This is a genomic window from Streptococcus pseudopneumoniae (assembly GCF_001073085.1).
In the GTDB taxonomy this organism is placed as follows: domain Bacteria; phylum Bacillota; class Bacilli; order Lactobacillales; family Streptococcaceae; genus Streptococcus; species Streptococcus pseudopneumoniae_M.
This window is the reverse complement of record NZ_JVFV01000042.1, coordinates 57,672-173,014: the sequence shown is the minus strand read 5'-3', so window position 1 is coordinate 173,014 and position 115,343 is coordinate 57,672. Positions and strand designations below refer to the sequence as shown.

Here is a 115,343-nt window from a genome sequence, read left to right as displayed (position 1 = left end):
TGAAGGAGAAATATAGATGCAGATAAAACCAGAACTGGAAATAGAAAAACAACTGATAAACCAGCTGGTAACTGGTGAAAGCCAATGGACTTATAGAGAAGACTTAAAAACAGAAGAACAACTATGGGATAATTTCTTTGAGAAACTAGCCCAAAATAATGTTGCTCTGCTAGCAGACTATCCCTTGACTGAGCAGGAAAAGCGTCAGATTCAGAACCAACTCAACTTTGTCAGCTACTATGATGCTGCCAAGTGGTTGGTCGGAGAAAATGGCATTGCCAAAGTCGAGGTTCAAAGAGAAGATGCAAGCCTAGGCACCATCCGTTTGTCAGTCATTTGGCGAGACAATATCGCAGCAGGAAAGTCTAGCTACGAAGTTGTCAATCAAGTTCAGAGAGAAAAAGTAAATCCTCTGGACCAAGACCGTAGATTGGATGTTACTCTCCTCATCAACGGTTTACCCATGATTCAAATCGAGCTTAAGAGTTCCCAAGCAGCATTTATCGATGCCTTTCATCAGATTAAAAAATATGACCGTGAAGGGAAATTCCGTGGTATCTACTCTAGCTTGCAGATGTTTGTTGTGACTAACAAAGTCGATACTCGCTATATCGCTGCAGCTCGTGAAAATAAACTCAACAAGCAATTTCTAACTAAGTGGGTGGATAAGGACAATCATCCTGTGACAAACCTGACTAGCTTTGCCCACGAAGTCCTTTCTATACCTCGTGCGCACCAGATGGTCATGCAGTATTCGGTCATTGATGATAGCAAGAAATCTCTCATTCTCTTGCGCCCCTACCAGATCCATGCTATCGAAGCAGTGCAGGAAGCCTCTCGCCAGCAAGCATCAGGCTATGTTTGGCATACGACAGGTTCAGGAAAGACCTTGACTTCTTATAAGGTGGCTCGGAATCTCCTCCAGATTCCATCCATCCAAAAGACGATTTTTGTCGTTGACCGCAGGGACTTGGACCAGCAGACTACTTCATCTTTTCTCTCTTATGCGACCAATGATGTCATTGATATCGATGGGACGGATAATACCCATGATTTGGTCAAGCGCTTAGGAAGCAATGATAAGCGTGTCGTGGTGACAACCATCCAGAAAATCACTACCATGATGCGCAAGTTTGAACAAGGTCTTTACCAAAGAGATGCGGACAAAATCAAGGGGCTCCGAGTGGCCTTTGTCGTGGATGAATGCCACCGTGCCGTGACACCACAAACACAAAAAGACATTAAAGCCTTTTTCCCACAGTCCCTTTGGTATGGATTTACAGGGACACCTATCTTTAAGGAAAATAAACGCCAACAGGTGGGAGACCTTGCCCAAACCACCCAGCAGCAGTATGGTGACCGCCTACATGAGTATACAGTCAAGGAAGCTATCCATGATGGCGCAGTTCTAGGGTTTAAAGTCGATTACCGTAATACTCTCATCACAGATGAGTCTGAAGATCAAGTCCCAGATAGTGTCTATGAAGATGAGGAGCATATGCTGGAAGTCTTGGATGCCATTATCAATAAATCGCGACAACAGCTAGGTTTCCAAAAGGGAGTAGGTAAGACCTACAATGCCATCTTAACCGTCAAATCCATCCCTCAAGCCCAAGCCTACTATGACCTTCTCAAAAGAGTCAAGGCTGGTCAGACACGAGTCAAGGTATCTGAGAGAGTCAAGATGGTCCTCCCGGACTTTCCAAAGGCGACCATCACTTACTCCGTTACGGAGAATGAAGAAGACTCAAGAGCCAACCAAGAGCACATGAAGCAGGTCTTAGAGGACTATAACCAAGAGTTTGATACTCACTTTACCATGGCGGATCTTCGTGGCTTCAATACAGATGTCAATAACCGCCTAGCTAGAAAACAGGATAAGTATCTCTATCGCAATGAACAGTTGGACTTGGTCATCGTGGTCAATCGTCTCCTAACGGGATTTGATGCCCCTTGTCTATCGACTCTCTTTATCGATCGTAAACCAATGCAACCGCAGGACTTGATACAGGCCTTTAGTCGTACCAACCGTATCTTTGATTCTAGTAAGACCTATGGTCATATCATCACTTTCCAAAAGCCTATAGCCTTTAAGGAAGCAGTCGATAATGCCCTCAAGCTCTACTCAAATGGTGGAGAAAATGAGGTTCTAGCACCTAGCTGGGAAGAAGAAAAGAGAAACTTTTTGAGAAGTTGCAGTGATTTCCAAAATCTCATCACAGATGACCCTGTAGAAGGACTCCAAATCGAGCAAATCTCTACACCTGAATTAAGAAAACTAGCTAAAGCCTATCAAGCCTTTGATAAATACTTGGCTTCTATCCGAGTTTATAAAGAGTATGACGAGGAAGAAATCTATGCAGAGACTGGACTAAGCTCAGAATACTTGGAAACCTATCTAGGCTTCTATCAAAATATCCTTGCTGAACTTAAAAGTCGTTCAGAAGATGGTGATGAGGATGGGGAGCCACTGGATATCCACTACGAACTAGAGTCTATCCAAGTCGATGAGATCAACTATGCCTATATCCTGACCTTGATCCAAAGCCTGCTCGAGCAAGAGCAGAGTCCAGAAAAGAGTCTCAGTCCACAGGACAGAGAAGCAGTGGATACCTATATCCAAAGCCTGGAGAAGACCAATCCAAATCTGGCACAGATCATCTCAGAGCTTTGGCAAGAAGTACAGGCAAATCCTGACCGTTACAGAGGTCAATCCATCGCCAATATCCTTGACCAGATGATTGAAGTAGTCATCCAGCAGCATATCCAAGACTTTAGTAAGACCTGGTATGTGGGCGAAGATGAACTCCGCTACTATGTCAATCACTACCGCAAGGGAGCCAAAAAACAACTAGGAGAAAGTCAACTGACCAAGAGTCAGCGCTACAAGGACTATAAAGTTGAGGTGACAGATGCCCTCAACCCACTCCTCTATAAAAAACAAATCAAAGAAGCCTATACCCAACTAATCGAAGAAGTGATTGAACCGTTGAGGGTTGGGAGATAGTAAAATATAATCTAAATTTTAAGGAGAATAAAATGACTGCTGAAATAGCTATTTTAAATAAGAATGGAGTTGTATTAGCTGCAGATAGTGCTGTAACTATTTCTAGTAATTCTGGAAGAGACAAAGCATATAATGCAGCAAATAAATTATTTTCACTTGGAGTAAATAAAAATATATCTTTTATGATATATGGGAACTCAGAGTATATGGGAATTCCTTGGGAAATTATTTTTAAAGAGTTTAGAAATGAAACAAAAACGTATAATTTCGAAAACGTAGAAACTTGTGCAAAAAAATTTTTTAAATTTTTAAATAAAAAGCAATTTAATGATGATGAAATTGCGAAAGCTATAATTGTAGAAACCTTCTATAAAGTTTTGGATTATATTACAAATTCGGCATCTGGCCTAATTAATGAGGAGCAAGCAAAAAGAGATAATCATGAGATTGAAAATGGGAAGATAATAGAAATATTAAAAAAGATAATTTTATATATCAGGGAAAATAATATCAATAGAGAATTGATAACTTTCAAAATGAAGGAAAAAGTTTTTTTATCAGAATTTGTAGATTTCATTGAAAAGGATTTAAAAAGTTACTTTACAATTGATATAAATAATATTTTCAATGAATTGGTAACACTTTTATATGAGTTAGTCATTTATGAAAATTCGTTCGATAGTCCTTCTGGAATAGTATTTGCTGGCTATGGAAAAAATGATCTATTTCCATCACTGTATTCCTATGAGGTTAATTATTCTTTTAAGAATCAATTGAAATATATATCAAAAGAGAGTACTAATATTACTGTAAAAGGATGTAGCGCTTCAATAATTCCTTTTGCTCAGTCAGACATGATTTTAACAATATTAAAAGGGATGGATCCTTCACTTCATACTGAAATAGTTGATAAAATTTCAGACTCTGAATTGACTGATGAGCAAAAGCGTGATATTATAAAAAGTGTAGCTGGTTTTCAGAGAGAAAATTTCATAGATCCAATTTTAAATATTGTTAGTATGTTATCAGTTGCAGAGTTAGCTAATATGGCAGAAACATTAGTAAATTTAACATCTTTTAAACGTCATATAACAGATTCGTTAGAAACAGTAGGGGGGCCAGTTGATGTTTTAGTTATAACTCGAGGAGATGGACCTATATGGATAAACCGAAAAGAATATTTTGATTTGCAAAAAAATTTAGATTATCAATTAAGAAAGAGAGGGACACGTGATGGTAGTAATTAGCTCTTCTTATATGAAAGTAAACGATTTATCTGAAATAAATTCAAGAATATCAATGGTTAATAGAAAGTCTAATAGTACAATTGAGGATACATATTTCGAGTCTAAATCATTTAGGAACGAATTAAACATATTGGATTTTAAAAAATATATGACCAAAAATGAGAATAAAAAATAATGTACTTTTTGCTCATAATAATAAAAGATAAGCACCAATATTAATTTGTGGTGCTTTTAGTTTACTAGAGGGAGTTTAGTGAAATTGAAAAAAGGTAGGTACAGATATAATGGATTCTGTAAAAATTGGAAATTAGTTAAACTAGGTAATATTGTAGAAATTAATCCTAAATCACTTTTACCTAGGAAATTTAAGTATGTAGATTTAGAATCAGTTGTTGGGACAAAGCTAATTTACTATAGAGAGGAAATTAGAGAAAGTGCTCCATCACGTGCTCAACGTGTTGCAAAAAAAGGAGATGTTTTTTATCAAATGGTTCGTCCATATCAGAAGAATAACTTTTTATTCGATATAAACGAAAGTGATTTTGTTTTTTCTACTGGATATGCTCAATTACGACCACAATGTGATAGTGCTTTTCTTCTTGCTAGATTACAAGAGGAGGGGTTTATAAATAAGGTTTTAGAAAGAAGTACAGGAACTAGTTATCCATCAATCAATTCAAAGGATTTATCAAGAATTTCTCTCACAATTCCACAGGATATAGAAGAACAATCCGCTATCGGCTCCCTCTTCCGCACTCTCGACGACCTTCTAACGAGCTATAAAGACAATCTCACCAACTACCAATCTTTCAAGGCAACCATGCTTTCCAAGATGTTCCCAAAAGCCGTGCAGACCGTTCCTGAGATTCGTTTGGATGGATTTGAAGGTGAGTGGGAGATAAATAGACTTAATAAATATTTGACTGTTTCAAAGAAGAAAAATAATCAACAGAAATTTGGTAAAGAAGATGTTTTGTCTGTATCTGGGGAGGTTGGAATTGTAAATCAAATACAATTTCAAGGACGATCTTTTGCAGGTGTATCTGTAGAAATGTATTCAATTGTTGAAACAGGAAATATTGTATATACAAAAAGTCCTTTAAAAGCTAATCCGTACGGAATCATAAAAACTAATTATGGAATTCCAGGGATAGTTTCGACTTTGTATGCTGTTTATTTACCTAATGAAAATGTATTTCCAGGATTTGTTGAGAGATATTTTGAAAATGATTTGAGATTAAATTCATATTTAAAACCGTTAGTTAATAAAGGTGCTAAGAATGATATGAAAGTTTCTGACGAAAATGCCTTATTAGGAAATGTTATTTTCCCTAAATTAGAGGAACAAATAGCTATTTCAGATTATTTTACAAATCTTGATAAATTTATTCAATCACACAAGGATAAAATTTCTCAGCTAGAAACACTAAAAAAGAAACTCTTGCAAGATATGTTTTTATAGATTTAATGGAGGATTTTCTGTTGTTTGATATTTTTATAGGATTATTAACAAATGTTATATGGGTAATAATTGGATTTGCATTTGCAAACAGAAAAAGAATTAAAATGTATTTAGATGTGCTTCGTTTCTGGAACAAAGATATCAGATTTAGTATTGCTTATTTATATAGAATAAAAATTGCTAATAAGTATCTTTTGATAAAAGGGGAGCATATAGATCAATATCAACCTGTTGGAGGTGTTTATAAAGTTTATGATTCATTCAAAGAGTTAGAGACTAGATTTGAAATTAGATTTGAGAATGAAGTGGGATTTTATGAGGATGGGGATTTACGCTTTTTTTCTAAAGGTAAGTATGTATTAAAGATTTTAGATTGGTTTAATTCTAGAAAAAATCGTGAAGTATCAGTGTATAGAGAATTTTTAGAAGAAATAATAACAGATAATATTCTTCCTAAAGAAGCCTTAAGGAATATAAGAATTGAGTATGTTAAACAAATAGAACCTAGAATTAGATTTTCAACAAATTATCAAAAAGAAGAAATTCTAATATTCGATATTTACGAAATATATTTACCAAAAGAATATGAGAATCTAATATCCGATTATCAAAGTAAGCATAATACGATCAAGTTAATAGATTGTCGAGATATTGAAAAAGAGTGCGTACAGATTAATGGTTTTTCTAAAAAAATCGGTGCACATTCAAAATATATTTTATAAGATATTTGAGGTATTAAATTGAAGAAACTAAGACCTGTTCCTGAACTTGAAGAATTGATCGAAAGTATTGATATTTCTGATGCAAATTACGAAAAAGCAACAAATAGATATTATTCCATAGTAGATTATATTTCCGATTCAGAATTATCTAATTATAGACCAGATATTTTTTTACAAGGATCTATAAAACTTGGTACTGCTATAAAGCCACTTACTAATGATGGAAACTATGACGTTGATATAGTGTGTAATTTTACTGGAAAACATATGCTTGAACAGGCTCAAGAGGATTTAAAAAATTTGTTAGGGAAATATATAAAGAGTTACATGCAAAAACATAGTATGAAGAAGGAACCTTATAATGGTAATAGGTGCTGGACGATTGAATACAGCGATGATGTGAATTTTCATGTTGATATTTTACCTAGCGTTCCGTATGGCGATTCTCAAACTGATGATATAGCCATCACTGATAAGAGGCATCATGATTTTAATAATTTATCTAATAGTTGGGAAATAAGTAACCCAAAAGGTTATTATAAATGGTTCCGGGCTCAGTCTAATTTTGAGCATTATAAAGAAGAGTATAAAAGATTAAATCAAATTTTCGAGGAATTTCCTGAATATACAATTAAAACACCTTTACAAAGGATTGTTCAATTATTAAAAAGGCATGCAGAAGTATGTTTTGAGAATGAATTGGAGTACAAACCTTCCTCAATTATTATTACTACGCTAGCTGCTAAATCTTATCAAAAGGTTGTTTCTAAAAGTGAAACATTTGAAGAATTATTAGAAAATGTAATTTTACATTTGATTGAGGGAATAGATAATGACAGCACCAATCGTAAATGTGTACTTAATCCTGTAAATGAAAAAGAAAATTTATCTACAAAATGGAGTGAAGATGAACGTTATTTCAAAAAGTTTCTATATTGGTTAGAACAACTTTACTCAGATTTTAGTACAAATATTGAATTTTCAGATTCGATGAAGATGTTTTATATTAGACGAAGTATAGATAATAAAAATTTTAATATTGGAATAGATTTGAAAGAACTATCGTATTATGAAAAAAGTAAATGGTCAGAATCATTAATTTTACCAATAAGTATCAGTGCTTCTTTTAGGCAAGATAATATTAGGAAACGTATTAAAAGTGGAGATGTAATATCGAAAAATGGAGATATTGATTTTGAATTAAAAGGTAATTTTCCGCCAACATACGATATCTATTGGAAGGTTACTAATACCGGAATGGAAGCGACAAATGCTAATTGCCTTAGAGGAAATTATTTTAAAGGAAAAAGAATTTTAAAAGAGAAGACCTCGTATTTCGGTAGACATTACGTAGAAGCTTATATTGTTAGTAATAATATTTGTTACGGTAAAACTATCCCTTTTGAGGTAAATATTACCAACACTTTTTTAAGTGGTTTAATTAACTAATTACTTATATAATATAGAAGGTATGAAAAAAATGTATTATCTATAAATAGAATTATTTGAATAGACATCATAAAAGACACCTAGAAGAGAGATCGAGAAAGCCAAGCGGGAGTTTCAAGATTTGAAGGAAAGAGGGCTAAGAGATGAAGAATAGTGCCATTGGCTCTTATTTCTCAAACCTCGATAACCTCATCACAGCTTATCAAGAAAAAATTTCTCAGCTAGAAACACTCAAAAAGAAACTCTTGCAGGATATGTTTATCTAAAGGGTTAGTTATTTCTAAACAACCACTTTTTGAAGAATATTTGTAAAACTTAGAAAGAAACACTATGGAAACAACACAAACGTCCCAGTCGCTCTACCAAGCCCTGTGGAACTCAGCGGATGTTCTCCGCTCTAAGATGGATGCCAACGACTACAAGTCCTATCTTTTGGGCATGGTCTTTTATAAGTATCTGTCAGACAAGATGCTCTTTTTCGTGGCTGAGACCATGGAAGAGGGGACAGATAGTCTGGAGGGTGCCCTTGAGGTCTATCGCAATTACTACGAGGATGCAGATACTCATGAGGATTTGGTCTCTGTCATGAATGATGAGCTCAACTATATCATCAAACCAGACTTGACCTTTACGGCTCTGGTAGCACGTGTCAATGAGGGGACTTTCCAGCTGGAAGATCTGGCTCAGGGTTTTCGTGATATCGAGCAGAGTGACGACCTCTATGAAAATCTCTTTGAAGATATCGACCTCTACTCTAAAAAGCTAGGGGCAACTCCGCAAAAGCAAAACCAAACGGTAGCAGCGGTCATGAAAGAGTTGGCTGTGCTAGATGTGGCTGGTCATGCTGGCGATATGCTGGGGGATGCTTATGAGTATCTGATTGGTCAGTTTGCGACTGACTCGGGTAAGAAGGCTGGTGAGTTCTATACGCCTCAGCCTGTTGCCAAGCTCATGACTCAGATTGCCTTTTTGGGTCGTGAGGATCAGCTAGGCTTTACCATCTATGATGCGACCATGGGATCTGGCTCTCTCTTGCTCAATGCCAAGAAATACTCTCATAAACCGCAGACAGTGGTCTACTTTGATCAGGAGCTCAATACCTCTACTTATAACTTGGCTCGGATGAACATGATCCTACACGGTGTTCCAGTTGAAAATCAATTTCTCCACAATGCCGATACACTGGATGAAGACTGGCCGACTCAAGAACCGACCAACTTTGATGGAGTTCTCATGAACCCTCCCTACTCAGCCAAGTGGTCAGCAAGTTCTGGCTTTATGGCCGACCCTCGTTTCTCTCCTTTTGGGAAACTGGCGCCCCAGTCCAAGGCTGACTTTGCCTTCCTCCTACATGGATATTACCACCTCAAGCAGGATAATGGGGTCATGGCTATCGTTCTTCCCCATGGTGTTCTTTTCCGTGGGAATGCGGAAGGGACTATTCGCAAGGCCTTGTTAGAAGAAGGAGCTATTGATACGGTTATCGGTCTACCTGCCAATATCTTCTTTAATACCAGCATTCCGACTACGGTTATCATTCTCAAAAAGAATCGTACCAATCGTGATGTTTACTTTATCGATGCTTCTAAGGAGTTTGATAAGGGTAAAAACCAGAATATCATGACGGATGCTCATATCGAGAAGATTCTGGAAGCCTACAAGTCTCGTGAGGAGATTGATAAGTTTGCTCATCTTGCAAGCTATGAAGAAATCGTCGAAAATGACTACAACCTCAATATCCCTCGCTATGTGGATACCTTTGAGGAAGAAGAAGTCGAGCCACTGACAGATATCGTCAGCAAGATCAATACGACAAATGAAGCAATCCAAAACCAAACAGCTTCTCTACTTGAAATGCTTGGTCAACTACACGGAACCACACCGGAAGCCGATACAGAGTTCAAAGAGTTTTTGAAAAACTTTAAAGGGTGATGGGCTTAATTAATTCGCTCATTGTATAAAAATAACTTTGTTTCCGTATTTCCTGGGAACTAGTAGAAAGTAAGGAGAAATATGGAAAATAACAATCAACGTGCCCTTTGTCAGCAACTCTGGGCGGAAAATAAATACCTTGTTTTGAGCCATTCCAGCAATATTTACAAGGACATTCGACAGTATCTTAAGCAAGAAGTGGTGGAGGTGAGTCAGGTTCAAGAGATGATTGACTGTGCCTGCCAGATTCCAGAACACAGGGGTCAGGTTTGCAATGCCTTCCAGCATATTTGGGGCTATTTTAAAAAGAACGCCAGTCCTGATGAGCGCAAGGGCTATATGCTCTTGCTGGATCGCTACCGCTTTGGTCAAGCTTCCAAGCAAGACTTGATTGTTCAGACGAGAGAGTTGCTCGAACGTTACCCAAATGCTTATCTGAAACATTCTACCTTGCTGAAAGGAGACTTCCATGAGACTTTGGCATGAGGCTTTGATTTCACAACTTCCCCGTCCTCAGCTCTTGGGACAACATCGAGAGTGCTGTGCCCTTCGTGGCAATGGCTGGGGCAGAAAGCATGAGACGGTGGACTATGTCTTTACCCACTCGCCTTATCGTCTCTATGCCTATCATGACTTGATCATGGAGGAGATGGCGCGTCGTGGTTACAAGGTCAGTCCAGAGTGGCTGGACAAGAACTACCGTGGTAAGACCTGCCCTCCTTATCAAGACTTAGCAGAGGAGAAGCTGAAAAGTACTATCTATAGCGAACATGACGATACCTACTATGAGGAATGTCTGGCTAATCTCCGTGAAAAGGGGATAGAGCTGGAGTAAGAGTCAGGATTAACTCTAATTTAGAACTCTTTTCGTAATTTTTTCGAATAATAAAGATGAGACCTTTAGAGTTTTTCTAAGGTCTTCTTTTTATAAGTATTTGGATTTACTTTTAATAACTTTTAAGTTATAATTAAATTAAAAAGAGGTTGCTTGGTGCATACGATTTACTTTTATAAGGACAAAAATGGAAACGAGCCAGTCTTGGATTATATGAGAGAATTGGCTAGTCGTAAAAGTAAAGATAGTCGCATTAAACTCAATAAACTAAACGACTATATTGAGTTGTTGAGTCAGCATGGGACTAGAGCTGGTGAACCCTATATCAAACATTTAGAAGATGAGATTTGGGAACTAAGACCTCTTAGGGATAGGATTTTATTTGTAGCTTGGCTTGATGGGAGTTTTGTTCTTTTACATCATTTTGTCAAAAAGACTCAGAAAACTCCTAGGAGAGAAATTGAAAAAGCCAAGCGTGAACTGAAGGACTTAAAAGAAAGAGGAGTAAGTGATGAAAAATAGTGCTATTGGGAGTAATTGGAAGGATGTTCGGTCTCAACTTTTCACCAAGGAGGAAATCCTTGAAAGTGATATGCGAGTAGCTATCATGAGTGAGTTAATTGAAGCTAGACATGAGCAAGGTATCAGTCAGAAAAAGCTAGAAGAACTCAGTGGAGTGAGCCAGCCTGTTATTGCTAGGATGGAAACAGGGAAGACTAGTCCTCAGTTGGATACCGTCTTAAAAGTTCTTGCCAGTTTAGGAAAGACACTAGCAGTCGTTCCACTTGAACAGGAAAAAGGTTGATAGGGATGAAATTACTTGGTTGGCTAAAATCATCCACTGGATAATTTTACCTCCCGTCTGCACTTTTCAGGTAAATATCAGAATTACAAAAGAAAGCCAACCTATAGTCTTTTCTAATAGCAAGCCATAGTCAGTTCTCGGTTCACTAATATTTTGTTCTAAACGTAGATATTTAAAAACTCTATTAATCATTGTCTATCAAAGGATTTGGAGAATCTTCTCCAAATCTTTTTTTGTCTTTTAAATCGAGATATAGTTTCAAACTATATCAAAGCCTAATTTTTTACAATTATACAGACAGTTTCTTTTTTGTTAAGATAGTTTCAACAACAATTTTTGGAGGACAAAACATGTCAACTACAATTATCGGTTTCCCTCGTTTGGGTGAATTCCGCGAATTAAAATTTACAACTGAAAAATACTTTAGAAAAGAAATCTCAGAAGAAGAACTCTTGGCTGCGGCTAAAGAATTGCGTGCGAAACACTGGAACATCGTCAAAGAAAAAGGCATCACTGAAATCCCATCAAATGACTTTTCTCACTATGACAACTTCCTTGATGCTGCTTTCCTTTTCAACGTAGTTCCTGCATCTGTTCAAAACTTAGAATTGTCTGATCTTGAACGTTACTTTGCTTTGGGACGTGGTTACCAAGGAGAAAAAGGGGATGTTCGTGCCCTTCCGATGAAAAAATGGTTCAACACTAACTACCACTACATCGTTCCTAAATTTGAAAAAGACACTCAAGTCAAATTGGCTGGTCATAAGATCTTTGATGAGTTCCAAGAAGCTAAAGAACTTGGTCTTAACACTCGTCCTGTCCTTGTAGGTCCATTCACTTTCCTTCAATTATCAGACTATGAAGAAGGTGTGAAAGCAGAAGACTTCGTAGATAGCTTAGTAGCTGCTTACCAAGATGTTTTTGCTAAATTGGCTGAACTTGGTGCGACTCGTATCCAATTGGACGAAGCAGCTCTTGTAAAAGACTTGACAGAAGAAGAAAAAGCTCTCTTCTTGAACCTCTACAACAAGCTTTTGGCTGACAAAAAAGGCCTTGAAGTATTGCTTCAAACATACTTTGGTGACGTTCGTGACGTCTATGCTGACCTTGTCAAATTGCCAGTAGATGCTATCGGTCTTGACTTCGTTGAAGGTAAGAAAACTCTTGAACTCGTTAAAGGTGGCTTCCCAGCTGACAAGACTCTCTATGCAGGTATTGTCAATGGTAAGAACATCTGGCGCAACAACTACGAAAAGAGCTTGGCTGTTCTTGAGCAAATCCCGGCTGAAAATATCGTTTTGACTAGCTCATGTTCACTTCTTCATGTGCCATTTACAACTGCTAACGAAGAATTTGAACCAGCTATCTTGAACCACTTTGCGTTCGCAGTTGAAAAATTGGATGAGATCCGTGACTTGGATGCTATCCGCAACGGTCAAGGTGCAGAAGCACTTGCTGCTAACAAAGAACTCTTTGCGACTGAACGTGTTGGTGAAAATGCGGAACTTCGTGCTCGTATCGCTGGATTGACTGACGCAGACTACACTCGTTTGCCAGCCTTTGCAGAACGTGAAGCTATCCAAGAAGAAGCATTCAAACTTCCAGCTCTTCCAACAACAACCATCGGTTCATTCCCTCAAACAAAAGAAGTTCGTGCTAAACGTTTGGCCTTCCGTAAGGGTGAATTGTCACAAGAAGAGTACGATGCCTTCCTTGCTGAAACCATCGACGAATGGATCAAGTGGCAAGAAGAAGTAGGATTTGACGTGCTTGTACACGGTGAATTCGAGCGTAATGACATGGTTGAGTACTTCGGTCAAAACTTGTCAGGTTACCTCTTCTCTAAAAACGGTTGGGTACAATCATACGGTATGCGTGGTGTTAAACCACCAATCATCTGGGGTGATGTCACTCGTCTCAACCCAATCACTGTTAAATGGTCTAGCTATGCACAAAGTCGTACTGACAAACCTGTTAAAGGTATGTTGACTGGGCCTGTTACCATCCTTAACTGGTCATTCCCACGTGAAGACATCTCTATCAAGGATTCTACTCTTCAAATCGCTCTTGCTATCAAGGATGAAGTTCTTGACCTTGAAGCTGCAGGCGTGAAAATCATCCAAATCGACGAGGCTGCTCTTCGTGAGAAATTGCCACTCCGTCGTAGCGACTGGTACGAAGACTACCTTGACTGGGCTATTCCAGCCTTCCGCTTGGTACACTCAACAGTAGCACCAGACACACAAATCCACACTCACATGTGTTACTCAGAATTTACAGATATCATCCCAGCTATCGACAACTTGGATGCCGACGTTATCTCATTTGAAGCAAGCCGTTCAAACCTTGAAATCTTGGACGAACTCAAAGCGAAAAATTTCCAAACAGAAGTTGGACCTGGGGTTTACGATATCCACTCTCCTCGTGTGCCTAACGAAGGCGAAATCGACCACACTATCGAAGCCATCCTTGCTAAAGTACCAAGCAAGAAAGTATGGATCAACCCTGACTGTGGTTTGAAAACACGTGGTATTCCAGAAACTAAAGAAAGCTTGATCCGCCTTGTAGAAGCTGCTAAAGCTGCGCGTGAGAAATTGTAAGAAAAGACATTTCTCCATACATGGTTGATCAGTAAGAAATCAACTAGAAAAGGTTCATACATATGTCACGTCAAACACCGTCCCTCTCATTTGAAGTTTTCCCTCCAAACCCAGCAGTAGGCAATGACAAAATTATTGCAGCCCTGAAAGATATGCAGGACTTGGCCCCACACTTCATCAGTGTGACTGCTAGCAATAATAAATTTAATATCAAAGAGACGACGGTTCGTTTGGCTGACTATATCCAAAATGATTTGGAGATTCCAACCATTGCTCACTTGCCAGCCATTTACTTGACCAAGGACAAGGTGGCTGAGACAATTGTAGATTTAGATAAGGTGGGAGTACAGAAAATCTTGGCTCTTCGTGGAGATATCATTCCAGGTGTTGAGCCACAGAAGGATTTCCGTTATGCGACAGACCTGATTGAATTTATCAAGGAGCAGGCGCCACACTTTGATATCATTGGTGCTTGTTATCCTGAGGGACATCCTGATTCGCCAAACCAAATCTCAGATATTCAAAATCTCAAGAAAAAAGTGGATGCAGGCTGCTCAAGTCTTGTAACTCAGCTTTTCTTTGACAATGAGCGTTTCTACGATTTCCAAGACAAGTGTACCTTGGCTGGGATTGATGTGCCCATTCATGCAGGGATCATGCCAATCCTCAACCGTAACCAAGCGCTTCGTCTCTTGAAGACTTGTGAGAATATTCATCTTCCACGTAAGTTTAAGGCTATCTTGGACAAGTATGAGAATGACCCTGAGTCACTCAGAGCAGCAGGACTTGCCTATGCCGTAGACCAAATCGTGGACTTGGTAACGCAAGACGTAGCAGGTGTGCATCTTTACACTATGAACAATGCAGAAACTGCCCAATATATCCACCAAGCAACCCATGCCTTGTTCAATCATCAGTCTTTAGGATAATAAAAAGCAAACCATTCTTCTTTTCATGGAGGAATGGTTCCTTTTTAATAGAAAAGCCAGCACTTTTTAAGAAAAATATGATAAAATAGACTCTGTACGTACTTGATACAAAGATGAGGGTATTTAAGTTATTAAGGTTGCAAAAACTCAACTCTAAATGTCCAAAATATCATGAGTAATTGAACACGCCTACAACTCTGTGGAAAAAGATAAATCTACCTAGGAGCATTCGCTCCGTCGTTCGATTTCCTATTTTCCTTTGAGTTGCTTAACGGCTTGGTATCTTGATCTTTGTAGGCAAGGCGTATAATATTATCAATCCAAAGGGGATTAAAATGACAAAACAAGTGTTTCAAACGACTTTTGCGGGTCGTGAGTTGATTGTAGAGACTGGCCAGGTTGCTAAGCAAGCAAATGGTGCTGTTGTCGTGCGTTATGGTGAGTCAACTGTCTTGACTGCGGCCGTTATGTCTAAAAAGATGGCAACTGGGGATTTCTTCCCACTCCAAGTCAACTACGAAGAAAAAATGTATGCGGCTGGGAAGTTTCCTGGTGGCTTTATGAAACGTGAAGGACGTCCTTCAACGGATGCGACTTTGACAGCGCGTTTGATCGACCGTCCAATCCGTCCAATGTTTGCGGAAGGTTTCCGTAATGAAGTGCAAGTGATCAATACGGTTCTTTCTTACGATGAAAATGCATCTGCACCAATGGCAGCTATGTTTGGTTCATCATTGGCCTTGTCTATCTCAGATATTCCATTTGACGGACCAATCGCTGGGGTACAAGTGGGTTATGTAGATGGCCAATTCATCATCAACCCAAGTCAAGAACAAGCAGAGCGTTCGCTTCTTGAATTGACAGTAGCTGGTACCAAGCACGCTATCAACATGGTTGAGTCTGGTGCCAAAGAATTGTCAGAAGAAATCATGTTGGAAGCTCTTCTTAAAGGGCATGAAGCAGTCAAAGAATTGATTGCCTTCCAAGAAGAAATCGTTGCGGCAGTTGGTAAAGAAAAAGCAGAAGTAGAATTGCTTCATGTAGATGCTGAATTGCAAGCTGAAATCATCGCAGCCTACAACAGTGACCTTCAAAAAGCTGTTCAAGTTGAAGAAAAATTGGCGCGTGAAGCTGCGACTCAAGCAGTAAAAGATCAAGTAACAGCAGTTTACGAAGAAAAATATGCAGACCACGAAGAATTTGACCGTATCATGCGTGATGTGGCTGAAATCTTGGAACAAATGGAACATGCTGAAGTGCGCCGTTTGATCACTGAAGACAAGGTTCGTCCTGACGGCCGTAAGGTTGATGAAATCCGTCCTTTGGATGCGGTTGTTGATTTCCTTCCTCGCGTACACGGTTCAGGTCTCTTCACTCGTGGACAAACGCAAGCTCTTTCTATCTTGACTTTGGCGCCAATGGGTGAAACGCAAATCATCGATGGTTTGGATCCAGAGTACAAGAAACGCTTTATGCACCACTATAACTTCCCACAATACTCTGTAGGTGAAACTGGTCGTTACGGTGCACCTGGTCGTCGTGAAATTGGTCACGGTGCTCTCGGTGAACGTGCCCTTGCTCAAGTATTGCCAAGCTTGGAAGAATTCCCATATGCGATTCGTCTAGTAGCAGAAGTATTGGAATCAAACGGTTCTTCTTCTCAAGCCTCTATTTGTGCGGGAACACTTGCCCTTATGGCTGGTGGTGTGCCAATCAAGGCGCCAGTAGCTGGTATTGCTATGGGTCTTATCTCAGATGGAAACAACTATACAGTATTGACAGATATCCAAGGTTTGGAAGACCACTTTGGAGACATGGACTTCAAGGTTGCAGGTACTCGTGATGGGATTACAGCCCTTCAAATGGATATCAAGATTCAAGGGATTACTGCAGAAATCTTGACAGAAGCTCTTGCTCAAGCCAAGAAAGCTCGTTTTGAAATCCTTGACGTCATCGAAGCTACCATTCCAGAAGTTCGTCCAGAATTGGCTCCAACTGCTCCGAAAATTGATACCATCAAGATTGATGTGGACAAGATTAAGATTGTCATCGGTAAAGGTGGAGAAACGATTGATAAGATTATCGCTGAAACAGGAGTTAAGATTGATATCGACGAAGAAGGTAACGTGTCTATCTACTCTAGCGACCAAGCTGCCATTAACCGTACCAAAGAAATCATTGCTGGTTTGGTTCGTGAAGCTAAAGTGGACGAAGTCTACCATGCCAAAGTTGTTCGTATCGAGAAATTTGGTGCCTTTGTCAACCTCTTTGACAAGACAGATGCCCTTGTACACATCTCTGAAATGGCTTGGACACGTACCAATAATGTAGAAGATTTAGTTCAAATTGGTGATTTTGTAGATGTGAAGGTTCTTAAGATCGATGAAAAAGGTCGTGTAGATGCTTCTATGAAGGCACTCTTGCCACGTCCGCCAAAACCTGAACGTTCAGAAGAAAAAGGGGATAAAGGTCATCGTCATGGCGATCGTCCTCGTCACCACCACAAGGACCACAAACCTAAGAAAGAAACTACAGAAGCACCAAAAGACTCAGAATAAGAAAGGAGAAATGTATGGGATGGTGGCGTGAAACCATTGATATCGTAAAAGAAAATGATCCAGCGGCTCGCACCACTTTAGAGGTTTTATTGACCTATCCTGGTGTCAAAGCCTTGGCTGCCCACCGTCTCTCCCATTTTCTCTGGAAGCACGGTTTCAAGCTTTTAGCTCGCATGCACAGCCAGTTTTGGCGTTTTTGGACTCAGATTGAGATTCACCCCGGAGCTCAGATAGAATCAGGTGTCTTTATTGACCATGGGGCAGGTTTGGTCATTGGGGAAACGGCCATCGTTGAAAAGGGAGTACTCCTCTATCATGGGGTAACCCTTGGTGGGACTGGGAAGGATTGTGGCAAACGCCATCCAACCATTCGTAAAGGTGTTCTCATCTCTGCTCATGCCCAAGTCATTGGACCTGTTGAAATAGGTGAAAATGCCAAGGTCGGTGCTGCAGCGGTAGTTGTGGCAGATGTACCTAGTGATGTAACAGTCGTCGGTATTCCAGCCAAGATTGTCCGCGTTCATGGGCAAAAAGATGAGCTTACTATTCATGAAGTTGAAGTAAAACGGGAATACTACGTCAATAAGCTTGAGCAGGCGAGAGATGTCAGTCATAGATCGTCAGGTTTGTAATGAGAAGTGACTCTTTAATTAGGAGGTTAGGTCGATGCTATTAGAAGAATTTGAAAATGTACCTGCTGTTATAGAGCCAACTGATCGAAGCCTCCGTAGTGGTGGAGAAATCTGTGATACCATTATCTTGTCTTTTAATGGAGAGATCCTTGAACGAGTAAAGCAGATAGATGGTGTCTACGAAGGTGGCTATCTTACCAATCTAAATGGTAAACTGCCATGGTATATCTATGAAAAAGATGGGAGTAAGGTAGCAGTTGCTATGGCTCTTATTGGAGCTCCAATGGTTGTTGGACTTTTAGAAGAACTCAAAGCAAGAGGATTTAAGAACTTTATCGTTTTAGGATCTTGCGGAGTTCTAGACCAGTCTATTGAAGCAGATAAGATTATCCTACCAAGCTCGGCTTTACGTGATGAAGGTACTAGTTATCACTATGCTCCAGCAAGTGATGAAATAGTCTATGAGCAATCTCTACTCTTAACTATGGAAAAAGCCTTGGATAAAGCCGGCATTGAGCATATTCGAACAAAGTCTTGGACCACAGATGCCTTCTATCGTGAGACAGCTGCTAAGGTCAAACGAAGACTAGCAGCAGGAGCTAGAGTTGTAGATATGGAAGCTTCAGCTATCATGGCCTGGGCCCAATATCGACTAGCCAATGTCTATCAGTTTTTCTACACAGCTGACTATGTCGACCATCAAAATCACGAATGGGATGCAAGACGAGAGTATAGAAAAGCGGATGCTATGACTTTCTTTGAGATAGCCCTAGTTATTGCTCAAGAGTTAGTTGACTAGTCTTTACGATAAATTCGAAACAAGAAAGGAAGGGAGCCTAACGGAAAACATAGCAATAAAACTTCCGTAGTGACTCCCTTCATCTTTTTACTGTATTCTTCTTTTATGTTTAGAAAGGAGCAAGGAAATCCGATTTGTGACAGGCAATCGGACTAAAATTTAGTTGAACAGTTAGTTATGAAAATATCTGTTTATGAATTTTAGCTTTCCTGACTATTATTTTATGATTAAAATCTATGACACCATGTCTCGTGATTTGCGAGAATTTGTCCCGATTGAGGACGGCAAGGTTAAGATGTATGTCTGTGGGCCAACGGTTTATAATTATATCCACGTGGGGAATGCCCGTTCGACGGTGGCTTTTGATACTATTCGTCGCTACTTTGAGTACCGTGGTTATGAGGTTGCCTACATTTCCAACTTTACCGATGTAGATGACAAGATTATCAACCGAGCCAAGGAAGAAGGCATCACACCTCAAGAAGTAGCGGACAAGTACATTGCTGCCTTTCGTGAGGACGTGACGGCTTTAGGTGTTAAGCCTGCAACTCGTCATCCTCGTGTAGTCGAGTTTATGGATGATATTATTCGTTTTGTTGTTGATTTGATTGAAAAGGGCTATGCTTATGAGAGTCAAGGAGATGTCTATTTCCGTGTGGAAAAATCTCATAACTATGCTAAGTTGGCCAATAAAACCCTAGAAGACTTGGAACTAGGTGCTTCAGGTCGTACAGATGAGGAAACAGCTCGCAAGGAAAATCCTGTAGACTTTGCTCTTTGGAAATCTGCTAAACCAGGTGAGATTTCTTGGGACAGTCCTTGGGGACCTGGACGTCCAGGCTGGCATATCGAATGTTCGGTCATGTCAACGGAGATTTTGGGTGATACCATCGATATTCACGGTGGTGGAGCTGACCTTGAGTTTCCTCACCATACCAACGAAATTGCCCAGTCTGAAGCTAAAACAGGCAAGACCTTTGCCAACTACTGGATGCACAATGGTTTTGTCAATATCGACAATGTCAAGATGTCTAAGTCTTTGGGTAACTTCATTACGGTACACGATGCCCTTGAAACGATCGACGGCCAAGTATTGCGTTTCTTCTTTGCGACTCAGCACTACCGTAAGCCTATCAATTTTACGGAAAAAGCAGTGCGTGATGCGGAGACAAATCTCAAGTATTTGAAGAACACCTATGAACAACCATTTACTGGAACTGTAGATGAGGGGGAGTTGCAAGCATTTAAAGACAAGTTTGTGGCTGCCATGGATGAAGATTTCAATACAGCTAACGGAATCACCGTTGTCTTTGAAATGGCCAAGTGGATCAACTCAGGAAACTATGATGCGGCTGTCAAGGAAACTCTTGCAGCTATGTTAGAAGTCTTTGGAGTGGTCTTTGTTGAGGAAGTTTTGGATGAAGAGATTGAAGCCTTGATCCAAAAACGTCAAGAAGCACGTGCCAATAAAGACTTTGCAACAGCTGACCAAATCCGTGACCAACTAGCTGCACAAGGGATTAAATTGCTTGATACCAAGGATGGAGTGAGGTGGACACGTGATTGATGTCAATCTCATTAACGGGATTGCTCTAGCTTTTGAAGGAGATGCAGTTTATTCTATGTATATTCGTCGTCATCTCATTCTTAAAGGCATGACCAAGCCCAATAAACTCCACCAAGAAGCGACCAAGTATGTATCGGCCAAGGCTCAGGCACACTTGATTTCCCTTATGCTGGAAGAAGAAGTCCTAACGGAAAAAGAAGAAGAAATTTATAAACGGGGCCGTAACACCAATAGCCATACCAAGGCAAAGAACGCAGATGTGGTGACCTATCGTATGTCTACGGGTTTTGAAGCGGTCATGGGCTATCTTCATATGACAGGAAATGTGGAGCGCCTTGAAACCTTGATTTCTTGGTGCATCCAAAAAGTGGAGGGCTAGAGATGATTGCAAAAGAACTACTAGATTGGTTTCCTGATGGTAAAATCTTAGATCAGCCAGTTGATAAAGAGGGTTATCTAAGTCTACCTCTGTCAAATTATCAGTGGCTTTTGCTTGAGGAAGCTAGTCTTAGCGAGCGTGAAAAACAGCTGGTAGCTCTCTTAACCAAACAGGAGCAAACCATTTCCCTCAATCCTTGGTATACTTATCTGATCGAAGGTAAGGGACAGGCACCGCAAAACTTTAAAAAGTTGCAGCTTGTTTATTGCCACCTTTCCTATTTCCAACAGGAGAATTTGACGTCTTGGTTAGAGATGATGGGAACCCTCTTTCCAAATTGTCAAACAGTGCTTCAGGTGGGAGCGCAGGATTACATTTTTGTTCTCCAACAGGACAAATACACCTCTGTTCGTTCTATCTTGATGGATACCTTGGAAGCAGTAGAATATGACTTTGGAGTACGTTTATCCATCATGCTAGGTCAGGTCTGGTCACAGACAGGGCATCAGGCTCTGTCAGATCTCATCAAAGCAGAACGTGACTTGTTCAAAAACTGGTGGCGACAAGGGCATCAAGGTTTCCATACTTTTTCTCAACTCTATCTGTGGAGTATGGGTGAAAGAATTGTGGATCTTCGAGTGATCAAGGAATATCTGCATCGGATGATTGTGGACCAGGATCAGATTCAGGAAATCATCCTTTCACTGTGGGAAAACAGTGCAGTCCTGACAAAAACAGCTCAACAACTGTATCTGCATCGCAATTCTCTCCAGTACAAGATTGATAAATGGGAAGAATTGACCGGTCTTCAGTTGAAAGAATTGACTGACCTCACCTTGTGTTATCAGTTGATTTTACCAGATATAATCTAAAGTTTTGTGCAAGTTGCACAGAACTTTTTTATTTTTTTGGTCACCTTGCCATAGAAAAGTAAAACGTTTTCATCTATAATAAAACTATCAAATGACAAAAGGAGTTCTCCACAATGGTAGAATTAAATCTTAAAAATATTTACAAAAAATATCCAAACAGCGAACACTATTCAGTTGAAGATTTCAACTTGAACATCAAAGACAAAGAGTTTATCGTTTTCGTAGGACCTTCAGGATGTGGTAAATCAACTACTCTTCGTATGATTGCTGGTCTTGAAGACATCACTGAAGGTACTGCATCTATCGATGGCGTTGTTGTCAATGACGTAGCTCCAAAAGACCGTGACATCGCCATGGTATTCCAAAACTACGCTCTTTACCCACACATGACTGTATACGATAACATGGCCTTCGGTTTGAAATTGCGTAAATACAGTAAAGAAGACATTGACAAACGTGTACAAGAAGCAGCAGAAATTCTTGGTTTGAAAGAATTCTTGGAACGCAAACCTGCTGACCTTTCTGGTGGTCAACGTCAACGTGTTGCCATGGGTCGTGCAATCGTCCGTGATGCCAAAGTATTCTTGATGGACGAACCTTTGTCAAACTTGGATGCTAAACTTCGTGTATCAATGCGTGCTGAAATCGCTAAAATCCACCGTCGTATCGGAGCTACAACTATCTACGTAACTCACGACCAAACAGAAGCGATGACACTTGCAGACCGTATCGTTATCATGTCAGCAACTAAGAACCCTGCTGGTACAGGTACTATCGGACGTGTTGAACAAATCGGTACTCCTCAAGAAGTTTACAAAAACCCAGTTAACAAATTCGTAGCAGGATTTATCGGAAGTCCAGCTATGAACTTTATCAACGTTAAATTGAACGGTGACCACATCGTTGGTGACGGCTTTAACTTGAAAGTTCCAGAAGGTGCTTTGAAAGTTCTTCGTGAAAAAGGTTACGATGGTAAAGAATTGATCTTCGGTATCCGTCCAGAAGATGTGAATGCAGAACCTGCTTTCCTTGAAACATTCCCAGAATCAGTTGTGAAAGCAACGATCTCTGTATCAGAATTGCTAGGTTCAGAATCTCACCTATATTGCCAAGTTGGTAAAGATGAATTCGTTGCAAAAGTTGACGCTCGTGACTACTTACAAGCTGGTGCAACAGTTGAACTTGGATTTGACTTGAACAAAGCACACTTCTTCGATGTAGAAACTGAAAAAACAGTTTACTAAGATAGTTTTAAATCAATGAGCACTACTAGATTTTTTCTGGTAGTGTTTTTTTATTAAGTTTAGCAAACTCTTACAGAAGAGGCTTTTCTAGTTTTCATATCCTCAAAAAAGTGTTAAAATGGTAGGAAGAATTGGAGAGTATGCATGCCCAAAGAAGTAATTTATTCAGGCGATGAAGTCGTCGCTTTAACGCAAAAATATTTATCGAAAGAAGATGTGGCTTTTGTACACAAGGCCTTGGTTTACGCTGTAGAATGCCATAGTGGTCAATATCGTAAATCAGGTGAGCCCTACATTATTCATCCCATTCAGGTAGCTGGAATTTTGGCTAAACTCAAGCTAGATGCTGTTACAGTTGCCTGTGGTTTTTTGCATGACGTGGTAGAAGACACAGAAGCTACCTTGGATGACTTAGAGCGTGAGTTTGGCCATGATGTTCGAGTGATTGTGGACGGTGTTACCAAACTTGGTAAGGTTGAGTACAAGTCTATCGAAGAACAGCTGGCTGAAAACCACTGCAAGATGCTTATGGCCATGTCAGAGGATATCCGTGTTATCTTGGTCAAACTTTCTGACCGTCTGCACAATATGCGCACCCTCAAACATCTTCGTAAGGACAAGCAGGAGCGTATTTCGAGAGAAACCATGGAAATCTATGCGCCACTTGCTCACCGTTTGGGGATTTCAAGTGTTAAGTGGGAACTAGAAGACCTCTCTTTCCGCTATCTGAATCCAACTGAATTTTACAAGATTAGTCACATGATGAAGGAAAAACGTCAAGAACGCGAAGCCTTGGTCGATGAAGTTGTGACGAAACTTGAGGAATACTCTTCTGAGCGCCACCTTACAGGGAAAATCTATGGACGTCCAAAGCATATCTACTCTATTTATCGCAAGATGCAGGACAAGAAAAAACGCTTTGAGGAGATCTATGACCTAATTGCCATTCGCTGTATCCTAGACACTCAGAGTGATGTCTATGCGATGCTAGGTTACGTTCATGAGCTTTGGAAACCAATGCCAGGTCGTTTCAAGGACTATATTGCCAACCGTAAGGCCAATGGTTACCAGTCTATCCATACGACTGTTTACGGACCAAAAGGACCGATTGAGTTCCAGATTCGTACCAAGGAAATGCATGAGGTTGCTGAGTACGGTGTTGCGGCTCACTGGGCCTACAAAAAAGGAATGAAAGGTCAAGTTAATAGCAGGGAATCTGCCATTGGGATGAACTGGATCAAGGAGATGATGGAGCTCCAAGACCAGGCGGATGATGCCAAGGAATTTGTAGATACGGTCAAAGAAAACTATCTGGCAGAAGAGATTTATGTCTTTACTCCAGACGGAGCGGTTCGTTCTCTTCCAAAGGATTCGGGGCCGATTGACTTTGCCTATGAGATTCATACCAAGATTGGGGAAAAAGCAACTGGTGCCAAGGTCAATGGCCGTATGGTTCCATTGACGACCAAGCTGAAAACAGGGGACCAGGTTGAAATCATCACCAATCCAAATTCATTTGGACCAAGCCGTGACTGGCTCAATATGGTTAAGACCAGCAAGGCCCGTAACAAAATTCGTCAGTTCTTTAAAAACCAGGATAAAGAATTGTCCATCAATAAAGGTCGTGAATTGCTGATTAGTCAGCTCCAAGAAAACGGCTATGTGGCTAATAAATTTATGGATAAACGTCACATGGATGAAGTCCTTCAAAAAACTAGTTACAAAACAGAAGAAGCCCTTTTTGCAGCCATTGGTTTTGGAGAAATCGGAGCCATCACTGTCTTTAACCGTTTGACGGAGAAGGAACGTCGTGAAGAAGAGCGTGCCAAGGCCAAGGCAGAGGCTGAAGAATTGGTTAAGGGTGGCGAAGTCAAGGTGGAGAACAAGGACACGCTTAAGGTTAAGCATGAGGGTGGAGTAGTCATTCAAGGTGCTTCTGGGCTCTTGATCCGGATTGCCAAATGTTGTAACCCTGTTCCAGGTGATGATATCGTCGGCTATATTACCAAAGGACGCGGAGTAGCCATCCACCGTGTAGACTGTATGAACCTTCGTTCACAGGAAAACTATGAGCAACGTCTACTAGATGTTGAATGGGAAGACCAATTCTCAAGCAAGGAATATATGGCTCACATCGATATCTACGGACTCAACCGTTCTGGTCTATTGAATGATATCTTGCAAGTCTTATCAAATACGACTAAGAATATCTCAACAGTTAATGCCCAACCAACCAAGGATATGAAATTTGCTAATATCCATGTTTCCTTTGGAATTTCAAACCTTTCAATGCTGACCACTGTAGTTGATAAGATTAAGAGTGTACCAGAAGTTTACTCAGTCAAACGTACCAATGGTTAAGTTTGTTTGATATAATCAGAAAGGATTGCTATGAGAATTATCGTTCAGCGTGTCAAGAAAGCTCAAGTCTCTATTGAAGGTCAAGTATATGGGAAAATCCAGCAGGGGCTCTTACTCTTAGTGGGTGTTGGACCTGAGGATCAAAAAGAAGATATGGATTATGCAGTCAGAAAGCTTGTCAATATGCGGATTTTCTCAGATGCTGAAGGCAAGATGAACCTTTCTGTTAAAGATATCCAAGGAGAAATCCTCTCCATCTCTCAGTTTACTTTGTTTGCTGATACCAAAAAAGGCAATCGTCCAGCCTTTACAGGCGCCGCTAAACCGGATATGGCGGAAGCTTTCTATCAAGAATTTAACCAAGAACTAGCCAAGGAAGTTCCTGTTGAGACAGGAGTCTTTGGAGCAGATATGCAGGTAGAACTGGTCAATGATGGCCCAGTAACCATCATCCTTGACACCAAAAATAGATAAGAAAAACCAAGCTCGCGGGCTTGGTTTTTTGCTGATAGAGATTTTAGTTCATTTTTTCAACATAGAGTTGCTTAGCAATTTCGAAGCTGACTTGAAGTTCTTCATGGTTGTGAATCAAAGTAAAGGTATTAGAAAAGTCTTCAAACTGTTGAACTTGGAGTATGTCTCCAATATTGATAGCGTGTTTTTCCAGATATTTGAGGAGATCAAAGCTATCGTGAACTCGAGTCAGGAGATAGGTTCCAGCTTCTTTAGTTTCTGAAAGTGGTAAGTTGTTGATTTCAACCAAAAGCTCTCCTTTAGCAGGAATTGTACCACCGTGAGGGCAAGTTTTTGGGAAACCTAGCATACTTTCTAATCTCTCTACAAAAAAGTCTGAAACAGTATGTTCTAATACTTCAGCTTCTTCATGAATTTGGTCACTGGTATAGTCTAGATGGTGGACCAGGAAAACCTCAATCAGACGATGTTTACGATAAAGCTCTGATACAAGTGTTAGACCAATATCGGTTAGCAAGTATCCTTTTTTCTTGTCTTTTAAGATGAGATTTTCAGACTGCATGCGCTTGATCATTTCGGTTACAGCTGGAGGAGATACCTGCATTCGAGCAGCAATTTCCTTATTGGTAATCTTAGGAACATCCATGCCAATCTCATAAATACATTTTAAGTAGTCTTCTTTATTTGGTGTCATTCGCATTTCCTTGTTTATGTTCTCCATCTAGTATACCAAAAAAAGCTAGATTTCTCTAGCTTTCTGCCTTGTCACAAGTGGGCTTTCTTTTAGTCAAGTGACTTTGCTGCTTCAATGGCTGCTTCAAAGTTTGGCTCAGAATTGATATTGTCCACATACTCAACATAACGGATAATATTGTTAGCATCAAGGACAAAGACCGCGCGAGCAAGTAAGTGCCACTCATTGATTAAGAGGGCGTAATCTTGTCCAAAAGAGTGGTCGAAGTAGTCTGATAGCATGATGGCATTTTCAATTCCCTCTGCACCACACCAGCGCTTTTGAGCAAATGGAAGATCCATTGATACTGTTAGGACTACAGTGTTGTCTAAACTGGCTAGCTCTTGGTTAAAGCGACGAGTCTGAAGTGAACAGATACCAGTATCAATAGAAGGAATGACACTCAAAATCTTTATCTTACCTTCAAAGTCAGCTAGTGTTTTTTTTGAGAGATCAGTCGTAGTGAGAGAAAAGTCAAGTGCCTTGTCTCCAACTTGTAGTTGTTTTCCAGTAAAAGTCACAGGGTTTCCAAGGAATGTAGTCATAAGCTACTCCAATCTTTTTTATTTTATTTTACATTGAAACATTAGATTTTCCCAATAATTTGACCGGAAATTGAACAGATAAAAACGTCAATTCAAGGAGAATGACGTTTTTATTGTTTATTTAGACAAACCTTCAGCAATCTTTTCAAGATTGTATTTCATCATGTTGTAGTAGCTATCGCCTTCTTTACCTTGTTCAGCGATAGAGTCAGTAAAGATTTGTGCGTAGATTGGGATGTTTGTGTCTTGTGAAACAGTCTTCATTGGACGGTCATCCACACTTGATTCTACAAAGAGGGAAGGAGTTTTTGTTTGGCGAAGTTTTTCAACCAGAGTCTTGATTTGGTCAGGTGTTCCTTCTTCTTCAGTATTGATTTCCCAGATGTAGGCACTTGGGACACCGTAGGCTTTAGAGAAGTATTTGAAGCATCCTTCACTGGTTACGATCAATTTCTTTTCAGCAGGGATATTGTTGAATTTAGCTTTTGCTTCCTTATCAAGCTTGTCTAGTTTTTCAGTATATTCTTTGAGATTTTTTTCGTAGAATTCCTTGTTGCTAGGGTCTTTAGCGCTCAATTGTTTGGCGATATTTTTAGCAAAGATAATTCCATTTTCAAGGTTAAGCCAAGCGTGTGGGTCTTCTTTACCTTTTTCGTTTTGGCCTTCAAGGTAGATAACATCAACGCCTTCGCTGACTGCAAAGTAGTCTTTGTTTTCAGTTTTCTTGGCATTTTCTACCAATTTGCTAAACCAAGCATTGCCACCTGTTTCAAGGTTGATGCCGTTATAGAAAATGAGGTCTGCTTCAGAAGTTTTCTTGACATCTTCAGGAAGTGGTTCGTATTCGTGTGGGTCTTGACCAACAGGAACGATACTGTGAAGATCAATCTTATCACCAGCAATATTTTTAGTAATATCAGCGATGATTGAGTTTGTAGCCACAACTTTTAGTTTATGACCAGAAGCTGCATCTTTTTTTCCACTAGCACATGCTACAAGAGCAATGACGGAAAGAAAGAGAACGAACAATGTACCTAATTTTTTCATTAGATCCTCCAATTTATTGGGGTTTTGCCCCTTATTTTAACAAATGTTTATTTTTCAGTTTCAAATATCGTTGTTTTGGAGCGATAAAGAAGCTAATGAGAAAGAAACTAGCAGCTGTGAGCACGATACTAGAACCTGCCGCAACGTTAAAGCTATAGCCGATAAAGAGTCCCAAAACTGAAGCAGTAGCTCCAAAGGTTGAGGAAAGGAAAATCATGCTTTTCAGGCTATTAGCATAAAGATAAGCAGTTGCAGCTGGGGTAATCAGCATGGCTACGATAAGGATGGTTCCGACACTTTGCATAGCAGTCACTGACACCAGAGTCAAGAGTACCATGAGTAGATAGTGGTAGAAATTAACTGGCATGCCCATAGCCTTGGCCAAGAGTTCATCAAAGGAAGTTATCAAGAGTTGCTTGAAGAAAATCCAGATTAACAAGAGAATGGCTGCCCCTACCCCCATAGTAATAAACATATCTGTATCTTGAACAGCAAGAATATTACCAAAAAGGATATGGAACAGGTCAGTTGAACTTTTAGCGACACTAATCAAGATGATACCGAGGGCTAAGAAAGAAGAAAAGGTAATGCCGATGGCGGTATCACTTTTGATAATCGAGTTTCCCTTGATGTAGGTAATGATGATGGCAGCTAGCAATCCAAAGACAATGGCTCCGATAAAGAAGTCAAGACCCAAGATGAAGGAGAGGGCTACACCTGGTAAGACAGCATGTGAAATGGCATCTCCCATGAGTGACATCCCACGTAGGATGATGAAGCATCCCACAGCTCCAGCTACGACCCCTACGACAATGGCTGTTATCAAGGCATTTTGTAAGAAATGGAATTTTTGCAATCCATCGATAAATTCTGCAATCATAGGTCACCTCCATTGAAAAAGAGTCGATTACCGTAAGCTTCTTTGAGATTGGCTTCGGTAAAGGTTTCTTTTGTCGGACCAAAGGCAATCACTTCTCGATTGACAAGTAAGACTTGATCGAAGTAGTGGGGAACCTTGCTAAGGTCATGGTGGACGATGAGAACCGTCTTCCCAGCTTTTTTCAGATCTCTCAGCGTATTCATGATGATTTCCTCACTGACAGAATCAATCCCAACAAAAGGTTCATCCAAGAGGATATAGTCGGCTTCCTGCACCAAGCATCTGGCAATCAAGACCCGCTGGAATTGACCTCCAGACAGTTGACTGATTTGACGTTCAGCGTAGTCAGCTAGGCCGACGATTTCAAGGGCTTCCTCTACTTTTTTCCAATGTTTAGCCTTTAAACTACGAAAGAGAGGAATAGAGGGAAATAGTCCTAGCGAGACGCATTCCTTGACCTTGATGGGAAAGTTATAGTCGATATTGATTTTTTGTTCGACATAGGCAATTCGGTGTAAGGATTTTTTAACTTCCTTGTCATCGAGAAATGCCTGACCTTGATGTGGGATAATTCCCAGCATACCTTTTAGTAATGTTGATTTTCCAGCGCCGTTTGGACCAATGATACCGGTAATTGTTGGTCCTTGAAGCACTAGTGAAATATCCTTAAGTGCCAATGTCTCTTTGTAGGAGACACTGAGGTTTTCTATACGTATCATACACTTGTATACCTCCTGTCTCTTAATATACCTTAATTTTATTTTTAAGTCAAGTTAATTTTTGTAAAAATTTAAAATATTAATGATTAAAATAAGAAGGCAACTCGGCATTTTTAATTGCATTCCCCAGGGATTTTTGCTAAGCTAAGAATAAGCGAAATTAGGAAAGCGAGAACAAGATGACACGTTATCAAGATGATTTTTATGACGCCATAAATGGTGAGTGGGAAAAGACTGCCGTCATTCCAGCTGATAAATCGAGAACAGGTGGTTTTATCGACCTTGACGAAGAAATTGAAGAGTTGATGCTAACGACAACCGACAAATGGTTGGCAGGTGAAGATGTGCCAGAAGATGCTATCTTGGCAAACTTTGTTAAGTACCATCGTATGGTCAGAGATTTTGACAAACGAGAAGTAGATGGCATCAAACCAGTTCTTCCTTTATTGAAGGAATACCAAGATTTGGAAAGTTTTGCGGACTTCGCAGGTAAACTAGCAGCATTTGAATTAGCTGGCAAACCAAACTTCCTTCCATTTGGTGTATCACCAGACTTTATGGATGCTAGAACCAATGTTCTCTGGGCTAGTGCTCCAGGAACTATCTTGCCTGATACAACCTACTATGCGGAAGACCATCCACAGCGTGAGGAATTATTGAACCTTTGGAAAGAAAGTACTTCTAATCTCCTCAAAGTCTATAACTTCTTAGACGAAGAAATAGAAGATTTGCTAGAGAAACGATTGGAGTTGGACCGTCGCATCGCAGCTGTAGTGCTCTCAAATGAAGAAAGTTCAGAATATGCCAAACTTTACCATCCATATTCTTATGAAGATTTCAAAAAGTTTGCCCCTGCACTTCCTTTAGATGATTTCTTCCAAGCAGTGATTGGACAAACTCCAGACAATGTTATTGTAGATGAAGAACGTTTCTGGCAAGCAGCAGAGCAATTCTATAGTGAAGAAGCTTGGCCTTTGCTCAAAGCAACCTTGATCTTGAGTGTGGTTAATCTTTCAACTAGTTATCTAACAGATGAGATTCGTATCTTGTCAGGTGCCTACGGACGAGCTCTTTCAGGAGTTCCAGAGGCTCAAGACAAACGCAAGGCTGCTTACCATTTAGCTCAAGGACCATTCAAACAAGCCCTGGGTCTTTGGTATGCCCACGAAAAATTCTCTCCAGAAGCCAAGGCAGACGTTGAGAAAAAAGTGGCAACTATGATTGATGTTTATAAGGAACGCTTGGCTAAGAATGACTGGTTGACTCCTGAAACACGAGAAAAAGCTATCGTCAAACTCAATGTCATCAAGCCTTATATCGGTTATCCAGAAGAATTGCCAGCTCGCTACAAGGATAAAGTAGTAGACGAAAACGCTAGCCTCTTTGAGAATGCCCTATCCTTTGCGCGCGTGGAAATCAAGCACAGTTGGAGCAAGTGGAACCAGCCAGTTGACTACAAAGAGTGGGGCATGCCTGCTCACATGGTCAATGCCTACTACAATCCGCAAAAGAACTTGATTGTCTTTCCAGCCGCTATCTTACAGGCGCCATTCTATGACTTGCATCAGTCATCTTCTGCCAACTATGGTGGTATCGGAGCAGTTATTGCCCATGAAATTTCTCACGCCTTTGATACTAACGGAGCTTCCTTTGATGAAAATGGAAGTCTCAAGGATTGGTGGACAGAGAGCGACTATGCAGCCTTTAAAGAGAAAACGCAGAAGGTTATCGACCAGTTTGATGGTCAAGAATCTTACGGCGCAACTATTAACGGTAAATTGACCGTATCAGAAAACGTTGCGGACCTAGGAGGTATCGCTGCTGCTCTTGAAGCTGCTAAAAGAGAACCAGACTTCTCAGCTGAAGAATTCTTCCATAACTTTGCGCGTATTTGGCGTATGAAAGGCCGCCCAGAGTTGATGAAACTCATGGCCAGTGTTGATGTGCACGCGCCAGCTAAACTCCGTGTCAATGTCCAAGTGCCAAACTTTGATGATTTCTTTACAACCTATGATGTCAAAGAAGGCGACGGTATGTGGCGCTCACCAGAAGATCGTGTGATTATTTGGTAATCAAAAAACCAAGGATGTTTGATCCTTGGTTTTTAGCTTGCTAGAAAAATGGGTTAAAAGTTTTTTCGTGAGCGATGGTCGTAGCTGGTCCGTGACCTGGATAGACATCGTAGTTAGGAAGAGTAAAGAGCTGGGTTTGGATACTATGAAGGAGTTGTTCCATGCTACCAGTAGGTAGGTCTGTTCGTCCAATAGTTTCTCGGAAGAGTGCATCACCCGTTAAGACCAAGTGTCCATCTGGGAAAACAAATGAAACTCCTCCGATAGAGTGGCCTGGAGTTGGTAATACAGTGAAGCGGAACTCATCAATCTGGTATTCTTCATGAAAGACAAAGGTGTGTTCAGCTGGTTTACATACGACGTCTGCCATATCGTCGTGTCGAGGAAGGCCAGAAAGATTGTCGACAGGAGTAAAGAGCCAAGCAGCTTCGCTTTCTGCCACATATACGGGAGGATTTCCGAAAGTATCTCTGACCAAGTCTAGACTCATAATATGGTCGTAGTGGGTATGGGTCAAGAGGATAGCGCAGACTGGTTTATTGATGGTCTCGATAGTCTTGCGAATGGCTTCCCAATGGCTACCCGGATCAACAACAATCAGGTGCTGGTCCCCTTCAAGATAATAAGTGTTTTCATAGGCAACAGGATTCACAGTTTTGTGGATTTTCATAGGATTTCCTCTTTCAAAGAATATACTCCTATTAGTATAACATAGAAGCATAAAATAAGGAATCAAGAAGAAAGTCCCTTGAGCGAAGAGACCTTGTTTTTGATTAAAAATGATTTTTCCAGGCATGGAAACGAGCATCCAGCAGGAGTTGTGTCAGATTTTTTAAGATTTCAACTTGCTCAGGCTCCAGAGTCTGAGCTTGAGAAACAAGTTGTCGAACATGGTCAATAGCATTTTTAGAAGACAGTTCATTAATGGAGCTGATTCCAGATTCTAGGATGGTTCCGAAAAAGAGATCAAAGTAGAGTTCCAGTTCTTCATCGGGCACACTGTCCACCCATTCTTTAAGAGTGTCTTTGATTTGGAGACTTTCGCTACTGATGGCCTCTAGTTGGACAAAGTGGTGTCCCTCTGTCAGCCAACTAAAGGTACTGTGTTGGGCGATACCGCCGAGAGCTGTAGACTTGACGACGATAGGTGTATCAGGGACTTCTAGCATCATGCCAATGACAGATCCCTGTGGGACATAGCGGCGAATTTTTGGAATAACATCTTGATAACCAGTGGTTTCAGTCAGATGAGCCTGCAAACCAGGGGCATCGTAGGTATAAATCGCAGATATCTTTTCCTGCAATTCAGGTTGGATTTGACTAGCAGCATAGATGGCTAGATTCCCACCTTTAGAATGTCCAGCAAGCATGACGTTTTGTTTTGGATGTTGGGTAAAGAAATCTTCCAAGTATTCAAGAGCATCCTTTTGGGCAGGGATTTCCTTCATGTAGGTCATATGGAAATCTTCCTTCCAGCCAATAATACTGTCGTCTGTGCCACGAAAGACAATCAGATAAGTATCTAGGTTCAGACGATAGGTCATAGCAGCGAACTGCTTTTGAAGTTCTGTGTCGACCTCGTTGACAAAATTAGAAAGTTTGCTATTTTTAAAACGTTTGTGTTGGGATAACTGATTGAGGAGCTGAAGTCGTTCTTTATTGGTCAACATGGTACTTTCTCGAGGGACACGTGTTGCAACATCGCTTAAACGATTGACAGGCTGGTCCAATAGGTTATCAAAAGAAAGATAGGTCAACTCAGTCAGAGCAAGTATATCCAGTTCATTTAAGGGAAGATCATAAAAAGAATCGTATTGAACGTCAGTTAGGTAGTCAAAAATATTGGCCATGAGAATTCCTTTCTTAACTTTTATCATATCAGATTTACATCAATTTCGCTAGTAGTCAGAAGAATTTTGCTATAATATAAAAAAAGGAGGAGCAGATGCATAAGATTTTACTAGTAGAAGATGATCCAGTAATCCGTCAGCAAGTTGGGAAAATGCTCTCTGAATGGGGTTTTGAAGTAGTTATGGTAGAAGACTTTATGGAAGTTCTGACACTATTTGTTCAATCTCAACCTCATCTGGTTCTCATGGATATCGGCTTGCCTCTCTTTAATGGTTATCACTGGTGCCAGGAGATTCGCAAGATTTCCAAAGTTCCTATTATGTTTCTGTCATCAAGAGACCAGGCTATGGATATCGTGATGGCTATTAATATGGGAGCTGACGATTTTGTGACCAAGCCTTTTGACCAGCAGGTCCTTTTAGCTAAGGTACAGGGATTATTGCGCCGCTCTTATGAGTTTGGACGGGATGAGAGTCTCCTAGAGTATGCTGGAGTTATTCTCAATACCAAGTCGATGGATGTGCATGTCAATGGCAAAGCTATCAGTTTAACAAAGAATGAATTTCAGATTTTGCGGGTTTTATTTGAACATGCGGGAAATATCGTAGCGCGTGATGATTTGATGCGGGAACTCTGGAACAGTGACTTTTTTATTGACGACAATACCTTGTCCGTTAATGTCGCTCGTTTGCGTAAGAAATTGGAGGAAGAAGGTTTGATTGGTTTTATTGAAACCAAGAAAGGAATAGGGTACGGATTGAAACATGCTTGAACTTAAAAGTTTTTTTCTAGCTTATATCCGTTCGCGTAGCCGTTTTTTTACTTTTATTCTGTTATTGACGGGTCTCATCTTTCTTTTTGATGTCCTATTTGTTAGTCAAGTGCCCTACTTTAACTATTTCTTCTTTCTATCTACATTTTTGACATTTTTGTTTTTGGTATTTGATTTCTTGATAGAATTGCAACGTTATCGTAAGGAATTGCTCTATGGCGAAAGAAAAGCTAAGTCACCAATGGAAGTCCTTCTAACTGAAAAATTAGAGAAAAGTGAATCTGAACTCTATCAAAAGAAATCAGATGCTGAAAACCGCTACAATGATTTGGTGGACTACTATACACTCTGGGTTCATCAGATAAAAACACCAATTGCAGCCAGTAAACTCCTTGTAAGTGAGGTGGCAGATCGCCAACTGAAACAACAGTTGGAGCAGGAAATTTTTAAGATTGATTCCTATACCAATCTCGTACTCCAATATCTACGCTTAGAAAGCTTCCATGATGATTTGGTTTTGAAGAAAGAAAATATAGAAGATTTGGTCAAGGAAGTCATTCGCAAATATGCCCTTTTCTTTATTCAGAAAGGTCTTAGCATCAATCTGCATGACTTGGATAGAAGCATTGTGACGGATAAGAAGTGGCTGTTGGTAGTCATTGAACAAATCCTGTCAAATAGCCTCAAGTACACAAATGTAGGTGGAATTGAAGTCTATATGGATGGTCAAGAACTTTGCATCAAGGATACTGGGATTGGCATCAAAAACAGTGATCAATTGCGAGTCTTTGAACGCGGATTTTCAGGCTATAATGGTCGAATGACCCAGCAGTCATCTGGACTTGGACTCTATCTAACCCAGAAAATCAGCCAAGAATTAGGACATCAAATCCGTATCGAATCAGAGCTTGGGCAAGGAACAACTGTGAGGATTAAGTTCTCTGAAGTGAATTTACTGATTGAATGAAAAGAATTGTGAAGAGCTTGGAAGAAACCTTTCAAGCTCTTCTTTAGACCTTGATATAGTGAGAAAAAAGGCTTCAATTAGATAAAAATGTAATCTTACAAAAATGTAAGATTAAAGGCCTCTTTTGTAAGGTTATGTTATGGCAAGCCATCTTTTTTTGGAGTAAACTTAGAGCATAAAGAAAAAGGAGAGAAACCATGAAAACAATTTTACAAAAGAAACATACAAGTAAGCCGAGTCCAAAGGATATCGAGCGAGTTCAAATCGGCATCGAAATGATGCAAGCTCAGTTTCAATTAATGGGATATTAAAAGGAGAAGTTAAAATGACAGTATTAGATGTAAAACACGTTCAAAAGATTTATAAAACTCGCTTTCAAGGCAACCAAGTAGAAGCCCTGAAAGATATTCACTTTACCGTTGAAAAAGGCGACTACGTTGCTATCATGGGTGAATCTGGTTCTGGTAAATCGACCCTACTCAATATTCTTGCTATGCTTGACAAGCCAACTCGTGGTCAGGTCTATCTGAATGGAACTGATACAGCTACCATTAAAAATTCTGAAGCATCAAGCTTCCGTCGGGAAAAGTTAGGCTTTGTCTTCCAAGACTTCAATTTGTTAGATACGCTTTCTGTTAAAGACAATATCTTACTCCCTTTGGTCTTGTCTAGAAAGCCTATTACAGAAATGATGAAAAAATTGGTCGTGACGGCCGAAAATCTTGGCATCAATCAATTGCAGGAGAAGTACCCTTATGAAATCTCTGGAGGGCAAAAACAAAGGGTAGCAGTTGCAAGGGCTATCATCACAGAGCCAGAAATTCTCCTCGCTGATGAGCCAACAGGAGCCCTAGACTCTAAGTCATCTACAGCACTGCTAGATGTCTTCGATGAGATTAACGAGCGAGGTCAAACCATTCTCATGGTAACCCACTCAACAGCTGCAGCCAGCCGTGCTAAACGTGTCATTTTCATCAAGGACGGTATTCTCTATAATCAAATCTACCGTGGTGAAAAGACAGATCGTCAGATGTTCCAAGAAATCTCTGACACCTTGACTGTTATGGCAAGTGAGGTGAACTAGTATGTTTCGATTAACCAATAAGTTGGCCATCTCCAACTTAATCAAAAACCGCAAACTCTATTACCCTTTTGCACTAGCAGTTCTCCTTGCAGTTACTATCAGCTATCTATTTTATTCATTAACTTTTAATCCTAAAATGGTAGAAATGCGGGGTGGATCTTCTATTCAATTTACCCTTCAACTAGGTCTGATCGTAGTGACACTTGCATCTGCCATTATCGTACTTTATGCCAATAGTTTTGTCATGAAAAATCGTTCCAAAGAACTGGGCATATATGGCATGTTGGGCTTAGAAAAACGCCATTTGATTGGTATGACCTTTAAGGAACTCTTGATATTTGGGCTAGTAACAGTCACTGCTGGGATTGGAATTGGTGCCCTCTTTGATAATCTGATTTTCGCTTTATTGCTCAAACTTTCAAAGATGAAAGTGGAGTTAGTAGCCACATTCCAATGGTCCGTAGTCCTTTCCATCCTTCTGGTATTTGGTTTTATCTTCTTAGTCATTGTCTTCCTAAATGCTATCCGCATTATCCGTATGGATGCTCTCCAACTATCTCGTGAGAAAGCAAAAGGTGAGAAGAAGGGCCGTTTCCTAGTGTTTCAGACAATCTTGGGACTACTCTCTTTAGGTAGTGGCTATTATCTAGCTCAAAGCGTAACAAATGCTCTATTAGCTATTTCTACCTTCTTTTTAGCTGTAATACTGGTCATTTTAGGAACCTATCTCTTGTTCAATGCTGGGATTACAGTTTTCTTGAAAATGCTCAAGAAAAACAAGAAATATTACTACAAACCTAATAATCTCATCTCTGTTTCTAACCTCATTTTCCGTATGAAGAAAAATGCGGTTGGTTTAGCGACTATTGCCATCCTTTCCACCATGGTTTTGGTCACCATGTCAGCAGCAACCAGTATCTACAATGGTTCTGAAAATATTAAAAAACTCCTGTATCCTCACGATATGTCAATTTCAGGACAAAATGTAGAAGTTGAGGATTTAGACAAGCTTTTGACTCAATACGCTAGCGAAAAGAACCTAACAATCAGCACTAAGGATGTTCTTAGCTATGCAAGTTTCGGCCTTTCTAGTCAAGATGGTACCAAATTAACCACCTTTGAAAAAGGTCAAAATAGTGTTATGCCCAAGACAGTTTTCCTAGTCTTTGATCAAAAGGATTATGAAAAAATGACTGGACAAAAGCTGAACCTTACGAATAATGAGGTGGGACTATTCGCTAAGAACGATGGCCTTAAAGGTCAAAAAGCATTCAGTCTTAACAATCAGAACTATACGATCAAGCAAGAAATTCAGCAAGATTTCCTCAGAGACCATGTTGCTAACCAGTATGTACTTTTGATCTCAGATTATAACTACCTTGTTGTCTCAAATTTGCAGGACTTTTTAGATAAATACCAGGATTCTGCTATATACACTCAGTTATATGGTGGAATGGATGTGACGGCAAGTAAAGAGGAACAACTCAAACTTGCAGATGATTTTGAAAACTACTCTGATAATTTCAGTCACAATCTCAAGAACGAGAATGGTATGGTTTACGGTGCAAACATTGCGAGTGAGTCAACTGTCGAAATGAACGCTCTCTTTGGAGGAGTTCTCTTTATTGGAATTTTCCTCTCTATCATCTTTATGGTAGGTACAGTTCTCGTTATCTACTATAAACAAATCTCAGAAGGTTATGAAGACCGTGAACGCTTTGTCATCCTGCAAAAAGTTGGCTTAGACCAAAAACAAATCAAGCAAACCATTAATAAACAAGTCTTGACTGTTTTCTTCCTACCTCTGGTCTTTGCCTTTCTTCATCTGGCTTTTGCTTATCACATGTTGAGCCTGATTCTCAAGGTCGTTGGTGTTGTTGATTCAGCCATGATGTTAAGTGTAACACTTTCTATTTGTGGTATCTTTGCCCTCATCTACGTACTTATCTTTATGATTACTTCAAGAAGCTATCGTAGAATTGTTCAAATGTAAAAACAGAAACATCAAAAAAGAGAGTGGGACAGAAATCGTTAATTCGTTAGAATTCGATTTCGTCGTTCCACCTCCGCACAGTTGAGTAGGGCTGTAAAAGCTGATGAAATCAGCGTAGTAGAGCCCACTCAACCACTGCGTCTTGCTCGACAATCCAAATACAATTGAGAGGCTAGGATTTTTGTCCTAGCCTCTTTTTTAGTAGCTGGGATTTTGTACCAGGTTTTAACTTTTATTTCTCAACAGGTGATTTATTGGCGATATCAGCTAGGATTGCTGCTACAAACTCATCATGTTTAAACATTAAAAAGGTATCTACTTTCAGAGGAGATATCGTTTTTCTTCTTCGGATAAGGATACAAAAATTTCTTCCCTTCTCTATCTTTTAAATTAATTGATTTCTTCAGGGAAAGACTGTAAAATTTTTGATATAATATGTAGGATGGACTGACGGATATTTAAAAGATAATGTTCAAAAGAATCACAGGTAAGAATTAAAAATATGTAAGATTGGACAGAAGTCTCTCTACCATCATCCATGCAGAAACAAGATTATATGAAATAAAAGGAGTAACCAATGTCCGGAAACTATTCAACACGTGAATTCCGCGAGAAACTATATGATGACCTTCATGTTCGATTAAGAGATACAGTGATTTTGATGTGTGCGATTTTTATTGCCTCTATAGGTCTAAATATGAACTCAACAGCAGTCGTTATTGGAGCCATGCTGATTTCCCCTCTTATGACACCGATTGTTGGACTGGGGTTTGGTTTAGCTATTTTTGATACGCGTTTAATCAAGCAATCTCTAGAGGTTTTATTTACTCAAGTATTGGTCAGCTTGCTTGTCTCGACTCTGTATTTCTGGATTTCTCCCTTATCTTATGCAAGTAGTGAGTTGATTGCACGAACCTCTCCAACCATTTGGGATGTTCTCATTGCTATTGCTGGTGGGATAGCAGGCGTAATTGGTTCAAGGAAAAAAGAAGCAAACAATATCGTGCCAGGAGTAGCCATTGCAACAGCTCTGATGCCACCTATCTGTACTGCAGGCTATGGTTTAGCTAATGGAAATGTACGATTTTTATTTGGGGCCCTCTATCTTTTCTTGATTAACTGTGTCTTTATCATGCTAGCCAACATTGTTGGAACAAGAATTATGATGAGAAAATCTCCTTTAAGTTCATTTAAAGAGCTAAACATTAAAATGAGAATTGGGTTGATCTCCTTGATTGTATTATTGGTTCTTCCAGCTAGCTATTCAGCAGTCACTCTGACGATGGATCAAGCACGAAAAGAAGGGATCAAACAATTTGTAGGAAAAGAGTTCGCCAATCATACGGTCATTAATCAAGTCTACAAGTCAAGGAACAATGAATTGGTCTTGACGGTTGTTGGAGATCCGATTTCAGAAGAAGAATTAGAAACCATTCGCCAAAAGCAGGCCTCTTACGGTATTCAATCTGTTCAATTGAAAGTCAATCAAGTCCATAATTCGACAAAATTAGATAGTGAGACGACCAAGGAATTTTACGAAACCATTAACCAGTATATCGATCAAAAACTCTCTGAAAAAGATTCACAAAACGATCTCGTAAAAGAAAATGAGGCAGACAAGGATTGAGGATAGTCAACTTATCTAACTCATGGAAGCAAATCTTGGGAGGATATCCTATATCCAAAAGTTAATGGATAGAAAGGATTATTGATGAGGATACTATTTGTGGTGGTTTGACCAATCACTACTAGCTCAGACTAAATAAAGAAGCAACAACGTTTTCAGTTGTTGCTTCTTTATTTAGCTGGAATTTTTATCCCAGGTTTTATCTCTTATGACAAAATTCGAATAGGGATTGCTCAATTATTGGTCAGTAAAATCGAGAATTATATCATATCGTAATCGTATTTCTCAACACGAGATTTGTTAGCGATATCTGCAAGAATCAATTCTACAAATGCGTCTACCGGCATAGTTTCAGTTTCTTTTTGACCATAACGGCGAACGTTTACGGCTTGCTCTTCCATTTCCTTGTCTCCAACGATTAATTGGTAAGGAATCTTTTGAGTTTGAGACGCACGAATCTTGAACTGCATTTTTTCATTGCGCTCATCCACGTCTGCACGGACACCACGGTCACGGAGCTTCTTAGCCACTTCCCAAGCGTAGTCCACGTGTTTCTCGTTAGATACTGGGATAAGGGTTACTTGGTGTGGTGCCAGCCATGTTGGGAAGGCACCCTTGTAGTTCTCAATCAAGATCGCTGTGAAGCGTTCCATAGTTGAGATAACCCCACGGTGGATCATAACTGGGCGATGTTCTTCACCGTCTGCTCCAATGTAATGAAGATCAAAGCGTTCTGGAAGCAAGAAGTCCAGTTGGATAGTTGAAAGAGTTTCTTCTTTACCAAGAGCTGTTTTCACTTGGATATCCAATTTTGGTCCGTAGAAGGCTGCTTCCCCTTCAGCTTCATAGTACTCAACACCCATATCATCAACGGCAGCTTTCAACATGCGTTGAGCATTTTCCCACATTTCATCGTTATCAAAGTATTTGTGTTTGTCTTCAGGATCACGGTAAGACAAGCGGAAACGATAATCTGTCAAGTTAAAGTCTTCATACACATCGATGATCAATTGAAGGATCTTCTTGAATTCTTCCTCGATTTGTTCTGGAGCCACAAAGGTATGACCATCATTCAGAGACATTTCACGCACACGTTGAAGTCCTGTGAGAGCACCAGATTTTTCATAACGGTGCATCATACCGATTTCAGCGATACGGATTGGCAATTCGCGGTAAGAGTGCACATGGTGTTTGTAAACTTCGATGTGGTGAGGACAGTTCATTGGACGAAGAACGAATTCTTCCCCATCCCCCATATCCATTGGTGGGAACATGTCTTCACGGTAGTGATCCCAGTGACCTGAAGTCTTATAAAGTTCTACAGAAGCAATTGGTGGAGTGTAGACGTGTTGGTAACCTGCTGCGACTTCTTTATCAACGATATAGCGTTCCAACTCACGACGGATCGTCGCACCATTTGGCAACCAGAATGGAAGACCTTGACCCACTTCTTGAGAAATCATAAAGAGATCCAATTCTTTACCAAGTTTACGGTGGTCACGTTCTTTGGCTTCTTCACGCATTTGAAGGTAGTTCTTCAAGTCTTTCTTGTCAAACCAGGCAGTACCGTAGATCCGTTGCATCATCGCATTGTCGCTATTTCCACGCCAGTAAGCACCAGCTACGTTAAGAAGGTGGAAGATTTGGATACGACCAGTTGATGGGACGTGTGGGCCACGGCAAAGGTCTACATACTCACCTTGACGATAGATGGTCAAGCCACCCTCGTCTTCTGAGTGTTCTTCGATCAATTCTAACTTGTATGGATCGTTTTTGAAAATTTCACGCGCTTCATCTTTAGTCACTTCCTCACGAATAGATGGGAAGTTTTCTTTAACGATTTTTTGCATTTCTTCTTCGATACGAGGAAGGTCTTCGTTAGAGATTTGACCAGCTTGGTTGTCTGTATCATAGTAGAAACCATCTTCGATAGCTGGACCGACACCCAAGTGAATGTCTGGGAAAAGGCGACGAGCAGCTTGGGCAAACAAGTGAGCAGCAGAGTGACGCAAGATGTCAAGGGCATTTTCGTGATCTGGTGTCACGATTTCGATGCTTCCATCTTCAGTGATAGCACGAGTAGTGTCGATGAGTTTGCCGTTGAATTTACCAGCAAGAGCTTTTTTAGCTAGAGAATTGCTGATGGATTGAGCAATTTCAAAAGTTGTAACGCCTGATTCGAATTCACGAACAGCGCCATCAGGGAAAGTAATCTTAATCATGATATTCTCCTTATATTAGTTATCAATTATTTCTAGAGCAGAGGTGTTTCCCTATTCTTGCAGTTTTAAATCAAGAAAAACAAAAAGCGACCTCCTAAAAGGACGTCGCAACGTGGTTCCACCTTCATTTATGTTCCTCAAAAAAGAGGGACACCTCTGATTGGCTCTAACGTGGCCACCGTTTTATGTTTGCATAAAAGTCAGTAGAGTAGTATCAGTTTAGACTTCCTATGCGTTCTCAGCAACCACGCACTCTCTAAAAGAAAGATTCTAAGTGACTTGTCTCTATGCATTATTATAGCATGATTGCTAGATTTTTCAAGGATTTTGTGAAAGTTTTTTGTTTTTCAGTTTTTGCACCAGATTCTTAATAGAGGCACCGATAGCCATACCTACTATGGCAAAGATTTCATAGGCTAAAAAGTAAGTCCAGATAAATTCACCAAAAGGTATGATAGTAAAGCAATAGAGCAGTCCGTTACCCAGTAACCACCAAAGTGAGAAACGGAAACGGTAGCTATAGAGTAGCGATACGATAAGGATTACTAAAGGTGTATAGAATAGAATATTATTAATGTAGAGACCCTTGAGCAAAAGGGGGTCAGAAACAACTAACAAGAACAACTCATAAAGTGGACAATAAAAGAAAAATACGACCAGATAGTAGGGGAGATATTTGAACAATTTACGCATGGTAATCACCTCGTTATAAAACTATCAACTTAGATATCCTTCCTATGAATATTATAGCATATTTGCAGTAAGAATAGTAAATCAGTTGACAAAGAAGTTAGTTATTGGTAGAATAGAAATTGTCGTAAAGACAAATAACTTCTTCTTGGTTACAGGCATGCCAACCTGTCACTCGGATGAAGCCAAATAAAAAGGAGAAACATCATGGCAATCTCAAAAGAGAAAAAAAATGAAATCATCGCACAATATGCACGTCACGAAGGTGATACAGGTTCAGTAGAGGTTCAAGTTGCTGTCCTTACTTGGGAAATCAACCACCTTAACGAACACATCAAACAACACAAAAAAGACCACGCTACTTACCGTGGATTGATGAAGAAAATCGGTCGCCGTCGTAACTTGCTTGCATACTTGCGTAAAAACGACGTTAACCGTTACCGTGAGTTGATCAACTCTCTAGGACTTCGTCGCTAATTCAAGATACAAAGGCCGTCAAAAGCACAAAGCAAAAATAGGAAAATTGACGAAGAAACTTCAGTTTCTAGGAGATTTTATCTTTTTTGCCAAGTGCTTAGGCCGTGTTCAATTGAGCATATCTTGAAAGTAAGGCTACTCGATTGAGTAGTCTTTTTATTTTTGTCACCTACCTCGATATACTCAAGTACAATCTTCGGCTTGCCATCTGGTCTATAAACGTTTTATCCAACAAGAATCATGATGCTAAGGGCGTAAGAAATCCGTATGAAAATAGGGAAACGACACCGTGTTCGATGAACACAAGGAGTTTCATCTTTTTCACTAGGATTTTAGCCCGAGCTCAAATCAGCTCTCTGACTTCAGAGGGCTTTTTTATTTTTGTCACCTACCTCGATATACTCAAGTATGATCTTAGGTTACGGTTCCTAGCACTGTAAGGTAAAATAAACCAGAAAGGTCTCTCTTCGGGGAGATTTTTTTGTTCACTAGGATTTTAGCTTGAGCTCAATCAGCTATCTAGTTTTAACAGTCTTTTTAGCTGTATCTTTCTAGCCTTGTTCCTGCCTTGGAAATGTGGTATACTATTTATGAAAATTGTCTAAATTTTTAATTTTATTAAGGGAGAGTTTCATGATTTCCAAATCTTCTGGAAGCCATCAAAACCTGCGATATGTTTTTCTCCTATTTCTGTTGCTCGGAGCTTTGGGAGTTTCTCTATTTTTGGCTGTTTCTATGGGTTCAGTTCAAATTAGCTTGAGTGATACTTATCGGATTATTTTGAGTAAGATGGGGGCCCCTCTGGATATAGGAGAACTTTCGAAGTCTACACTTGCTATTGTTTGGAATATGAGATTACCACGGGTTTTTCTTGGTTTGATAGTTGGTGCTGGTCTTTCCATGTGTGGCAGTGTCATGCAGTCCACAGTCAATAATCCAATCGCAGAGCCCTATGTGTTAGGAATTTCAGCTGGGGCAACCTTTGGAGCAACTTTGAGTATTATTCTTGGATTTAAAGTTTTGATTGGTCTAGGTTCTTTCCTAGGAGCGCTTGTGGCAACAGTTGCAGTCCTTCTGATTGCTTCCATTCAAGGCAGGATGACAACTTCCAGCCTGATTTTATCAGGAACGGTCGTGAATGCGCTATTTTTGGCTTTTTCAAACTTTATTATCTCTATTGGTGCCAATGCTGATAGCGTTATGACTATCAAGTTTTGGACCATGGGTTCCTTAGCGGGGACCTCCTGGGCTCACTTAACTTTGCCAACAGTAGTAGTGGGAATAGCTTTCTTATTTTTCTCTACCCAATATCGTGTTTTTAATGCCATGATGATGGGAGATGAGGCGGCTTTGACCTTGGGAATTCCCTTGTGTTTTTACTGGTATCTCTATGTGACGATTGTGGCTATAATGACAGCAATCTTGGTATCGACCTGTGGAATTATTGGTTTTGTTGGCCTTATCACACCTCATCTAGCCCGAAGTTTGGTTGGGACAAATTACAGAAGGCTATTTCCGATAGCTACTTTACTAGGTGCCCTCTTTGTCGTTTGGGCAGATGTTCTTGCTCGTGTCTTGATTCAGAATGCTGAACTTCCGATTGGTATCTTCACAGCCTTAGTAGGTGCACCTTTCTTTATCTACATGGTTGGAAGTAGACGAAGGGAGGTGAGGGTCTGATATGGACTTAATGTGCCAGGATATTCACTTTGGAATCGGAGAGAAAAAAATTCTCAAAGGAATCTCACTTAAACTTGAGGGCAACCAATTTCATACCATTTTAGGACCAAATGGCAGTGGGAAGACTAGCTTGCTGAAACTCCTCTATCGACAGGAAAAGCCTGATCAGGGCTTGATTTCCCTAGATGGAAAGCCACTGGAACAATTGAGCGTCAAGGAAACGGCAAAGCAGATGGCAGTCGTCACACAGTTTAATCAGTTACAATTTGATTGTACGGTTGAGGAAATTGTCATGCTGGGCAGAACACCCCATCTCTCTTTCTTACAAAAGGAAAAAGACAGAGATTTTGCTCTGGTTGAGGATGCTCTGGTCAAGGTAGATATGCTCGAAAAGAGAAATCGACTCTACTCTTCTTTGTCAGGAGGAGAGAAGCAGCGGGTTTTGTTGGCACGTGCCTTGGCACAAGAACCGACTCTCCTGCTCTTAGACGAACCAACCAATCATTTAGATATCAAGTACCAGCTAGACTTGTTAACCATTGTCAAACATCTCAATATCAATGTACTAGCAGTATTACATGATATTCAGCTAGCTTGTCGCTATTCAGACTATCTCTACCTAATGAAAGAAGGAGAGATTGTTTACCAAGGGACTCCAAAAGAGACCATCACACCCGAGTCATTGCAGACTATCTATGACGTCCAAAGTCAGATTACTTGGACAGAAGATCAGCAAGCCATGATTCACTATTTATAAAAAATGAAAAGGAAAATAAAACATGAAAAAATCACTTAGTATATTGCTCCTAACAGTAGCTACCTTAACTTTAGCAGCTTGTGGAAATAGTGCAACAGAAAAAACTACCACACAATCAAGCACAGAGACAAGTCAAAAGGCTAGTACAGAAACCAGTTATCCTGTAACCATCAAAACTTATGATGCCAAAGGAAACGAAGTCGAACAAGTCTTTGAAAAGGCTCCTGAAAAGGTCATCACCAACAATCTTTCAACAACTGAAATCCTACTTGAACTCGGTTTGAAGGATAAAATTGCCGGTATGCTCAATCCTGATAATGCTGTAACTGGTAAATACAAGGAAGCAATTGAAGCCATCCCTCATATTGGTGATAAAAAATCAGTCTCACAAGAAACTGTTCTTTCTTATGAACCAGATGCCTTGATGGGACGGAACATGATGTTCTCTGAAAAGTCAATGGGAACCATTAGTGCTTGGAATGAAAATAAAATCCCTGTTTATACGCAAAAAGCTTCACTTTCAAATATCCAACAGGATTTGGGAAATATCGTAGAAGATGTGAAGAATCTTGGTACCATTTTCAATGTCCAAGACAAGGCTAACCAATATGCAGAGCAATTACAAGCTAAAATCGATGCGGTTAAAAAAGCTAACCCAGAAACACAGGGTGAAAAGAAAAAAGCTTTGATTATGGTTGCTTATAACGACGAAACCTTTGGAGCCTACAAGTCAGCCCTTCAAGAAAGCTTGCTCAACCAACTTGGTTACACAAATGTCGCAACAGGAACATCTGGCTTGACCCTGGAAAATCTAGTATCAATGGATCCAGAGTTGATTATCTATGTAACCAGTGACCGCAATCAAAAGTTGGATGAAAAAGCAGTGGATTTGATGAAAGCAAATGCTGTTTTGGAAAATGTCCCAGCAATCAAGAACCAAAAAATCATGACTATCTCTTACGATGAGTTGATGGATTACGGTCCTGCAGTGATTGATTCCCTTGAAAAAATCAATGACTTTATCAAGAAATAAGGAGTTTAACTGGGAAGGGATTCAGGTTAGGGTCAGTCTGCCTTCAAACTATGATCCTCAACAAGCCTATCCACTTGTGCTTTTAAATGATGGACAATTGGACTATTTGTCAGACCTATCCCAATCTGTGATTTTGGTGGGCTTGATTCCAGAAAATCGTCTGGATGACTTTACACCTTGGCAAGCTAGTGCTTTGAAAGAAGGGGCATCAGACTTTGGTGGAAGACTAGACCGATACCATCAAAAGCTCTTTCAAGGGATTCTAACAACTCTGCAAAAGGACTACTTGATTGATGAAAGTCGAATTGCCTATGGTGGCTATTCACTGGGTGGGCTTGCTGCTGTCTATAGTCTCTATAGTAGTTATCTTCCTGCGACCTGTATCTTTTCTATCTGTGGTTCCTTCTGGTATCCAGACTTTATAGACTTTTGTAGGGAACATGACTTGATGCAGAGCCAAAGCCTTATTTATCTACAAAATGGTCAGACAGAAGGTGCTAATCATTCCAACCGTCTGTCTAAGGCTCCTATTTTTGCTAGAAACATTCATGATCTGATTTCAGAGAAAGTCCCTTCGACTTATTGCACATTTGATGCTTATGGGCATCATGAAGCTCTCGACCAACGCTATCATCATTTTTGTGATTGGCTGAGAGAAGAGTGGAATCTTACGTAAAAATCTAATACTCTTTGTTTAGGATGGACAGAGAGTATTTTTCTTGTCTTTATTCGGGTATATTTTGAAATTTCCACGTGATTATCCAAATCGAAAGTTTAACTGTAATGCATTAAAATGTGGTATAATGAGTAGATAGATAGAATCGAGGATATTATGTCATTTACGAAATTTAAGTTTAAAAAATATATAGAAGAAGCCTTGGAGGAGTTGAAGTTTACCACTCCAACAGAGGTGCAAGATAAGTTGATTCCTATTGTCCTAGCAGGTCGTGACTTGGTTGGTGAATCCAAAACAGGTTCAGGAAAAACTCATACCTTCTTGCTTCCAATTTTCCAACAGTTGGATGAAGAGAGCGATAGCGTGCAGGCAGTTATCACAGCTCCAAGTCGTGAATTAGCGACTCAGATTTACCAAGCTGCTCGTCAAATTGCAGGCCACTCGGATGTAGAAGTACGTGTCGTTAACTACGTTGGTGGAACAGACAAAGCGCGCCAAATTGACAAACTGGCAAGCAACCAGCCCCATATTGTTATCGGAACACCAGGTCGTATCTATGATTTGGTCAAGTCTGGCGATTTGGCTATCCACAAGGCTAAGACCTTTGTAGTCGATGAAGCTGATATGACCTTGGATATGGGATTCCTAGAGACGGTTGATAAGATTGCAGGAAGTCTTCCAAAAGACTTGCAGTTTATGGTCTTTTCAGCGACTATCCCACAAAAACTGCAACCATTCTTGAAAAAATACTTGTCAAATCCTGTCATGGAAAAAATCAAGACCAAAACAGTTATCTCAGATACCATTGATAACTGGTTGATTTCGACTAAAGGTCGTGATAAGAATGCCCAGATTTATGAATTGACTCAAGTCATGCAACCATATCTAGCCATGATTTTTGTCAATACTAAGACGCGGGCAGATGAATTGCATACATACTTAACAGCCCAAGGCTTGAAGGTTGCTAAGATTCATGGGGATATTGCACCTCGTGAACGCAAGCGAATTATGAATCAGGTGAAAAATCTTGATTTTGAATATATTGTAGCAACTGACCTAGCTGCGCGTGGTATTGATATTGAGGGTGTCAGCCACGTTATCAATGATGCTATTCCACAAGACTTGTCCTTCTTTGTCCACCGTGTTGGACGAACTGGACGTAATGGTCTACCAGGAACAGCCATTACCCTTTACCAGCCTAGTGATGACTCAGATATTCGTGAGTTGGAAAAACTAGGAATCAAGTTTACTCCTAAGATGGTTAAAGATGGAGAGTTCCAAGATACTTATGACCGTGACCGCCGTGCTAATCGTGAGAAGAAACAGGAAAAGCTGGACATCGAAATGATTGGCTTGGTTAAAAAGAAAAAGAAAAAAGTCAAACCAGGTTATAAGAAAAAAATCCAGTGGGCCGTCGATGAAAAACGCCGTAAAACCAAGCGAGCAGAAGGTCGTGCTCGCGGACGTGCAGAGCGAAAAGCCAAACGCCAAACATTTTAAGAATAAGACAGTAGAACCAAGTCGGTTTTACTGTTTTTTATAGATTTAAATCAGAATTGTCAGAATTCATAAGTAGATGATATTGGAAAACTTAAAGTTTAATCAGAACATTCTTTTAATTTTCTGAAGTTTATAGTATATTTAAATTAAAAGTTGATTTTAGGAGAAGGTAAATGAAAGATTTTATTGCTGGGATTGGTGAAATAAATGTTATTGCTTATTTGATATATATCTGTTATTGATCATCGGGTCAGAAGTGAATATCGGAAAAATAGTTTTAACCATCTTAGGTATACTTTATTGTGGACTACATTGATTACTACAACAACAAACGAATTAAAGTCAAACTAAAAGGACTTAGCCCTGTGCAATACAGAACTAAATCCTTTCAATAATTATTTGTCCAACTTTTTGGGGGCAGTACAGCTTTCCTTTTTGGTATAAAATATGTGCTTTCTATGACTAGGAGATTTTCTTAATCGAAAAATTACGAAATAGAAAGAGAGATTTCAAATCCATGCATCCATTCGGATTTTACTACGATGTCGATTTTTAAAGCATCTGCTAATTGTTTGACAAGATAGAGACCCATGCCTGTTGATTTTTTCCTTGTCTCTCCTGAATCACCTGTAAATCCTTTTTCAAAGATATGAGGGAGGTCGCAAGCTTTAACTCCACACCCATTATCCCTAATAATTAGGGTTTTGCGCCCCTTGTCACTTGACATAGAAATCTTGAGTTCTGGTTTGTCAGAGCTATATTTAAGGGCGTTGGCTAGTATTTGAGACAGGATAAATCCAAAACTGCGTTGATCGGTGTAGCAGATTCCTTGTATGTTTTCTAACTTAATCGTAAAATTCTTTTCTTTGAGCAAGGGATCAAAGTTCTCCAAAAGATCTTGGATACACTCTTCTAGGTCAAGGTCTTCAAATAGAAAATCATTTTTCTCACTTTTCACCCTGTAGTAGAATAGGATCTGTGATACATTTCCTTGGATTTGATTTTTCACATAGTCCAATTTAAAAGCAGTATCCTCAGGTAGTTGGTCACTTTGATTGTCTAAAAGGAGGGAAAGAAGCGATAAAGGAAGTTTAATCTCATGCGCCCATTTTTCAACATAGTCCTCGTACTCGGCTAGTAATGAGTTGAGTTTTCCTATTTGAGCCTGCTTTTGATAAAGTGTATCTGCTATTTTTTCAATGCTTTCTTTCTCTGAGGCACTTGATAAATTCAATAATTCAAGCTCAGTATCGATCTTAGGATTGGCTATGAAGGATTTATAGGCAGCGGCTTTTTTTCTTTCTGTTCTTATAAGTAAGAATGATAGGATGAAAAAAAGCAGGACGGTGGCTAAAATATAGAGAAGTATGAGAGCTTGAAACATTCTCACATCTGAAAGCCAAAGCAGGACAGCTGTAAATAGATCAAATGCTAAGAGAACAAGTAACCAAGGCAGATAACTAGCTAGATATTTTAGATTATGTTTCATCTGGACTTACCTCTTCTAGCTTGTAACCAATACCTCTGACGGACTTGACTTTAAGGGCAATGCCAGCCTGTTTCATCACCTTTTTCAGCCTTGCAATGTTTACTTGTAGGGCATTTTCATCGATGAACTCAGTTGTATTCCACAGTTTCATGCTTAGTTCTTCTTTTGTGACGACAGAATCAGTTGCCACTAACAAGGTTTCTAACAATTTCCCTTGATTTTGAGGGAGTAAAATCGAATGTCCGTTGATATAAAGAGTATAGGTATTTCTATCCAGCAGGAAATTATCTTTTTCAAGCAAATTTTGTCTACCTTCATAGCGTTTCAAGATGTTTTCTATACGAGCTAAGAATCTTTCTTTCTTGAAAGGTTTTGTTAAGTACTCGTCAGCTCCTAATTTTAGGGCGTAAATCTCATCTTTTAGTTGTTCACGGGAGGTGAGAACCAATATGGGCACAGAGCGTTTGGACTTGAGATTTTTACAAATTTGAAAACCTGTTTCTCCTGGTAAATTCAAATCCAGTATGATTAAATCTGTATCGTATTGCAATACTTGCTGGCTTGTATCTTTGAAGTCAGTCAACTTATCAACTTGATAACCCGCTTTCTCTAACAAAATGACAATTTCATCTCGAATCAAAGCTTCGTCTTCAATAACCAGAATATGCTTCATATCGGCTCCTCCTTTTCCTATTTTATTCTACCTTATTCATCTCTTTTGGGTTCCATTAATGACAACAAGTACTTGTTGCTATTTTTCTTTACAATTCTTATATAGATGACTTCAAATCCAGCTAACAGTAGTATTATCAGCATGGCTGTGATAAATTTCTGCCCCATGGCCATTCTTGCACTGGCTGGTACTATTCCTGTGAGGAGGGAGCTCACGCCGAAGCTACTACTGATAAGTGCAAGAGCTATTGGCAGACCAAAATACCAATTGATTTGCTTTTCTGAAGATTTACAAAGAGTTTCGTAGTTTGCTCCAAGATGGATTAAGGTCTGGTATCGTCTGTAGGATTGTCTTTGTCCCATCAAAAACTGAACGCCGATAATTGTATTTGCGACAACAAGGAAGATGATAGCCAGATAGATGCTGATATAGCTGGCAGAGATAATGTAAAATAATTGTCTTCCCATATTTTGTATATAACTTTCATAGCCAAGAGGGCTTTGATTCAGCTTTTTATTGGTATCTGAGATAGCTTTCATCAGGCCTTTTTCCTTGACTAGCTCAGGAGCCAAGATACCACTAACATAATTTGAATACCGACCATCTGTATAGCTCATAAAGGTCTCATCTGGGACTATGAGGGCTACAGAAATGGTTATTTCACGATCCGTTACAATCGGTAAAGACTGAACCTCTCCAATCAATTTTACATCATTTCCCATGACTTTGATTTGAGGATTTGTTTTCAGAACAGAGTTAACTAGATTCTCATCCGGGAGAAAATCTTTTCCCATATACAAGCAGGCTTCCTTGTTTGTTAATTCTAGAGGAGGGAGATTGGCAGCCTTTCTAAGTTCATTGTATTCAGAAACTGGTATGAGGTGGGAAGTAGTAGACTGTTTAAATTTATGGAGCAAAATTTCCTTGTTCTTGCTGTCTTTTTGCTTTTTCAACTCCTTGATGACCTCTTCGAAGGACACGGACTTGTGTTCTTTCGGTTCGCCCACTTTGATTTGTAGAATCTTTGAAAACTGTGATGCCAGTCCAGCAGCTTCAAGCTCTTTTTTAACTGTATTTACATCAAGATTTTCATCTGTTTCCTGCTTGCTATCTCTAAATGTATAATCCAAAACATGGGTATGATTGCCTGAATTGCCACTTGCAATGGCAACACCTGCTCCAAAGAGGCACAAGGCAGAGAAGATTAAGAGGGAGCAGATAGCCAGTATAGTTGAGCGCTGGATAACTAATTCCTGAATCTGTCTAAAATTATAGGTGTGGAGTTTTCGATTGCTTCCAAGCTTGACCAAAAAGTCTATAAACAAACGCATACCAAAGAAGAGTAGTATAGTTCCTAGAGTCCCCAAGAGAACAGTGATGCCCATTGTTATGACATTTTCCCAAGCTCGTCCACTCATCCCCAAGTAATAGGCTGTTCCTAGAAGCAAAATTCCGAGGACAGAAGCAAGAAGGTACACACCCTTGGGGAGTAGTTTCTTCATACCAGAAGGAGAATAGGATAGCAGATCTCCGATTTCCTTATTGGCTGTTTTTGCACTTAAAAGAATAAAGACAGCTAATTTTACGGCTAGGAAACCGATGATTGTATAGAATAGAGCTGTAGTAGATAGAGAAAATTGATGTTCAATAATCCCTAGCCCAACAATTTTAGCGGTTATTAGGCTAATCAGTTCTGAAATCAAGATTGAAATTGGAAGACCTATTCCAAGGGCAAGGATACTGTTTCTCAAATCCTCGAGTAGGAGCAGCAAGAACAGTTTGCTTCTTCGCATCCCTAGCGTTAGATAGACACCAAATTCATGTTTTCTCCTTTCCATCTGCATACTGCTTGCGAAGTAGACTAGAAAAAAGAGAATAAAGAGGGTTGCTACATAAAGAATGGGAATCATGCTAAAGAGTTTATTTATAGCGTCACTCTCTATTTGTTTGAGAAAGATCATCACATCTTGATGGGACAAAGAAAGGATGATGTAAAAGGAGATAATAGAAAGAACCATGGAACTGAAATACAAGCCATTATTCTTTCGATCCCTCTTGCTATTTCTTGAGACTAATTTAGAAAACATTGCCATCACCTCCAGCCAGTGCAGACATGACCTTTAGTATTCTGTGGTAGAAATCTTCTTGACTTTCTCTTGGATAATCGCGTCGAATTTCATGGAATAGTTTTCCGTCTTGGATAAACAAGATGCGATTGCAAAAGCTGGCAGCGACTGAATCGTGGGTCACCATGAGAATGGTGGTTTCTTCCACTTGATTCATTTCGGATAATTTTTGCATCAAAATGGTCGCATTTTTTGAATCCAAAGCTCCTGTGGGCTCATCTGCAAATACAATCTTAGGGTCTAAAATCAAGGCACGCGCAGCAGCTACCCTTTGCCGTTGACCACCTGATAATTGAGATGGGAACTTATCCAGAAGTTCAGAAATATCTAGATATTGGGAAAGCAATTCTAACCGAACCTTGCTTTCGTTGGCATCGACCTTGTGCAAAGACAAGGGGAGTAAAATATTTTCTTTGGCTGTCAGATTGTCCAAAAGCTCAAAATTTTGAAAGAGGTAACCAATTTCCTTGCCACGATAATCAGCTAACTGACTACCTTTTAACTGACCTAAATCTTTTTCTTGCATTTGAATGGAGCCGTCAGTTGGTTTGATGATAGTAGCGAGACAGTTAAGAAGGGTTGTTTTCCCAGAACCACTGCTCCCCATAATCCCTAAGAACTCACCTTTGACAACTTGAAAAGATATACCGTTCAAGGCTTTGGTGATATTCGGCTCTTTTCCATAATACTTTTTTAATGATTCTACTCGTAAAATTGTTTCCATGTGAAACACCTCCATCTTTTGTTACTTTCATTATAATATGAATCAGAGTAGAATAACACTTACGGATGATGTAAGAAATCTTTATCATTAGGTTATTGGAGCTATACTTACTATATTATAGCATGGTTTCAAGGATTTAAAAAGAGGAGTTGAGAGTCGAGAAATTTTCCTAATATTGAAATTATAAAAAATAATACCACTGTAGTCCATGCTCCAGCAGTATTATTTATTATTTTATAGGAAACTTTATTCCCACTCAACAGTTGCAGGTGGTTTACTTGTGATATCGTAGACGATACGGTTAACGTGGTCAACTTCGTTTACGATGCGCACAGAGATTTTTTGGAGGACTTCCCAAGGGATCTTAGCGAAGTCAGCTGTCATACCATCGATAGAAGTGATAGCACGGATAGCAATGGTGTAGTCATAAGTACGACCGTCCCCCATAACACCTACTGAACGAACGCCAGTGTTAACAGTGAAATATTGCCAGATATCGCGGTCAAGACCTGCTTTGGCAATTTCTTCACGAAGGATAGCGTCTGATTCGCGAACTGTTTCAAGTTTCTCTTCAGTAATTTCCCCCATAACACGGATAGCAAGTCCTGGACCTGGGAATGGTTGGCGCCATACGATGTGGTCTGGCATACCAAGTTCTGTACCAAGGGCACGAACTTCATCCTTGTAAAGAGTGTTGAGTGGCTCGATCAGTTCAAACTGCATGTCTTCTGGAAGTCCACCTACGTTGTGGTGAGACTTGATGGTTTGAGCAGTATCGGTACCAGACTCAATCACGTCTGTATAAAGAGTTCCTTGAGCAAGGAATTTCACATCTGTTAGTTTGCTTGCTTCGTCATCAAAGACATAAACAAACTCGTTACCGATAATCTTCCGTTTTTGTTCAGGATCAGATACACCAGCCAATTTATCAAGGAAACGTTTGGCAGCATCTGCTTTGACAATGTTCAAACCAAACTTACCACCAAGCATATCCATAACTTGGTCAGCTTCACCTTTACGGAGAAGACCGTGGTCTACAAAGATACAGATCAATTGATCCCCGATGGCTTTTTGGAGAAGAACCCCAACAACAGAAGAGTCAACACCACCAGAAAGTCCGAGGAGAACACGTTTATCTCCAACTTTTTCACGGATTTGTTTGATTTGCATCTCGATGAAGTTATCCATAGTCCAGTCACCTTTGGCACCACAGATGTTTAAGGCAAAGTTACGGAGGATATCATAACCGTGAACTGAGTGGCGAACTTCTGGGTGGAATTGGATACCGTAAATTTTCTTATCAGGGTTTTCAATAGATGCGTAAGGACAGTCAGCAGAAGTTCCAGTACGGACAAAATCAGCAGGAATTTCTGTAACAGCATCCCCATGGCTCATCAAGACAAGTTGCTCATCTGGAGTACCCGCAAAAAGAGCTGATTCTGTGTGAGTCAATGTTGATTGACCGTATTCACGGTTACCAGCATCGCCTGCAGGAACAACCTTACCACCAAGCTTGTGAGTCAATAGCTGCATACCATAGCAGATTCCCAAAATCGGAATTCCAAGTTCAAAAATCTCTGGATCAATATCAAACGATCCTTCTTCGTAAACAGAGTTTGGACCACCTGAAAGTACAATCCCGATAGGATTGATAGCACGGACTTCGTCAGCCGAAATCTTGTGACTTTTTAGTTCTGAAAAGACACCAATCTCACGGATACGACGTGAGATGAGTTGGTTGTACTGGCTACCATAGTCCAGTACGATGATCTTTTCGACATCTTGCAAATCAGTTGAAATGTTGCTCATCTTTTCCCTTTCTTAAAAGAAATATCTTCTTGAATATTCTATCATAAAAGGGTTAGAATTACCAACCAAACAAGCGCGGTTTGACTTTTCCCTATGAGATAGGGTACAATGGAAAAAATAAAGAAAAGAAGTGAGCAAGCATGTTACCAGCTTATATGAAAATCCACGACCAAATCAAGAAAGACATTGATGAGGGAAGTTGGAAAATTGGGGAAAGACTTCCAAGTGAGCGAGATTTAGCTGAGGAATTTGAAGTTAGCCGTATGACTCTGCGTCAAGCCATCTCCCTTTTGGTCGAGGAGGGGGTTTTGGAGCGTCGTGTGGGTAGCGGGACCTTTGTTTCTAGTACTCGTGTTCAGGAAAAAATGCGTGGGACAACTAGTTTTACGGAGATTGTAAAAGCTCAGGGTAAAACACCATCGAGTCATCTGATTTCCTATCGTCGAACGATCCCTAATGAGCAAGAAGTTGAAAAATTAGGGATTAAGGCCACTGAAAATATTATCCGTATGGAACGTGTTCGTTATGCAGATCAAGTTCCTGTAGTCTACGAGGTAGCTTCTATTCCTGAGAAATTTATCAAAATTTTTAAGAAAGAAGAAGTAACCAAGCACTTCTTTCAAACCTTGCAGAAACATGGTTATCGGATTGGTAAATCTCACCAGACTATATATGCTCGCTTAGCCAAGGAAAAAATTGCTCATTATCTGGAAGTGGAAAAGGGGCATGCAATTTTAGGGCTTACTCAAGTTTCTTACTTTGATGATGGTACAGCTTTCGAGTATGTAAAGAGCCAATACGTCGGAGAACGTTTTGAGTTTTATCTAGAAAATAATTAGTTTTAACAATACTCTTGGAGTAAAATCAGATCTACTTTAAGAGTTTTTTTTATTTGGTTTGGATTAGAAAATGTTTTCCTTCTGAGAAAAATAGTAATCATACGAGTATTTTTCAAAGATTCGTGTTATAATAGTTAGGTTATATGGTCCCGATAAGGTGGTAGTGAAGGTCGTTTATCGATTCTCTACCAGTACTTTGTAACTCTATAACGAATATTTTTTAAGGGGGGACATTTTTATGTCAGAACGTAAATTATTCACGTCTGAATCTGTATCTGAGGGGCATCCAGATAAGATTGCAGACCAAATTTCAGATGCTATCTTGGATGCTATTTTAGAGCAAGATCCAGAAGCCCACGTTGCTGCTGAAACAGCTGTTTATACTGGTTCAGTTCATGTTTTTGGTGAAATTTCGACCAATGCCTATGTAGATATTAACCGTGTGGTACGTGATACGATTGCAGAGATTGGCTATACTAATACAGAGTATGGATTTTCTGCTGAGACCGTAGGAGTTCACCCATCATTGGTAGAACAATCTCCTGATATCGCCCAAGGTGTTAATGAAGCCTTGGAAGTTCGTGGAAATGCTGATCAAGATCCACTTGATTTGATTGGAGCTGGAGACCAAGGTCTCATGTTTGGTTTTGCGGTTAATGAAACTGAAGAACTCATGCCATTGCCAATCTCACTCAGCCACAAGTTGGTTCGTCGCTTGGCAGAACTACGTAAGTCTGGTGAAATTAGCTATCTTCGTCCAGATGCTAAATCTCAAGTTACTGTTGAATATGATGAAAATGACCAGCCAGTGCGCGTGGATACAGTCGTTATTTCAACCCAACATGATCCAGAAGTGAGCAATGAACAAATTCATGAAGATGTGATTAACAAGGTTATCAAAGAAGTCATTCCAGCTTCTTATCTTGATGATGAGACTAAATTCTTTATCAATCCAACAGGTCGTTTCGTTATCGGAGGACCTCAAGGAGACTCAGGTTTGACAGGTCGTAAGATCATCGTGGATACTTATGGTGGCTACTCACGTCATGGTGGTGGTGCCTTCTCTGGTAAAGATGCCACTAAGGTTGACCGTTCAGCTTCTTATGCAGCTCGCTACATTGCAAAAAACATCGTTGCAGCAGGACTTGCTAAGAAGGCAGAAGTTCAATTGGCTTATGCCATTGGTGTAGCTCAACCTGTATCTGTTCGTATCGATACTTTTGGTACTGGAACAGTAGCTGAAAGCAAGCTTGAAAAAGCAGCACGTCAAATCTTTGACCTTCGTCCAGCAGGAATCATCCAAATGCTTGATCTCAAACGTCCAATCTACCGTCAAACAGCGGCTTATGGACACATGGGACGTACAGATATCGATCTTCCATGGGAACGCTTGGATAAGGTTGATGCCTTGAAAGAAGCAGTTAAATAAAGTAAAAAGGAGTTGATTTAAACTCCTTTTTTGTTATTTATTGATAGTCTTTAAAAAAGCCCAGTTACCAATGGACTTAGTCCCGTACTCTAACTCCATAAAATCTAGCAATACATAATCATTCTTTTTATAGAATGGAACATTTTTTTCTGTACTGGTAATGAGTCCTAAGCGCTTGCAGCCCTTGGATTGGACATAAGGCTCAACTGCGTCTCTAAGAAAAGCACTGCCCACTCCTTGCCCTTTAAGGTATGGATTGACCGCAAGGAGCATCAAATACCAGTCAAAGCTATTTGATTTTTTCAAATGTTCTTCGGAACGGTCTACTAAATCAAGATACTTCAAAAAATTTCGAGGGCTAATGTGGCGAAACAGTTTTATGACACCATTTAGTAAGTAAGATAGGATAGAAAAATCCTTTTGTTGTAAAAGTGCGATAGCCAGAATCTCTCCATCTTGTTCAGCTACTAAACAGGTCTCTTCTTTGATATAGAGGCGAGTCAGGAGACTTTCCAATAGTTCTAAAAAAGCAGGATAGTTTTCAGGTTTCTTGAGATCATCTATGATTAGAGTTAAAAATGGATAGTCAAAGAAGCTGTCGGCTACAACTTTTCCAATTTTTTGGTATTCGTCTAGCCTTGCCTTTCTGTATACTATTTTCTCCATTGATGAGCTCCTTTTTGAATGTTAGTAAATTATAATAGTAGAATTAATTATTTTGATGATTAAGTACCGAGTTATTACAAAAATATTACCCAATTTAGTCAGTTGAAGGATTGTTAGAAAACTCTTTCTGTAACACTGAATCTGATTCCAGAATATCGGATTAGACAGACAAAGAACACTCTAAAAAGTTAGAATTTTTAGAGTGTAGCTCAAATATTGTTAAGTTTTATTTTGTAGGGATTGAGATTTCAATCAATTTTTCAGAGTAGAGGGTCTTGATATTAGCTTCATCGATATTTTGCTTTTCGATCTTGCGATTCAAGAAAAATTCTTGGATTTTTTCTATTTCTTGTTCGCGGATAGCACGATGTTTATTGGAAATGAGGATTTCATAATGAAGCGGTGCCTGAGTAAAGATAACATCAGTATTGCCTGCCGAGTAGACTTCTACGAGTGTAGCGTCGGTACTCTCCAGTTGGCTTTTAACAAGGTTTGAGTGAGAATTAGTAGTGTTGATGAGCTTCATAGGCTTTCCTCCTGTGTTTCTATTTCTATTATAGCACTTTTTGGAAAAATTGGAAAAGTTAATTTAAACTTGATGCTGTTTTTTCCAAGCTTCAATTGCCCATTTATGACTGCCACGTTTTAAGTTAGCAATGGCTTCATCGATTGGGAACCAAGCTAGATGATTAAAATCTTCTAAAGGTTTTTGAATTTCTTGATAAGAAGTGGCTTCATAGAGATAGGCTGGGTTATAGTAGTAGGTATCACGATGACTAGAATAGAAATACTCATCCGCTTGTCCATAATAGGTGCCGATTTCAGCAGTAAAACCCAACTCTTCAATTAGTTCTCGTTTGAGAGCTTCGAGATGGTTTTCGCCTGCTTCAATCTCCCCACCAGGTAAGAACCATGCACCATTTGGAGCTTGGACGAGGATAATCTTTTCGTGGTTTGCATCAGGTATGACTGCATAAACGCCATATCTATTTTTGTAGGTTACTCCCTCTTTTTTTTCTCCAAATGTTGGATTTGCCATAAATTTCTCCTTCGTGAGTGCGCTTTCTTTCTATAATAGTAAAGAATGTTCTCACTGTCAAGCAAGAACATTCTTTTGTATGTGAGGAACTAGTCGTTTGACTCGACCGTTTCCGTTTTATTTTTGGACTTAATCACGATTTTACCTTTACTTGTCATGACTGCCTTGAGGTCTTTTTCACTAGGATTTTCAAGGTAGTAGTCTGTAATGGCATCTTCGATATAGTCTTGGATGGTACGACGGAGTGGACGAGCTCCCATTTTTGGATCGTAACCAAGGTCTACAAGTTTTTCTTTGACCTTTTCTGTGACATCGAGATGGATATTATTGCTGGAAAGTCGCTTATTCACATCATCTAGCATGAGGTCAACGATTTGAAGGAGATTTTCCTTGCTGAGAGCCTTGAATTCGATAATGCCGTCAAAACGGTTCATGAATTCTGGACTAAAGAAGTTGCCTAATTCTCCAAGAACAGAGTTGGTACGACCTTCTCTAGCAGCACCAAAACCAACGCTAGCTTCTGCCTTACCTGTACCTGCATTTGAGGTCATGATAATGATGGCATCCTTAAAGCTAACAGTCCGACCTTGACCATCTGTTAAACGACCATCATCCAAGACTTGAAGGAACATATGCATAACATCTGGATGGGCTTTTTCAACTTCATCCAAGAGGATCAGTGAGTAGGGGTTACGACGAACCTTTTCAGTCAATTGTCCAGCCTCATCATAGCCGACGTATCCTGGAGGAGCACCGACGAGTTTAGCAACGCTGTGTTTTTCCATGTATTCACTCATATCAAAGCGAATCATGCTATCAGCAGAACCAAAGAGTTCGATGGCCAGTTGTTTAGAGAGTTCTGTTTTACCGACACCTGTAGGACCAACAAAGAGGAAGCTACCAATTGGACGGTTTGGTGTTCCAAGCCCAACACGGTTACGACGGATAGCCTTAGCAATCTTATCGACAGCATCATCTTGACCAATAACATGAGCCTTGAGGTCATCTGCTAGGTTGATCAGTTGAGACTGTTCTTTTTCTTTCAAATCACCAACTGGGATATTGGTCTTTTGTTCGATGATGTGTTCGATTGTTTTTTCACTGATGATTGGGGTATCCTGATCCGTTACCTTGGTCTTTTGCATTTCCTTATATTTAGCAATCTGGTCACGGAAGTAGGCTGCTTTTTCAAAGTCTTCATCGCGGGTTGCTTGTGCCTTGAGATTTTCTGCTTCGATTAAACGTTGGTCGATGACCTTTGGATCCACAAAATTTAAGGTTAAGTTCATTTTAGAACCAGCTTCATCTAGGAGGTCAATGGCCTTATCCGGCAAGAAACGATCTTGGATATAGCGGTTAGAGAGAGTAGCAGCTGCTTCGATAGCTCCGTCAGTATAATGAACGTGGTGGTAATCTTCGTATTTCTTTTGAATACCTTTAAGAATAATAATAGTCTCTTCCACAGTTGGTTCATCAACTTTGACAGGTTGCATACGGCGCTCAAGGGCTGCATCTTTTTCGATGATGCGATATTCATTGAGGGTAGTAGCACCAACTAGTTGGAGTTCGCCGCGAGCAAGAGCTGGTTTGAGGATATTTCCTGCATCCATATTTCCTTCTCCAGCAGAACCAGCACCGACGATTTCGTGAATTTCGTCAATGAAGAGGATGACATCTTTACGCTTACGAATTTCTTCCATGAGTTTTTGCATGCGTTCTTCGAACTGTCCACGAATTCCTGTACCTTGGACAAGGCTGACAACATCTAGGCGAATGACTTCTTTCCCTTGAAGTTTATGGGGAACATCACCATCAACAATTTTCTGAGCTAAGCCCTCGACAACGGCTGTCTTACCAACACCAGGCTCACCGATAAGGACAGGGTTGTTTTTGGTTCTACGGTTGAGAATTTCAATAACGCGGATGATTTCTTCGTCACGACCAATCACAGGGTCGATATTTCCACGACGGGCAATCTCAGTAACATTGATACCATATTCATCCAAGAGTCCTTTTTCCTGACTAGGAGGAGGAGTTTGAGCCGGCCCACGATTTTGGGAACCATAGCCACCATTACCGCCGTATCCACCACCTGACTGGGTAGGAGGAGTATTGCTATTAGAAGAAGGTCTAAAGTTGTTCAGGTCGTTAAAGAAATCTCCAAATGGATCGAAATCACGATTGTTTAAATCTGTAATTCCTTTAAATAAGCTATTGTTAGGATCTGTTTTGATAATTTTGTAGCAATTTTGGCAAAGATCGATTTGCTTTTGTTGTCCATTGAGATTGGTATAAAGATGAATCGTTGAGTCATTGATTTTACAGTTTTGACAGAGCATACCGCCACCTCATTTCTTTCTTAGTCTTGACTAAATCTAAAAGGTCAAAAATAGTCAAACAAGTATATAATTTAATTATATCATGATTATTGGGCAATTCAAGTAAAAAGATTGGATACTAGCACTATAAATAGTAGAGCGCTAATTATGAGAAAATCTTGATAGTAAGAAAAAAATCCTATTTGTCATACAAAAAGGATTCTCGTTGGTGAAAGGCGGTGGGACAGAAATCGATAGACAAAGTCTCGATTTCGTAGTCCCAGCCCCGCGAAGATGATTAGGAGTTTTGGGAGTCTAAAAGACGAACGAAAAGTCCAATCAGCTACCGCGTCAAAGTTTGATTGCTAATAAAAAGTGAGGTCGGGATCTTTTGTCCCAACCTCTGTATATCTATTATTAGTATAGAAGTTCGTAAATTTCCATCGCAATCAAGTCGATGCTGTCAAAAGTATATGTTTCACGAGCTTCAACATCACGAAGTGTAAAGATTGGGCCATTTTCTTCATCATGGTTAAAAGCAACTTCAGCTACAACAACTCCCTCGCGCTCAAAGTTACGTTTTAAGTTACCACCATCTTTTGTCATTGCTTCTAGGCGGTTGATGATTCTAACCAAATGTGATTCCATTTTGATTCTCCTCCATTTCTTATCGTTACTATTTTACCATAAAGAGTATCCACTTGACTAGAAAAAACTAAGATTTCTCGCTATTTCTGTTTTCTTTGAAATTTTATTGAAAATAAAAGGAAAAAGATTGCATTTTTATTCAAAACATGTTATACTCATACAAGTTTTAAGTTAGAATTAGAAAGTAGTGGATTTATGAATTTTTCTTTTTTACCTAAATATCTGCCATATTTTAATTATGGTGCTCTCGTAACGGTCTTGATTTCTGTTTTGGTTGTCTTTTTGGGGACAATTTTAGGGATAGTCTTGGCTTTTGCTCAACGTTCTAAAATGAAGCCTTTAGCTTGGCTTGCCAATGTTTATATTTGGATTTTCCGTGGAACACCTATGATGGTACAGATCATGATTGCTTTTGCTCTTATGCACATCAATGCTCCGACAATTCAGATTGGTGTTTTGGGAGTTGATTTTTCACGTTTGATTCCAGGGATTATCATTATCTCTATGAATAGTGGTGCCTATGTATCAGAAACAGTTCGTGCTGGTATCAATGCAGTACCTAAAGGGCAATTAGAGGCGGCTTACTCTCTAGGGATTCGTCCTAAAAATGCTATGCGCTATGTCATCTTGCCACAGGCTATCAAGAATATCTTGCCAGCCTTGGGGAATGAGTTTATTACCATTATCAAGGATAGTTCACTCTTGTCAGCAATTGGTGTCATGGAATTGTGGAATGGAGCTACTACGGTGTCAACAACCACCTACCTACCTTTAACTCCACTCTTATTTGCAGCCTTTTACTACTTGATTATGACCTCTATCTTGACACTAGCCTTGAAAGCTTTTGAGAATCGTATGGGACAAGGAGAGAAAAAATAATGACTGAAACGCTTATAAAAATTGAAAATCTTCATAAAAACTTTGGGAAAAATGAAGTTTTAAAAGGAATTGATCTGGAGATTAAAAAGGGGGAAGTTGTGGTGATTATCGGACCGTCAGGTAGCGGGAAGTCAACCCTCCTTCGCTCCATGAATCTCCTCGAAGAAGCGACAAAAGGCAAGGTCATCTTTGAAGGAGTGGATATTACGGATAAGAAAAATGACCTCTTTGCCATGCGTGAAAAGATGGGAATGGTATTCCAACAGTTCAATCTCTTCCCCAATATGACAGTGAAGGAAAATATCACGCTTTCTCCTATCAAGACCAAAGGGGAAAGTAAGGAAGTTGCTGAGAAGAGAGCGCATGAGCTCTTGGAAAAGGTTGGTTTACCAGATAAGGCCGATGCTTATCCACAAAGTTTGTCTGGTGGGCAGCAACAACGTATCGCTATTGCTCGTGGTCTTGCCATGGAACCAGATGTCCTACTCTTTGATGAACCGACTTCTGCCCTAGACCCAGAAATGGTAGGGGAAGTACTAGCGGTTATGCAAGAACTTGCTAAGTCAGGAATGACTATGGTCATCGTGACGCATGAGATGGGCTTTGCGCGTGAAGTGGCAGACCGCGTCATCTTTATGGCTGACGGTGTTGTTGTCGAAGATGGAACTCCAGAGCAAGTCTTTGAACAAACCCAAGAACAAAGAACCAAGGATTTCTTGAGTAAGGTTTTGTAAGAATATCGTAATTTAGAGAGAGTGGGACAGAAATCGGTAATTCGTTAGAATACGATTTCGTCGTCCCACCTCCGCACAGTTGAGTAGGGCTGTAAAAGCTGATGAAATCAGCGTAGTAGAGCCCACTCAACCACTGCGTCTTGCTCGACAATCCAAAGACAATTGAGAGGCTAGGACTTTTGTCCCAGCTTCTTTCTTATAGTTTCAAACTATAAGGTGTCTTAGGTAAGAAGTGTTAGAGGGACAAGTATATTTTTGATATAATAGAAGATATTTGTTAGAAAAGAGAAAACACATGACACAGATTATTGATGGGAAGGCCTTGGCGGCCAAGTTACAGGGACAATTGGCTGAAAAGACGTCTAAACTAAAAGAAGAGACGGGATTGGTGCCTGGTTTGGTCGTTATTTTAGTCGGAGAAAATCCAGCCAGCCAAGTTTACGTTCGTAACAAGGAACGTTCAGCTATTGCAGCAGGATTCCAGAGTGAAGTTGTGCGAGTTCCTGAAACAATTACCCAAGAGGAATTATTGGATTTGATTGCCAAATACAATCAAGATCCAGCTTGGCATGGGATTTTGGTTCAATTGCCTTTACCAAAACACATCGATGAAGAGGCTGTTCTACTAGCCATTGATCCAGAAAAGGATGTGGATGGTTTTCATCCGCTCAACATGGGACGCCTTTGGTCTGGTCACCCAGTTATGATTCCTTCAACTCCTGCTGGTATTATGGAAATGTTTCATGAGTATGGGATTGACTTAGAAGGTAAAAATGCTGTCGTTATTGGTCGTTCCAATATTGTTGGGAAACCCATGGCCCAGTTACTGTTGGCTAAGAATGCAACTGTAACCTTGACCCACTCTCGCACCCATAATTTAGCCCAAGTAGCTTCTAAAGCCGACATTCTTGTAGTAGCTATCGGTCGTGCCAAATTTGTGACTGCTGACTTTGTCAAACCTGGGGCTGTTGTTATTGATGTGGGGATGAACAGAGATGAAAATGGAAAGCTCTGTGGAGATGTTGACTATGAGGCTGTTGCGCCAATCGCTAGTCATATCACGCCTGTACCTGGTGGAGTTGGGCCTATGACCATTACTATGCTAATGGAGCAAACTTATCAGGCTGCATTGCGTAGCTTGGATAGATAGAACAAGCATTTATTCTAGATAGTGAAGAAACAAGTTCTAAAAAGTGAACTTGTTTTTTTCTTGCACTTATTTTAATAAAATTACAGTAAAACTTCTACAAATTATTGAAAAAACTCTACTATTTTGATATATTAAAAACATCAATATTTATATGGATAAAATAAGTAAGCGTCTAGAGGGAGGTTTATTTTTTGGAGCAAAATGTAATCGCTTACTAGAACATTGGAAAGGAATAATAATGGATAAGAGATTTTTTGAAAGACGGTGTCATTATAGTATTCGTAAATTTGCCATTGGTGCGGCTTCGGTTATGATTGGAGCTAGTATATTTGGTCTTCAGGTGGCTCAAGCTGCTGAAACTGAAACAGCAACCCCCAGTGAGGAAACAATTCATCAAGTTCAACCTTTAGATAAGCTTCCAGATGATCTTGCTGCGGCCATTGCAAAAGCTGAGCAAAATGGTGCACAAGATTCCACTACTGAAAAAGAAGAAAATGATACGGTTGAACCAGCAAAACCAGTAACTGAAGAAAAGATGACTGAGGCTACAAGTCCTAAGGAAGAAAAGGAAGTAGAAGTAGTTAGCCCTAAAAAAGACAAAGTTGAAAAAACTGAAAAACCTGCTACTGAAGTGGATGGGAAAGAGTCTACAGATTCAGAAGCAAGTTCTGACAAGCCAGCAGTTCGAGAAGAACATTCTGATACACCTAATCAGAATAAACCTGTAACGGACGATAAAAGCAAGGAAGAAAAAGCTTCGGCAAGTGAATTGCCTCAAGCCACAAAAGAGAAGGAAAAAGAAGACCAACTTTTACAGGAAAGAAAACAAAATTTCAACAAAGACTGGTATTTTAAACTAAACGCTCAGGGTGATTTTTCTAAGAAAGATGTTGATGTTCATGACTGGTCTAAGTTGAACCTTCCTCATGACTGGAGTATCTATTTTGATTTTGATCACAAGTCTCCTGCTCGAAATGAAGGTGGTCAATTAAATGGTGGTACTGCCTGGTATCGTAAGACCTTCACGGTTGATGAAGCTGCCAAGGACAAGGACGTCCGTATCAACTTTGACGGTGTCTACATGGACTCTAAGGTCTATGTAAATGGCAAATTTGTAGGTCACTATCCAAGTGGTTATAATCATTTTTCATATGACATCACTGAATTTTTAAATAAAGATGGTAGTGAAAATACCATTGCGGTCCAAGTTACCAATAAACAGCCAAGTAGTCGATGGTACTCAGGAAGTGGGATCTATCGTGATGTGACTCTGAGCTATCGTGATAAGGTGCAAGTGGCTGAAAATGGAAATCATATTACAACTCCAAAATTGGCTGAACAAAAAGATGGCAATGTTGAAACACAAATTCAAAGCAAGATCAAAAATACTGCCAAGACTTTAGCCAAGGTATTTGTGGAGCAACAGATTTTTACTAAGGAAGGTAAGGCTGTTTCAGATTTGGTTCGTTCTGTAACTAAGAGTCTATCAGGAAATGAGACAGCTGACTTTAAGCAAACGATTTTGGTTAATAAACCAACTCTCTGGACAACAAAAAGCTACCATCCTCAGCTCTATGTTCTAAAAACCAAGGTTTATAATGAAGGGCAGCTAGTTGATGTGACAGAAGATACTTTTGGTTATCGTTATTTCAACTGGACAGCCAAGGAAGGCTTCTCTCTTAATGGCGAGAGAATGAAATTCCATGGAGTTAGTATTCACCATGATAATGGAGCCTTGGGGGCAGAAGAAAACTATAAGGCAACCTACCGAAAATTAAAACTCCTAAAAGATATGGGAGTGAACTCTATCCGTACAACCCACAATCCAGCAAGTCCACAGTTGTTAGATGCTGCGGCTAGTTTAGGACTTTTGGTCCAAGAAGAAGCCTTTGATACTTGGTATCGTGGTAAGAAAACGTATGACTATGGACGTTTCTTTGACCAAGATGCAACTCACCCAGAAGCCAAGAAGGGTGAGAAGTGGTCTGATTTTGACCTCAGAACAATGGTCGAACGAGATAAAAACAATCCTTCAATCATCATGTGGTCACTCGGTAATGAGGTTGATGAGGCTGATGGTGGAACTCGTTCACTAGAAACAGCCAAGCGTTTGAAAGCTGTCATCAAAGCTATCGATACCGAGCGCTATGTGACCATGGGTGAAAATAAATTCAGTCGTGCTTCTACAGGCTTGTTCTTAGAATTAGCAGCAATCATGGATGCTGTAGGTATGAACTATGGTGAGCGTAATTATGATGCAGTTCGTAAAGCGCATCCAGACTGGTTGATTTACGGTTCTGAAACTTCTTCAGCAACTCGAACTCGTGATTCTTACTTTAATCCTGCTCAAAATCTCTGGCACGACAATCGCCCAAATCGTCACTATGAACAATCAGACTATGGTAATGACCGTGTAGCCTGGGGTAGAACAGCTACTGAATCTTGGACCTTTGACCGTGATCGTGCTGGCTATGCAGGTCAGTTCATCTGGACTGGTTTTGACTATATCGGTGAGCCTACACCATGGCATAATCAAGATAATACACCAGTGAAAAGCTCTTACTTTGGTATCATTGATACGGCAGGCTTGCCTAAGAATGATTTCTATCTCTACCGTAGTGAATGGTATAGTGCCAAAGAAAAACCAACAGTTCGTATCATGCCTCACTGGAATTGGACTGAAGAAACGCTCAAGGAACGTAATATGCTGGTCAATGGTAAAGTTCCAGTTCGGACCTTCTCAAATGCCGCCAGCGTAGAATTGTTCTTGAACAAGGAGTCCCTCGGTAAGAAAGAATTTGTTAAGAAAACAACTGAAGATGGTCGTCCTTATCACGAGGGAGCTAAACCAAGTGAATTGTATCTTGAGTGGTTGGTGGACTATAAACCAGGTACCTTAACAGCTATTGCCCGCGATGAAAATGGTAAAGAGATTGCGCGTGATAGTGTGACAACAGCAGGGGAGCCAGCTAGAGTTCGTCTCACCAAGGAAGAACATGTCATCACTGCAGACGGAAAAGATTTGTCTTATATCCATTATGAAATCGTTGATGAAGATGGCAATGTTGTTCCAACAGCTAACAATCTTGTTCATTTCAATCTTCATGGTCAAGGTCAAATCGTTGGTGTGGACAATGGAGAACAAGCTAGCCGTGAACGCTACAAAGCTCAGAAAGATGGCACATGGCAGAGAAAAGCCTTCAATGGTAAAGGTGTTGTCATTGTAAAATCCACTGAAAAAGAAGGTAAATTCACCCTATATGCGGATTCTGCAGGTTTGGCTTCTGATCAGGCGACGGTTACAACCGTTTCAGGCAAAAAAGAAAATCGTCATTTTGTTGCTTTTGCCCCTGTTAAAGCGACTACTGATGTCAGCGAAAATCCTAAATTGCCGGAAACTGTGACAGCTATTTATAGCGACGGCAGTGTTGAAGAAAAATCTGTAACTTGGGATATACCAGATGATCTCCTTACTAGTGCAGGTGAGAAAAAAGTTCTTGGTAGCGTGGAAGGACTTGAAGCTAAGGCTGAAGCCCTTGTTAAGGTGGTTGCACTCGATAAGTGGTTGCCTAAGGTAGCAACTGTGCCAGTTGGTACAGCTGCAGAAGATTTGGATAAAACTGTAACGGCTGTTTTGTCAGATGGTAACTTGGTTGATGTGGATGTCGTTTCTTGGACCTTGAAAGATCCTGATGCCTTGACAAAAGAAGGTGGACGTACTGAAGCAACTGGTAAATTAGTTGGAAATGACTACGAGGTGACAGCAACCTTTATCGCAAGTGATCAGGAAACAGAAAGTACTGTTACAGGTCTCACAGTTGGAGATAAGACTCTTGAAAACTTTGAGTCTGGAAAGACCTACTACCGAGTATCCCTTCCTTATACTGCTAAAATCCCAAGTGTTGGTGCACAAACTACTGGCTATCAGGTTACAGTTCAACAAGCTTCAGAAGCTAATGATTATCAAGCTTCTGTATTCTTGAGTGACCAGAAGGGCGATTTGGTTCAAACATATTTGATTCAATTCGTGAAAGAAGCTCCTGCCTTGACACGCTTGGAAGTAAGTGTAGAAGGTAAAGAAAATGCAACAGAAGACCAAGTCCTTCCTTATCATGTCATTGGGCATTACGAAGATGGTACACAGACTGAATTTTCAGCATCAGATATTCACTTGGATGCTAGCTCTACTGATGGTGGACATCTTGAAGTAAACGGACAGAACTTGCTACTTTACACTAAAGGTAGTGTGACGCTCACACCTCGTATTGACAATCAAACAGAGAAGACACAATCTGTAGCCACCGTAGTGGTCATCAAAGAAAACAAAGTAACCAAGAGAATTGTTAAGCTTCATCCTGTTTCAATCTCTACAGATATCAATCAGCAACCGAATTTGCCTGATCAAATCGGAGCAGACTTTGATAAGGGATTGCCTCGTAAGGTAGCTGTAACTTGGGACAAGGTGGATGCAAAAGATTTGAGCTACTATCATAGCTTTACCCTTAAAGGTCATGTAGTAGGTACAGACATTGAAGCTCTTGCCAATGTGACTGTTGAAGGTTTGCAGGTTGCTGAAGAAATCAGTTTAACTCTACCTAAGGGTGAAACGGTTCAATTGCCAGCTAGTGTCCGTGCTTATCATTCTAATGGAACAACTGTCTATAAAGATGTCGTTTGGGATAAGGTTCCTGAAAGCTTTAGTCAGACTGAAGGTATCTATGAAATCAAGGGTCAATTAGTGGGTAGCCATCTGACTACCAAGGCTCATGTTCGTGTTTCTAGTCAAGTTGTTGCGGGAAATAACATCTCTAAACAATGGACGGGTTCTCAATTGCCAGCGGCTATCGTGTCCAATACGGGTGGTGATGATTCGGCAAGTACTTTGAATGATTTGACAGTTTCAAGAGCTACTACAGATGTCAAGAACAGATGGACAACTTGGAGAACAAATACTGATAATGACTGGGCGTCTATCTTGTTTGGTAACTCCGGTGATTTGACCAAACGTTTTGTAGACAATCTATCAGTCGATTTCTATACAGACGGGACAATCGGACTTCCAAAAGAATATGTTATTGAATACTATGTCGGTCAAGAAGTTCCAGATCTTCCAAATGATGTCAATAATGCTCAGCGTGATACCAACCATCCATTCAACAATGCTGCCAACTGGAAAGAAGTTGAACATCTCAAAGCTCCAGGACAATTATCTGCAGGTCAAACAAACCACTTTACATTTGATAAGGTTGAAACTTATGCTGTTCGTATGCGTATGAAGAAAGCAGATGGAACTGCTGGTGTTGGTTTGACAGAAATCACTATTTTAGGAAGTAAAGTTCCAAGTGCTACCAGCTCAGAAATTTCTATCCAAGTAGATGGCAAGAAGCTCGAGCATTTCAATCCGTCTAAGACAGATTATTATATTCCTCAAGCAAGCAAGGAAATCACTGCAACAGCCAGCAACAACGGTGTGGTGACAGTTGTTCCTGCAACAAGTGAAAAAGGTGCGACACGCCTTATCTTGAAAGCTGAGGATGGAACTGTTCTGAAAGAATATCGTATCTTCCGTGATGACGAAAAAGAGTCAACACAACCAGTAGCTGCAGAAAATAGTGCCCAGACCTTGAATGTTGGTGATCAACTTCAATTGCCTGCAGAGGTAACAGTCTACTATCCATCACAGACTGGCTGGGTTAAGGCTAACCTTGCTGTACAATGGGATGCAGTGCCAGAACATGCGACTGCCCAAGAAGGTAGCTTTGAAGTTCTTGGTCATGTTCTAGGAACAGACTTAACAACCAAGATGCAAGTAACAGTTGTTACAAAAGGTAATCAAGTCATTTCAGAAAATGCAAATAATAATGAGACTGATTCTAAAGCCTTTGCGTCTACTACAAATGACACACAAGCAGCTTCTCGGGATAAAATTTTCTATATCAACGATGGGCACTTTAACGAAGATGGACGTTGGACTAACTGGTCTCGTACTCCGAAAGACCAAGAAACATCTGTGGGAATTCTCTTTAAGAAGAATGGTCAGATTACACCTCAATCTGTTGGAAAAGTAGCTATTCAATTCTTTAAAGACAGTGGAACAGATGCACCAGCGACAATGGTACTAGAAAGATATGTTGGGCCTGCCTATACAGAACCAAGTACTATTTCTCGTTATGAAGAAAATGCGGATCATCCATTTAACAAGGCAGAAAACTGGCAAGAAATTCCTTATAAGGCATCTGGAGAAATCGTGGCTGGTAAGCCAATCGAATTTACCTTTGATCCAATTGAGACATCAGCTATTCGAGCACGCATGACTCGTAAATCGACAACTAATGGTCTCGCAATGGTCGAGTTTAGTGCTTACTCTCCTACTAAAGCAAAAGATGTGGAAACTCCTTCAGTGACCATTTCGGTTGATGGAAAAGCATTGGAAAACTTTGATCCAGCGGTTTCAGATTATACAGTGAGCTTAAATGGTAATAAACCACAGGTGACTGCTCAAGCAAGTGGTAACGGTGTGACAACGGTTGTTGAGTCTAGTCAGGATAACCTTCCTAGCCTTGTTCGTCTTCTTGCTAAGGATGGTAGTCTTGTCAAGGAATATCGTATTCATTTCAAACCTAGTCACCGTATAGTTCCTGAAGAAGGCGACCAAAGTCCTGTCCTCGAACGACCAAGTCTAGAAGTTGTCAAGACCGAAATTCCATTTAAGGAAATTATTCGTGAAAACAATGATTTAGCTCAAGATGAACGTCGTGTAATCTCAGAAGGTAAGAAGGGTGAAAGAGTTGATTATGTTAAGGTCTTAGGATCTAACCGTACAACTGTTCATACCGATACGACTGAGGCGCAAGATCGAATTGTTGAAGTTAAGGTTAAACCAGTCATTACTACTAGCAAAGGCGACGATCCAGCTCCAGTGGTAGAAGTTCCAGAATTTGAGGGTGGCGTCAATGCTGCTGAAGCTGCCAAGCATGAGTTGCCAGAATACACAGATCCGATTGGCACAGTAGGCGACGATCCAGCTCCAGTAGTAGAAGTCCCAGAATTTGAGGGTGGTGTCAATGCTGTAGAAGCAGCTAAGCATGAGTTGCCAGAATACACAGATGTAATCGGCACAGTAGGCGACGATCCAGCTCCAGTGGTAGAAGTTCCAGAATTTGAGGGCGGTGTTAATGCAGTAGAGGCAGTTAAGAACGAAGCGCCAGAATACACAGGTGGCGTCAATGCGGTAGAAGCCGCTAAGAATGAATTACCAGAGTACACAGGAACAGTAGCTACAGTGGGGAACAAGCCAGCACCAAGTCTTGTTAAACCAGCTGAAGAGATCCGAATCTTGACTGATAAGGAAACTGGAGTTCTGGTAGCAGGGCTAACTAAAGAGTTATCTAAAGACCTCAAGCTTCAAGTGCAGAAGGTTCTACGCCAAGAATTAGCTGGTAAACACTATGATGCGTATCAAGTGAAATTACTAGATAAGGACAACCAAGAAGTTGAACTCAAAGGTGCTGTCCTAGTGAGATTACCAGTTAAGGGTCAGGTTCAAGGAGTTTATCACATGAGCTTAGATCAAGGCTTGCAGGTTCAAAAGGTGACGCTAGTAGGTGATATGGTTGAATTTACAACCAAAGATCTAGGACTTTATGCGATTGTCTATAAAGAACAAAACCAAGAACCAGTAGAACAAGCTCATGGGCCAGCAGTTAATGGAGAGATTCTTGAAAATGCTTCAGAGAAAGTAGATTCAGCAAGACTTCCAGAAACAGGTGAAAGTCGATCTGATACAGCTGCCTTCCTAGCAAGTCTCAGTCTTGTTTTATCAGTGGCACTACTAACAGTTAAACGTAAAGAAAAATAAGGACTGATAATTCCCAGCTCTAAAAAACTAATCATTATAAATAAAGGAGAAGATAGCATAGTCTTCTCCTTTATTAATTGGGTAGTGAGGTGTATAATGAAAGTAAGAGAAAGCATGAAGGAGTAGTGTATGAAAGAGATTGATCAAGCTCTATTGAAAAAAGTGATCATCGAGCGTTCTCGTTCTAGTCATAAGGGAGACTACGGGCATCTTCTCTTGATTGGTGGGACTTATCCCTATGGGGGAGCGATTATTATGGCTGCCTTAGGGGCTGTTAGAAGTGGCGCAGGCTTAGTGACAGTAGCAACAGATAAGGAGAATATTCCAGCTCTACATAGCCATCTGCCGGAGGCTATGGCTTTTGCTCTTGACGATAAGCAATTGCTTGAGCAACAGTTGGAAAAAGCAAGTGTTGTCTTGGTCGGACCTGGACTAGTGGATGATGAGCGTGGAGAAGAGCTTCTCCAAACAGTTTTTCATCATTCAAATCAAGACCAGACTCTCATACTGGATGGTGGTGCCTTATCCATTTTTGCGAAGACGGGAATGAAATTTCCTAAAGCCCAGCTTGTCTTAACTCCTCACCAGAGGGAATGGCAAGTCTTGTCAGGCTTAGATTTGGATTCCCAAGGAAGCAAGGAAACAGGAGAGGCTTTGAAGAGCTTTCCTTCAGGAACGATTTTGGTTCAAAAAGGTCCAGCTACTCGAATCTGGCAAGCTGGACAAGTTGATTGTTATCAGCTAGGTGTTGGCGGTCCCTATCAGGCGACTGGCGGCATGGGGGATACTCTGGCTGGTATGATCGCTGGCTTTGCAGGTCAATTCCCACAAGCAATTCTCTATGAAAGAGTGACAGTAGCGACCTATTTACATTCAGCAATTGCCCAAGAACTAGCTGAGGACAATTATGTCGTCATGCCAACTACGATTAGTCAACATATCCCAGCCTTCATGAAAAAAATACAAAAAGACACCTGAGGTTTTCAGGTGCCTTTTAAGGATTAGAAGAGTCCTTTGACCTTATCAACAATATTACCGATTCCTTCTGAGCCAGAAACCAAAGCTTGAGCTTGGCTAAGGTACTCACCGAGTTGATCCTTATTTTCTTCGACAAAGGTTTTTGCGGCAACCAAATCTTTTTTCTCGATTAGCTCTTTTACTTGATTAAACAAATCTAATGGGTTCATGATGCCCCTCCTTTTCTAAACTTCTATTCAATCATTTTTTAGAAAAACTTGCAAGAAACTTGACCCTTCCAATAAAGTTCATGGATGTCAAATTGTGTAAATTTTGATATAATTTTTAATGATGAATTTTAGAAATGATCGGTACGTGGTCGTAGATTTAGAGGCGACCAGTACCGGAAGCAAGGCAAAAATTATCCAAGTGGGAATCGTGGTCATTGAAAATGGCGAGATTGTTGACCAATTTGCAACGGATGTTAATCCCCACGAACCCTTGGATTCTCATATCAAAGAATTAACGGGCTTGACCGATCAGCGACTAGCAGAGGCACCGGAATTTTCTCAGGTGGCTGGAAAAATTTTTGACTTGGTCAAGGACGGTGTTTTTGTTGCGCACAATGTCCAGTTCGATGCCAATTTGTTGGCAGAATTCCTCTTTTTCGAGGGTTATGAATTGCGCACTCCTCGTATCGATACAGTCGAGTTGGCTCAGGTATTTTATCCTCAACTTGAAAAATACAATCTGGGGATTCTCTGTCAAGAGTTGGGAATTTCATTAGAAAAAGCCCATACTGCTCTATCAGATGCCCAAGCAACAGCAGAGCTCTTTCTCTGTATGCGACAAAAAATGTTTCAACTGCCAAAAGGCTTATTGGAGCGCTTATTGAGTTTATCAGACAGCTTACTCTATGAATCTTACCTAGTCATCGAGGAAGTTTATCAGAAGCAGTCCATCCTAGTTGAACATGACTTGGTAGAGGTGCAAGGTTTATTTTTAAGAAAAGAAAAGCCAGCCCTTTCTCCACGAAAACTCTCAAAAGATTTCCAAACCAATATTGCCTTGTTGGATTTGGAAGATAGAGCCCCGCAAGCTAGCTTTGCTCAAAAGGTTCAAGATTTTCTACAGAATGAGAAAATTGCCTTTGTGCAAGCTCAGACTGGAATTGGAAAAACCTACGGCTATCTCCTGCCAGCCTTATCACTAGAGAACGAAAAAGGAATCCTCATCAGTGTTCCTACTAAAGTTCTACAAAATCAAGTGATGCAAGAAGAGGCTCGTAGATTGGAAGAGGTCTTTCACCTTTCGATTCATAATCTCAAAGGACCACAAAATTACTTAAAACTAGATTCCTTTCATGCAGCGCTAGAGGAAGAAGAGTCCAATCGCTTGTACACACGTTTCAAGATGCAACTTCTAGTTTGGTTGACTGAAACTGAAACTGGAGATTTAGATGAGATTGGCCAGCTTTACCGTTACCAGCAATTTTTGCCAAACTTGGTGCATGATGGTAATCTTCCCAAAGCTTCTCTCTTTTGGTTGGAGGATTTTTGGAGACGGGGGCAGAAAAAAGCTCGCTCTTGCCAGCTACTTGTGACCAATCATGCTTATCTCGTTACCCGACTTGAGGACGATCCCAGTCTACTAGAGGGCCGTCTCTTGATCTTGGATGAGGCCCAGAAGATCTTATTAACTTTGGAAAATCTTTCTCAGAAGAGTTTCGTATTAAACGACATAGTTGACCAGCTAGATCAAGCCTTAGTTCGAGAAAAAGGAACGCTTCAAAGACGCTTGATGGAGAGTATTCGCTTTGAGCTTTGTCACTTGATGGATCAGTTCCTATCTGGCAAACGAAGAATGTGCCCGACGACTACAATGGCACAACTCCAACAGGATTTCTCTGAGCTAGACGTTCAAGGTTTCCAGGACTATCAGCGATTTTTCTGCATTGATGGAGAATTTTGGCTATCAGCCTCAGACTTGTCTAGCAAGAAGGTTGTCATTTCTTCCAGTCGCAATCAACGTCTGCTCTTTTCACAGATTTTTCCAGAGACTTGTCAACTCTTAGCTGTCTCTGCAACCTTGGAAATTAGTAGCAGAGTATCTTTACCAGAACTAATGGGATTCCCGCATGCAGCCTTTGACAGACTGGATGAGAATTTTCAAGAAAATCAAGAAATCTTGGTCATTAAAGATTTTCCATTGGTGACAGAAACCTCCCAAGAAGACTATGCTCAGGCTCTCGTGGAAGTGCTGGAAGATTTGTCCTATCTTGAGGAACCCATGCTCGTTTTATTTACTTCAAAAGACCTTTTGTTGCAGGTATCAGACTCTCTATCTCTTTCTCATCTAGCCCAATATAAAAACGGAGATCCGGCTCAACTCAAGAAACGATTTGAAAGAGGAGACTCTCAACTCTTACTAGGGACAGGAAGTTTTTGGGAGGGAGTTGATTTTGCGACTCACCCTCGAGTGATTGAAGTGGTGACACGCCTGCCCTTCCAAAATCCAGAAGATCCCTTTACGAAAAAAATGAATCAGGAACTGCGTCTTGAAGGGAAAAATCCTTTCTACGACTATCAACTGCCAATGGCTATCATTCGCCTCAAACAAGCGATTGGTAGAACCATGCGTCGTCTTGGACAGCGCTCATCTGTCCTTATCTTGGATAGCCGAATGACAAGCAAACGATATGGAAAGCAGATTAGCAAGGCCTTGTCACAGACTAGTCTAGTGAGAGAAGTTGGCAAAGAGCAAGTATTCTCAAAAGTTCAAGAATTTTTACACAAAAAATAAAATAAACATCTGAAAGAATGAAGGAGACCTTTATGAAACGTTCTCTCGACTCTCGGGTCGATTATAGTTTGATTTTACCAGTATTCTGTTTGCTGGTGATTGGAGTTGCGGCTATTTACATAGCTGTCAGTCATGACTATCCACATAATATTTGGCCTATTCTCGGTCAGCAACTAGCATGGATCGTCTTAGGAATTATCATCAGCTTTGTAGTCATGTTTTTTAATACAAAATTTTTATGGCAATCGACTCCCTATCTCTATGCCCTAGGTCTAGTCCTTATGGTTTTACCCTTGATTTTTTACAATCCCAATTTGGTGGCGGCAACAGGGGCTAAAAACTGGGTGTCAATTGGAGGAGTGACACTTTTCCAACCTTCCGAATTCATGAAAATTTCCTATATTTTAATCTTGGCTCGGGTCATTGTTCAATTCACACAGAAACACAAGGAAAGTGAACGAACGATTCCTTTAGACTTCCTCTTGATACTGTGGATGATTGTCTTCACACTGCCAGTCTTAGTTTTACTGGCCTTGCAGAGTGACTTAGGAACGGCTTTGGTTTTTGTCGCCATCTTTGCTGGACTCGTCTTGCTCTCTGGCGTTTCTTGGAAAATTATCATTCCAATTTTTGCGACAGTTGTATCAGGAATTGCAGGATTTTTGGCAATTTTCATCACAAAAGATGGGCGTGCTTTCATGCATCAGATTGGGATGCCAACCTATCAGATAAACCGTATCCTTGCTTGGCTCAATCCCTTTGATTATGCACAGACGACCACCTATCAACAGGCCCAAGGGCAAATCGCCATCGGGAGTGGAGGCTTATTTGGTCAAGGATTTAATGTATCCAATCTCCTTATTCCCGTTCGTGAGAGTGATATGATTTTTACAGTTATTGCAGAAGATTTTGGTTTTATCGGCTCTGTCCTCGTAATTACGCTTTATCTCCTACTTATCTATCGAATGTTAAAAATCACTCTGAAGTCCAATAATCAATTTTATACCTACATTTCAACTGGATTTATTATGATGCTCTTGTTCCATATCTTTGAAAATATCGGTGCAGTGACAGGTCTCCTTCCTCTGACGGGGATTCCTCTACCGTTCATTTCCCAAGGGGGATCAGCCATTATCAGTAATCTGATTGGTGTTGGTTTGCTTCTATCGATGAGTTATCAAACGCATCTAGCTGAAGAAAAGAGCGGTAAGACAAGATTTAAACGGAAAAAAGTTGTTTTGAAAAAAGTTAAATAAGGAGTAAATCATGGCTAAAGTAGCAGTTATCTTAGCAGATGGCTTTGAAGAAATCGAAGCCCTAACAGTTGTGGATGTATTACGTCGTGCCAATATTACTTGTCATATGGTTGGTTTTGAAGCCCGAGTGACGGGATCACATACCATCCAAGTACAAGCAGATCGTGTGTTTGATGGTGATTTATCTGAGTACGACATGATTGTCTTACCAGGAGGTATGCCAGGTTCAGCTCACTTGCGTGATAATGAGCAATTGATTGCTGAACTTCAAAAATTTGAGCAAGTTGGTAAAAAAGTAGCAGCCATTTGTGCAGCACCAATTGTACTGAATCGAGCTGGTCTCCTCAAGGATAAAGTGTTCACCTGCTATGATGGTGTCCAAGAGCAAATTGCTGATGGTCACTATCGCAAGGAAACAGTAGTTGTTGATGGTCAGCTGACTACTAGTCGCGGGCCAGCAACTGCCCTTGCCTTTGCTTATAACCTAGTGGAACAACTTGGTGGAGATGCAGATGCTTTGAGAGAAGCCATGCTCTATAGTGATGTGTTTGGATTAGATTAACTAAAACGAGAGGAATCTATCAATTAGGGGATTCTTCTCGTTTTTTACTGTTAAAATAGAAGGAAATCGTCGCTTTTTTGATAAAAAAATGCTATAATGAAGGGTATGAAATATCACGATTACATCTGGGATTTAGGTGGAACTTTACTTGATAATTATGAGACTTCGACCGCTGCTTTTGTGGAAACATTAGCTCAATTTGGAATCGAAGAAGAACATGATAAAGTTTACAATGCCTTGAAAGTGTCAACTGCTTTTGCGATTGACCAATTTGCCCCAACAATAGAGCATTTTTTAGAAAAATATAAGGAAAATGAAGCGCGAGAGCTTGAACATCCTGCCTTGTTTGAGGGAGTACCTGCTTTATTGGAGGAAATCTCAGATCAGGGAGGACGGAACTTTTTAGTTTCGCATCGCAATGACCAAGTTTTGGAAATCCTTGAAAAGACTGGAATTGCTGACTATTTTACAGAAGTAGTAACAGCTAGCTCTGGCTTTAAGAGAAAACCAAATCCAGAGTCTATGATCTATTTACGAGATAAGTACAAGATAAGCTCTGGCATCGTTATTGGTGATCGTCCTATCGATATTGAAGCTGGACAAGCGGCTGGCTTAGCGACGCATCTCTTTGAAAATATCGTGACATTGAGACAAGTATTAGAAATGTAAGAAAAAGGGAAAAAATGACAGAAGAAATCAAAAACCAACAGGCACAGGATTATGATGCCAGTCAGATTCAAGTTTTGGAAGGTTTGGAAGCCGTTCGTATGCGTCCTGGAATGTATATCGGATCGACTTCAAAAGAAGGTCTTCACCACCTAGTCTGGGAAATCGTTGATAACTCTATCGATGAGGCCTTGGCGGGATTTGCTAGTCATATTCAGGTCTTTATTGAGCCAGATGACTCTATCACGGTTGTTGATGATGGACGTGGTATCCCTGTTGATATTCAAGAAAAGACAGGCCGTCCTGCCGTTGAAACTGTCTTTACCGTTCTTCACGCTGGAGGTAAATTTGGCGGTGGCGGATACAAGGTTTCAGGTGGACTCCACGGTGTAGGTTCATCGGTTGTAAATGCCCTCTCAACTCAGTTAGATGTTCGTGTTCATAAAAATGGAAAAATCTATTACCAAGAATACCGTCGTGGACATGTTGTTGCTGACCTTGAGGTGATTGGAGATACAGATAAAACAGGTACAACCGTACACTTCACGCCAGACCCAGAGATTTTTACAGAAACAACAACTTTTGATTTTGATAAATTAAACAAGCGAATTCAGGAGCTAGCTTTTTTGAACCGTGGCCTTCAAATCTCCATCACTGACAAACGTGAGGGACTTGAACAAACAAGACACTACCACTACGAAGGTGGGATTGCGAGTTACGTTGAGTTTATCAATGAAAACAAGGATGTCATTTTTGAAAATCCAATCTACACTGATGGAGAAATGGATGATATCACAGTCGAAGTAGCCATGCAGTACACAACTGGTTACCATGAAAATGTCATGAGTTTCGCCAATAACATTCATACTCATGAAGGTGGAACCCATGAACAAGGGTTCCGTACAGCCTTAACCCGTGTCATTAACGACTACGCTCGTAAAAACAAACTCCTCAAAGACAATGAAGATAATCTAACAGGTGAGGATGTCCGTGAAGGATTGACTGCTGTTATCTCTGTGAAGCATCCAAACCCACAGTTTGAAGGACAAACGAAAACTAAACTTGGAAATAGTGAAGTTGTCAAGATTACCAACCGACTATTTAGTGAAGCATTTTCAGATTTCCTAATGGAAAATCCTCAGATTGCTAAGCGTATCGTTGAAAAAGGGATTCTGGCGGCTAAGGCGCGTGTCGCAGCCAAGCGTGCGCGTGAGGTTACTCGTAAGAAATCTGGTTTAGAGATTTCAAACCTTCCAGGGAAATTAGCAGATTGTTCCTCAAACAATTCAGCTGAAACTGAACTTTTCATCGTCGAAGGAGATTCAGCAGGAGGTTCTGCAAAGTCTGGTCGTGACCGTGAATTCCAAGCGATTTTACCAATTCGCGGTAAAATTCTCAACGTTGAAAAGGCCAGCATGGATAAAATCCTTGCCAATGAAGAAATCCGAAGCCTTTTCACAGCTATGGGAACAGGCTTCGGTGCTGAATTTGATGTCAGCAAGGCCCGTTACCAAAAACTCGTTATCATGACGGATGCCGATGTTGATGGAGCCCACATCCGTACCCTCTTGTTAACATTAATTTATCGTTATATGAAACCCGTTTTAGAAGCAGGTTATGTTTATATAGCTCAACCACCAATTTACGGTGTTAAGGTCGGCAGTGAAATTAAAGAATACATCCAACCTGGAGCAGATCAAGAAACCCGTCTACAGGAAGCCTTAGCTCGCTATAGTGAAGGACGTTCAAAACCAACTATTCAGCGTTATAAAGGTCTTGGAGAAATGGATGATCATCAACTTTGGGAAACAACCATGAACCCAGAACATCGTCTAATGGCGCGTGTATCAGTTGATGATGCTGCAGAAGCAGATAAAATCTTTGATATGCTCATGGGTGACCGCGTAGAACCACGTCGAGAATTTATCGAAGAAAATGCTGTCTACAGTACGCTTGACGTTTAAAAAAATTGGGAAATAGTTCCCATGGTTTGAAAAATATGATATAATCATTACAATTGTTTCATGTATAAAAAGGAGTTTGATATGTCTGATAATCTGTTGATTATTACTATGATTGCAATCGCGGCTCTTCTGATTATTGCATATGTTGTGGCAGTTTTGTTACGCAAACGCAATGAAAAGAGGCTGGCAGTATTAGAAGAAAGAAAGGAAGAGTTGTATAACCTTCCAGTTAACGATGAAGTAGAAGCTGTTAAGAATATGCATCTGATTGGTCAAAGTCAGATTGCATTTAGAGAGTGGAACCAAAAATGGGTAGACCTATCACTCAACTCATTTGCGGATATTGAGAATAATCTGTTTGAAGCAGAAGGGTACAATAATTCATTTCGCTTCTTGAAAGCTCAACACAAAATTGATCAAATTGAAAGCCAGATTACCCTTATCGAAGAAGATATTGCTTCCATTCGAAATGCTTTGGCAGATCTAGAAAAACAAGAATCCAAAAATAGTGGTCGTGTCTTGCATGCTTTAGATTTATTTGAAAGCCTGCAGAAAACAGTCGCAGGAGATTCTGAGAAATATGGTCAAGCACTTCCTGAAATTGAAAAACAATTGGAGAACATCCAATCTGAATTTTCTCAATTTGTGACGCTAAACTCTTCAGGAGATCCAGTTGAAGCAGCAGGAATTTTAGATAATGCTGAAAACCATATTCTCGCTTTGACACATATCGTGGAGAGAATTCCAGCAATTGTTACTAAACTAACGACTGAACTCCCTGATCAACTTGAAGATCTAGAGGCTGGCTATCGTAAGTTGCTTGATGCCAATTATCACTTTGTAGAAACTGACATTGAATCACGTTTACAGTTGTTGTATGAAGCCTTGAAAAATAACCAAGAAAATATTAAAAAATTGGAATTGGACAATGCTGAATATGAAAACACTCAGATTCAAGAAGAAATCAATGCTCTCTATAATATTTTCACACGAGAGATTGCTTCTCAAAAAGTTGTTGAAAACTTGTTGTCAACACTTCCAACTTATCTTGACCACTTAAAAGACAATAATCAGGTCTTGGTGAAAGATATCGAGCGTTTGAGCAAGACCTACTTGATGGCTGAGAGTGATGTAAATCATGTTCGTCGTCTTCAAGTGGATTTGGATTCCCTAGAACTTACAGTTAGTGATTTGACTTCAGAACAAGAGGAATATTCAGAAGCTTACTCTGTATTGGAAGAACGTTTAGAAAATGTTCAAGCTACATTAAAAGAAATTGAAGATGATCAAGTTTCAGTGAGCGAACGTCTAGTACAGATTGAAAAAGATGATGTTAATGCTCGTCAAAAGGCAAATGTTTACGTCAATCGCCTTCACACGATCAAGCGCTACATGGAAAAGAGAAATCTTCCAGGAATCCCACAGAACTTCTTGAAATTGTTCTTTGCTGCTAGCCATAGTACTGAGGATTTGATGGCAGAGTTGGAACAGTCACAAGTCAACATTGAGTCTGTCAATCGTATCCTAGAAATCGCGTCACATGATATGGAAGTTTTGGAAACAGAAACATACAGTATCGTGCAATATGCTACCTTGACAGAACAGTTGCTTCAATATTCTAATCGCTACAGATCATTTGATGAAGGAATTCAACAAGCCTTCCATGAATCTTTAGAAATCTTTGAAAATGCCTTTGATTATCAAGCATCTTTTGAAAAGATTTCCCAAGCTTTGGAAGTTGCTGAACCAGGAGTAACAAATCGCTTTGTTTCTTCATATGAAAAAACAAGAGAAATCATTCGATTTTAATCAAGTGAAGGCGGTGGGACAGAAATCGATAGACAAAGTCTCGATTTCGTAGTCCCAGCCCCGCGAAGATGATTAGGAGTTTTTGGAGTCTAAAAGACCAACAAAAAGTCCAATCAGCTACCGCGTCAAAGTTTGATTGCTAATAAAAAGTGAGGTAGGGATCTTTTGTCCCAACCTCTTTCTTTTACCGATCTTTTTCTAAAAAATGGACATTTTCCTATTTATCATTGAAATTATAGGCATGATTTGATATGATAAGACTATGACAAAAAAAAGAACAAGCCGTAAAGTAAACGACAGAAAGAGAAGAAATTTGTGGATTATTGTGGGGCTTCTATTCTTCACAATCTTAACATTAGGAGCAGGTATTGCTTATAAAGTCTTGACGAGGCAAGCTTTTGAGCAAAAAATTGAAGCACTGAAAAAAGAAAAAGATGACTCCTATTCACAAGGAAGTCAGAAAGATCATTTTCGTAAAGGGCAGGCAGAAATCATCACCTACTATCCTATGACGGGGGACAAGGTCATTACCCCTGTTCAGGATATCATTGTAAAAGATATCACGGATAAGGTAGAAGATAAGGAAGATTTGATCTTTTACTACTCTGAGAAAGATTCTTCTGCTATCAAGGGTATGGAGAGTCATCTTGTGAAAAAACAGGTCTATGATTTGAGTAATTCTACTGTTGTAGAATTAGAAAATACATCATTAGATCAGCTTTATCTTAAGGAAGATGGGACCCTGTTTACTTTAGATCAGCTCTTTACAGATGCTAGCAAAGCCAAAGAAACATTTCTTGAGAATATCAAGTCAACGCTCCAAGATAAAAAGCTTGAACAAACTCTTGTTGATCAAGTAATAGCCGATTTTTCAGCTAGCGATTTATCATCTTGGAAGTTCGCATACAAAGATAGTCAATTGGTGTTATATCCAGTCAAAGCAACTAATAATGTAGAAGAAATAGCTTTACCTATTTCAGACTTCTTTGATGTTATCCAATCCTCCTATCTAACTGAAAAGGATGCAGAGCTTTATAAGAAGGCTCAGGCTGAGAAAAATAAAAAAGTAGTAGCTCTTACCTTTGATGATGGACCGGACGGAAATACAACACCACAGGCATTGGATATCTTGGCTAAATACAAGATTAAAGCAACTTTCTTTGTCCAAGGAAAGAATATTGCAGGTAATGAGTCAATTCTTAAACGTATGCAGTCTGAAGGTCATGAAGTTGGAAACCATAGTTGGAATCATCCAATTTTAACAAAACTGTCACTGGAAGATGCTAAGAAACAGCTCACAGATACCGAAGACGCTATTACAAAAGTTCTTGGAAAAAGTTCTAAATTGATGCGTCCGCCATACGGTGCAATCTCAGATGATATTCGCAATAGCCTTGATTTAAGCTTTATTATGTGGGATGTGGATAGTTTGGATTGGAAGAGTAAAAATGAAGCAGCGATTTTGACAGAAATTCAACGCCAGGTAAGCAATGGATCTATCATTTTAATGCACGATATCCATCAAACATCTGTTAACTCACTACCCAAAGTAATTGAGTATTTACAGGGACAAGGTTATAGTTTTGTTACAGTCTCTGAATTACTAGGGAATCGTGTGAAGCCACATGAGATTTACTATTCTCGTAACCAGTAAGGTCATTGTCGGCAAATATTTAGAAAAAATTAAAAAAAGATAGTTTTAATCTTGACAAGTAGGGGAAAACTTGATATCATATAAAAGTTGAGAAAAGCAGAAGTGAGAACTTCTCGCCTTGCGACTAACGTTGTCTGGCCCCTACGGATCAAATTTCAGAAATGAAATACAATCATGTAGTGCGGGTTTGCGTTAGCAAGTCCGCTCTTGTTTTTCTCTAAATTAAAAAAAGAGGTGAAAACCATAGCAAAGCAAGACTTATTCATCAATGATGAAATTCGTGTACGCGAAGTTCGCTTAATCGGTCTTGAAGGTGAGCAATTGGGTATCAAACCACTAAGCGAAGCGCAAGCACTTGCGGACGAAGCTAATGTGGACTTGGTTCTCATTCAACCTCAAGCTAAACCTCCTGTTGCAAAAATTATGGACTACGGCAAGTTCAAATTTGAGTACCAGAAGAAACAAAAAGAACAACGCAAAAAACAAAGCGTTGTGACCGTGAAAGAAGTTCGTTTGAGCCCGGTTATTGACAAGGGTGACTTCGAAACTAAACTTCGCAATGCTCGCAAATTCCTTGAAAAAGGAAATAAAGTGAAGGTATCCATTCGTTTTAAGGGGCGTATGATCACCCATAAAGAGATTGGTGCAAAAGTTTTAGCCGAGTTCGCTGAAGCAACTCAAGATATTGCTATCATTGAACAACGTGCTAAAATGGATGGACGCCAAATGTTCATGCAATTGGCGCCAGCAACTGACAAAAAATAATTGTCAGAAAGTTAAATAAAGGAGAAAAAATCATGCCAAAACAAAAAACACACCGCGCATCAGCTAAACGTTTCAAACGTACAGGTTCTGGTGGACTTAAACGTTTCCGTGCTTACACTTCTCACCGTTTCCACGGAAAAACTAAAAAACAACGTCGTCATCTTCGTAAAGCATCTATGGTGCATTCAGGAGATTTCAAACGTATCAAAGCAATGCTTACTCGCTTGAAATAATCGCGTATTTGTAAGTAAACAATTCTAGGAAATATTTGGAGGAAATATAAATGGCACGTGTTAAAGGTGGCGTTGTATCACGCAAACGTCGTAAACGTATTCTTAAATTAGCAAAAGGTTACTATGGAGCTAAACACATCTTGTTCCGTACTGCAAAAGAACAAGTAATGAACTCTTACTACTATGCATACCGTGACCGTCGTCAAAAGAAACGTGACTTCCGTAAATTGTGGATCACACGTATCAATGCGGCAGCTCGTATCAACGGACTTTCATACTCACAATTGATGCATGGTTTGAAATTGGCTGAGATCGAAGTTAACCGTAAAATGCTTGCTGACTTGGCTGTTAACGATGCAGCAGCTTTCGCAGCTCTTGCAGATGCAGCTAAAGCAAAACTTGGTAAATAATTATTCATAAGACTGGTGCAAGTTTGTCCCAGTCTTTTTTAAACAAGGGAGAAAAAAATGGCTTCTAAAATGCTACACACTTGCTTGCGAGTTGAAAATCTTGAAAAATCAATCGCTTTTTATCAAGATGCTTTTGGTTTTAAGGAATTGCGTCGTAGAGACTTTCCAGACTATGCTTTCACTATTGTTTATCTTGGACTTGAAGGTGATGATTATGAATTGGAGTTGACTTACAACTATGATCACGGACCTTATGTTGTTGGTGACGGTTTTGCTCACATCGCCCTAAGTACACCTGACCTTGAGGCTCTTCACAAAGAACATAGCGACAAAGGATATGAAGTAACAGCGCCTAATGGACTTCCAGGGACTCAACCAAACTATTACTTTATCAAAGATCCAGATGGATACAAGGTAGAAGTGATTCGTGAGAATTCATTATAGTTCATATCGAGTAGCTTGTAGGCTACTCATTTTTTGAATTTGTAGTAGAATGAAAGAAAAAGAATGGCGTCAGGTGTTCACTAAATTTAAAACCAAAAAAGGTACTCGTTCTTCTATTGAGGCTTTATTAAAACGTGTGAGTCAAGGAAGAGAATTTAATCTAATAAATCATTTGGTAGATATCTATAATAGCGTTCACTTTCTTACGCAGTTCCTTGTGGGGGGAGAGGATTTAGCTAAGATTGTTGGTGACTTCTTGGAGGAGCACGAAGGAATGAATCCTTCTTCCACTAGGGACTGAAAGTGATGCTCCTGCATTAGCTGATGAAATGATTTATTTTGAAGAACAAGATGCGATTTGTCGCTGTTTAAACTGGCGTGAAGCCCAAAGAACCATGTTAATAGAAGAAACTAAAGATGCTGTTTTAGTCATTGAAGCTATCAATGAAGAGCAGGCATCACGAGCTCGGGAAGCAATGCTAGAATTACATACTAAAATTGGTAAATATTTCGGTGTTAGTGGCAAGATTAGTTACTTGATAACTACAAATCCTATCCTAGAGGTAGAATAATGAATGGGAATCACGGTTAATTCAACTGTGGTTCTTTTTTTCCAAGGGAAGAAAGAAATTGTTTTTCTATTTTTAAAAATGGTATAATATAAGGAGAAAAAGGGAGGTGATAGCGAGTGATTGCACAACTTGATACAAAAACGGTTTATAGTTTCATGGAGAGTATGATTTCCATTCAGAAGTATGTTGACCAAGGGAAAATATACGGCTACTCAGCACTTGGAATCATGGATATTGATAATCTCTATGGGGCTTATTATTTTATCAAAGAGTGCCAAAAGCAAGGGCTCCAGCCCTTATTAGGTCTTGAGGTGACCGTTCATCATAAGGAAGAACTGCTTAATCTGCGCTTTCTAGCCCTATCAAATCATGGTTATCGAAATCTCATGAAACTTTCGAGTCAAAAAATGACAGGTAAAAAGGAATGGACTGATTTTTCTCCTTACCTTGAAGATATTTGCATCATTGTTCCTTACTATCCTGAAATTGATTCCTTGGACCTAGGGCATGACTACTATATCGGAGTGTATCCAGATACACCTCAATCGAATTTTTCTTACCCCATTCTCCCACTTTATCGTGTTAATTCTTTCGAAGCTGAGGATTTAGAAACGCTCCAAATGCTCAAGGCGATTAAGGAAAATGTGACCTTGCGAGAGGTGGATGTTCAATCGCAACAAGGCTTGTTTTTACCTGCTGACCGTCTAGAACAATTTTTTGTAGAAAAGTTTCCAAAAGCTTTAGACAATCTATCTGAACTGATTGGAGCAACTACTTATGAGATTGATAGTAGCCTCAAGCTTCCACGCTTCAACCCGGAGCGTCCGGCTGTTGAAGAGTTGCGCGAAAGAGCTATCAAGGGCTTGGAACAGAAAGGCTTACTAGATTCAGTTTATCAGGTTCGTTTGGAAGAAGAACTATCTGTGATTCATGACATGGGATTCGATGACTATTTCTTGGTTGTCTGGGATCTCTTACGTTTCGGACGTTCTCAAGGATATTATATGGGTATGGGACGTGGATCTGCAGTTGGAAGTCTGGTGGCCTATGCCTTAGATATCACTGGTATTGACCCTGTGGCTAAGAATCTCATCTTTGAGCGCTTTTTAAATCGTGAACGTTATACCATGCCCGATATCGATATTGATATTCCCGATATCTATCGTCCTGAATTTATCCGCTATGTTCGTGACCGTTATGGTAGTATTCACGCTGCTCAGATAGTCACCTACTCGACTTTTGGTGCCAAACAGGCTATCCGAGATGTTTTTAAACGGTATGGTGTTCCCGAGTATGAGTTGACATCCATAACAAAAAAAATTGGTTTCAAAGATACCTTAACAAGTGCCTATGAAGGAAATCTAGGATTTAGACAACTGATTCAAGGTAAGATTGAGTACCAAAAGGCTTTTGAAATTGCTAAGAAGATTGAAGGCTATCCTCGGCAAACTTCCATCCACGCAGCTGGTGTTGTGATTAGTGATAAAAATCTAACGGACTATATTCCTCTTAAGTATGGTGAGGATATGCTCATTACCCAGTATGATGCGCATGGAGTTGAAGGAAATGGCTTGCTCAAAATGGATTTCTTGGGCTTACGAAACCTAACTTTTGCTCAAAAAATGCAGGAGCTCTTATTTGAAACTCAAGGAATTCAGTTAAGGATTGAGGAAATTGACCTTGAGGATAGGGAAACTTTAGCCCTCTTTGCAGCTGGGAAGACCAAGGGAATCTTTCAGTTTGAACAACCTGGGGCCATTCGCTTATTGAAACGAGTGAAACCACAAAATTTTGAAGAAGTAGTGGCGACGACTTCCTTGAACCGACCAGGTGCGAGTGACTATATCGACAACTTTGTGGCTCGAAAACATGGCAAAGAAAAAGTTACAGTGCTTGACCCAGTTTTGCAAGATATCCTAGCTCCAACCTATGGCATCATGCTTTATCAAGAGCAGGTGATGCAAGTCGCACAGCGTTATGCTGGTTTTAGCCTTGGGAAAGCCGATATGTTACGTCGTGCTATGGGGAAAAAGAATGCGGCTGAGATGCACCGAATGGAGGAGAGTTTTATCCAAGGTGCACTTGAAAATGGCCATAGCAAAGAACAGGCTCAAGAAGTTTTTGCTGTCATGGAAAAATTTGCTGGTTATGGTTTCAACCGATCGCATGCTTATGCTTATGCGGCTTTAGCTTTTCAACTTGCCTACTTTAAGACACATTATCCAGAAATCTTTTATCAAGTCATGCTCAATTATGCTAGTGGAGATTATATTCTCGATGCCCTTGAAATGGGTTTTGAACTAACACCACTCTCTATCAATACAATCCCATATCAGGATAAATTGACAGACCAGACTATTTACTTGGGACTTAAGAGCATCAAGGGGATGCCTCGAGATTTTGCCTATTGGATTTTAGAGAATCGTCCTTTTAGTAGTGTCGAAGATTTTGTCACTAGCTTGCCTAAAAATTATCAGAAGTTGAGTCTCTTAACTCCCCTAGTCGAGATTGGTTTATTCGATAGTTTCGAGAAAAATCGCCAAAAAATCTTATCCAACTTACCTACTTTATTTATTTTTGTGGAAGAATTGGGTAGTTTATTTGCAGATAATAGCTACAATTGGCTTGAGAGTGAGGATTTTACACAAGTCGAAAAGTTCCGTAAGGAACAGGAGTGGCTTGGAGTAGGTATCAGTCCGCATCCTTTATTGATCTTAGCAAAGAATCCTTTGTACCCAATTGTGAGTTTGTCTGAACTATTTGAAGGACAGACAGCTACAGTACTCGTTGAGATTCAGTCTATCCGAGTAATCAGAACTAAAAAAGGTGAAAACATGGCCTTTCTGAAAGTTAGTGATAGTAAAACTAAGCTTGAAGTCACAGTTTTTTCTGACCAGTATCGCCAATTTAAAAATCACTTACATGAAGGAAGTTTTTATTACCTAAATGGAAAAGTGCAAGCCAGAGATGGTCGTCTTCAATTAGTTTTAAATAATTTAAAAGAGGCAGTGAGTGAGCGTTTTTGGATTCAAGTTCCCAATCATGACCACGATTCTGAAATTTATCATATTTTAGAGCAATATAAGGGAGAAATTCCAGTCATCATTCGCTACGAAAATGAACAAAAAAATGTCCTTTTACCGAGTTATTTTGTTGCAAAAGATGTTAGTTTACAGGAATCTTTAAGTCAGATAGTTATGAAAACGATTTATCGTTAAAAATCAATGAAAATAAAAGAATTTTAACTTTAATTATGGTATAATCAGTTAGAATGTTAAAGAAAAAGGAGCAAAACCAAATGAAACGTATTGCTGTTTTGACTAGTGGTGGAGACGCCCCTGGTATGAATGCTGCTATCCGTGCGGTAGTTCGTCAAGCAATCTCAGAAGGAATGGAAGTTTTTGGTATCTATGATGGATACGCAGGTATGGTTGCCGGTGAAATTTATCCACTTGATGCTGCTTCTGTAGGAGACATCATTTCACGTGGTGGTACTTTCCTTCACTCTGCTCGTTACCCTGAGTTTGCAAAACTCGAAGGTCAACTTAAAGGGATTGAGCAGTTGAAAAAACACGGTATCGAAGGTGTTGTAGTTATCGGTGGTGACGGTTCTTATCACGGAGCTATGCGCTTGACTGAGCATGGATTCCCTGCTATTGGACTTCCAGGAACAATCGATAACGATATCGTAGGTACTGATTTCACAATCGGATTTGATACTGCAGTTACGACTGCTATGGATGCCATCGATAAGATTCGTGATACCTCATCAAGTCACCGTCGTACTTTTGTAGTTGAAGTAATGGGACGTAACGCTGGTGATATCGCTCTTTGGGCTGGTATTGCAACAGGTGCTGATGAAATTATCATCCCTGAAGAAGGATTCAAGATGGAAGACATCGTAGCAAGTATCAAGGCTGGATATGAACACGGTAAGAAACACAACATTATCGTTTTGGCAGAAGGTGTTATGTCAGCGGCAGAATTTGGTCAAAAACTAAAAGAAGCTGGAGATACAAGCGACCTTCGTGTAACTGAACTTGGTCACATCCAACGTGGTGGATCACCAACTGCTCGTGACCGTGTATTGGCGTCACGCATGGGTGCACATGCTGTTAAACTCCTTAAACAAGGAATCGGTGGTGTCGCTGTTGGTATTCGCAATGAGAAAATGGTTGAAAATCCAATTCTTGGAACTGCAGAAGAAGGAGCTTTATTTAGCCTAACAGCTGATGGTAAGATTGTTGTCAATAACCCTCACAAAGCTGATATTGAACTTTCTGACTTGAACAAGAGCTTGTCATAATCAACTTTAACTAATCTGGTAAAATGACCATAAAAGGTCTAAAAAATAAAGGAGTTTCATAATCATGAATAAACGTGTAAAAATCGTTGCAACTTTAGGTCCTGCGGTGGAAATCCGTGGTGGTAAAAAATTTGGTGATGACGGATATTGGGGTGAAAAGCTTGATGTTGAAGCATCAGCAAAAAACATTGCTCAATTGATTGAAGCTGGAGCTAACACTTTCCGTTTCAACTTCTCACACGGTGACCACCAAGAACAAGGTGACCGTATGGCGACTGTTAAACTTGCAGAAAAACTTGCAGGTAAAAAAGTTGGTTTCCTTCTTGATACTAAAGGACCAGAAATCCGTACTGAATTGTTCGAAGGTGAAGCTAAAGAGTATTCATACAAAACTGGTGAAAAAATCCGCGTTGCAACTAAACAAGGAATCAAATCAACTCGTGAAGTGATTGCTTTGAACGTTGCTGGAGCACTTGACATCTATGATGATGTTGAAGTTGGTCGTCAAGTATTGGTTGACGATGGTAAACTTGGTCTTCGTGTTGTAGAAAAAGACGATGCAACTCGTGAATTTGTCGTTGAAGTTGAAAATGACGGTGTTATCGCTAAACAAAAAGGTGTAAACATCCCTAACACTAAAATTCCTTTCCCAGCTCTTGCTGAACGTGATAACGCTGATATCCGCTTCGGTTTGGAACAAGGTATCAACTTCATCGCGATCTCATTCGTACGTACTGCAAAAGACGTGAATGAAGTTCGTGCAATCTGTGAAGAAACTGGTAATGGTCACGTTCAATTGTTTGCGAAAATCGAAAACCAACAAGGTATCGAAAACTTGGATGAAATTATTGAAGCTGCTGACGGTATCATGATCGCTCGTGGTGACATGGGTATCGAAGTACCATTTGAAATGGTTCCAGTTTACCAAAAAATGATCATTACTAAAGTGAACGCTGCTGGTAAAGTTGTTATCACTGCAACAAACATGCTTGAAACAATGACTGAAAAACCACGTGCAACTCGTTCAGAAGTATCAGACGTATTTAACGCTGTTATCGATGGAACTGATGCTACAATGCTTTCAGGTGAGTCAGCAAATGGTAAATACCCACTTGAGTCTGTTCGTACAATGGCAACTATCGATAAGAACGCACAAACTCTTCTTAACGAATACGGACGTTTGAACTCAGATACTTTCGAACGTAACTCTAAGACAGAAGTTATGGCTTCAGCTGTTAAAGATGCTACAAACTCAATGGACATTAAATTGGTTGTAACTCTTACTAAGACTGGTCACACAGCACGTTTGATCTCTAAATATCGTCCAAATGCTGATATTTTGGCATTGACATTTGACGAATTGACAGAACGTGGATTGATGTTGAACTGGGGTGTTATCCCAATGTTGACAGAAGCTCCATCATCAACTGATGACATGTTCGAAATTGCTGAACGTAAAGCAGTTGAAGCAGGTCTTGTACAATCTGGTGACGATATCGTTATCGTTGCAGGTGTGCCACTTGGTGAAGCAGTTCGTACTAACACAATGCGTATCCGCACTGTACGTTAATCTAACATTAAAAAGCCTATCATATCAAGCTTTCTAGCTTGTGTGATAGGTCTTTTTTTGTGACGAGGGGCAAAAATATCATTTTCCTTTCAATACTAAGGTATATAATACAGTTTGCCCTATAACTTTTGCTGTAATTATAGATTGCAATGGTCATCTTTCTATCATTATGACTAAACCTAGCTAGGATTTTTTGGATAATAAGTCTATAAGTGTATAATTGAGGCTTGAGCTTATTACTGTTTGTGCAGAAAGGATTGCTAAAAGATAGGGTTTAGTAGTGTTTAGGAAAATAAAAAAAGCTCTCTGGAAAAACCAGAAAGCTTGAGAGGCATCTCCATGTGAGAAATCGGTTCACACAATTTCTCAAGGTCCGCTCCTGCGTTATGACCTCCTTTGCTCAATAGTAGCTCTCGCTACATATCGACTCATCGCAAAACTTATTTTACTATAAGGTCGAAAAAAAGTCAATAAAAAAGTTCCTATAAAAAGGAACTGTTAAACAATGCTAATTGCCGGGATCGAACCGGCGACCTCATCCTTACCATGGATGCGCTCTGCCTACTGAGCTAAATCAGCTTACTTAAAAAGTATACTATAGAATCAAATCTTTGTCAATAAAATGTTTTATTTAAAAGTAATCAGCTATCAGTCAAACTAAAATGGCTTAAGAGAATATCCCTCAGCCATTTTATTCTAACCTAATTGATTTTGTTTTTTTCTGGATTCCAGATAAAGCTTGCGATGAAGCTAAAGATGATGGTAACAATTGCAACTAAGACAGCAAGAATCAGTGCTGGTATGCGAATAAACCACCACAAAGGATTTGGTTTTTTGTTATCGTGCCATTGTTTTGTTTCCTCATCCAGACGTTGGAATTCTGATTGAATACGTTCAGCAACAATCTCAATTCCTTCATCATTCATTTTCTTAATGTCTGAGATATCTATAGGATTTCCGAAGTTCATATCGACACGTTCACGACTGATGAGTCCTTTTAAGGTCATTGGACCAGTATAAGTAACTGGCATGATGCGAACCTTGGCCATTTTAGCAATCAGAGCTACGCCACCTTTGACATCGTTAGAATGACGACTGCCGCTTGGAAACATGATGAGAGATCGGTCGCTCTTTTTAAGTACATTAATAGGATACTTAATGGCAGAAGCGCTAGGATTTTCCCGATCAATAGGAAAGGCACCACACATACGAATCCACCAACCAAAGATTCGGTTGGAGAAAAGTTCCTTTTTAGCCATAAACACAAACTGTTTCGGTTTGGTCGCAAATGCCATGTAGACAGGATCCCACCAGGTACGATGGGGAGCAACTAGGATATAGTTTTCATCTTGACTCGGAATTTTATTGGTATTATGATAATGAGCATTACCGTTGATAGACCAGAGAATCAACATAACGAGCCCACGAAGATAAGTATAAAACATGGTGTCTCCTTCAAATTTCTTTCTTTTATTATACCTTATCGTTGTAGGACAGGCAAATTTTTTTTGTATAGGCGGAAAAGCTCTTTATATGAAATTAGAATTATTTTAAAAAAAATGATATGATAAAGATTATGGATAAAAATAAAATTATAGGCTTAAGCCAATCAGAAGTTAATGAACGTCAGAAACAGGGGCAGGTCAATGATTTCAAAGCGTCAGCTAGTACCAGTACTTGGCAGATTGTAAAACGAAATGTTTTTACTCTCTTCAATGCTTTAAACTTTGCTATTGCCTTAGCACTTGCCTTTGTTCAAGCCTGGAGTAACCTAGTTTTCTTTGCGGTTATCTGCTTTAATGCATTTTCTGGGATTGTAACCGAGCTACGTGCCAAACATATGGTTGATAAGCTCAATCTCTTGAATAAAGAAAAGATTATCACTATTCGTGATGGACAAGAGATAGCTCTGGATTCTGAGGAGCTTGTTTTGGACGATGTGATTCGCTTGTCAGCAGGGGATCAGATTCCAAGTGATGCGATTGTATTAGAAGGTTTTGCAGAAGTCAACGAAGCCATGTTAACGGGTGAGAGCGACTTGGTGCAAAAAGAAGTAGAAGACCTAATGTTGTCAGGTAGCTTTCTTGCAAGTGGCTCTGTCTTTGCTCAAGTTCATCATGTAGGGGCAGATAACTATGCAGCCAAACTCATGCTTGAAGCTAAAACTGTTAAACCGATTAACTCACGTATCATGAAATCGCTAGACCAGTTAGCTGGCTTTACTGGGAAAATCATTATTCCATTTGGAATTGCTCTTTTGCTTGAAGCTTTGGTCTTGAAAGGTTTACCACTGAAGTCTTCTGTAGTGAATTCATCTACAGCCCTTTTGGGGATGTTGCCTAAGGGAATCGCGCTCTTGACTATCACCTCTCTCTTAACCGCTGTTATCAAGCTTGGTTTGAAAAAGGTTTTGGTACAGGAGATGTATTCTGTTGAGACCTTAGCACGTGTCGATATGCTCTGCTTGGATAAGACAGGTACCATCACCCAAGGTAAGATGCAGGTTGAGACTGTCCTTCCTCTGACTCAGGCTTTTGATAAAGATGCTATTGCTAAAATACTAACCAGCTATATGGCTAACAGTGAGGATAAAAATCCAACTGCTCAAGCTATTCGAAAGCGTTTTGTGGGAGAAGTAGCTTATCCGATGATTTCTAGTCTTCCATTTTCAAGCGATCGAAAATGGGGAGCAATGGAGTTAGAAGGTATCGGAACTGTTTTCCTAGGTGCACCGGAAATGTTGTTGGATGCTGAAGTTCCTGAAGCTAGAGAAGCTCTTGAACGAGGATCTCGTGTCTTGGTGTTAGCGCTCAGTCAAGAAAAACTTGACCATCACAAGCCATCTGATATTCAGGCTTTGGCTTTGCTTGAGATTCTAGATCCGATTCGAGAAGGTGCTGCTGAGACGCTAGACTATCTTCGTTCTCAGGAAGTGGGGCTGAAAATTATCTCTGGTGATAATCCAGTTACCGTTTCAAGTATTGCTCAAAAAGCTGGTTTTGCAGATTACCACAGCTACGTAGATTGCTCGAAAATTAATGATGAAGAATTGATAGCCATGGCTGAGGAAACAGCCATTTTCGGACGTGTCTCGCCTCATCAAAAGAAACTAATCATCCAAACTCTGAAAAAAGCAGGTCATACGACTGCTATGACAGGGGATGGTGTCAATGATATCCTAGCTCTCCGTGAGGCAGACTGTTCCATTGTTATGGCTGAAGGAGACCCAGCAACTCGTCAGATTGCAAATCTGGTCCTCTTGAACTCAGACTTCAATGATGTTCCTGAGATTCTTTTTGAAGGTCGTCGTGTGGTCAATAACATTGCCCACATTGCTCCAATTTTCTTGATTAAGACCATCTATTCCTTCCTGCTCGCAGTCATTTGTATTGCGAGTGCATTGTTGGGACGTACTGAATGGATTTTAATTTTCCCATTCATTCCGATTCAGATAACTATGATTGACCAGTTCGTGGAAGGCTTCCCACCGTTCGTATTGACCTTTGAGAGAAACATCAAACCTGTTGAACAAAACTTTCTCAGAAAATCCATGCTCCGTGCTTTACCAAGTGCCTTGATGGTAGTCTTTAGTGTTCTCTTTGTTAAAATTTTTGGAACCAGTCAAGGTTGGTCAGCCATTGAAATTTCGACACTTTTGTATTATCTGTTAGCATCGATTGGTTTCATGTCTGTAGTTAGAGCTTGCTTGCCATTTAGTCTATGGCGTGTGCTCTTGATTGTTTGGTCAGTTGGTGGCTTCCTTGGAACTGCTCTATTTCCAAGAATCCAAAAACTACTTGAAATTTCAACACTGACAGGACAAACATTACCTGTCTATGGCATCATGATGTTAATCTTTATTGTGATTTTTATCTTGACGAGTCGTTATCAATCTAGAAAATAGAGAAAGACTGCAATCCATGATTGCTGTCTTTTTTAGGTGCAGGATTGCCAGATAAAATATGGTATAATAAAGGGAAATAGAGTTTTTGAAAGTGAGAGAAGATGATTTCAAAGAGATTAGAAACAGTAGCTTCTTTTGTTCCCCAAGGAGCTGTTTTGCTGGACGTCGGGAGCGATCATGCTTATTTACCTATTGAATTAGTTGAAAAAGGTCATATTGAAGCTGCCATCGCGGGTGAAGTTGTAGAGGGACCCTATCAATCTGCAGTTAGAAATGTTGAAAGTCATGGCTTAACTGAGAAAATTCAGGTTCGTTTAGCCAATGGTTTAGCAGCTTTCGAAGAAAGTGACCAGGTTTCTGTTATCACTATTGCTGGGATGGGAGGTCACTTGATTGCTACGATATTAGAAGAAGGATTGGACAAACTAGCCGATGTTGAGCGATTGATTCTTCAACCCAATAATCGTGAAGACGAGTTGCGTAGTTGGTTACAAGAACATGGTTTTCAAATTATGGCAGAAAGTATCCTAGAAGAAGCTGGAAAATTTTACGAGATTCTAGTTGTGGAAGCTGGAGAAATGAAATTGTCAGCAAGTGACACCCGTTTTGGTCCTTTTCTATCTAAAGAACTTAGTCCCGTATTTGTTCAGAAATGGCAAAAAGAAGCAAGTAAGCTAGGATTTGCCCTTAGTCAAATTCCAGAAAAAAATCAAGAAGAACGTCAGGTTCTGGCTGATAAAATTCAAGCCATCAAGGAGGTGCTCCATGAAAGCAAGTGAAGTGATTAAGCGTTATGAAGCCTATTGCCCACAAGAATTTTCTATGGAAGGCGATAGTCGTGGTTTGCAGATTGGTACCTTAGACAAGGACATCCAAAAAGTCATGGTTGCCCTTGATATACGTGAAGATACAGTGGCAGAAGCTATTGAAAAGGGTGTAGATTTGATTATCGCTAAGCACGCGCCTATCTTCCGTCCGATAAAGGACTTGGTAGCTAGTCGCCCTCAAAATCAGATTTATATTGATCTTATTAAGCATGATATTGCAGTCTACGTTAGCCATACTAATATTGATATTGTTGAAAACGGCCTTAATGACTGGTTCTGCCAACTATTGGATATTAAGGATACAACGTATTTACAGGAGACAGGTCCTGAACGTGGGATCGGACGTATTGGCAATATTAAACCTCAAACGTTTGAAGAATTTGCTAGTCATGTTAAGGAAGTATTTAGTCTAGATAGTCTTCGTATGGTGTATTATAAAGAGACTGATTTGCAAAAAACAATCTCAAGAGTAGCTATTTGTGGTGGCAGTGGGCAGTCTTTCTACTCTGATGCAATAGCAAAAGGAGCAGATGTCTACATTACTGGTGACATCTATTACCACACTGCCCAAGATATGTTGTCAGACGGCTTGTTGGCTCTGGATCCAGGCCACTATATTGAAGTTCTCTTTGTTGAAAAAATTGCAGCGTTCCTGAACGAATGGAAGGAAGAAAATGATTGGCCTTTAGAGGTTATCGCAAGTCAGGCATCGACAAATCCATTCCATCATATCTAGTTAGAAGGTGAAGACAATGAAAAAAGTTGCCATTGTAGGAGCAGGAATTGTAGGGGCAACGGTTGCCTACTATCTTTCTAAAGAAACTGATATCGAAGTAACTGTCTTTGATCATGGGCACGGACAAGCGACCAAGGCAGCGGCAGGGATTATCAGCCCCTGGTTTTCTAAACGACGCAATAAGGTCTGGTACAAGATGGCGCGCCTAGGAGCAGATTTTTATGTAGATTTATTAGCTGATATAGAAAAATCTGGTCAAAAGGTAGATTTTTACCAACGCTCAGGAGTCTTTCTTCTTAAAAAAGATGAGTCCAAACTAGAGGAACTCTATCAACTAGCCTTGCAACGTAGAGATGAATCTCCCTTGATAGGGAAATTAGCCATTCTGGATCAAGAGTCTGCGAGTAAGTTATTCCCTGGTCTAAAGGGATTTGAGAGATTGCTTTATGCTTCTGGTGGAGCTCGAGTAGATGGGCAACTCCTAGTGAGTCGTTTACTGGATGCCAGTCAGGTTAAGGTCGTAAATAAAGAGGTTAGTCTAACCCCTTTATTATCAGGCTATCAGATAGACAATCAAATATTTGATCAAGTAATTTTATCTACGGGAGCTTGGCTTGGACACATTTTGGAGCCTTTAGGCTATGAGGTGGATGTTCGTCCTCAAAAAGGTCAACTTAGAGATTATCAGGTTGATTTAGACATGGCAAGCTATCCTGTTGTCATGCCGGAAGGTGAGTGGGATTTGATACCATTTCCTGGAGGCAAGTTATCTCTAGGAGCTACCCATGAGAATGACATGGGATTTGATCTTACAGTCGATAAAAATTTGCTCCAACAAATGGCTGAGGCAGCGAATCCATTTTATCCGAGTTTAAAGGATGCAGTTTTATCTGGTGAACGTGTAGGAATTCGGGCTTATACGAGTGACTTTTCTCCATTTTTCGGACAGGTTCCAAACTTATCAGGAGTCTATACAGCAAGTGGTCTAGGATCTTCAGGGTTAACGACTGGTCCTATTATCGGTTATCATCTAGCTCAAATGCTTCAAGGGAGAAAAGGAGTATTGGATCCAGCAGATTATCCGACTGAAAGATACATTAAAAAGAAACAATAGTAAACCTTTTACCTAGTTTTTACGATAGTCTTAGGAAAGTAAATGACTTTCCCTATCAAAAATGGTAAAATGAAAAAAATAATCCAAGAATTGAGGAAATAAAATGCAAGAAAAAATTCTGGTAACAGGTGGAGCAGGTTTTATCGGAACTCACACTGTCATTGAATTGGTCCAAGCTGGACACCAAGTAGTTGTCGTGGATAATTTGGTAAACAGTAGTCGTAAAAGTCTTGAAGTAGTCGAAAGAATCACTGGGGTAGAAATTCCTTTCTACGAAGCAGATATTCGTGACACAGATACACTTCGTGATATTTTCAAACATGAAGAACCAACAGGTGTGATTCATTTTGCTGGTTTGAAAGCTGTAGGTGAGTCTACACGTATCCCACTTGCCTACTATGATAACAATATCGCTGGAACTGTCAGTCTCTTGAAAGTTATGGAAGAGACAAACTGTAAGAATATCATCTTCAGTTCATCAGCAACTGTTTATGGAGATCCTCATACAGTCCCAATCCTAGAAGATTTCCCTCTTTCAGCTACAAATCCATATGGTCGTACCAAGCTAATGCTGGAAGAAATCTTGACAGATATCTATAAAGCAGATTCAGAGTGGAACGTTGTTTTACTTCGTTACTTCAACCCAATCGGTGCGCATAAGAGTGGTGACCTAGGAGAAAATCCAAACGGTATTCCAAATAACCTCCTTCCATATGTGACACAAGTTGCAGTTGGTAAGTTGGAACAAGTTCAGGTCTTTGGAGACGACTACGATACTGAAGATGGAACAGGTGTACGTGACTATATCCACGTCGTTGACCTAGCAAAAGGGCACGTTGCGGCACTTAAGAAGCTTCAAAAAGGTTCAGGACTAAACATTTACAACCTTGGTACAGGAAAAGGCTACTCAGTTCTTGAAATTATCCAAAATATGGAAAAAGCAGTCGGACGTCCTATTCCATACCGTATTGTTGAACGTCGCCCAGGTGATATTGCAGCTTGCTACTCAGATCCAGCAAAAGCTAAGGAAGAGCTAGGATGGGAAGCAGAACTTGGTATTACAGAGATGTGTCAAGACGCATGGCGTTGGCAAAGCAAGCATCCAAACGGATTTGAAGACTAAGATGATGATTTCAATCATAGTCCCATGTTTAAACGAAGAGGAAGTACTTCCTCTTTTTTATCAAACTCTTGAAGCACTGATCCCAGATTTGGGAACAGAAATCGAATACATTTTTGTAGATGATGGTTCGACTGATAAGACTTTGGACGTTCTAAAGGTTTATCGAGAGAAAAATTCTGCAGTACATTATATCTCTTTCTCGCGAAATTTTGGGAAGGAAGCGGCCATATATGCAGGTTTACAACAAGCAAGTGGAGACTTGGTGGTGGTTATGGATGCAGACCTTCAGGATCCACCAAGCCTCTTGCTTGAGATGAAAGAACTACTAGATCAAAATCCAGACTTGGATTGTGTTGGAACTAGGAGAACTAGTCGAGACGGGGAACCCGTTTTACGTAGTTTCTGCGCCGATCTTTTTTATCGTTTCATGCAAAAAATTAGCCCAGTAGCTCTTCCATCGGGTGTCCGTGATTTTCGAATGATGAGAAGATCAGTTGTGGATGCAGTGTTGGAATTGACAGAATACAATCGCTTTTCCAAAGGGCTCTTTGCCTGGGTTGGTTTTCGCACTCACTATCTAGAATACCCTAATGTTGAAAGGCGGGCGGGTAAGACTAGTTGGAGTTTTAGACAACTCTTTTTCTACTCTATTGAAGGGATTGTGAATTTTTCAGATTTTCCTTTGATATTAGCCTTTGTTGCTGGTCTTTCATCATGTTTTCTGGCTTTGGTGATGACACTGTTTGTAGTTGTCCGTACCCTCTTACTTGGCAATCCAACTTCTGGTTGGACCTCTCTGATGGCTGTCATTCTATTTCTTGGTGGTGTCCAATTATTGACGATTGGGATTCTCGGAAAATATATCAGTAAAATTTATCTGGAAACGAAAAAAAGACCCCTCTATCTAGTAAAAGAACAGAGTGAGTCAAGATAAGATTTGCTAAAAATAAGTCCTTCAAAAGACTATAATTTTCTGGAAAAATATGCTAAACTAGAGGAAGTGGTATTTGGAAATCGAATCACCACTGATGACAAATTAATCTTTGATGAGCGCGCGAGTAGGACACTGTTTTACAGCTTCCAGTAGCTCTTCACTAGCTGGGACGTCTCTCTCTAGTTGATTAGGATCATCATAGAAACGCACAATACCATTATCATGGTAATCAAATAAATCAGAATAGGTTTGGCATAGCCCGCAGGCAATGCATCGTTCAGGTATAAGTGTGATTTTCATATTTATATTGTAATAAGAAATTAGAAAAAAAACAAGGAGTAAGGTATGGAAAAGGAACCATGGCAAGAAGATATTTACGATATCGAGGAAAGTCGTTCGGAACGCAGAAGCAGAGGAAATAAGGAATCAGGAGTAGGAGCTAATCGTATTTTAACGATTTTGGCTTGTATTTTCTTTGTTATCGTTGTCGGTATGATTGCTATTCTAATCTACCTGTCATCCGGTGGAAGTGATCGTACGGCAGCCTTGAAAGATTTTCATGATTCTTCTGCGCCTAAGGTAGAGGAAGTTTCTTCAACATCATCAAGTAGTTCAGTTGAAGCATCAAGTTCTGAAGCAGAATCAACTTCTTCAAGTAGTTCAGAGGAACATACAAATGCTGAGGGAACCATTACTGTCCTTGCAGGTGAAGGTGAGGCAGCTATTGCAGCTAGAGCAGGCATTTCTATTGCCCAGCTTGAAGCCTTGAACCCTGGTCATATGTCTTCAGGAACTTGGTTTGCAAATCCTGGTGATGTCCTTAAGACAAGATAGGAGTTAGAATGAAAACAATTCAGATCGCTATTGATGGTCCAGCTTCAAGTGGTAAGAGTACAGTAGCAAAGATTATCGCTAAGGACTTTGGCTATACTTATCTGGATACAGGTGCCATGTATCGTGCTGCGACTTACATTGCTTTAAACAACCAAGTAAGCCCAGAAGAGTCATCTCGACTTCTTGAATTATTGGAACAATATCCGATTAGTTTTGGTCGTGCCGAAACAGGAGAACAGCTTGTTTTTGTTGGAGACGTTGATGTTACCAATCCAATCCGAGAAAATGAAGTAACTAATGCTGTATCTGCTTTTGCAGCCATTCCAGCTATTCGTGAAAAATTGGTAGCCCTCCAGCAAGAAATTGCCCAACAAGGCGGAATCGTCATGGATGGTCGAGATATTGGCACAGTGGTCTTGCCTAAGGCTGAATTGAAGATTTTTCTTGTTGCTTCAGTGGATGAACGTGCAGAACGACGTTATAAGGAAAATCTTTCAAAGGGGATCGAAACAGATTTGGAAACTTTGAAAGAAGAGATCGCTGCGCGTGATTATAAAGATAGTCATCGTGAAACTTCTCCTCTTAAGCAGGCAGATGATGCAATCTATCTGGACACGACAGGACTAAGTATTTTAGAAGTTGTCGAAAAAATTAAATCAGAAGCAGTCAAACATTTTTAATTTGAAATTTTAACCGATTGACCACGATAGTGGTGAGTCGGTTTTTTAGCAATTTGTCAAATTTTTAATTTTAAGGTATAATAGTCTTTGTTAACGAAAATTTGACAATCAAACCATCATGAAAATAGAAGGAGATAAAATGAACAATCTACCAAATTGCCCAAAATGTAATTCAGAATATGTCTATGAAGACGGAGCCTTGCTAGTCTGCCCAGAGTGTGCTTATGAATGGAATCCTGCTGAACAAGCAGAAATTGAAGAAGGTGTTATTGCCATCGATGCTAATGGAAATAAATTGGCTGATGGAGACACAGTAACCTTGATCAAAGACCTCAAAGTAAAAGGCGCACCAAAAGACCTTAAGCAAGGAACTCGTGTGAAAAATATTCGTATTGTTGAAGGTGACCATAACATCGATTGTAAGATTGATGGTTTTGGCGCAATGAAACTTAAATCAGAATTTGTGAAGAAGATTTAATGATGTTGAGAAATAAAACAATTATATTTTATAGTCGTGCTCTTCTATTTATCGCTGCTTTTCTTGGTGTTTATTTGGAAATAACCAAGCACGGTGGTTTTGGGATGTTGCTCTACTACACAGTGCTTTCTAACCTTTTGGTAACACTTTTTACAGCTTATCTGTTACTAAAGATGCGTGGTGACGATAATAGTTGGCAAAACCCAGGTATTTTACGACTCAAAGGTGGCGTTACCATGAGTATCATGATCACCTGTGTCATTTATCATTTTATGCTAGCACCGATCGCAACAGATTTTTACCGTTTGGAAAATTTCCTTTGCCATTATATTGTGCCCCTCTGGTTTCTAGTAGATACGCTCTTGTTTGATAAGAATCGCCAATATAAGTGGTTTGATCCTATTGTGTGGACCGTCTTGCCTTTGCTCTATATGGGATTTGCTATTCTCAACGGTTTAGTTCTTAAAATGAATATTCCAAATGCTAAGGACAATCCCTTCCCCTATTTCTTTTTGAATGCTACCAAACATGGTTGGGGCTTTGTCTTTAGATGGGCAGCCATTATCTTTGTTGCTTACATGGTCTCAGGATATCTGTTTTATCTTGTGAAAAGCATTAAAAAATCTAAGAAGTAAGAGTACCTTATATGGGTACTTTTTTGATGATTGAGATAATTGTACCCAGACAAATCGATTTTTTTTATCTTGTTCTTGAGTCATTTCTACCTTACAATAAAACTGTAGCTACCAATACAACTATTGAGGAAGAGAAAATGACTGAAAATCGTTATGAATTAAACAAAAATTTGGCACAGATGCTCAAGGGTGGCGTTATCATGGATGTTCAAAACCCTGAACAAGCAAGAATTGCAGAAGCTGCAGGCGCTGCAGCAGTTATGGCCTTGGAGCGAATCCCAGCGGATATTCGTGCAGCTGGTGGTGTCTCTCGCATGAGCGATCCAAAGATGATCAAGGAAATCCAAGAAGCAGTCAGTATTCCAGTTATGGCCAAGGTTCGAATTGGGCATTTTGTCGAAGCACAGATTTTAGAGGCCATCGAGATTGACTATATCGATGAGAGTGAAGTACTATCTCCAGCTGATGACCGTTTCCATGTGGACAAGAAAGAATTTCAAGTTCCTTTTGTCTGTGGCGCTAAAGACTTGGGTGAAGCCTTACGTCGTATCGCTGAAGGAGCTTCTATGATTCGTACAAAAGGGGAACCTGGAACAGGAGATATCGTTCAGGCAGTCCGCCATATGCGTATGATGAATCAAGAAATTCGCCGCATCCAAAATCTCCGTGAGGATGAACTCTATGTCGCAGCAAAAGAACTCCAAGTACCTGTAGAATTAGTTCAATACGTTCACGAACATGGAAAACTACCAGTCGTGAACTTCGCAGCAGGCGGTGTAGCAACACCTGCAGATGCTGCTCTTATGATGCAGCTAGGTGCAGAAGGTGTCTTTGTTGGTTCAGGGATTTTCAAATCAGGTGATCCTGTTAAACGTGCAGCAGCAATTGTCAAGGCAGTTACAAACTATCAAAATCCTCAAATTTTAGCTCAAATCTCAGAAGATTTGGGAGAAGCCATGGTTGGTATCAATGAGAATGAAATCCAAATTCTCATGGCTGAGCGAGGAAAATAGATGAAAATTGGAATATTGGCCTTGCAAGGCGCCTTTGTAGAGCATGAGAAAGTCCTTGCCAAACTAGGAGTTGAAAGTATTGAACTGCGAAATCTAGAAGACTTTCAACAGCATGAGAGTGACTTGTCAGGTTTGATTTTACCTGGCGGTGAGTCAACAGCTATGGGAAAACTCCTACGTGACCAGCAGATGCTACTTCCTCTAAGAGAGGCTATTATCAATGGTTTACAAGTCTTTGGGACTTGTGCTGGTTTGATTTTGCTAGCGAAACAGATTACCTCTCAGGAAGAGACTCATCTGGCTACCATGGACATAGTAGTGGAGCGCAATGCCTATGGACGTCAGCTAGGAAGCTTTTATACAGAAGCAGACTGCAAGGGTGTTGGCAAGATTCCCATGACCTTTATCCGTGGACCTATTATTAGTGAAGTTGGTAAGGGTGTTGATGTTCTGGCAGTAGTGAACAATCAAATCGTTGCTGCTCAAGAAAAGAATATGCTAGTGACCTCCTTTCATCCGGAATTAACAAATGATCTTCGCTTGCATCAATACTTTATCAATATGTGCAAATAAAAATAGGTCGGGATTTTCCCGGCCTATTTTTACATGTAATAAACAATGGCGATGTATTGGAGAGCTGAAGCTGCCAGAATGAAGAGATGCCAGATCATGTGGAAATATGGTTTCTTCTTAGCATAAAAACCAGCACCAACTGTATAGCAAAGCCCACCTGATACCATAAGGGTCCAAAAGATTGGATTTGTTTGACTGATGATTGCTGGTAGGATAGCCACAACTAGCCAACCCATGATGAGGTAGAGTATTAGACTAAATTTTTCATTGACTTTTTTGGCAAAGATTTTATAAAGAATACCGAAAATAGTTGTTCCCCACTGAATGGCGATAATCAGATAACCAAACCAGTTATTCATCAAGGTCAAAACGACAGGAGTATAAGAACCTGCAATCGCAACATAAATCATAGAATGGTCAATAATTCGTAACACATATTTATGAGTGGAACCATAAGCCATAGAATGATAAATGGTCGATGAAAGAAACATGAGAAAGAGGCTGATAACGAAGATGGATACACCGATAGACGATAAGAAACCATGCGCCTCATAACTATAGGTTGATGAAATAGGAAGTAAGATGAGCATAAGTACAGCCCCTATAGCATGGGTGACACTGTTGGCAATTTCTTCTCCAAAACTAAGTCGTTTACTAAGTTTGAAACTAGTATTCATTTGTTTCCTCCTCTTGGGTTTCTGTATAGACTAGTGCAAGTGTTTGATGATAAAGTTTGACCGTTTGACAGCTTGCTTGAATGATTGGATTAGCTGGATCAATATCTTTATTCATATAGTCCACAAAAGCATTGTAAAGTTCTTGTGAGTTAGTCTCTGTGTGTAGGGTATTCAGGGTTTGAGCAATTTCTTGGATAGAAAAAACAGACTTGAGAGTGGTAATAGCAATCAGTCGGGCAATTTGTTTGCGTTGGTATTTTTTCTTTTCAGGTTTACTGATATAGCCGTGCTTCACATAGTTGTTCACCATTGATGCAGTTAAACCTTTCTCTTTAGCATGAGAAATAGGGGAACAAACTTTATTCACATAAAGTAGGACCTGATCCAAATAGAGATCAATATTTGGAATTTCGTCCCATTCTGGGTAGGAAAAAGTAGTTTTCATTTCCAACTCCTGTTTATCTGGTTTTGATAACTAGATTATAAAATAATAGAAATAAAAAGTCAAGTTTTAACTGCTTGTCGAAAGCTTTAAATTATGCTATGATGAGAGAAACTAGTCAGAAAAGAGGAGATAAGATGGAAATTCGTTTAGCCTTTCCAAACGAAGTAGATGCAATTATGCAGGTGATTGAGGATGCTAAAAAATGCTTGGCGGAAGCTGGTAGCACCCAGTGGCAAAATGATTACCCAAATGCCGACACGATTATTGAAGATATCATCTCTGGTCAGGCTTATGTAGCCTTGGACGAAGGAGAACTTTTAGCCTATGCAGCAGTGACTAAAAGTCCAGAAAAAGCTTATGAAGCCATTTATAATGGAAGTTGGGAGGGAAGAGAACCGGAATACCTTGTATTTCATCGGATTGCGGTTTCTAGAGATGTCCAAGGCCAAGGTGTTGCCCAGACCTTCTTGGAAGGCTTGATTGAAGGCTTTGATTACCTAGATTTTCGTTCAGATACACATGCTAAAAACAAGGCCATGCAACATATCTTTGAAAAGCTTGGTTTTAAACAGGTCGGTAAAGTTCCAGTAGATGGAGAACGCTTGGCCTACCAAAAATTAAAATCAAATGTCTAAGAAGTATGCAAAGATGCTGTATAAGTCTCCGATTGGAATCTTATCTTTGGTAGCAGATGATCACTATCTGTTTGGGATATGGGTTGAGGAAGAGAGTGATTTTGAGAAGGGATTATCTGAAAATGATGTAACTGCTGTTGAAAGTCATCCCATTTTAAATCAAATTGCTAGCTGTTTAGATGCTTATTTTAAAGGACAAAATCAAGATTTGTCTCAGTTACCTTTGGCTCCTGTCGGTAGTGATTTCGAAAAAAGAGTCTGGAACTACTTGCGGGGAATTCCTTTCGGTCAGACTGTTACTTATGGACAAATAGCTAAGGACTTGCAAGTAGCTTCTGCCCAAGCAATCGGAGGAGCAGTAGGGCGCAATCCCTGGTCTATTCTTGTCCCCTGTCACCGTGTGCTAGGTGCTGGAGGACGTCTGACAGGCTATGCTTGGGGACTTGATAAGAAGGCTTGGCTCTTGAATCATGAAGGTGCAAGTTATCAAGAAAATAAAAAATAGAAAGAGAAAAAATGTTAGAATTTATCGAATATCCAAAATGTACAACTTGTAAAAAAGCCAAAAAAGAGTTAGATCAACTCGGATTAGAGTATAAAGATGTTCATATTGTAGAAGAAACTCCGAGTGAAGAAGTCATTTTAAATTGGCTTGAAACTTCAGAATTTGAGTTGAAGCAATTTTTCAATACTAGTGGTATTAAATACCGTGAACTGGGTTTAAAAGACAAGGTTGGAACTTTATCCAAAAAAGAAGCGGCCAAACTCTTGGCCAGTGATGGTATGTTATTAAAACGTCCTATATTAGTGGAGAATGGTGCTGTGAAGCAGATTGGTTATCGTAAAACCTACGACAACTTGGATTTGAAATAGTTTTTTTCTATCTCCTTGATAGGTAAAATATATAACCTCACACTTTTAAAGTATGATAAACTAGTAGGTAGACAAAGTCTCTTCTGCTCGTAGCAAATATTTTAAATCTAGGCAGAAGTATGATAGAATGATTCATTATCAGGAGAGGATGTTTCTATGAATGTTACAACAATTTTAGCATCAGATTGGTACCAAAACTTGATGCAGTATATTCCAGACGGCAAACTGTTTAGTTTTCGTTCTGTCTTTGATGGGATTCCAAGAATTGTACAACAATTGCCAACAACATTGATGTTGACAGTATTTGGTGCTTTTTTTGGTATAATCTTGGCCTTGGTTTTTGCTATTGTAAAAATTAATCGCGTTAGAATTCTTTATCCATTACAAGCATTCTTTGTTAGTTTCTTAAAAGGGACACCAATCCTAGTGCAGCTGATGTTGACTTACTATGGAATTCCTCTAGCATTAAAAGCGTTGAATCAACAATGGGGGACTGCTTTTAATATCAATGCGATTCCGGCTGCAGCTTTTGCCATTGTAGCTTTTGCCTTTAATGAAGCAGCCTACGCTAGTGAAACTATCCGTGCCGCTATTCTTTCTGTTAATCCTGGAGAGATTGAAGCCGCTCGTAGTCTTGGAATGACACGTGCACAAGTTTACCGTCGTGTGATTATTCCAAATGCAGCAGTAGTAGCGACTCCAACCTTGATTAACTCCCTAATCGGTTTGACTAAGGGGACTTCCCTAGCCTTTAGTGCGGGTGTTGTAGAAGTCTTTGCTCAAGCTCAGATTTTGGGTGGTGCCGACTATCGTTACTTCGAACGTTTCATCTCAGTTGCCCTTGTATACTGGGTGGTAAATATCGCTATTGAAAATCTTGGCCGCTTTATTGAGAAAAAAATGGCAATCGAAGCACCAGATAATACGAAAACAGATGTGAAAGGAGACCTTCGCTAATGATTAAGATTTCAAATTTAAGCAAATCCTTTTCTGGTCAAACCGTCTTGGATCATCTGAATTTAGATATTCAAAAAGGGGAAGTAGTAGCTTTGATTGGTTCCTCAGGAGCGGGGAAGTCAACCTTTCTTCGTAGCCTAAATTATCTGGAAACACCTGATAGTGGAAGTATTCAGATTGATGATTTCAAAGTGGATTTTTCTCAAATTACTCAAGATGAAATCTTGACTCTTCGTCGCAAGTTGTCCATGGTGTTCCAACAGTTCAACTTATTTGAACGTAGAACAGCCTTAGACAATGTCAAGGAAGGTTTGGTAGTTGTTAAAAAACTTTCCGACGAAGAAGCAACTAAGATTGCCAAAGAAGAGTTGGCTAAGGTTGGTCTTTCAGATCGTCAACAGCACTATCCTCGCCACTTATCAGGTGGACAAAAACAACGGGTAGCTTTGGCGCGTGCTTTAGCCATGAAGCCAGCAATCTTGCTCTTGGATGAACCTACTTCAGCTCTTGATCCAGAATTAGTTGGTGAGGTAGAAAGATCTATCGCTAATGCAGCTAAATCAGGTCAAACCATGATTTTAGTCAGTCACGATATGTCCTTTGTTTCTCAAGTAGCTGATAAGGTTTTGTTCTTGGATAAAGGAAAGATTATTGAGTCTGGAACACCAGATGAGATTATCAATCATCCTAAAGAAGAACGAACAAAAGAATTCTTTGCTAGTTACAAACGGACCTATATTTGATATAATAGAAGATAAGAAAGACTCAGTTAGCCTAGCTAACTGGGTTTGCTCTTTAAAATTAATAGAAATGAGAGAGAGCATGCTAGTTCAGCTATTTGCTTTGTATTTAGAGAGTTTAGTGTTGACAATTCTACTGGTCTTGATTATTTTGGGACTCTGGATTGGACTTAGAGCTCTGTCGGGGGTTGACAAAACTGCTAAAGCACGTCAAGCCCATCTCTACGATATGATTATGATTGGAGTTTTGACCATTCCAGTATTGTCATTTGCAACCATGAGCATCTTGTTGGTTCTCAAGGCTTAATAGTTGTAAAATGGGATTTAATTCGTTAGAATAAAAATAGTTACAACAAGAAAGAAGGAAAGAGAATGTACGATACGATTATTATCGGTGCAGGCCCTGCTGGGATGACTGCAGCCTTGTATGCAGCACGCAGTAATCTGAAAGTGGCTTTGATTGAAGGGGGCCTTCCAGGAGGTCAGATGAATAATACTTCTGACATTGAAAACTATCCAGGTTATGCTAATATCAGTGGTCCTGAATTAGCTGAAAAAATGTTTGAACCTCTTGAAAATCTTGGAGTAGAACACCTCTATGGTTTTGTCGAAGCTGTTGAGGATCATGGCGAATTCAAAAAAGTCGTAACAGACGACCAAGTTTATGAAACTCGCACAGTTATCGTAGCGACTGGTTCCAAACACCGTCTCTTGGGAGTTCCGGGGGAAGAAGAACTCAATAGCCGTGGTGTTTCTTACTGTGCGGTTTGTGATGGCGCCTTTTTCCGCGACCAAGATTTGTTGGTTGTAGGTGGAGGTGACTCCGCGGTTGAAGAGGCTATCTTCTTAACACGGTTTGCAAAATCTGTTACCATTGTTCACCGTCGGGATGAACTACGTGCCCAAAAGGTCTTGCAAGATCGTGCTTTTGCCAATGAAAAAATCAACTTCATTTGGGACTCGGTTGTCAAAGAAATTAAGGGTGAAAACCGTGTGGAATCAGTTGTCATTGAAAATGTTAAAACAGGACAAGTGACCGAACAAGCCTTTGGAGGTGTCTTCATCTATGTTGGATTGGACCCTGTTAGTGACTTCGTCCAAGAGTTACAGATTCGAGACCAGGCAGGTTGGATTGTGACAGATGACCACATGAAGACAAGTGTTGCAGGGGTCTTTGCAGTTGGGGATGTTCGTCAGAAAGACCTTCGTCAAGTCACAACTGCAGTTGGAGATGGCGCTATTGCAGGTCAAGAAGCTTATAAATATATTACTGAACATAGTTAAAAAGGCGGTGGGACAGAAATCGATAGACAAAGTCTCGATTTCGTAGTTCCAGCACCGCGAGGATGATTAGGAGCTTTTTGGAGTCTAAAAGAAGAACAAAAAGTTCAATCAGTTACCGCGTCAAAGTTTGATTGCTAATAAAAAGTGAGGTCGGGATCTTTTGTCCCAACCTCACTTTTTATTAGAGTCGATTTCGAAAAACTTCGTACATGAGAATGGCTGCAGCGACGCTGGCATTGAGGCTCTGTACGTGCCCATTCATTGGAATAGTAATCATCTCGTCCACTTGTTTTTTGATGTTGCTAGAGATACCTTTGCCTTCATTTCCAATGATGAGAGCAATCTTTCCTTTGGTATTCCATTTGTGGCAAGGAGTTCCATTCATATCAGTTCCAAAAGTCCAAAAGCCTTCTTCTTTAAGTTTATCCAAGGTTTGGCTGAGATTGGTAACACGGGCGATAGGAACGTGTTCAATCGCACCTGTTGCTGTTTTGGCTACGACAGGAGTAACACCGACAGCTCTATGTTTGGGAATGATGACACCTGAAACATTGGTTGCATCCGCTGTCCTCAAGATAGAACCAAGATTATGTGGGTCCGTTAAACCATCAAGGATTAGTAGTAGTGGGTTTTCTTCCTGGCGTGTCTTAGCAAGAATCTGCTCAAGTTCAGTGTAGGCAAATTCAGAAACACGCAAGACAAAACCTTGGTGAACAGCTCCTTCAGTCATCTCAGAAAGTGATTTTTTAGAAGTCCAAGAAATGGATACTTTCTTTTCAGTAGCCAATTCCTTAACTTTTTCCACATTCTTTCCTCGTAAATCTTCCTGAAGATAGAGTTTGTTTCCAGTATTTGCTAAAAGAGCTTCAGTGACGGCATGAACGCCATAGACAATATCGTTTGTTTTCATATCTTCATTATAACACAAAATCCCGTCTTGCAACGGGATTTTCTTTATTCAAGAATGAGCAAACCATCTTTAACTTCAAATGGGTCTTTTTCATTGATACGGTCGTAGAACATAATGCCATTTAAGTGGTCAATTTCATGTTGGACAACGATTGAGTTGTAGCCTTTTAGCTTGATACGATGTTTTTCACCATCCTTGTCAAAGTAGTCAACAGTCACTCGAGCATGGCGGATAACATAACCTGGAACAGCACGGTCAACAGACAAGCAACCTTCTCCTTCGCCTAGAGCAGCATCTTGGACTGAATGTGAGACGATTTTAGGATTGTACATAACAGCTTGTAAGTCATAGGCTTCTTGAGGAGTTTCACCTTCCTCAGTGATATTTGGTACCAGTACGGCGATGATGCGTTTTGAGATATCTAGCTGTGGTGCAGCAAGCCCAACACCTCCACGTAAACCTAATTTTTCAGCCATAACAGGATCTTGTGAGTGTTTCAAAAATTGCATCATTTTTTCTCCAAGAATGATATCTTGGTCGCTCAAGGGGAAAGAGACCTCCTCGGCAACGGCACGAAGAGTAGGGTTCCCTTCGCGGATAATATCTTTCATATCGATTAAATGAGCAGCTTTGGTAATTCGTTCTATAGCAGACATATTCTTTCCTTTCCTTCCATTACAATTACATGATAACACAAAACAGATGAGAAAGAAAGTCACAGAAGCTGTTAAAAAATTATAGAATAAAAGGAAATACCTATTTGTCTGTGGTATAATAGAATAAGAAATATGACTTTAAAATTATGGGAGAAAAGTTATGGAACAACGTAGTAGTAGAAGAAAAAATGGTCCCGTTTTACAAGCTATTAGACATTCCGTTCGGTTTTTCAGGAACTATAAGCAGTGGAATAATCGTACTTTTATTGTGGTCTTGTTAGCTTCGGTAGCTGTCTCGATGATGCTTACTTTATTAGTGGAAGGAGCTCGAGGGATTTCTTTAAGCAGTAGTGATCCAAGTTCCGCACACCAACAGTCAAGTTCTCAGGCAAAGAATGCAGAGCCGGAACAAGAAACGAGTGCGCGTATCATGGCAAATGGTGATTTGCTCTATCATGACATTATCTACATTTCAGCCAAAAAATCAGACGGTACCTACGATTTTCATGAAAACTTTGAATACGTAAAACCTTGGCTGAAGCAAGCTGACTTAGTTCTTGGTGATTTTGAAGGAACCGTAAATAAAGACCACTATCTTGCAGGTTATCCTTTGTTTAATGCACCTGGTGAAGTTATGGATGCTATAAAAGATGCAGGCTATCAAGTGCTAGACTTGGCTCACAATCATATCTTGGATTCTCAGATTGAGGGAGTGGTATCAACTGCGGATGCTATTGAAAAGGCAGGAATGACACCAGTCGGGGTTTATACTCATGAATCTAGAAGTGAGGCGCCTTTAGTTATCAAGGAAGTTAATGGTATTAAAGTTGCTATTTTAGCTTATTCCTATGGTTTTAACGGCATTGAACAGAGCATTTCTCAAGAGGATTATAATCGTTATCTTTCAGACTTAGACGAAGATAAAATGAAGGCTGAAATTGAACGAGCAGAAAAGGAGGCGGATATTACAATTATCATGCCTCAGATGGGAGTTGAGTATCAAATTGAGCCGACTGAGGAGCAAAAGAAACTTTACCATAAAATGATTGATTGGGGAGCTGATATTATCTTTGGTGGTCATCCTCACGTTGTTGAACCAGCTGAAACGGTTGAAAAAGAAGGTGATAAAAAGCTTATCATTTACTCTATGGGGAATTTCATCTCAAATCAACGGATTGAAACCATGCAGGATGTGGAAAATGCCAAGTGGACGGAACGTGGAGTCCTCATGGATGTGACTATTAAGAAGAAATCCGGTAAAACAACTATTGAGACGGCCCAAGCCCATCCAAGCTGGGTGAGTCGTACTCCAAAGGGAGGCTATTCTCCAGAAGGCTACCCACTCTATCTTTACCAAACTTATATCCTGGAAGACTTTATTGAGAGTGGAAAATACCGTAGTCAGTTAGACGAGGCCACCAAGCAACGGATTGATACAGCCTATAAAGAAATGAACGAGCATGTAGGTTTGAAGTGGTAGTGACATTAAAAGAGGAGCAAGATGGATATTAAGATAATAGCGACGGATATGGACGGTACTTTGTTGGATCCTCAAGGACAACTGGATCTACCTCGACTAGAGAAAATTTTAGATCAGCTAGATCAGCGTGGAGTTCGTTTTGTCATTGCAACGGGAAATGAAGTTCATCGAATGCGACAATTACTGGAACATCTAGCAGATAGAGTAGTTCTCGTGGTTGCTAATGGTGCTCGTATATTCGAAAATGATAAATTGATTCAAGCTCAGACTTGGGACGATGCTATG

The 115,343-nt window shown here is 40.0% G+C and carries 103 protein-coding genes, 1 tRNA gene, 3 pseudogenes and 1 other annotated feature (1 of these 108 only partly in view); of the genes and pseudogenes, 80 read left to right on the top strand and 27 right to left on the bottom strand.

Annotated features, from left to right (window positions below):
• The first annotated feature begins 16 nt into the window (after positions 1–16).
• From ADH90_RS09190 to dtd, 23 genes and pseudogenes are all read left to right on the top strand, one after another.
• Entirely contained in the window at positions 17–3,007 is a 2,991-nt protein-coding gene (locus tag ADH90_RS09190; protein WP_049530986.1) for a type I restriction endonuclease subunit R, read from the top strand.
• A gap of 32 nt (positions 3,008–3,039) precedes the next feature.
• The gene (locus tag ADH90_RS09185; protein WP_049530985.1) at positions 3,040–4,254 is read left to right on the top strand and encodes a hypothetical protein; all 1,215 of its coding nucleotides are present in this window, start codon (positions 3,040–3,042) and stop codon (positions 4,252–4,254) included.
• Positions 4,255–4,507: 253 nt separating this feature from the next.
• Complete coding sequence (locus tag ADH90_RS11485) at positions 4,508–5,716, top strand: restriction endonuclease subunit S (RefSeq protein WP_049530983.1); 1,209 nt, start codon at positions 4,508–4,510, stop codon at positions 5,714–5,716.
• Between the two features lie 20 nt (positions 5,717–5,736).
• Entirely contained in the window at positions 5,737–6,438 is a 702-nt protein-coding gene (locus tag ADH90_RS09170) for a hypothetical protein (protein ID WP_239682002.1), read from the top strand.
• 18 nt (positions 6,439–6,456) lie between these two features.
• On the top strand, positions 6,457–7,887 hold the full coding sequence (locus tag ADH90_RS09165; RefSeq protein ID WP_049530982.1) for a nucleotidyltransferase: 1,431 nt from the start codon (positions 6,457–6,459) through the stop codon (positions 7,885–7,887).
• A gap of 73 nt (positions 7,888–7,960) precedes the next feature.
• A pseudogene (locus tag ADH90_RS11670) lies at positions 7,961–8,041 on the top strand (type II toxin-antitoxin system RelE/ParE family toxin); the annotation flags it as partial.
• Positions 8,034–8,153: pseudogene (locus tag ADH90_RS11280) on the top strand (restriction endonuclease subunit S); the annotation flags it as partial. The pseudogenes ADH90_RS11670 and ADH90_RS11280, both read left to right, overlap by 8 nt.
• A 64-nt stretch (positions 8,154–8,217) precedes the next feature.
• Complete coding sequence (locus ADH90_RS09160) at positions 8,218–9,819, top strand: type I restriction-modification system subunit M (protein WP_049530981.1); 1,602 nt, start codon at positions 8,218–8,220, stop codon at positions 9,817–9,819.
• Between the two features lie 81 nt (positions 9,820–9,900).
• Positions 9,901–10,305, top strand: a complete 405-nt coding sequence (locus ADH90_RS09155; protein ID WP_049530979.1) for a YbgA family protein — start codon at positions 9,901–9,903, stop codon at positions 10,303–10,305.
• Positions 10,289–10,654 (top strand): TIGR02328 family protein, encoded by a 366-nt coding sequence (locus ADH90_RS09150; protein WP_049530978.1) that lies wholly within the window; start codon positions 10,289–10,291, stop codon positions 10,652–10,654. Before ADH90_RS09155 ends, ADH90_RS09150 begins: the two co-directional genes overlap by 17 nt.
• 156 nt (positions 10,655–10,810) lie before the next feature.
• Complete coding sequence (locus ADH90_RS09145; RefSeq protein ID WP_049530977.1) at positions 10,811–11,176, top strand: type II toxin-antitoxin system RelE/ParE family toxin; 366 nt, start codon at positions 10,811–10,813, stop codon at positions 11,174–11,176.
• Positions 11,166–11,459, top strand: coding sequence for a helix-turn-helix domain-containing protein (locus ADH90_RS09140; RefSeq protein WP_000797747.1), 294 nt, complete (start codon positions 11,166–11,168; stop codon positions 11,457–11,459). Before ADH90_RS09145 ends, ADH90_RS09140 begins: the two co-directional genes overlap by 11 nt.
• 350 nt (positions 11,460–11,809) lie before the next feature.
• The gene (gene metE, locus ADH90_RS09135; protein WP_049530976.1) at positions 11,810–14,059 is read left to right on the top strand and encodes a 5-methyltetrahydropteroyltriglutamate--homocysteine S-methyltransferase; all 2,250 of its coding nucleotides are present in this window, start codon (positions 11,810–11,812) and stop codon (positions 14,057–14,059) included.
• Positions 14,060–14,121: 62 nt separating this feature from the next.
• Positions 14,122–14,988: a methylenetetrahydrofolate reductase [NAD(P)H] gene (metF, locus tag ADH90_RS09130; RefSeq protein ID WP_049530975.1), complete on the top strand. Its 867-nt coding sequence runs from the start codon at positions 14,122–14,124 to the stop codon at positions 14,986–14,988.
• A 335-nt stretch (positions 14,989–15,323) separates the two neighbouring features.
• Positions 15,324–17,546 carry a polyribonucleotide nucleotidyltransferase gene (pnp, locus tag ADH90_RS09125; RefSeq protein ID WP_049530974.1) on the top strand — a complete coding sequence of 741 codons (2,223 nt, stop codon included), beginning with the start codon at positions 15,324–15,326 and terminating at the stop codon, positions 17,544–17,546.
• Positions 17,547–17,560: 14 nt separating this feature from the next.
• Entirely contained in the window at positions 17,561–18,178 is a 618-nt protein-coding gene (gene cysE / locus ADH90_RS09120; protein WP_000539986.1) for a serine O-acetyltransferase, read from the top strand.
• A gap of 34 nt (positions 18,179–18,212) precedes the next feature.
• Entirely contained in the window at positions 18,213–18,977 is a 765-nt protein-coding gene (locus ADH90_RS09115; protein ID WP_049530973.1) for a nucleoside phosphorylase, read from the top strand.
• Between the two features lie 223 nt (positions 18,978–19,200).
• On the top strand, positions 19,201–20,544 hold the full coding sequence (gene cysS / locus ADH90_RS09110) for a cysteine--tRNA ligase (RefSeq protein WP_049531030.1): 1,344 nt from the start codon (positions 19,201–19,203) through the stop codon (positions 20,542–20,544).
• Positions 20,537–20,923, top strand: a complete 387-nt coding sequence (locus ADH90_RS09105; RefSeq protein ID WP_049530972.1) for a Mini-ribonuclease 3 — start codon at positions 20,537–20,539, stop codon at positions 20,921–20,923. Before cysS ends, ADH90_RS09105 begins: the two co-directional genes overlap by 8 nt.
• A gap of 2 nt (positions 20,924–20,925) precedes the next feature.
• Positions 20,926–21,795, top strand: coding sequence for a helix-turn-helix domain-containing protein (locus ADH90_RS09100; RefSeq protein ID WP_049530970.1), 870 nt, complete (start codon positions 20,926–20,928; stop codon positions 21,793–21,795).
• Between the two features lie 113 nt (positions 21,796–21,908).
• Entirely contained in the window at positions 21,909–23,039 is a 1,131-nt protein-coding gene (locus tag ADH90_RS09095) for an ABC transporter ATP-binding protein (RefSeq protein ID WP_049530968.1), read from the top strand.
• A 144-nt stretch (positions 23,040–23,183) separates the two neighbouring features.
• Positions 23,184–25,400: a RelA/SpoT family protein gene (locus ADH90_RS09090; protein ID WP_049530967.1), complete on the top strand. Its 2,217-nt coding sequence runs from the start codon at positions 23,184–23,186 to the stop codon at positions 25,398–25,400.
• 30 nt (positions 25,401–25,430) lie between these two features.
• Positions 25,431–25,874, top strand: coding sequence for a D-aminoacyl-tRNA deacylase (gene dtd / locus ADH90_RS09085; protein ID WP_049530966.1), 444 nt, complete (start codon positions 25,431–25,433; stop codon positions 25,872–25,874).
• A gap of 43 nt (positions 25,875–25,917) precedes the next feature.
• Here the strand turns inward: dtd and ADH90_RS09080 are convergent, their stop codons facing one another.
• The 5 genes from ADH90_RS09080 to ADH90_RS09060 form a co-directional block, all read right to left on the bottom strand.
• Positions 25,918–26,568, bottom strand: a complete 651-nt coding sequence (locus ADH90_RS09080) for a metal-dependent transcriptional regulator (RefSeq protein ID WP_049530965.1) — start codon at positions 26,566–26,568, stop codon at positions 25,918–25,920.
• Positions 26,569–26,657: 89 nt separating this feature from the next.
• Entirely contained in the window at positions 26,658–27,152 is a 495-nt protein-coding gene (gene tpx / locus ADH90_RS09075) for a thiol peroxidase (RefSeq protein ID WP_049530964.1), read from the bottom strand.
• Between the two features lie 117 nt (positions 27,153–27,269).
• The gene (locus ADH90_RS09070) at positions 27,270–28,199 is read right to left on the bottom strand and encodes a metal ABC transporter substrate-binding protein (protein ID WP_049530963.1); all 930 of its coding nucleotides are present in this window, start codon (positions 28,197–28,199) and stop codon (positions 27,270–27,272) included.
• A 31-nt stretch (positions 28,200–28,230) separates the two neighbouring features.
• Positions 28,231–29,079, bottom strand: coding sequence for a metal ABC transporter permease (locus ADH90_RS09065; protein WP_000559786.1), 849 nt, complete (start codon positions 29,077–29,079; stop codon positions 28,231–28,233).
• Entirely contained in the window at positions 29,076–29,798 is a 723-nt protein-coding gene (locus tag ADH90_RS09060) for a metal ABC transporter ATP-binding protein (RefSeq protein ID WP_049530962.1), read from the bottom strand. The genes ADH90_RS09065 and ADH90_RS09060 overlap by 4 nt, the downstream gene beginning before the upstream one ends.
• Positions 29,799–29,977: 179 nt before the next feature.
• Here ADH90_RS09060 and ADH90_RS09055 point away from each other — a divergent pair, with 179 nt between their 5' ends.
• Positions 29,978–31,870: a M13 family metallopeptidase gene (locus ADH90_RS09055; protein WP_049530961.1), complete on the top strand. Its 1,893-nt coding sequence runs from the start codon at positions 29,978–29,980 to the stop codon at positions 31,868–31,870.
• Positions 31,871–31,910: 40 nt separating this feature from the next.
• On the opposite strand, the gene ADH90_RS09050 is transcribed toward ADH90_RS09055, so the two are convergent.
• Both ADH90_RS09050 and ADH90_RS09045 read right to left on the bottom strand, forming a co-directional pair.
• Complete coding sequence (locus ADH90_RS09050; protein WP_049531029.1) at positions 31,911–32,540, bottom strand: MBL fold metallo-hydrolase; 630 nt, start codon at positions 32,538–32,540, stop codon at positions 31,911–31,913.
• A gap of 103 nt (positions 32,541–32,643) precedes the next feature.
• A complete protein-coding gene (locus ADH90_RS09045; protein ID WP_049530960.1) occupies positions 32,644–33,720 on the bottom strand; it encodes a DUF2974 domain-containing protein in 1,077 nt (358 codons plus the stop codon).
• A 95-nt stretch (positions 33,721–33,815) separates the two neighbouring features.
• Between ADH90_RS09045 and ADH90_RS09040 the strand changes: the two genes are divergently transcribed.
• From ADH90_RS09040 to ADH90_RS09020, 5 genes are all read left to right on the top strand, one after another.
• Complete coding sequence (locus tag ADH90_RS09040) at positions 33,816–34,493, top strand: response regulator transcription factor (protein WP_049530959.1); 678 nt, start codon at positions 33,816–33,818, stop codon at positions 34,491–34,493.
• The gene (locus ADH90_RS09035; protein WP_049530957.1) at positions 34,486–35,460 is read left to right on the top strand and encodes a sensor histidine kinase; all 975 of its coding nucleotides are present in this window, start codon (positions 34,486–34,488) and stop codon (positions 35,458–35,460) included. The genes ADH90_RS09040 and ADH90_RS09035 overlap by 8 nt, the downstream gene beginning before the upstream one ends.
• A gap of 325 nt (positions 35,461–35,785) precedes the next feature.
• Positions 35,786–36,544, top strand: a complete 759-nt coding sequence (locus tag ADH90_RS09030; RefSeq protein WP_049530956.1) for an ABC transporter ATP-binding protein — start codon at positions 35,786–35,788, stop codon at positions 36,542–36,544.
• Position 36,545: 1 nt separating this feature from the next.
• Positions 36,546–38,537, top strand: coding sequence for an ABC transporter permease (locus tag ADH90_RS09025; RefSeq protein WP_049530955.1), 1,992 nt, complete (start codon positions 36,546–36,548; stop codon positions 38,535–38,537).
• Positions 38,538–39,114: 577 nt separating this feature from the next.
• A complete protein-coding gene (locus tag ADH90_RS09020) occupies positions 39,115–40,164 on the top strand; it encodes a TIGR00341 family protein (protein ID WP_049530954.1) in 1,050 nt (349 codons plus the stop codon).
• A 260-nt stretch (positions 40,165–40,424) separates the two neighbouring features.
• Here the strand turns inward: ADH90_RS09020 and thrS are convergent, their stop codons facing one another.
• Positions 40,425–42,386: a threonine--tRNA ligase gene (thrS, locus tag ADH90_RS09015; protein ID WP_049530953.1), complete on the bottom strand. Its 1,962-nt coding sequence runs from the start codon at positions 42,384–42,386 to the stop codon at positions 40,425–40,427.
• 318 nt (positions 42,387–42,704) lie between these two features.
• Entirely contained in the window at positions 42,705–43,079 is a 375-nt protein-coding gene (locus ADH90_RS11340) for a hypothetical protein (RefSeq protein WP_049530952.1), read from the bottom strand.
• A gap of 204 nt (positions 43,080–43,283) precedes the next feature.
• Between ADH90_RS11340 and rpsO the strand changes: the two genes are divergently transcribed.
• From rpsO to ADH90_RS10635, 7 genes and pseudogenes are all read left to right on the top strand, one after another.
• Complete coding sequence (rpsO, locus tag ADH90_RS09005; protein ID WP_001018251.1) at positions 43,284–43,553, top strand: 30S ribosomal protein S15; 270 nt, start codon at positions 43,284–43,286, stop codon at positions 43,551–43,553.
• Between the two features lie 633 nt (positions 43,554–44,186).
• Positions 44,187–45,233: a FecCD family ABC transporter permease gene (locus ADH90_RS09000; protein WP_049530951.1), complete on the top strand. Its 1,047-nt coding sequence runs from the start codon at positions 44,187–44,189 to the stop codon at positions 45,231–45,233.
• A gap of 1 nt (position 45,234) precedes the next feature.
• Positions 45,235–45,990: an ABC transporter ATP-binding protein gene (locus ADH90_RS08995; RefSeq protein ID WP_049530950.1), complete on the top strand. Its 756-nt coding sequence runs from the start codon at positions 45,235–45,237 to the stop codon at positions 45,988–45,990.
• A 22-nt stretch (positions 45,991–46,012) separates the two neighbouring features.
• Positions 46,013–47,023 (top strand): ABC transporter substrate-binding protein, encoded by a 1,011-nt coding sequence (locus ADH90_RS08990; RefSeq protein WP_049530949.1) that lies wholly within the window; start codon positions 46,013–46,015, stop codon positions 47,021–47,023.
• Entirely contained in the window at positions 47,004–47,699 is a 696-nt protein-coding gene (locus tag ADH90_RS08985; protein ID WP_049530948.1) for an alpha/beta hydrolase-fold protein, read from the top strand. Before ADH90_RS08990 ends, ADH90_RS08985 begins: the two co-directional genes overlap by 20 nt.
• Positions 47,700–47,855: 156 nt before the next feature.
• On the top strand, positions 47,856–49,199 hold the full coding sequence (locus ADH90_RS08980) for a DEAD/DEAH box helicase (RefSeq protein ID WP_049530947.1): 1,344 nt from the start codon (positions 47,856–47,858) through the stop codon (positions 49,197–49,199).
• A gap of 299 nt (positions 49,200–49,498) precedes the next feature.
• Positions 49,499–49,594 (top strand): annotated as a pseudogene (locus tag ADH90_RS10635) (IS3 family transposase); the annotation flags it as partial.
• A 92-nt stretch (positions 49,595–49,686) separates the two neighbouring features.
• Here the strand turns inward: ADH90_RS10635 and ADH90_RS08975 are convergent.
• The 5 genes from ADH90_RS08975 to guaA all read right to left on the bottom strand — a co-directional run bounded on the left by ADH90_RS08975 (position 49,687) and on the right by guaA (position 56,020).
• Positions 49,687–50,688, bottom strand: a complete 1,002-nt coding sequence (locus ADH90_RS08975; RefSeq protein ID WP_049530946.1) for a sensor histidine kinase — start codon at positions 50,686–50,688, stop codon at positions 49,687–49,689.
• Complete coding sequence (locus ADH90_RS08970; protein WP_049530945.1) at positions 50,678–51,361, bottom strand: response regulator transcription factor; 684 nt, start codon at positions 51,359–51,361, stop codon at positions 50,678–50,680. The genes ADH90_RS08975 and ADH90_RS08970 overlap by 11 nt, the downstream gene beginning before the upstream one ends.
• Before the next feature lie 32 nt (positions 51,362–51,393).
• A complete protein-coding gene (locus tag ADH90_RS08965) occupies positions 51,394–53,448 on the bottom strand; it encodes an FtsX-like permease family protein (protein ID WP_049530944.1) in 2,055 nt (684 codons plus the stop codon).
• Positions 53,438–54,211 carry an ABC transporter ATP-binding protein gene (locus ADH90_RS08960; RefSeq protein ID WP_049530943.1) on the bottom strand — a complete coding sequence of 258 codons (774 nt, stop codon included), beginning with the start codon at positions 54,209–54,211 and terminating at the stop codon, positions 53,438–53,440. Before ADH90_RS08960 ends, ADH90_RS08965 begins: the two co-directional genes overlap by 11 nt.
• A gap of 246 nt (positions 54,212–54,457) precedes the next feature.
• The gene (gene guaA / locus ADH90_RS08955; RefSeq protein ID WP_004253965.1) at positions 54,458–56,020 is read right to left on the bottom strand and encodes a glutamine-hydrolyzing GMP synthase; all 1,563 of its coding nucleotides are present in this window, start codon (positions 56,018–56,020) and stop codon (positions 54,458–54,460) included.
• Positions 56,021–56,160: 140 nt separating this feature from the next.
• On the opposite strand from guaA, the gene ADH90_RS08950 reads away from it, so the two are divergent.
• On the top strand, positions 56,161–56,859 hold the full coding sequence (locus ADH90_RS08950; protein WP_049530942.1) for a GntR family transcriptional regulator: 699 nt from the start codon (positions 56,161–56,163) through the stop codon (positions 56,857–56,859).
• 238 nt (positions 56,860–57,097) lie between these two features.
• On the top strand, positions 57,098–58,288 hold the full coding sequence (metK, locus tag ADH90_RS08945; protein WP_000003967.1) for a methionine adenosyltransferase: 1,191 nt from the start codon (positions 57,098–57,100) through the stop codon (positions 58,286–58,288).
• Between the two features lie 33 nt (positions 58,289–58,321).
• Here the strand turns inward: metK and ADH90_RS08940 are convergent, their stop codons facing one another.
• The 5 genes from ADH90_RS08940 to ADH90_RS08920 all read right to left on the bottom strand — a co-directional run bounded on the left by ADH90_RS08940 (position 58,322) and on the right by ADH90_RS08920 (position 62,959).
• Positions 58,322–58,954 carry a GNAT family N-acetyltransferase gene (locus tag ADH90_RS08940; RefSeq protein ID WP_049530941.1) on the bottom strand — a complete coding sequence of 211 codons (633 nt, stop codon included), beginning with the start codon at positions 58,952–58,954 and terminating at the stop codon, positions 58,322–58,324.
• A gap of 226 nt (positions 58,955–59,180) precedes the next feature.
• The gene (locus tag ADH90_RS08935; RefSeq protein WP_000767183.1) at positions 59,181–59,480 is read right to left on the bottom strand and encodes a DUF1827 family protein; all 300 of its coding nucleotides are present in this window, start codon (positions 59,478–59,480) and stop codon (positions 59,181–59,183) included.
• Positions 59,481–59,543: 63 nt separating this feature from the next.
• Positions 59,544–59,993, bottom strand: a complete 450-nt coding sequence (locus tag ADH90_RS08930) for an NUDIX hydrolase (RefSeq protein ID WP_049530940.1) — start codon at positions 59,991–59,993, stop codon at positions 59,544–59,546.
• 89 nt (positions 59,994–60,082) lie between these two features.
• Positions 60,083–62,332 (bottom strand): ATP-dependent Clp protease ATP-binding subunit, encoded by a 2,250-nt coding sequence (locus ADH90_RS08925; RefSeq protein ID WP_049530939.1) that lies wholly within the window; start codon positions 62,330–62,332, stop codon positions 60,083–60,085.
• 396 nt (positions 62,333–62,728) lie between these two features.
• A complete protein-coding gene (locus tag ADH90_RS08920) occupies positions 62,729–62,959 on the bottom strand; it encodes a DUF1797 family protein (protein WP_000443576.1) in 231 nt (76 codons plus the stop codon).
• Between the two features lie 195 nt (positions 62,960–63,154).
• Here ADH90_RS08920 and ADH90_RS08915 point away from each other — a divergent pair, with 195 nt between their 5' ends.
• The 5 genes from ADH90_RS08915 to ADH90_RS08895 all read left to right on the top strand — a co-directional run bounded on the left by ADH90_RS08915 (position 63,155) and on the right by ADH90_RS08895 (position 74,558).
• On the top strand, positions 63,155–63,838 hold the full coding sequence (locus ADH90_RS08915) for an amino acid ABC transporter permease (RefSeq protein WP_006147032.1): 684 nt from the start codon (positions 63,155–63,157) through the stop codon (positions 63,836–63,838).
• Complete coding sequence (locus tag ADH90_RS08910) at positions 63,838–64,572, top strand: amino acid ABC transporter ATP-binding protein (RefSeq protein WP_000140934.1); 735 nt, start codon at positions 63,838–63,840, stop codon at positions 64,570–64,572. Before ADH90_RS08915 ends, ADH90_RS08910 begins: the two co-directional genes overlap by 1 nt.
• A gap of 295 nt (positions 64,573–64,867) precedes the next feature.
• Entirely contained in the window at positions 64,868–65,722 is an 855-nt protein-coding gene (locus tag ADH90_RS08905) for a bifunctional methylenetetrahydrofolate dehydrogenase/methenyltetrahydrofolate cyclohydrolase (protein ID WP_049530938.1), read from the top strand.
• Between the two features lie 238 nt (positions 65,723–65,960).
• Positions 65,961–73,580: an SIALI-17 repeat-containing surface protein gene (locus tag ADH90_RS08900; RefSeq protein WP_049530937.1), complete on the top strand. Its 7,620-nt coding sequence runs from the start codon at positions 65,961–65,963 to the stop codon at positions 73,578–73,580.
• 129 nt (positions 73,581–73,709) lie between these two features.
• Complete coding sequence (locus ADH90_RS08895; RefSeq protein WP_049530936.1) at positions 73,710–74,558, top strand: NAD(P)H-hydrate dehydratase; 849 nt, start codon at positions 73,710–73,712, stop codon at positions 74,556–74,558.
• Positions 74,559–74,581: 23 nt separating this feature from the next.
• Here ADH90_RS08895 and ADH90_RS08890 read toward each other — a convergent pair whose 3' ends face one another.
• A complete protein-coding gene (locus ADH90_RS08890) occupies positions 74,582–74,767 on the bottom strand; it encodes a hypothetical protein (protein ID WP_049530935.1) in 186 nt (61 codons plus the stop codon).
• Between the two features lie 118 nt (positions 74,768–74,885).
• Between ADH90_RS08890 and ADH90_RS08885 the strand changes: the two genes are divergently transcribed.
• From ADH90_RS08885 to pyk, 16 genes are all read left to right on the top strand, one after another.
• Complete coding sequence (locus ADH90_RS08885) at positions 74,886–77,339, top strand: bifunctional DnaQ family exonuclease/ATP-dependent helicase (RefSeq protein WP_193389834.1); 2,454 nt, start codon at positions 74,886–74,888, stop codon at positions 77,337–77,339.
• 32 nt (positions 77,340–77,371) lie between these two features.
• Complete coding sequence (locus tag ADH90_RS08880) at positions 77,372–78,595, top strand: FtsW/RodA/SpoVE family cell cycle protein (RefSeq protein ID WP_049530934.1); 1,224 nt, start codon at positions 77,372–77,374, stop codon at positions 78,593–78,595.
• Positions 78,596–78,605: 10 nt separating this feature from the next.
• On the top strand, positions 78,606–79,157 hold the full coding sequence (locus ADH90_RS08875; protein ID WP_049530933.1) for a DJ-1 family glyoxalase III: 552 nt from the start codon (positions 78,606–78,608) through the stop codon (positions 79,155–79,157).
• A gap of 105 nt (positions 79,158–79,262) precedes the next feature.
• Complete coding sequence (locus tag ADH90_RS08870; protein ID WP_049531027.1) at positions 79,263–79,826, top strand: HAD family hydrolase; 564 nt, start codon at positions 79,263–79,265, stop codon at positions 79,824–79,826.
• 14 nt (positions 79,827–79,840) lie between these two features.
• The gene (gyrB, locus tag ADH90_RS08865) at positions 79,841–81,787 is read left to right on the top strand and encodes a DNA topoisomerase (ATP-hydrolyzing) subunit B (protein ID WP_049530932.1); all 1,947 of its coding nucleotides are present in this window, start codon (positions 79,841–79,843) and stop codon (positions 81,785–81,787) included.
• Between the two features lie 81 nt (positions 81,788–81,868).
• Positions 81,869–83,596, top strand: coding sequence for a septation ring formation regulator EzrA (gene ezrA / locus ADH90_RS08860; RefSeq protein ID WP_049530931.1), 1,728 nt, complete (start codon positions 81,869–81,871; stop codon positions 83,594–83,596).
• A 262-nt stretch (positions 83,597–83,858) separates the two neighbouring features.
• Positions 83,859–85,250 (top strand): peptidoglycan-N-acetylglucosamine deacetylase PgdA, encoded by a 1,392-nt coding sequence (gene pgdA, locus ADH90_RS08855; RefSeq protein ID WP_049530930.1) that lies wholly within the window; start codon positions 83,859–83,861, stop codon positions 85,248–85,250.
• Positions 85,251–85,338: 88 nt separating this feature from the next.
• Positions 85,339–85,469: a sequence feature (ribosomal protein L20 leader region), on the top strand.
• Between the two features lie 15 nt (positions 85,470–85,484).
• The gene (gene infC, locus ADH90_RS08850) at positions 85,485–86,015 is read left to right on the top strand and encodes a translation initiation factor IF-3 (protein ID WP_000848177.1); all 531 of its coding nucleotides are present in this window, start codon (positions 85,485–85,487) and stop codon (positions 86,013–86,015) included.
• Between the two features lie 32 nt (positions 86,016–86,047).
• Positions 86,048–86,248, top strand: a complete 201-nt coding sequence (rpmI, locus tag ADH90_RS08845) for a 50S ribosomal protein L35 (RefSeq protein ID WP_001125942.1) — start codon at positions 86,048–86,050, stop codon at positions 86,246–86,248.
• A gap of 50 nt (positions 86,249–86,298) precedes the next feature.
• Positions 86,299–86,658 carry a 50S ribosomal protein L20 gene (gene rplT, locus ADH90_RS08840; protein WP_000124829.1) on the top strand — a complete coding sequence of 120 codons (360 nt, stop codon included), beginning with the start codon at positions 86,299–86,301 and terminating at the stop codon, positions 86,656–86,658.
• Between the two features lie 57 nt (positions 86,659–86,715).
• Entirely contained in the window at positions 86,716–87,102 is a 387-nt protein-coding gene (locus ADH90_RS08835) for a VOC family protein (protein WP_000157160.1), read from the top strand.
• Positions 87,103–87,151: 49 nt separating this feature from the next.
• Positions 87,152–87,403, top strand: coding sequence for a phenylalanine--tRNA ligase beta subunit-related protein (locus ADH90_RS11825; RefSeq protein WP_049530929.1), 252 nt, complete (start codon positions 87,152–87,154; stop codon positions 87,401–87,403).
• Between the two features lie 28 nt (positions 87,404–87,431).
• Positions 87,432–87,674: a hypothetical protein gene (locus tag ADH90_RS11820; RefSeq protein ID WP_049530928.1), complete on the top strand. Its 243-nt coding sequence runs from the start codon at positions 87,432–87,434 to the stop codon at positions 87,672–87,674.
• A gap of 116 nt (positions 87,675–87,790) precedes the next feature.
• Positions 87,791–90,892 carry a DNA polymerase III subunit alpha gene (locus ADH90_RS08820; RefSeq protein WP_049530927.1) on the top strand — a complete coding sequence of 1,034 codons (3,102 nt, stop codon included), beginning with the start codon at positions 87,791–87,793 and terminating at the stop codon, positions 90,890–90,892.
• 80 nt (positions 90,893–90,972) lie between these two features.
• On the top strand, positions 90,973–91,980 hold the full coding sequence (gene pfkA / locus ADH90_RS08815) for a 6-phosphofructokinase (RefSeq protein WP_049530926.1): 1,008 nt from the start codon (positions 90,973–90,975) through the stop codon (positions 91,978–91,980).
• Positions 91,981–92,044: 64 nt separating this feature from the next.
• Positions 92,045–93,550, top strand: coding sequence for a pyruvate kinase (gene pyk, locus ADH90_RS08810; protein ID WP_049530925.1), 1,506 nt, complete (start codon positions 92,045–92,047; stop codon positions 93,548–93,550).
• 506 nt (positions 93,551–94,056) lie between these two features.
• Here the strand turns inward: pyk and ADH90_RS08805 are convergent.
• Positions 94,057–94,129 (bottom strand) — tRNA-Thr (locus ADH90_RS08805).
• A 122-nt stretch (positions 94,130–94,251) separates the two neighbouring features.
• Complete coding sequence (locus ADH90_RS08800; protein ID WP_049530924.1) at positions 94,252–94,995, bottom strand: lysophospholipid acyltransferase family protein; 744 nt, start codon at positions 94,993–94,995, stop codon at positions 94,252–94,254.
• Positions 94,996–95,126: 131 nt separating this feature from the next.
• Here ADH90_RS08800 and ADH90_RS08795 point away from each other — a divergent pair, with 131 nt between their 5' ends.
• From ADH90_RS08795 to ADH90_RS08770, 6 genes are all read left to right on the top strand, one after another.
• Positions 95,127–97,454, top strand: coding sequence for a cation-translocating P-type ATPase (locus ADH90_RS08795; RefSeq protein ID WP_049530923.1), 2,328 nt, complete (start codon positions 95,127–95,129; stop codon positions 97,452–97,454).
• Between the two features lie 101 nt (positions 97,455–97,555).
• Entirely contained in the window at positions 97,556–98,233 is a 678-nt protein-coding gene (locus ADH90_RS08790; protein ID WP_049530922.1) for a tRNA (adenine(22)-N(1))-methyltransferase, read from the top strand.
• Complete coding sequence (locus ADH90_RS08785; RefSeq protein ID WP_049530921.1) at positions 98,220–99,017, top strand: Nif3-like dinuclear metal center hexameric protein; 798 nt, start codon at positions 98,220–98,222, stop codon at positions 99,015–99,017. Before ADH90_RS08790 ends, ADH90_RS08785 begins: the two co-directional genes overlap by 14 nt.
• Positions 99,018–99,033: 16 nt before the next feature.
• Positions 99,034–100,131, top strand: coding sequence for an NAD(P)/FAD-dependent oxidoreductase (locus tag ADH90_RS08780; RefSeq protein WP_049530920.1), 1,098 nt, complete (start codon positions 99,034–99,036; stop codon positions 100,129–100,131).
• A 103-nt stretch (positions 100,132–100,234) separates the two neighbouring features.
• Complete coding sequence (gene galE, locus ADH90_RS08775) at positions 100,235–101,254, top strand: UDP-glucose 4-epimerase GalE (protein WP_049530919.1); 1,020 nt, start codon at positions 100,235–100,237, stop codon at positions 101,252–101,254.
• Between the two features lies 1 nt (position 101,255).
• On the top strand, positions 101,256–102,188 hold the full coding sequence (locus ADH90_RS08770; protein ID WP_049530918.1) for a glycosyltransferase family 2 protein: 933 nt from the start codon (positions 101,256–101,258) through the stop codon (positions 102,186–102,188).
• 102 nt (positions 102,189–102,290) lie between these two features.
• On the opposite strand, the gene ADH90_RS10975 is transcribed toward ADH90_RS08770, so the two are convergent.
• Positions 102,291–102,488 (bottom strand): ferredoxin, encoded by a 198-nt coding sequence (locus tag ADH90_RS10975; RefSeq protein ID WP_080979354.1) that lies wholly within the window; start codon positions 102,486–102,488, stop codon positions 102,291–102,293.
• 45 nt (positions 102,489–102,533) lie between these two features.
• Between ADH90_RS10975 and ADH90_RS08765 the strand changes: the two genes are divergently transcribed.
• From ADH90_RS08765 to pdxT, 6 genes are all read left to right on the top strand, one after another.
• Positions 102,534–103,022, top strand: a complete 489-nt coding sequence (locus ADH90_RS08765) for an SAG1386/EF1546 family surface-associated protein (protein ID WP_000410178.1) — start codon at positions 102,534–102,536, stop codon at positions 103,020–103,022.
• A gap of 8 nt (positions 103,023–103,030) precedes the next feature.
• Complete coding sequence (gene cmk, locus ADH90_RS08760) at positions 103,031–103,702, top strand: (d)CMP kinase (protein WP_045762908.1); 672 nt, start codon at positions 103,031–103,033, stop codon at positions 103,700–103,702.
• Positions 103,703–103,841: 139 nt separating this feature from the next.
• On the top strand, positions 103,842–104,180 hold the full coding sequence (locus ADH90_RS08755; RefSeq protein ID WP_049530917.1) for a zinc ribbon domain-containing protein YjdM: 339 nt from the start codon (positions 103,842–103,844) through the stop codon (positions 104,178–104,180).
• A 2-nt stretch (positions 104,181–104,182) separates the two neighbouring features.
• Entirely contained in the window at positions 104,183–104,815 is a 633-nt protein-coding gene (locus tag ADH90_RS08750; RefSeq protein WP_049530916.1) for a Pr6Pr family membrane protein, read from the top strand.
• A gap of 137 nt (positions 104,816–104,952) precedes the next feature.
• Positions 104,953–105,828, top strand: a complete 876-nt coding sequence (gene pdxS / locus ADH90_RS08745; protein ID WP_006153788.1) for a pyridoxal 5'-phosphate synthase lyase subunit PdxS — start codon at positions 104,953–104,955, stop codon at positions 105,826–105,828.
• Entirely contained in the window at positions 105,829–106,401 is a 573-nt protein-coding gene (gene pdxT / locus ADH90_RS08740; RefSeq protein WP_049530915.1) for a pyridoxal 5'-phosphate synthase glutaminase subunit PdxT, read from the top strand.
• 29 nt (positions 106,402–106,430) lie between these two features.
• Here the strand turns inward: pdxT and trhA are convergent, their stop codons facing one another.
• Positions 106,431–107,078, bottom strand: coding sequence for a PAQR family membrane homeostasis protein TrhA (gene trhA, locus ADH90_RS08735; protein ID WP_049502699.1), 648 nt, complete (start codon positions 107,076–107,078; stop codon positions 106,431–106,433).
• Positions 107,068–107,523: a DUF1836 domain-containing protein gene (locus tag ADH90_RS08730; RefSeq protein ID WP_049530914.1), complete on the bottom strand. Its 456-nt coding sequence runs from the start codon at positions 107,521–107,523 to the stop codon at positions 107,068–107,070. Before ADH90_RS08730 ends, trhA begins: the two co-directional genes overlap by 11 nt.
• 134 nt (positions 107,524–107,657) lie before the next feature.
• Here ADH90_RS08730 and ADH90_RS08725 point away from each other — a divergent pair, with 134 nt between their 5' ends.
• From ADH90_RS08725 to trxB, 7 genes are all read left to right on the top strand, one after another.
• Positions 107,658–108,158: a GNAT family N-acetyltransferase gene (locus ADH90_RS08725; protein ID WP_049530913.1), complete on the top strand. Its 501-nt coding sequence runs from the start codon at positions 107,658–107,660 to the stop codon at positions 108,156–108,158.
• Positions 108,151–108,663 (top strand): methylated-DNA--[protein]-cysteine S-methyltransferase, encoded by a 513-nt coding sequence (locus tag ADH90_RS08720; RefSeq protein WP_049530912.1) that lies wholly within the window; start codon positions 108,151–108,153, stop codon positions 108,661–108,663. Before ADH90_RS08725 ends, ADH90_RS08720 begins: the two co-directional genes overlap by 8 nt.
• An 11-nt stretch (positions 108,664–108,674) precedes the next feature.
• The gene (locus ADH90_RS08715; RefSeq protein WP_049530911.1) at positions 108,675–109,031 is read left to right on the top strand and encodes a Spx/MgsR family RNA polymerase-binding regulatory protein; all 357 of its coding nucleotides are present in this window, start codon (positions 108,675–108,677) and stop codon (positions 109,029–109,031) included.
• Between the two features lie 156 nt (positions 109,032–109,187).
• Positions 109,188–109,988, top strand: coding sequence for an amino acid ABC transporter permease (locus ADH90_RS08710; RefSeq protein WP_049502694.1), 801 nt, complete (start codon positions 109,188–109,190; stop codon positions 109,986–109,988).
• Entirely contained in the window at positions 109,988–110,731 is a 744-nt protein-coding gene (locus ADH90_RS08705) for an amino acid ABC transporter ATP-binding protein (RefSeq protein ID WP_045762917.1), read from the top strand. The genes ADH90_RS08710 and ADH90_RS08705 overlap by 1 nt, the downstream gene beginning before the upstream one ends.
• A 79-nt stretch (positions 110,732–110,810) precedes the next feature.
• Positions 110,811–111,035, top strand: a complete 225-nt coding sequence (locus tag ADH90_RS08700; RefSeq protein WP_000960970.1) for a DUF4059 family protein — start codon at positions 110,811–110,813, stop codon at positions 111,033–111,035.
• A gap of 65 nt (positions 111,036–111,100) precedes the next feature.
• The gene (trxB, locus tag ADH90_RS08695; RefSeq protein WP_049530910.1) at positions 111,101–112,012 is read left to right on the top strand and encodes a thioredoxin-disulfide reductase; all 912 of its coding nucleotides are present in this window, start codon (positions 111,101–111,103) and stop codon (positions 112,010–112,012) included.
• Positions 112,013–112,193: 181 nt separating this feature from the next.
• On the opposite strand, the gene rlmB is transcribed toward trxB, so the two are convergent.
• Both rlmB and def read right to left on the bottom strand, forming a co-directional pair.
• The gene (gene rlmB / locus ADH90_RS08690; protein ID WP_049531025.1) at positions 112,194–112,922 is read right to left on the bottom strand and encodes a 23S rRNA (guanosine(2251)-2'-O)-methyltransferase RlmB; all 729 of its coding nucleotides are present in this window, start codon (positions 112,920–112,922) and stop codon (positions 112,194–112,196) included.
• Positions 112,923–112,966: 44 nt separating this feature from the next.
• Positions 112,967–113,578: a peptide deformylase gene (gene def / locus ADH90_RS08685; protein WP_001272935.1), complete on the bottom strand. Its 612-nt coding sequence runs from the start codon at positions 113,576–113,578 to the stop codon at positions 112,967–112,969.
• Between the two features lie 160 nt (positions 113,579–113,738).
• Here def and ADH90_RS10970 point away from each other — a divergent pair, with 160 nt between their 5' ends.
• Positions 113,739–115,058 carry a CapA family protein gene (locus ADH90_RS10970; RefSeq protein WP_080982646.1) on the top strand — a complete coding sequence of 440 codons (1,320 nt, stop codon included), beginning with the start codon at positions 113,739–113,741 and terminating at the stop codon, positions 115,056–115,058.
• A gap of 21 nt (positions 115,059–115,079) precedes the next feature.
• On the top strand, positions 115,080–115,343 hold the 5' portion of the coding sequence (locus ADH90_RS08670) for an HAD family hydrolase (protein ID WP_049530909.1). 564 nt of this gene lie beyond the right edge of the window; only the first 264 of its 828 coding nucleotides appear in the window; the start codon lies at positions 115,080–115,082; its stop codon lies off the right edge, out of view.

Coding starts and splice junctions, on each gene's coding strand:
- ADH90_RS09190 (WP_049530986.1), top strand. CDS start 17: ATGCAGATAAAACCAGAACTGGAAATAGAAAAACAACTGATAAACCAG.
- ADH90_RS09185 (WP_049530985.1), top strand. CDS start 3,040: ATGACTGCTGAAATAGCTATTTTAAATAAGAATGGAGTTGTATTAGCT.
- ADH90_RS09160 (WP_049530981.1), top strand. CDS start 8,218: ATGGAAACAACACAAACGTCCCAGTCGCTCTACCAAGCCCTGTGGAAC.
- ADH90_RS09155 (WP_049530979.1), top strand. CDS start 9,901: ATGGAAAATAACAATCAACGTGCCCTTTGTCAGCAACTCTGGGCGGAA.
- ADH90_RS09150 (WP_049530978.1), top strand. CDS start 10,289: ATGAGACTTTGGCATGAGGCTTTGATTTCACAACTTCCCCGTCCTCAG.
- ADH90_RS09140 (WP_000797747.1), top strand. CDS start 11,166: ATGAAAAATAGTGCTATTGGGAGTAATTGGAAGGATGTTCGGTCTCAA.
- metE (WP_049530976.1), top strand. CDS start 11,810: ATGTCAACTACAATTATCGGTTTCCCTCGTTTGGGTGAATTCCGCGAA.
- metF (WP_049530975.1), top strand. CDS start 14,122: ATGTCACGTCAAACACCGTCCCTCTCATTTGAAGTTTTCCCTCCAAAC.
- pnp (WP_049530974.1), top strand. CDS start 15,324: ATGACAAAACAAGTGTTTCAAACGACTTTTGCGGGTCGTGAGTTGATT.
- cysE (WP_000539986.1), top strand. CDS start 17,561: ATGGGATGGTGGCGTGAAACCATTGATATCGTAAAAGAAAATGATCCA.
- ADH90_RS09115 (WP_049530973.1), top strand. CDS start 18,213: ATGCTATTAGAAGAATTTGAAAATGTACCTGCTGTTATAGAGCCAACT.
- cysS (WP_049531030.1), top strand. CDS start 19,201: ATGATTAAAATCTATGACACCATGTCTCGTGATTTGCGAGAATTTGTC.
- ADH90_RS09100 (WP_049530970.1), top strand. CDS start 20,926: ATGATTGCAAAAGAACTACTAGATTGGTTTCCTGATGGTAAAATCTTA.
- ADH90_RS09095 (WP_049530968.1), top strand. CDS start 21,909: ATGGTAGAATTAAATCTTAAAAATATTTACAAAAAATATCCAAACAGC.
- ADH90_RS09090 (WP_049530967.1), top strand. CDS start 23,184: ATGCCCAAAGAAGTAATTTATTCAGGCGATGAAGTCGTCGCTTTAACG.
- dtd (WP_049530966.1), top strand. CDS start 25,431: ATGAGAATTATCGTTCAGCGTGTCAAGAAAGCTCAAGTCTCTATTGAA.
- ADH90_RS09080 (WP_049530965.1), bottom strand. CDS start 26,568: ATGACACCAAATAAAGAAGACTACTTAAAATGTATTTATGAGATTGGC.
- tpx (WP_049530964.1), bottom strand. CDS start 27,152: ATGACTACATTCCTTGGAAACCCTGTGACTTTTACTGGAAAACAACTA.
- ADH90_RS09070 (WP_049530963.1), bottom strand. CDS start 28,199: ATGAAAAAATTAGGTACATTGTTCGTTCTCTTTCTTTCCGTCATTGCT.
- ADH90_RS09065 (WP_000559786.1), bottom strand. CDS start 29,079: ATGATTGCAGAATTTATCGATGGATTGCAAAAATTCCATTTCTTACAA.
- ADH90_RS09060 (WP_049530962.1), bottom strand. CDS start 29,798: ATGATACGTATAGAAAACCTCAGTGTCTCCTACAAAGAGACATTGGCA.
- ADH90_RS09055 (WP_049530961.1), top strand. CDS start 29,978: ATGACACGTTATCAAGATGATTTTTATGACGCCATAAATGGTGAGTGG.
- ADH90_RS09050 (WP_049531029.1), bottom strand. CDS start 32,540: ATGAAAATCCACAAAACTGTGAATCCTGTTGCCTATGAAAACACTTAT.
- ADH90_RS09045 (WP_049530960.1), bottom strand. CDS start 33,720: ATGGCCAATATTTTTGACTACCTAACTGACGTTCAATACGATTCTTTT.
- ADH90_RS09040 (WP_049530959.1), top strand. CDS start 33,816: ATGCATAAGATTTTACTAGTAGAAGATGATCCAGTAATCCGTCAGCAA.
- ADH90_RS09035 (WP_049530957.1), top strand. CDS start 34,486: ATGCTTGAACTTAAAAGTTTTTTTCTAGCTTATATCCGTTCGCGTAGC.
- ADH90_RS09030 (WP_049530956.1), top strand. CDS start 35,786: ATGACAGTATTAGATGTAAAACACGTTCAAAAGATTTATAAAACTCGC.
- ADH90_RS09025 (WP_049530955.1), top strand. CDS start 36,546: ATGTTTCGATTAACCAATAAGTTGGCCATCTCCAACTTAATCAAAAAC.
- ADH90_RS09020 (WP_049530954.1), top strand. CDS start 39,115: ATGTCCGGAAACTATTCAACACGTGAATTCCGCGAGAAACTATATGAT.
- thrS (WP_049530953.1), bottom strand. CDS start 42,386: ATGATTAAGATTACTTTCCCTGATGGCGCTGTTCGTGAATTCGAATCA.
- ADH90_RS11340 (WP_049530952.1), bottom strand. CDS start 43,079: ATGCGTAAATTGTTCAAATATCTCCCCTACTATCTGGTCGTATTTTTC.
- rpsO (WP_001018251.1), top strand. CDS start 43,284: ATGGCAATCTCAAAAGAGAAAAAAAATGAAATCATCGCACAATATGCA.
- ADH90_RS09000 (WP_049530951.1), top strand. CDS start 44,187: ATGATTTCCAAATCTTCTGGAAGCCATCAAAACCTGCGATATGTTTTT.
- ADH90_RS08995 (WP_049530950.1), top strand. CDS start 45,235: ATGGACTTAATGTGCCAGGATATTCACTTTGGAATCGGAGAGAAAAAA.
- ADH90_RS08990 (WP_049530949.1), top strand. CDS start 46,013: ATGAAAAAATCACTTAGTATATTGCTCCTAACAGTAGCTACCTTAACT.
- ADH90_RS08985 (WP_049530948.1), top strand. CDS start 47,004: ATGACTTTATCAAGAAATAAGGAGTTTAACTGGGAAGGGATTCAGGTT.
- ADH90_RS08980 (WP_049530947.1), top strand. CDS start 47,856: ATGTCATTTACGAAATTTAAGTTTAAAAAATATATAGAAGAAGCCTTG.
- ADH90_RS08975 (WP_049530946.1), bottom strand. CDS start 50,688: ATGAAACATAATCTAAAATATCTAGCTAGTTATCTGCCTTGGTTACTT.
- ADH90_RS08970 (WP_049530945.1), bottom strand. CDS start 51,361: ATGAAGCATATTCTGGTTATTGAAGACGAAGCTTTGATTCGAGATGAA.
- ADH90_RS08965 (WP_049530944.1), bottom strand. CDS start 53,448: ATGTTTTCTAAATTAGTCTCAAGAAATAGCAAGAGGGATCGAAAGAAT.
- ADH90_RS08960 (WP_049530943.1), bottom strand. CDS start 54,211: ATGGAAACAATTTTACGAGTAGAATCATTAAAAAAGTATTATGGAAAA.
- guaA (WP_004253965.1), bottom strand. CDS start 56,020: ATGAGCAACATTTCAACTGATTTGCAAGATGTCGAAAAGATCATCGTA.
- ADH90_RS08950 (WP_049530942.1), top strand. CDS start 56,161: ATGTTACCAGCTTATATGAAAATCCACGACCAAATCAAGAAAGACATT.
- metK (WP_000003967.1), top strand. CDS start 57,098: ATGTCAGAACGTAAATTATTCACGTCTGAATCTGTATCTGAGGGGCAT.
- ADH90_RS08940 (WP_049530941.1), bottom strand. CDS start 58,954: ATGGAGAAAATAGTATACAGAAAGGCAAGGCTAGACGAATACCAAAAA.
- ADH90_RS08935 (WP_000767183.1), bottom strand. CDS start 59,480: ATGAAGCTCATCAACACTACTAATTCTCACTCAAACCTTGTTAAAAGC.
- ADH90_RS08930 (WP_049530940.1), bottom strand. CDS start 59,993: ATGGCAAATCCAACATTTGGAGAAAAAAAAGAGGGAGTAACCTACAAA.
- ADH90_RS08925 (WP_049530939.1), bottom strand. CDS start 62,332: ATGCTCTGTCAAAACTGTAAAATCAATGACTCAACGATTCATCTTTAT.
- ADH90_RS08920 (WP_000443576.1), bottom strand. CDS start 62,959: ATGGAATCACATTTGGTTAGAATCATCAACCGCCTAGAAGCAATGACA.
- ADH90_RS08915 (WP_006147032.1), top strand. CDS start 63,155: ATGAATTTTTCTTTTTTACCTAAATATCTGCCATATTTTAATTATGGT.
- ADH90_RS08910 (WP_000140934.1), top strand. CDS start 63,838: ATGACTGAAACGCTTATAAAAATTGAAAATCTTCATAAAAACTTTGGG.
- ADH90_RS08905 (WP_049530938.1), top strand. CDS start 64,868: ATGACACAGATTATTGATGGGAAGGCCTTGGCGGCCAAGTTACAGGGA.
- ADH90_RS08900 (WP_049530937.1), top strand. CDS start 65,961: ATGGATAAGAGATTTTTTGAAAGACGGTGTCATTATAGTATTCGTAAA.
- ADH90_RS08895 (WP_049530936.1), top strand. CDS start 73,710: ATGAAAGAGATTGATCAAGCTCTATTGAAAAAAGTGATCATCGAGCGT.
- ADH90_RS08890 (WP_049530935.1), bottom strand. CDS start 74,767: ATGAACCCATTAGATTTGTTTAATCAAGTAAAAGAGCTAATCGAGAAA.
- ADH90_RS08885 (WP_193389834.1), top strand. CDS start 74,886: ATGATGAATTTTAGAAATGATCGGTACGTGGTCGTAGATTTAGAGGCG.
- ADH90_RS08880 (WP_049530934.1), top strand. CDS start 77,372: ATGAAACGTTCTCTCGACTCTCGGGTCGATTATAGTTTGATTTTACCA.
- ADH90_RS08875 (WP_049530933.1), top strand. CDS start 78,606: ATGGCTAAAGTAGCAGTTATCTTAGCAGATGGCTTTGAAGAAATCGAA.
- ADH90_RS08870 (WP_049531027.1), top strand. CDS start 79,263: ATGAAATATCACGATTACATCTGGGATTTAGGTGGAACTTTACTTGAT.
- gyrB (WP_049530932.1), top strand. CDS start 79,841: ATGACAGAAGAAATCAAAAACCAACAGGCACAGGATTATGATGCCAGT.
- ezrA (WP_049530931.1), top strand. CDS start 81,869: ATGTCTGATAATCTGTTGATTATTACTATGATTGCAATCGCGGCTCTT.
- pgdA (WP_049530930.1), top strand. CDS start 83,859: ATGACAAAAAAAAGAACAAGCCGTAAAGTAAACGACAGAAAGAGAAGA.
- rpmI (WP_001125942.1), top strand. CDS start 86,048: ATGCCAAAACAAAAAACACACCGCGCATCAGCTAAACGTTTCAAACGT.
- rplT (WP_000124829.1), top strand. CDS start 86,299: ATGGCACGTGTTAAAGGTGGCGTTGTATCACGCAAACGTCGTAAACGT.
- ADH90_RS08835 (WP_000157160.1), top strand. CDS start 86,716: ATGGCTTCTAAAATGCTACACACTTGCTTGCGAGTTGAAAATCTTGAA.
- ADH90_RS11825 (WP_049530929.1), top strand. CDS start 87,152: ATGAAAGAAAAAGAATGGCGTCAGGTGTTCACTAAATTTAAAACCAAA.
- ADH90_RS11820 (WP_049530928.1), top strand. CDS start 87,432: ATGATTTATTTTGAAGAACAAGATGCGATTTGTCGCTGTTTAAACTGG.
- pfkA (WP_049530926.1), top strand. CDS start 90,973: ATGAAACGTATTGCTGTTTTGACTAGTGGTGGAGACGCCCCTGGTATG.
- pyk (WP_049530925.1), top strand. CDS start 92,045: ATGAATAAACGTGTAAAAATCGTTGCAACTTTAGGTCCTGCGGTGGAA.
- ADH90_RS08800 (WP_049530924.1), bottom strand. CDS start 94,995: ATGTTTTATACTTATCTTCGTGGGCTCGTTATGTTGATTCTCTGGTCT.
- ADH90_RS08795 (WP_049530923.1), top strand. CDS start 95,127: ATGGATAAAAATAAAATTATAGGCTTAAGCCAATCAGAAGTTAATGAA.
- ADH90_RS08790 (WP_049530922.1), top strand. CDS start 97,556: ATGATTTCAAAGAGATTAGAAACAGTAGCTTCTTTTGTTCCCCAAGGA.
- ADH90_RS08785 (WP_049530921.1), top strand. CDS start 98,220: ATGAAAGCAAGTGAAGTGATTAAGCGTTATGAAGCCTATTGCCCACAA.
- ADH90_RS08780 (WP_049530920.1), top strand. CDS start 99,034: ATGAAAAAAGTTGCCATTGTAGGAGCAGGAATTGTAGGGGCAACGGTT.
- galE (WP_049530919.1), top strand. CDS start 100,235: ATGCAAGAAAAAATTCTGGTAACAGGTGGAGCAGGTTTTATCGGAACT.
- ADH90_RS08770 (WP_049530918.1), top strand. CDS start 101,256: ATGATGATTTCAATCATAGTCCCATGTTTAAACGAAGAGGAAGTACTT.
- ADH90_RS10975 (WP_080979354.1), bottom strand. CDS start 102,488: ATGAAAATCACACTTATACCTGAACGATGCATTGCCTGCGGGCTATGC.
- ADH90_RS08765 (WP_000410178.1), top strand. CDS start 102,534: ATGGAAAAGGAACCATGGCAAGAAGATATTTACGATATCGAGGAAAGT.
- cmk (WP_045762908.1), top strand. CDS start 103,031: ATGAAAACAATTCAGATCGCTATTGATGGTCCAGCTTCAAGTGGTAAG.
- ADH90_RS08755 (WP_049530917.1), top strand. CDS start 103,842: ATGAACAATCTACCAAATTGCCCAAAATGTAATTCAGAATATGTCTAT.
- ADH90_RS08750 (WP_049530916.1), top strand. CDS start 104,183: ATGTTGAGAAATAAAACAATTATATTTTATAGTCGTGCTCTTCTATTT.
- pdxS (WP_006153788.1), top strand. CDS start 104,953: ATGACTGAAAATCGTTATGAATTAAACAAAAATTTGGCACAGATGCTC.
- pdxT (WP_049530915.1), top strand. CDS start 105,829: ATGAAAATTGGAATATTGGCCTTGCAAGGCGCCTTTGTAGAGCATGAG.
- trhA (WP_049502699.1), bottom strand. CDS start 107,078: ATGAATACTAGTTTCAAACTTAGTAAACGACTTAGTTTTGGAGAAGAA.
- ADH90_RS08730 (WP_049530914.1), bottom strand. CDS start 107,523: ATGAAAACTACTTTTTCCTACCCAGAATGGGACGAAATTCCAAATATT.
- ADH90_RS08725 (WP_049530913.1), top strand. CDS start 107,658: ATGGAAATTCGTTTAGCCTTTCCAAACGAAGTAGATGCAATTATGCAG.
- ADH90_RS08720 (WP_049530912.1), top strand. CDS start 108,151: ATGTCTAAGAAGTATGCAAAGATGCTGTATAAGTCTCCGATTGGAATC.
- ADH90_RS08715 (WP_049530911.1), top strand. CDS start 108,675: ATGTTAGAATTTATCGAATATCCAAAATGTACAACTTGTAAAAAAGCC.
- ADH90_RS08710 (WP_049502694.1), top strand. CDS start 109,188: ATGAATGTTACAACAATTTTAGCATCAGATTGGTACCAAAACTTGATG.
- ADH90_RS08705 (WP_045762917.1), top strand. CDS start 109,988: ATGATTAAGATTTCAAATTTAAGCAAATCCTTTTCTGGTCAAACCGTC.
- ADH90_RS08700 (WP_000960970.1), top strand. CDS start 110,811: ATGCTAGTTCAGCTATTTGCTTTGTATTTAGAGAGTTTAGTGTTGACA.
- trxB (WP_049530910.1), top strand. CDS start 111,101: ATGTACGATACGATTATTATCGGTGCAGGCCCTGCTGGGATGACTGCA.
- rlmB (WP_049531025.1), bottom strand. CDS start 112,922: ATGAAAACAAACGATATTGTCTATGGCGTTCATGCCGTCACTGAAGCT.
- def (WP_001272935.1), bottom strand. CDS start 113,578: ATGTCTGCTATAGAACGAATTACCAAAGCTGCTCATTTAATCGATATG.
- ADH90_RS10970 (WP_080982646.1), top strand. CDS start 113,739: ATGGAACAACGTAGTAGTAGAAGAAAAAATGGTCCCGTTTTACAAGCT.